The following is a 115343-nucleotide window of genomic DNA, read 5'->3' on the forward strand; positions in this document are numbered from 1 at the left end:
GCGGCACCGTCGCGCTGACCGTGCTCGTCCTGGTGCGGTTCCACGGCGACTTCGACCGGCTGCTGCTCACCGCGGCCGAACGCAGCGGCCACGGCCAGTCGTTCCTCGCCCCCGGGCTCAAGTACGGCGCCGACTGGACCGCCCGCTTCGACTTCATCAGCCTCGGCATCGCCCTGGTCCTCGGCACCGCCGGGCTGCCGCACATCCTGTCCCGCTTCTACACCGTGCCCACCGCGCGGGCGGCCCGGCGCTCGGTGGTCTGGGCGATCGGGCTGATCGGCGGCTTCTACCTGATGACGATCGTCCTCGGCTTCGGCGCCGCCGCGATCGTGGGCACCGACGCGGTGCGCGGCTCGAACGCCGCGGGCAACACGGCCGTACCGCTGCTGGCGCTCGATCTGGGCGGTGGGCCCGACTCCACCGGCGGAACGGTTCTGTTCGCGATCGTCGCCGCCGTCGCCTTCGCCACGATCCTCGCCGTCGTCGCCGGGATCACGCTCGCCTCCTCGGCGTCCGTGGCGCACGACCTGTACGCGTCGCTGCGGCGCCGGCACGCCAAGCCGCGCAGCGAGGTCGCCGTCGCCCGGGTCGCCGCGGTTGGCATCGGGGTCGTCGCCATCGGCCTCGGGCTGCTCGCCCGCGACCTCAACGTCGCCTTCCTGGTGGGCCTGGCCTTCGCGGTCGCCGCCTCCGCCAACCTGCCCGTGCTGCTCTACTCGCTGTTCTGGCGCGGCTTCACCACACGCGGCGCGGTCTGGGCGGTGTACGGCGGACTCATCCCGGCCGTGACCCTCGTGCTGGTGTCCCCGGTGGTGTCCGGCAGTCCCGAATCCCTCTTCCCCGGCGTCGACTTCCAGTGGTTCCCGCTGCAGAACCCCGGCATCGTCTCGATCCCGCTCGGCTTCCTGGCCGGCTGGCTCGGCACGGTCACCTCCGCCGAGGTCCCGGACGAGGCCAAGCACGCGGAGACCGAGGTGCGCTCCCTGACCGGAGCGGGAGCGGCGTAGCGACCCGCGCGGGAGACAACGGCCCGCCGGATCCGTATGCAGGGGGGCGGGTACGGCCGCTTCCCCCCGCCCCCACCAGAGGCCGTGCCCTAGGCGCGGGTCGCCCACACGTAACGGTGTTCCGGGCGGCCCGCGTCGCCGTACTTGAGGGTCAGTCGCGCGCGGCCCGTGCGCTCCAGGAGCTTCAGATAGCGCTGCGCGGTCTGCCGGCTCACACCGGTGCGCTCCGCGATCTCCTGGGCCGACAGGGGGCCTTCGGCGTTGATCAGGGCACGGCGCACGAGGTCGGCCGTGGTGGGGGAGTGGCCCTTGGGCAACTCCGGCTCGGAGGGCGCGGACAGCGCGCCGAAGATCCGGTCCACCTCGGCCTGCTCGGCCTCCCCGCCGCCGTCCAGGGTGCGGCGCAGGTGCGCGTACGCCTCCAGCTTGGTCCGCAGGCCCGCGAAGGCGAACGGCTTGACCAGGTACTGCAGCGCGCCGTGCCGCATCGCCTCCTGGACGGTGGAGACGTCCCGGGCCGCCGTCACCATGATCACGTCGGTCCGGTGGCCGCGCCGCCGCATCTCCCGTACGACCGACAGGCCCGTGTCGTCGGGCAGGTAGTGGTCCATCAGGACCAGGTCCACCCGGGGCAGCTCCTCGACCTGCCGCAGCGCCTCCGCCGCGCTGTGCGCCTCGCCGGCCACGTGGAAGCCGGGCACCTTCTCGACGTAGGCGGCGTTGACCTGGGCGACGCGTACGTCGTCGTCCACGACCAGGACCTCGATCATCGCGACTCCTCCTCGGCGGTCCGGTGGGCCGGGGGCCCGGTGAGGGCCGGTTCGCCGTCCGGCTCGGTGAGGGCGTCGGGCAGGACGACGGTGAACTCCGCCCCGCCGCCGTGCGCGCGGTCCACGGTGGCGGCGCCGCCCTGCCGTTCGGCGAGCCTGCGGACCAGGGAGAGCCCGATCCCGCGCTCACGGTGGGCCGGTGCCTCCTTCGTGGACCAGCCCTCGGTGAAGATCAACTCGCGTTGTTCGGCCGGGATTCCGGGCCCGGTGTCGCGCACCCTGAGGACGACCGTCCGCCCTTCGGTGCGCAATTCGACCTCCACGCGCGCGTGCGGAGTGCCCGTGGCCGCATCCAGGGCATTGTCCACCAGGTTGCCGACGACCGTGACGATGCCCCTGGGATCGATCAGCCGGTCCGGGAGCCCTGTCCGGTCCGACAGCAGCAGCGCCACCCCGCGCTCGGCGGCCACGGTCGCCTTGCCGACCAGCAGCGCCGCGAGCAGCGGGTCCCGGATCTTCTCGGTGACCTGTTCCGCGGTCGCCCGGTGGTCGCCGACCACCTCGCCGACGAACTCCACGGCGTCGTCGTACATCTCCAGCTCCAGCAGCCCGAGCAGCGTGTGCATGCGGTTGGCGTGCTCGTGGTCCTGGGCGCGCAGGGCGTCGATCAGCCCGCGCGTGGAGTCCAGTTCACGGCCCAGCTGCTCCAGTTCCGTGCGGTCGCGCAGGGTGGCCACCGCGCCGCCGTCGTCGGTGGGCATGCGGTTGGCGACCAGGACGCGCTGGCCGCGCACGGTGAGCAGATCGGTGCCGGTCACCCGTCCGGCCAGCACGTCGGCCGTACGGCCCGCCCCGAGCGCCTCCTCCAGGGAGCGGCCGACGGCCTCGTCACCGATGCCGAGGAGCCGGTGCGCCTCGTCGTTGAGCAGGCGGATGCGGCCCGAGCGGTCCAGGGCCACGACGCCCTCCCGGATGCCGTGCAGCATCGCCTCGCGCTCCGCGAGCAGCGCCGAGATGTCGGAGAAGGCGAGGTCCCGGGTCTGCCGCTGCACCCGGCGCGAGATCAGCCAGGCGGCCATCGCGCCGACGGCCAGGGCGCCTCCGGCGTACGCCAGCAGCTCGGGGATCGCGTGGATGAGCCGGGCCCGGACACTGTCGTAGGCGATGCCCACCGAGACCGCGCCGACGATGTCGCCGTCGCTGTCGCGCAGCGGCACCTTGCCGCGGGCCGTGCGGCCCAGGGTGCCGCTGTCGATCTGCATGACCTCATGGCCCGCCAGGGCCTGCCCGGGGTCGGTGGACACCGTCCTGCCGATCTCGTCGGGTGTGGGGTGCGACCAGCGCACGCCCCGCGAGTCCATCACCACGACGTACTCGGCCCGCGTGGCCTTACGGATCCGCTCCGCCTCCCGCTGGACCGGCCCGTCGGCCGTCGGCGGCGTGTCCACGACGTGCTCGGCGATCTGCGGCTCGACCGCCGTGGTCTGGGCGATGGCGAGGGCCCGGCGCATGGCCTGGTCGTCGAGCTGGTTGCTCAGCGGTGCGAGGAACAGGCCGGTCGCGAGCACCGCGACTCCCGCGGCGATGGCCACCTGCATCAGCAGCACCTGGGAGAACATCCGCCGCGGCAGGCCGAGGCGCAGGCGGCGCGCGGAGGGGGTGGGGCTCATACCCACGACGGTACGTGGGGGTGGCGGGACCACCGAAGGGGGTGTGGCCCGCGTCTCAGCCGGCGAGCGCCGTGGTGATCGCCAGTTCGCGCACGGCCTCCACGTCCATCCGCGCGGGCGAGCCCAGCACCGAGGTGCCGCAGCTCTCCGCGCGGGGCGGCGACGCGGCACCCTGGGCGACGACGACGTGCCAGTGGCGTCCGTCGGCGTGCGCGACGGTCACCGTCCAGCGCGGGGCGGCGCCCTCGGTCCGTACGACGGTCAGCGCGCCAGCCGCGTACTCGCCCACGGCCGTGCGCACGGCCAGCTCGGCGGCTTGCCCCGGCCGCTCCCAGGCGGAGTTGCCGCGGCACCCCTCGACGACGATCCGCCCCTCCCGCGCGCGGTGCAGGATCTCCTTGACGGAGTGCGCCTCGGCGCGGCCGTAGGCATAGCCGTACGGCAGGACCAGCAGCGTCGGGGAGAAGCGATGGCCGCCCAGATGGGTGACCTCCCAGATGCCCTCCACGCCGGAGGCGTCGAGTTCCGCGGCGAGCGGGCGGCCGAGGAGGGCGCAGCAGCGGTCCCGCTTGCCGTTGGTGCAGACCAGGGCGAGCGGGTCGCCGGTGTGCGGGCTCGCCTGGAGCACGGCGTCGAAGACGCGGTGGTCGCCCTTGCCGAGCGCCGCGAAGTCGAGTTCGAGCAGCGCACGCGCATCGCCGATCGTGGCGCCGTGCAGCCAGGCGTTCCCCGGGGTGGTGTGGGCGGCGTACACCTGCCGGGCGGCGGGCGTTCCGCGGTCGGCGTGCCGCCCGGGGCGGCGGATGAGCGCGATCCGCACGCCGGTGCCCTTGGCGGCGGCCTCCAGGGCGCGGCCCAGCGCGGGGTCCAGATGGCTCGAGGTGAGCGCCCTGGCACCCCACGGACCGGGCTGCTCCAGCAGCAGCCAGGTCCTCGCGGTGGCCGCGGTGCCCGCGATGGGCTCGTCGAGGTCGCGGGAGACACTTGAGCAAGTACTCACGAAGGTGAGCCTAACCTGAGTTGATCCGGAGTGGCTCCCCGTCCCGCTCGTGTCCTACTCCGGCAGGGGTTGTGGCGGCCTCGGGCCGACGTAGTGCCCGGTGGGCCGCATCCGCAGCGGGCGCTCGCCGTACTCTTCCAGCGCGTGCGCGATCCAGCCGGCCGTGCGGGCCACGGCGAAGATCGTCTCGCCCGCGGTGGCGTGCATGCCGCTGGAGGCGGTCAGCACGGCGAGGGCCAGGTCCACGTTGGCGTGCAGCGGCGTGTGACGGGCGGTCGTCTCGACGATGTCGCGGGCCGCGGCGAGGGCGGGCCCGGCGCCCGGGATCTCCTCCAGGAGCCCGAACAGCACCCGCGCGCGTGGGTCCTCGCCCGGGTAGAGCCGGTGGCCGAGGCCCGGGATGCGGCGGCCGGCCCGCAGCTCCTCCGCGATCACCGGTGCCGCGTCGCCGCGGTCGAGGACCTCCAGCAGCATCCGGTGGGCGAGTCCGCTGGCCGCGCCGTGCAGGGGGCCTTCGAGGACGCCCAGGCCCGCGGAGACGGCCGCGTAGGCGTGGGCGCGGGCGGAGGCCGCCACGCGGACGGCGAGCGTCGACGCGGCGAGGTCATGGTCGACGAGCAGGGCGAGCGCGGTGTCCAGGGTGCGCAACGACGCCTCGTCCGCGGGGAGGCCGCTGAGCCGGGCCCACAGCCGCTGGGCGAGTGGGCCGTTGTCGCGGTGGTCGCGCCGGACCGGGGGCAGTGCGGCGACGAGGGTGGGGATGAGACTGCGCGCGGTGCCCAGTACGGCGTCCTCGGACAGGTCGAAGCGCAGGGGGTCGGCGGTCGCGGCGGCGATGGCGGCGACCCTCAACCGGTCGGTGGGGCCGGTGTGTTCCGGCAGGGCGTCGACCGCGCGCCGGGCGGTGGCGACGGCGGCCTCGGGGGCGCTGAAGGTGATGCCGGGGCGCAGCCGCCCGGTCCACAGCCACTCGGCGACCTCTTCGTAGGAGTGGCGTACGGCGAGTTCGGCGGCGTCGACCCCACGGAACCAGTACCGGTCGGTGCCGATGAACGTGATGCGGGTCCGAACCGACAGTTCGCCCCCGGACCCCGAACCGCCGCTGCTGTCCCGCCGGTTGCGCCGGGCCAGCGCCTCGACCTCCTGGGCGTCGAAGGTGCTGCCCCGGCCGCTGGGGACGCGTTGGCTGCTGAGCTGACCGCGGCTGACGTACGCGTACACGGTCTCGGGCTTCACGCCGAGGAGTTCGGCGGCCTCTTTGGTGGTCAGCCGCCGGGTCGTGCGACCGGGTTCGGGCTGTTGATCGCGCATGGGGGCCACCGTATCCGTTCAACAACACATTGAGGCTTGCATTGATTCAATCAATATTGACAACGAATGAGTCAAGCATGGACAGTCAAATCAAGTCCAGGGAGGAAATCATGTCCGTCAACAGGTCGGTCACCACTCTTGTCGAGGCGCCGCGAGGGCTCGCCGGCGTCGTCGTCACCGACACCGCCATCGGTGACGTCCGGGGGCTCGAGGGCTTCTACCACTACCGCCAGTACTCCGCCGTCGAGCTCGCGCAGACCCGCGGCTTCGAGGACGTCTGGCATCTCCTGGTGCACGGCGAGCTGCCGGACGCCGGACAGGCCGCCGCGTTCGCCGCCGATACGGCCGCGCTGCGGCGCCTGCCGGAGGAGGTGCGGACGGCCCTGCCCGCCATCGCCGCGGGGAGCGCGAGCGCGGGAGGCTCGGGGCCGCTGGCCGGCATGCGGACCGCGCTGTCGCTGCTCGGCGCGGTGCGGGGCTTCCGGCCGGTGTACGACATCGGTGCGGACGAACGCCGCCGGGACACGCTGGCCGCGGCGGCCGCCGTACCGACGCTGCTCACCGCGCTGTACCGGCTGGCCGAGGGGCGGGAGCCGGTGGAGCCGCGGGACGATCTGTCGTACGCGGCGAACTACCTGTACATGCTGACGGGTTCGGAGCCGGATCCGGTGCGGGCCAGGGCCGTAGAGCAATACTTGATCTCAACCATTGACCACGGATTCAACGCGTCAACGTTCACGGCAAGGGTCATCACGTCGACCGGAGCGGACGTGGCGGCCTGTCTGGTGGGAGCGGTGGGCGCGCTGTCCGGCCCCCTGCACGGAGGCGCCCCCAGCCGGGCGCTGGACACCCTGGACGCGATCGGCACGCCCGACCGCATCGACCCCTGGATCCGTGAACGGGTCCTCGCCGGTGAGCGCGTCATGGGCTTCGGCCACGCCGTCTACCGCACCGAGGACCCCCGCTCCCGGATGCTCCGCGAGATCGCCCAGAGCTTCGGTGGCCCTCGGGTGGAGTTCGCGGTCGAGGTCGAACACCGGGTGGAGTCGATCCTCGCCGAACTGAAGCCCGGCCGCGAACTCCACACGAACGTCGAGTTCTACGCAGGCGTGGTCATGGAACTCTGCGGCCTCCCCCGGGAGATGTTCACCCCGACCTTCGCGGCGGGCCGCGTGGTCGGCTGGAGCGCCAACATCCTGGAACAGGCGGAGGACCCCAAGATCATTCGCCCGGCGGCGCGATATGTGGGGCCGGGGGCGCCGGTGGCTGTGCCGGTGTGAGTCGGTGAGCCGGGTTCGGCACGACGGACATCCGGTGCCGAACCCGCTCGTTCATCCGTGGTGGGATGACGGATGTCGGGACCTCAGTCCCGGGGGATGTCCTTGCGGGCGCGGATCAGAGTCTCGCGGCTGATGACGACGATGCGTTCGTTGTCACCCCTGGAGGCGTCGGCAGGGAGTTCGCCGTCGAGGTCCTCGGTGGCTTCCCTGCCGATGACGGCGAAGTTGCCGTCGCTGAGCTCGAAGATGTCGGGGCAGGTCTGTCCCGATGCGCTGCCTCGCGCACGGGGAGGGTCGCCGATACGCCTAACAATGGTCGGCATGGATGTCGGCCTTTCGTGCGGGACCTTGCGGTCATGATGTTGCCGCACCGCGAGGCCCTGCGGGGGCAACCGCAGGGCGCTGGGCTCTCGGAGGGCAAACGAACACGGGCTGACGGGACGCGTGGGTGCGCGCTGTGGAGCGGTTCGGGCCGGTTACGCGTCAGGAATGTCAGCCTTGGCGTCGATGAGTGTCTTGCGGCTGACCACGACGATGCGCTCGTACTCGGCTCTCGACGCGTCGGCGGGGAGTTGAGCGTCGAGTTCGTCGGTGATGTCCGTGCCGATGACAGCGAACCTTCCGTCGGACAGCTCAAAGATGTCGGGACAATTGGCACCGGTGGCGCTTCCCCTGGCGCTTGGCGGCGTTCCAATCCGACGGATGATCTGGCTCACTGTTCTGGCATTCCTTCTGGTCTTGAGGCTGGGTGCGCATCGTGCTGCGCGGTGTGATCGGGTCCGGTAGGACCGCGGCCTCGACAACCGAGCGGCGTGGACGGTGTACGGCGGGGATCGACCCGTTCCGCGAGATGCGGCAGTAGTCAACCTTGTTGGCACCTGGGAGAACGCGCCGGTTATTGCTTTGTTACCGCCCAACCGTGTGATGTGCGCGAGAGAGTGGATGGCAGGACCGCCCTTCACGACCGGAGGACCGTCGAACGGCAGGCCCTACTCGCTCGGTGGTTCTCCTACGACCCACCACTCCTCGATGTCCGTTTCCTCCAGCTGGACCAACAGATCGTCAACCATGCGTCCGAGCTTGGCCTCGTCGGATGTGTCGATCAGTGTGGCCCGGTGGGGGCGGGTGGAGTACCAGTACTCACGAAAGACCGGGATCTGGAGCATGCTCCGGGCGAACCCGAAGAACTCCTCCTTGGTCATGTTGCCCATGCGGTAGTAACAGAGCGCATTGGTGTAGAGGGCGTTGGCGAAGAGGAACTGGCGTTGCTTCCGGGGCGGTACGGTCCCGTTGTAGGCATCCAGAACCTCGGCCAGGTCGGGATCGTCCATGGCCTTGCTCAGCAACTCCCAGTGCAGGCGCTGTTGATGGGCGAAGTTGGTCTGGCGCTGCGTCTGCGCAGCCTGCTCCAGGTGTTCGAGGCGTATACGCAACGACTCGATGGTGTGGCGCTGTGCGGCCGTTGTCGCGAGGGCTCCGGCGGCCGCACCGATCCCGGCCACCACCAGTCCGCGTATCCCGTAATTCCGTGTGGCCATGTCAACCCCCGAATCAGGCGGCCGTCCGCCGGTCGTCGGGGTGCGGGTCGACTGTAGGGGACCGGCGAGCGGTGGGCGGCGCTTGCCGTCTCCCAGGGTGCCGAGCGGCTCTGATCGGCGGGGAGGCGGAGAGGAGGCGCACGGAGGGAAGCGAGGGTCGCACACTCCGGCGCCATGCCCAACGTCTGCCCCGCAAGTGCTGCTAACAATCGTTCACTTCGCGCGGTTTCTTGCGGCTCGTATCCTGGTCCGGCATTCATTCTTCGTCCCCACGCCGTGACGCGAGCCGGTGCACGCGTCGGCGGGAGAGAGGTCGCTCGTCCGTGCAGAGCCGCAACCCGCAGCAGATCCCGGTCGTCGTTCTCGCCGGCTTCCTCGGCTCCGGCAAGACCACGCTCCTCAACCACCTCCTCCACCGCAGCGGAGGCAGCCGTATCGGAGCGATCGTCAACGACTTCGGGGCCATCGAGATCGACGCGATGGCGGTGGCCGGCGCGCTCGGCGACTCCACCGTGTCGCTCGGGAACGGCTGCCTGTGCTGTGCTGTCGACGCCAGTGAGCTCGACGTCTACCTGGAGCGGCTCGCGCGGCCAGCCGCCGGCATCGACGTCATCGTCATCGAGGCCAGCGGGCTCGCCGAGCCGCAGGAACTCGTGCGCATGGTGCTGGCCAGCGAGCATCCCGGCATCGTCTACGGCGGACTCGTCGAGGTCGTCGACGCCGCCGAGTTCGACGACACCCGCGCCCGGCACCCGGAGATCGACCGCCATCTCGGCCTCGCCGATCTCGTCGTCGTCAACAAGACCGACCGGGCCGACGAGCCGGAGCGGGTCCTCTCCCTCGTGCGGGAACTCGCCGCCCGCGCCGCCGTCGTGCCCGCCACCTACGGCCGCGTCGACCCCGAGTTCCTCTTCGACTGCCGCCCCGGCGAGGAGCGGGTCGGGCAGCTCTCCTTCGACGATCTGCACCGCCCTGACCAGCACGAGGTGCACGACCACGCCGGGCATCTGCACACCGCCTACGACAGTGCTTCCTTCGTCTCCGGGCGGCCCCTCGATCCCCGGCGGCTCATGAGCTTCCTCGACAGCCGTCCCGACGGGCTCTACCGGATCAAGGGGTACGTCGATTTCGGGCCGTACGACACCCGGAACCGGTACTCCGTGCACGCCGTCGGGCGGTTCCTGCGGTTCTATCCCGAGCCCTGGGCGGCGTCCGAGGAGCGGCTCAGTCAGCTCGTCCTCATCGGCACCGGTATCGACGCGCCCGCGCTCGTCAAGGAACTCCGGGCGTGCGAGAGCGACGCCCCGCACGCCGACGACGAACACGGCATGTGGGGCGTCCTGCGCTACGTGCAGGGCTCCGAGGACGAGCCCGGCGACCCGGCCTAGACCGGGCCCGCCACCACCGACACCGTCTTCGGCAGCGACACGCCCGAGCCGTCGCGGCGCGGGTCCATCTCCGGCAGGTCGGCCGGCATGCCGTTCTTCTGCGCCGCCTTCGCCGGGGCGGGGCCCGCCCAGGCCAGGGACAGACAGTCCTCGCCCTTCAGGAACCGCTGGCAGCGGACCCCGCCGGTGGCGCGGCCCTTGCGCGGGTACTGGTCGAAGGGAGTCAGCTTGGCCGTCGTCTGGACCGAGTCGTCGAGGGTGCCGCGGGAGCCCGCGACCGTGAAGACCACCGCGTCGGCCGCCGGGTCCACCGCGGTGAAGGAGATCACCTTCGCGCCGTCCGTCAGCTTGATGCCCGCCATACCGCCCGCCGGGCGGCCCTGCGGACGCACCTGCGCGGCCTGGTAGCGCAGCAACTGGGCGTCGTCGGTGATGAAGACCAGGTCCTCCTCGCCGGTGCGCAGCTCCACCGCGCCGACGATCCGGTCGCCCTCCTTGAGGGTGATGACCTCCAGCTCCTCCTTGTTGGACGGGTAGTCGGGCACCACGCGCTTGACGACACCCTGGGCGGTGCCGATCGCCAGGCCCGGCGAGGACTCGTCCAGCGTCGTCAGGCAGACCAGCGTCTCGTCGCCCTCCAGGGAGACGAACTCCGCCAGCGGCGCGCCGCCCGCGAGATTCGGCCGCGACGCCGTCTCCGGCAGCGTCGGCAGGTCGACGACACTGATCCGCAGCAGCCGGCCCGCGGACGTCACCGCGCCCACCTCGCCGCGCGCCGTGGCCGGTACCGCCGAGATGATCACATCGTGCTTGGAGCGCTTGGCGTCCTCGTCCTCGGCGAAGGGGTCGCCGTTCGCCGTACGGGCCAGCAGGCCCGTGGAGGACAGCAGCACCCGGCACGGGTCGTCCGCCACCTGCAGCGGCACGGTCGCCGCCGGGGCGCCCGCCGACTCCAGCAGGACCGTACGCCGCTCGGTGCCGAACTTCTTGGCCACCGAGGCCAGTTCGGCGGAGACCAGCTTGCGCAGCTCCGCGTCCGAATCCAGGATCCGGGTCAGCTCCGCGATCTCCTCGTTGAGCCGGTCCTTCTCCGCCTCCAGCTCGATGCGGTCGTACTTGGTGAGCCGGCGCAGCGGGGTGTCCAGGATGTACTGCGTCTGGACCTCCGACAGCGAGAAGCGCTCCATCAGGCGCTCCTTGGCCTGCGCGCTGTTCTCGCTGGAGCGGATCAGCCGGATGACCTCGTCGATGTCCACGAGGGCGGTGAGCAGGCCCTCCACCAGGTGCAGGCGGTCGCGCCGCTTGGTGCGGCGGAACTCGCTGCGGCGCCGGACGACCTCGAAGCGGTGGTCGAGGTAGACCTCCAGCAGCTCCTTCAGGCCCAGGGTGAGGGGCTGGCCGTCGACCAGGGCGACGTTGTTGATGCCGAAGGACTCCTCCATCGGCGTCAGCTTGTACAGCTGCTCCAGGACGGCCTCCGGCACGAAGCCGTTCTTGATCTCGATGACCAGGCGCAGGCCGTGCTGGCGGTCGGTGAGGTCCTTGACGTCGGCGATGCCCTGGAGCTTCTTCGAACCGACCAGGTCCTTGATCTTGGCGATGACCTTCTCGGGGCCGACCGTGAAGGGCAGCTCGGTGACGACCAGGCCCTTGCGGCGGGCCGTCACGGTCTCCACCGACACCGTGGCGCGGATCTTGAAGGTGCCGCGGCCCGTCTCGTAGGCGTCGCGGATACCGGCGAGGCCCACGATCCGGCCGCCGGTGGGCAGGTCGGGGCCCGGGATGTGCCGCATCAGGGTGTCCAGATCCGCGTTCGGGTGGCGGATCAGATGGCGGGCGGCCGCGATGACCTCGGAGAGGTTGTGCGGCGGCATGTTGGTGGCCATGCCGACCGCGATCCCGGAGGCGCCGTTGACCAGGAGGTTCGGGAACGCGGCGGGCAGCGCCACCGGCTCCTGCTCCTGGCCGTCGTAGTTGGGCGCGAAGTCGACCGTGTCCTCGTCGATCGACTCCGTCATCAGGCTCGTCGCCTGCGCCTGCCGGCACTCGGTGTACCGCATGGCGGCCGGCGGGTCGTCGTTGCCCAGCGAGCCGAAGTTGCCGTGGCCGTCGACCAGCGGCACCCGCATCGAGAAGGGCTGGGCCATGCGCACGAGCGCGTCGTAGATCGACGTGTCGCCGTGCGGGTGCAACTTACCCATGACCTCGCCGACCACGCGCGCGCACTTCACATAGCCGCGGTCGGGGCGCAGGCCCATCTCGTTCATCTGGTAGACGATGCGGCGGTGCACCGGCTTGAGGCCGTCACGGGCGTCCGGCAGGGCGCGGGAGTAGATGACCGAGTACGCGTACTCGAGGAAGGAGCCCTGCATCTCGTCGACGACGTCGATGTCGAGGATCTTCTCCTCGTACGAGTCGTCGGGCGGCGGGGTCTTCGTGCTGCGGCGGGCCATCGCTGCCTGGGCTCCTTGCTAGACGCGTGAACTGGATCTGACGCGGACCATTGTGGACCGCGGCACTGACAACCCGGACCAGGACCCGGTGTCGGCCCTCCGGCCCGGCGCGGAGGGGCACCTCCGCTCACGGCTGCCCGCAGGCTACGCGATCCGCCGCCGGCATCCGCCCTCGGCGTACGCGGCCCGGGAACTTCGCCGAGCCCTCGCACGCTTGCATACAGTGGCAGGACCGGCAGGAAAACCGCGGTTTCCAGACCGCGTCCGCGATCGGAAGGACGTACATGCCCATGGGTCACACGGCCACAACCCAGGCAGGCTCCGGCGGCCTGACAGCGACCGAGCACCGCCTGGCCAACGGCCTGCGCGTGGTGCTCTCCGAGGACCACCTGACCCCGGTCGCGGCGGTGTGCCTCTGGTACGACGTCGGCTCCCGCCACGAGGTCAAGGGACGTACCGGCCTTGCTCACCTTTTCGAGCACCTGATGTTCCAGGGCTCCGGCCAGGTCAAGGGCAACGGCCACTTCGAGCTGGTGCAGGGCGCCGGCGGCTCGCTCAACGGCACCACCAGCTTCGAGCGCACCAACTACTTCGAGACCATGCCCGCCCACCAGCTGGAGCTCGCCCTCTGGCTGGAGGCCGACCGCATGGGCTCGCTGCTGGCCGCCCTGGACGACGAGTCGATGGAGAACCAGCGCGACGTCGTGAAGAACGAGCGCCGCCAGCGCTACGACAACGTCCCCTACGGCACGGCCTTCGAGAAGCTCACCGCCCTCGCCTACCCGGAGGGCCACCCCTACCACCACACGCCGATCGGCTCCATGGCCGACCTGGACGCGGCCACCCTGGAGGACGCGCGGGCGTTCTTCCGTACGTACTACGCCCCGAACAACGCCGTGCTGTCGGTCGTCGGCGACATCGACCCGGAGCAGACGCTCGCCTGGGTCGAGAAGTACTTCGGCTCCATCCCCGCCTTCGACGGCAAGCCCGCCCCGCGGGACGGCTCGCTGCCGGAGATCATCGGCGAGGAGCTGCGCGAGGTCGTCGAGGAGGAGGTCCCCGCGCGGGCGTTGATGGCCGCCTACCGCCTCCCGCACGACGGCACGCGCGCGTGCGACGCCGTGGACGTGGCCCTGACCATCCTCGGCGGCGGTGAGTCCTCCCGCCTCTACAACAGGCTCGTGCGCCGCGACCGTACGGCCGTCGCCGCCGGGTTCGGCATGCTGCGGCTCGCCGGAGCGCCCTCGCTCGGCTGGCTGGACGTGAAGACCTCCGGTGACGTCGAGGTCCCGGTGATCGAGGCCGCCATCGACGAGGAGCTGGCCCGGTTCGCCGCCGAGGGCCCGACGGCCGAGGAAATGGAGCGCGCCCAGGCCCAGTTGGAGCGCGAGTGGCTGGACCGGCTCGGCACCGTCGCGGGCCGCGCCGACGAACTGTGCCGCTACGCCGTCCTGTTCGGCGACCCGCAGCTCGCCCTCACCGCCGTGGGGCGCGTGCTGGAGGTGACGGCCGAGGAGGTCAAGGAGGTCGCCAAGGCCCGGCTGCGCCCCGACAACCGCGCGGTGCTGGTCTACGAGCCGACGGTCCCCACGGAAACCGTCGAGGAACCCACCGAGGACCTCGAGTCCCAGGCCACCGTGGAAGCAAGCGACGAGAACGAGGAGACGGCCAAGTGACCGAGCTCGCCCCGATGGAGTTCCACCCCCAGCCGCAGGCGGGCGAGCCGAAGGTCTGGGCCTTCCCGGCGCCCACGCGCGGGACCCTCGACAACGGCCTGACCGTGCTGCGCTGCCACCGCCCGGGACAGCAGGTCGTCGCCGTCGAGGTGCTCCTGGACGCCCCCCTGGACGCCGAGCCGGCCGGCCTCGACGGCGTCGCCACGATCATGGCGCGCGCCTTCTCCGAGGGCACCGACAAGCACACCGCCGAGGAGTTCGCCGCCGAACTGGAGCGCTGCGGCGCCACCCTCGACTGCCACGCGGACCACCCCGGTGTACGTCTCTCCCTCGAAGTGCCGGTCTCCCGCCTGCCCAAGGCGCTCGGACTGCTCTCCGACGCCCTCAGGGCGCCCGCGTTCGCCGACAGCGAGGTCGAGCGGCTGGTCGCCAACCGGCTGGACGAGATCCCGCACGAACTGGCCAACCCCTCCCGGCGCGCCGCCAAGGAGCTGTCCAAGCAGCTCTTCCCGGCGACCTCGCGCATGTCGCGTCCGCGCCAGGGCACCGAGGAGACCGTCGCCGCCATCGACTCCCCGGCCGTACGCGCCTTCTACGAGCGGCACGTGCGCCCCGCCACGGCCACCGCCGTGGTCGTCGGCGACCTCACCGGAGTCGACCTCGACGCGCTCCTGGCCGACACCCTCGGCTCCTGGACCGGCTCCCCGGCCGAGCCGCGGCCCGTGCCCCCGGTCACCGCCGACGACACCGGCCGCGTCGTCATCGTGGACCGCCCCGGCGCCGTCCAGACCCAGCTCCTGATCGGCCGCGTCGGTTCCGACCGGAACGACCGTGTGTGGCCCGCGCAGGTCCTCGGCACGTACTGCCTCGGCGGCACCCTCACCTCCCGCCTGGACCGCGTCCTGCGCGAGGAGAAGGGCTACACCTACGGCGTGCGGTCCTTCGGGCAGGTCCTGCGCTCCGCCCCGGACGGCACCGGTGCCTCGATGCTCGCCATCAGCGGCTCCGTGGACACCCCCAACACCGGTCCCGCCCTCCAGGACCTGTGGACGGTGCTGCGCACCCTCGCCGAGGGCGGGCTCACCGACGCCGAGCGGGACGTCGCCGTGCAGAACCTCGTCGGGGTGGCGCCGCTGAAGTACGAGACGGCCGCCGCCGTGGCCGGCACGCTCGCCGACCAGGTCGAGCAGCACCTGCCCGACGACTACCAGGCCACGTTGTACCGCCAGCTCGCCGCGACCGGCACCGTGGAGGCCACCGCGGCGGTCGTGAACGCCTTCCCGGTGGACCGTCTGGTGACGGTTCTGGTCGGGGACGCCGCGCAGATCAAGGAGCCCGTCGAGGCCCTCGGAATCGGTGAAGTCACCGTCGTGACGGCCGAGTAGACACACCCTCGGTTGTGAACGCGCGGCGACGCGCGTGTGGGGCCCTGGTGACGGAAGCGCCACCAGGGCCCCTTTATGTCCGAATTGAGGGAGAGGTTGCCTGTCTGACCTGTGGCATGCGCTACAAAAGCCGTGATCCGTTTGGGGATTGAAAGTTGCCCCGTTTAGCGTCATCCGGGCTGTCCGTCAGGCAGTGCGCCGCGACCGCGGCACCGGACAGTCATCGCCGAGTCCCCGTACGGCGCAAGCCAGGGGAGCCGGGGACCCCACCGTAGTCCCTGGGGTGAATCGGACGCCCGCGCCCAGCGCGAGGGGGTCCGTAGGAGACCTTCCTGCTCCGAACCCGTCAGCTAACCCGGTAGGCGAGAAGGAAGGAAAGGACCAGCCACTTCATGGCGTTCACCCGCGCCACCGGGAAGCACCGTCGTCCCAGCCGGATGCAGCGCACCACCGCCCGCGCGGCGGGCGTCGCGGCGCTCACCGCCACCGGCGTCGTCGGCACCCTCGCCGCCCCGGCCCTCGCCGCGGAGCCCTCCGCCGAGCAGACCGGCATCACCCCCGTCATCACCATCGGCGGCTCGATCGCCGACGAGATCGACGCCCAGGCCGCGGCCCAGCAGCAGGCCGCCGAGGAGGCCGCGGCGAAGAAGAAGGCCGAGGAGGCCGCCCGCGAGCGGGCCGCCGAGGCCGCCAAGGAGGCCCGCGAGGCCAAGGAGCGCGCCGCCCGCGAGGCCGAGCGCAAGCGCCTGAACACCTTCGTCTCGCCGATCTCCGGCTCCTACGTCTCGACCGGCTACAAGGCCGGCGGTGCCGTCTGGTCCTCCGGCAGCCACACCGGCGTCGACTTCCACGCCGCCGGCGGCACCTCCGTCCGCTCGGTCGGCACGGGCACCGTCGTCGAGGCCGGCTGGGGCGGGGCGTACGGCAACCAGATCGTCATCAAGATGCACGACGGCACGTACACCCAGTACGGCCACCTGTCCTCCATCGGTGTCTCGGTGGGCCAGACCGTCACCCCTGGGCAGCAGATCGGCCTCTCCGGCGCGACCGGCAACGTCACCGGGGCGCACCTGCACTTCGAGGCGCGCATGACCGCGGAGTACGGCTCGGACATCGACCCCGTCGCCTACCTCCGCTCGCACGGCGTGAACCTCTGACCGCACCCGCACCCGCACCCGCACCCGCACCCGCGACCGCGTCCCGGAACCCCGGCTCCCGAGCCGGGGTTTTTCGGCGTTTTCGGGGCCCCGCTGTCCAAAAAATATCCATGGATTCCGGTCCGCCGTCGGAAATTCCGAGTCATTGGAATAGAGTCGCTGAACACGCGTCAGTCGTCGACGTTTCACGGGGATTAAAGCGGAGGTCGGTCATGCGTATTCCGGCGCACTCGGTATGCACGGCGATCCGGGACGACATCGTCGCCGGTGTCCACGAGCGCGGCAGCCGGCTCACCGAGGAACTGCTCGCGCGGCGCTACGGCATCTCGCGCGTCCCCGTCCGGGAGGCGCTGCGCACGCTGGAGGCGGAGGGCTTCGTGGTGACCCGGCGGCACGCGGGCGCCTGCGTCGCCGAGCCGACCGAGCAGGAGGCCGCCGACCTGCTGGAGATGCGCACGCTGCTGGAGCCGCTGGGTGCCGCGCGGGCCGCCCAGCGGCGCACCGAGGCGCACCTGAAGGTGCTGCGCGGCCTGGTGAGGCTCGGTCAGGAGCGCGCCAGGCGGGGCAACAGCGAGGATCTGCGTTCCCTGGGCGGCTGGTTCCACGAGACGCTCGCCCAGGCCTCCGGCAGCCCCGCGCTGACCTCGGTACTGACCCAGCTGCGGCACAAGATCGCCTGGATGTACGCGGTGGAGGCGCCGGTCAGCCCCGTGGAGACCTGGGCGGAGCACGGGGCGATCGTGGACGCGGTGGCGCGCGGCGACAGCGACCGCGCGCGGGCCGTCACGGCCGCGCACACGGAGCGGTCCAGCGGCAGGCATCGGCTCAGGCTCCCGGGCCCCGGCGAGCGTGTGAGGAATTCGCAACATCCCGTAAACATGTCGGGCCCGCGTCATTAACACGCGCACCGTATACAAAGAGCAGGTAATTCGCGGGGGACTATTTCTGCTGCCCGAATTCAGAAAAGGCGAAGGGCCCGCCCGGCAATTCGGGCGAGCCCTTCAAAGGGTGCGGCGAGTGCCGCGTCCGCTGAATGCTCAGACGGTCTCGGGGAGTTCCTCGAGGCCCTCGGAGACCAGCTTCGCCAGACGGTCCAGGGCGGCGTCCGCGCCCTCGGCGTCGGACGCGAGCACGATCTCCTCGCCGCCCTGGGCGCCCAGGCCCAGAACCGCCAGCATGGAGGCCGCGTTGACGGGCTTGCCGTCAGCCTTGGCGATCGTCACCGGGACGCCTGCGGCCGTGGCGGCTCGGACGAAGATGGAGGCGGGGCGGGCGTGGAGGCCCTCGGCCCAGCCGACGTTGACGCGGCGCTCAGCCATGTGATGCTGCCCTTCAGGTTCTCAGGTTGTCTAGACCAGTGTTCCACAACGTGAAGCGTGCCCGGTACGGACCCGTGTCCCGTACTGCGTGGTCGCCGGACCGCGGCCTCGGTCCGACACCCGTCCTCCACAGACTGCCTCGCGCCGTTGTCGTACGCGAGCCGTACTCTGGGCCCCATGCAGAGCGCGTCGGACCGGCACGAGTACCCCGCCCACTGGGAAGCCGACGTGGTGCTGCGCGACGGCGGCACCGCGCGCATCCGCCCCATCACCGTTGACGACGCCGAGCGCCTGGTCAGCTTCTACGAGCAGGTCTCGGACGAGTCGAAGTACTACCGCTTCTTCGCGCCCTACCCGCGACTGTCCGCCAAGGACGTCCACCGCTTCACGCACCACGACTTTGTGGACAGGGTGGGACTCGCGGCCACGATCGGCGGCGAGTTCATCGCCACCGTACGCTACGACCGCATCGGCGCCGACGGACTGCCCGCCTCCGCGCCCGCCGACGAGGCCGAGGTCGCCTTTCTCGTCCAGGACGCCCACCAGGGGCGGGGCGTCGCCTCCGCGTTGCTCGAACACATCGGCGCGGTCGCGCGGGAGCGCGGGATCCGCCGGTTCGCCGCCGAGGTGCTGCCCGCCAACACCAAGATGATCAAGGTGTTCACGGACGCCGGGTACACCCAGAAGCGCAGCTTCGAGGACGGCGTCGTCCGGCTGGAGTTCGACCTGGAGCCCACGGACCGCTCGCTCGCCGTGCAGTACGCGCGCGAGCAGCGCGCCGAGGCGCGGTCCGTGCAACGGCTGCTGGTGCCGGGGTCGGTGGCCGTCATCGGCGTCGGCCGGTCGCCGGGCGGGGTCGGGCGCGGCGTGCTGGACAACATCCGGGAGGGCGGGTTCCGCGGTCCGCTGTACGCCGTGAACCAGGCGTTCCCCGAGGAGCTGAAGGAGCTCGCCGGGGTGCCCGCGCACCGCTCGGTGCGCGACGTCGACGGGCATGTCGACCTCGCGGTGGTCGCCGTGCCGGCCGACCAGGTCCCGCGGGTCGTCACCGAGTGCGGTGAGCACGGGGTGCAGGGACTGGTCGTGGTCTCCGCGGGCTACGCCGAGAGCGGGCCCGAGGGCAGGGAGCGCCAGCGTGAACTCGTCCGGCACGCGCGCGCGTACGGCATGCGGATCATCGGGCCGAACGCCTTCGGCGTCATCAACACCTCGTCGGACGTACGGCTGAACGCCTCGCTCGCCCCCGAGATGCCGAGGCCGGGACGGATAGGGCTGTTCGCGCAGTCCGGTGCCATCGGCATCGCGCTGCTGTCCCGGCTGCACCGGCGGGGCGGGGGCGTCACCGGTGTCACCGGGGTGTCGACCTTCGTCTCCTCCGGGAACCGGGCCGACGTGTCCGGCAACGACGTCCTCCAGTACTGGTACGACGATCCGGACACCGATGTCGCCCTCATGTACCTGGAGTCCATCGGGAACCCGCGCAAGTTCACCCGGCTCGCCCGGCGGACGGCGGCGGCGAAGCCGCTGGTCGTGGTGCAGGGCGCGCGGCACGGCGGGGCCGCGCCGCAGGGGCATGCCGTACGGGCGACGCGGTTGCCGCACGCCACGGTGTCGGCGCTGCTCCGGCAGGCCGGGGTGATCCGGGTCGACACCATCACCGAGCTGGTCGACGCGGGGCTGCTGCTCGCGCGCCAGCCGCTGCCGGCCGGGCCGCGGGTGGCGATCCTGGGGAACTCCGAGTCGCTGGGGCTGCTGACGTACGACGCGTGCCTGGCCGAAGGGCTCCGGCCGCTGCCCCCGCTGGACCTGACGACCGGGGCGACGGCGGCGGACTTCCGCCGGGCACTGTCGCGGGCGCTCGCCGACGACACGTGCGACTCCGTCGTGGTGACCGCGATTCCGGCGATCGGGGAGACGTCGCCGGGGGAGGAGGTGCTGGCGGAGGCCCTGCGCTCGGCGGCGGAGGAGGCGCCGGGGAAGCCGGTGCTGGTGGTGCACGTGGAGCTGGGCGGACTGGCGGAGGCGCTGTCCGCCGCGGCGAGCACGGCGCCGAGGGTTGCGTCGCCGGTTCCTCCGTCCGCGCCCGATGCGGAGGTTTCCGGCGCGCCCGGCGCGGCGGGCGAGGACGTTTCCGGCGCGCCCGGCACTCAGGCTGAGGCCGGGGCGGACGCGCGGCCCGGCGCTGACGGGGTGCCGCCTTCGTCGGCTGCGGGGGCCGCCCCAGGCGGCACGACTGCCCGCGGCTCGGGTGGTCAAGGGGCGGCCGGCCCCGCCTCGGCCGGTGTCGAGGGGGTGGCTCGTCCCGGCCCGGGTGGCCTGGAGGTCCCCGGCGAGGCCGGGGCTCGGCTCATCCCCGCCTATCCCGCCGCCGAGCGGGCCGTGCGGGCTCTCGCCGAGGCCGTGAAGTACGCGCAGTGGCGGCGGGAGGCCGCTGAGCCCGGGCGGGTGCCCGAGTACGAGGACATCGACGAGCGGGGGGCCGCTGGGCTCATCGACGGGCTGCTGGCCAGGGGACAGGGGCTCACTCTCGGTGCCGAGGAGACCTGTGAGCTGCTCGGCATGTACGGCATTCAGGTGCGGCGGGCCCTTCCCGCGCCCACCCCCGACGCCGCCGCCGAGGCCGCCCGCGCCGTCGGCTACCCCGTCGCCCTCAAGGCCACCGCGCCGCACCTGCGACACCGGGCCGACCTGGGCGGCGTACGGCTGGACCTGGCGGACGAGGAGCAACTGCGCCGGGCGTACGCCGAGTTGGTCGAGCTGTTCGGCAGGCCGGAGGAGCTGCGGCCGGTCGTGCAGGCGATGGCCCCGCGCGGGGTCGACACCGTCCTACGGGCCGTGATCGACCCGGCGGCCGGCGCCGTCCTGTCGTTCGCGCTCGCCGGAGCCGCCTCACAGCTGCTCGGCGACATGGCCCACCGGCTGATCCCGGTCACCGACCGGGAGGCGACCTCGCTGGTCCGGTCGATCCGGACCGCGCCGCTCCTGTTCGGCTGGCGCGGCTCGACCCCGGTCGACACGCCCGCCCTGGAGGAGCTGCTGCTCCGGGTGTCGCGCCTGGTCCACGACCACCCGGAGGTCGTCGCGGTCACCCTGGAGCCGGTCGTCGTCGCCCCGCACGGTCTGACCGTGCTCGGCGCCACCGTCCGGCTGGCCCCACCGCCCGCCCGCGACGACCTGGGCCCCCGCACGCTCCCCGCGTACTGAGGCCGGGCCCGTCCGGACTCCCCGGGGACCCGGGCGGTCGTTCGTTCCCCTGCCGCGGACCGGTCCGAGCGGTCCCTCGCAGTCAGTGGGCCCCCGTAGGATGGGGGCCATGGCCAAGACCAGTACGACGACCCAGGGGCTGCGAGCGGCGATCGAGCGCAGCGGCTACTACCCGGCCCTCGTGGCCGAGGCGGTGGAGGCCGCCGTGGGCGGCGAGCCCATCCGGTCGTACCTGGTCCACCAGGAGACCACGTTCGACCAGAACGAGGTGCGGCGGCACGTCACCGTGCTGGTCCTCACCGACAACCGCTTCATCGTCAGCCACACCGACGAGCAGGCCGCGGACACCACCTCCCCGACGCCGTACGCCACCACCTCCACGGAGTCGGTGAAGATCGGCCGGATCTCGTCGGTCGTCGTCAGTCGTGTCGTCGCCAACCCGGAGTCGTACACCCCGGGCACCCTGCCCCGCGAGGTCGTGCTGACCATCGGCTGGGGCGCGGTCTCCCGGATCGACCTGGAGCCGGCGGCCTGCGGCGACCCCAACTGCGAGGCGGACCACGGCTACACGGGCAGCTCCACGGCCGACGACCTCAGCCTGCGCGTCAGCGAGGCCGGCGACGGTCCGGAGACGGTGCGCCAGGCGCTCGCGTTCGCGCAGGCGCTCTCCGAGGCGACCGCGGATCTGACCAAGTAATGGCCCAGCCCGCTTGGGAGCACGACCCGCAGCCGCTGCCCCTCGACTCCGCCCCCCTGCCCGAGTACGGCAGCGGCTCGCTCGCCGACCTGCTGCCCACCCTGGCCGCCGGCATGGACGTACCCGGTATGACCGCCGCGATCAGCGAGCTGGCCCCGGCCGACCGGAACTGCGTGTTCCTGATCGACGGCCTCGGCTGGGAGCAGCTGAAGGCGCACCCCGAGGACGCGCCGTTCATGACGTCGCTGCTCGACAGCTCCCGCGGCGGCACGGGCCGCCCGCTCACCACCGGCTACCCGGCGACCACCGCGACCTCGCTGGCCTCCGTCGGCACCGGCCTGCCGCCCGGCGCGCACGGACTGCCCGGCTACACCGTGCGCAACCCCGACACCGGCGAACTGATGAACCAGCTCCGCTGGCAGCCGTGGACCGCGCCGGGGCCCTGGCAGCCGTACCCCACGGTCTTCCAGCTCGCCCACCAGGCGGGTGTGCACGCGGCGCAGGTGTCGTCGCCCGCCTTCCAGAACACCCCGCTGACCAAGGTGGCGCTGAGCGGCGGAACCTTCCACGGGCGGCTGAGCGGCGAGGAGCGGATGGACCTCGCGGCCGAGCAACTGGCCGCCGGGGACCGCTCCTTGGTCTACACGTACTACGCCGAGGTGGACGGCGCGGGACACCGGTTCGGCGTCGACTCCGACACCTGGCGCGGCCAGTTGATGTACGTCGACCGCCTGGTCCAGCGCCTGGCCGAACAGCTCCCGCCGCGCACCGCGCTCTACGTCACCGCCGACCACGGCATGGTCGACGTGCCCTTCGACGAGCAGCACCGCATCGACTTCGACGAGGACTGGGAGCTGCGCGCCGGGGTCGCCCTGCTGGGCGGCGAGGGCCGGGCGCGGCACGTGTACGCGGTGCCGGGCGCCGAGAACGACGTACTGACCTGCTGGCGCGAGGTGCTCGGCGAGCAGTTCTGGGTGGCCTCGCGAGAGGAGGCGCTCGCGGCCGGCTGGTTCGGGCGGCCCGGTGAGTGCGACGATCGGGTGTACGGCCGGATCGGCGACGTGGTCGCCGCCGCACGGGACGACGTACTGATCATCGCCTCCGAGCGGGAGCCGAAGGAGTCCGCGATGGTCGGCAACCACGGCTCGATGACCCCGGCGGAGCAGCTGATCCCGCTGCTCGAAGTACGCTCCTGACGCACCCCCTGTCCCCGACTCGCCGAAAGGTGCTCAACCCCCCATGCCCGAGCTGGTGTTCTTCTCCGGAACGATGGACTGCGGGAAGTCGACGCTGGCTCTCCAGATCGAGCACAACCGCTCGGCCCGCGGCCTGGTCGGTGTGATCTTCACCCGTGACGACCGCGCCGGCGAGGGCAAGCTGTCCTCGCGCCTGGGCCTGGTCACGGACGCGGTGGAGGTGTCGGACGGCCAGGACGTGTATGCCTACCTGGTCGACCATCTCTCCCAGGGCGGCCGCGCGGACTACGTCATCGCGGACGAGGCGCAGTTCCTGGCCCCGGAGCAGATCGACCAACTCGCGCGCGTGGTGGACGACCTGGGCCTGGACGTCTACGCCTTCGGCATCACCACCGACTTCCGCTCCAAGCTGTTCCCCGGCTCCCAGCGTCTGGTGGAACTCGCCGACCGCGTCGAGGTCCTCCAGGTCGAGGCCCTGTGCTGGTGCGGCGCCCGCGCCACCCACAACGCCCGCACGATAGGCGGCGAGATGGTGGTGGAGGGCGCCCAGGTGGTCGTGGGGGACGTCAACCAGTCGGACGCGATCGGCTACGAGGTACTCTGCCGCCGCCACCATCGCCGCCGCATGACGGCGGCCACGGCGAGGGCGGCGGCCCTCTCCCCGGACGTGCTGCCGGTGCCGTAGGCCCGGGGGACCCGCCCTCAGGGCCTGCTCTGGAGCAGGGAGAAGCGGGCGCCTTCCGGGTCCGTGACGGTGGACATGCGGCCCAGGGCGCTGTCGTGCGGCGGCTGGACGACGTTGCCGCCCAGGGTGACGGCTCGGGCGGTGGCCTCGTCCGTGTCGGCCACCTCGAAGAACGTCATCCAGTGGGGACCCCGGTCGCGGGGCAGGGAGTGGCCGAGGCCGAGGACCGCCGCGATCGTGCGGCCGCCCAGGTGCAGGGTGACGTAGTCGAAGTCCGCCGAGGCGACCGCCTGCTGCTCGTGGCCGAAGACCGTCTCGTAGAACTTGGTCACGCTCGCCGTCTCGAAGGTCAGCAGTTCGTTCCAGACCGGGGTGCCGGGGACCCCGGAGAGGGCGATGCCGAGGTGGGCCGCCGCCTGCCAGACGCCGAAGACCGCGCCGGCCGGGTCGGAGCAGATCGCCAGCCGGCCGGCGTCGTCGGCGTCCAGGGGGCCCACGCCCACGGTGCCGCCGCACAGCCGTACCGTCTCGGCCGTCAGGTCCACGTCCGTCGAGGCGAAGTAGGGCGTCCAGGCGATGGGCAGATGCCGGTCCGGCGGCAACTGGCCGATTCCGGCCACCTCCTTGCCGTCCAGCAGCGCCCGAGCGTACGGGCCGAGCTGCTGCGGACCGGGCCGGAACTCCCAGCCGAACAGACCGCCGTAGAACTCCTGGGTCGCGGCCGGCCCGTGCACCATCAGGCTCACCCAGCAGGGCGAGCCGGGCGCGTGCCGGGCGTGCGCGTCGCCGTTCAGGCCGGCCGACCCCCGTGCCTCGGTCATCGTCACTCTCTCCTCGGCCCCTCGCGGTGGCCGCGTCGATTCCGCTCTCCGGACCCCTGCGCCGATGCTCGCACCACCCGTGGTGCCGCGCGTCCCGGGCGCGCCGCCGTATCGCCCGCTGTGCCCGGAGGTTGCCCGGTGTGCCGTTGCTCGTCCGTATCCGTGTGATGGCCCACGGGTGTCGATCGGCTGTACAGCATGTGCCCGATCCCGTACGCCTCGTGATCGGGGCTGTCCGGCCGAGCAGAGTAGCCGGACCTGGACGTTGCGGCCACCCCGTGCGCGAGGATGGGGGCCATGAACGCCATCATCTCCGCAACCGAACTGGCCGGCGACCTGGCAGGATCGCGTCCGCCGGTGCTCCTGGACGTCCGCTGGCAGTTGAGCGTGGCTCGAGCGGCGGGCGAGCCTCCCTTCGACGGACGGGCCGAGTACGCGGCCGGCCACCTCCCCGGCGCGGTCTTCGTCGACCTGGACGAGGAGCTCGCCTCGACCCCCGGCACGGCGGGCCGGCATCCGCTGCCGGACCTCGCCCGGTTCGGCGCCGCGATGCGCCGGGCGGGGGTCTCCGCCGGGCGTCCTGTGGTCGTGTACGACGGCGGGCAGGGCTGGGCGGCCGCCCGCGCGTGGTGGCTGTTGCGCTGGACGGGTCACCCGGACGTGCGGGTCCTCGACGGCGGGTTGCCGGCCTGGGAAGGGCCGCTGCAGACGGACGTACCGACCCCGGTGGAGGGCGATTTCCGGCCAACCCCGGAGGCGGCGGGTCTGCTCGACGCGGACGGCGCGGCGGCGCTGGCCCGCTCCGGGCTGCTGCTGGACGCCCGCGCGGGGGAGCGGTACCGGGGTGAGGTGGAGCCGATCGACCGGGTCGGCGGGCACATCCCGGGTGCCGTGTCCGCGCCGACGAACGAGAACGTCGCCGCCGATGGTCGTTTCCTGCCCGCAGAGGATCTCCACGCCCGCTTCAAGGCGCTCGGCGCCACGGACGGCACGGCGGTGGGCGTCTACTGCGGCTCGGGCGTCTCCGGGGCGCACGAGGTGCTGGCGCTGGCGGTCGCGGGAATTCCGGCGGCGCTGTATGTGGGGTCGTGGTCGGAGTGGTCGTCGGATCCGTCCCGTCCGGTGGCAGTGGGCCCGGATCCGCAGTAGCGCGGGGGGTGGTGGAGGCGGCGCAGGCCGGCGCCGTGGGTGGCGCCGGCTGCGGGGCCATGAATCCGACGCTGCCGGTACGTCCCTCAGGGGCGCGGGGAACTGCGCGACGCCGGAAAGGGCCGCACTCCACACCAACGCGGCCTTCTCCGCCGTACCCCCGACTGCCCGACTACTCCTGCTTCTTGCGCCGCGTCCCGAACACGATCTCGTCCCAGCTCGGGACCGCCGCCCGGCGGCCCGGGCGGACGCCGTCGGCCTCGGCCTGGCGGTCGGTCGCGCCGATCAGGCGGTCGCGATGGGCGCTCACGGAGCGGGGCATCAGGACGTCCGCGTAGGCGGAACCGGCAGAGGCCGCGGGGGCCGGGGGCTCCTCGGGCACCGGCTCGGCCGCCGGGGGCTCCTCGGGCGCGGGGGTCTCCGAGGGGCGCTCGGGGACGACGAGGTCGCCGCGGAAGCTCGGGACGGCCTCCAACAGGCTGGTCAGCGAGTCCCGTTCGGGCGCGGCCTCCTCGGCCGGTTCCGGCGCCGGCAGGCTGGGCCGCTCCCGGTCGAGGGAACGGTCCAGCGGACGGTCGCGCGGCAGCCGGGCGATACGCGGCACGAACGGAAAGCTGGGCTCCGGCGCGGCGAGGTCCTCGGACTCGCCGATCAGCGAGCGCGCCTCCTCGTCGACGGCCTGGACGAGCCGCCGGGGCGGGTCGTACGTCCAGCTCGCCGAGTGGGGTTCGCCCGCCACGCGGTAGACCAGCAGGACTTCCCAGGTGCCGTCGTCGCGGCGCCAGGAGTCCCACTGCACGGTGTCCTTCTCGGCGCCGCGCAGCAGCAGCCGCTCCTGGACGGCCTCGCCGAGCTGGGGTCCGGCGGCGTTCTCACCGGGCCGGCGGACCGGCGTCTTGCGGGCGCGCTCGGCCATGAAGGCACGCTCGGCCAGCACGGGGCCCTCGAAGCGACGGACGCGGTCGACGGGAATGCCCGCCATCTGCGCGACTTCCTCCGCCGTGGCACCCGCGCGTATACGCGCCTGGATGTCGCGGGGGCGGAGATGGCTCTCCACCTCGATCTCGATCTGGCCGAGGCGGGGACGGTCGCCGCGCACGGCGGCGCGGAGCCGTTCGTCAATCGGAAGCGTGTACTCCGTGCTGTCCGCAGCCTTCAGCACCAGCCGTGTGCCGTCATTGGAGACGGCCACGACACGCAGTTCGGGCATGGGGACCTCCCGGGTGGTGCCTGCCGACGTCACGTGCGTCGCTGCTTCCGCTAGTCGAGTGTGGCCTGCCCGGGTGCAGCCTGCCACAACCTTGCCGAGTTGCCCGGCGTGTCGGGCACGGGCCCTGGATCGCCGTTATGGCACGGTTACCTATTCGCAACGCTAAGTGACCAACTCCGTCACCCTGTGCAACTAGCCCCCTCCTGGCGGTCCTTGAAGGCCACGGACGCCCTGGCGGGAGACCGGACCCAGGGCTCGCAACAGTACTCCATTTGGGCCACGTGCGTGGATTGGCGCGCCGCCCGAGTTGGTGCACGGGGCGGGAGTTGGCCGTACCGCAAGGGAGTTCAGGGATCTTAAACGTGGCGTACTTCACGTAATCGCCGGAATCGGGACTATCGGTTTCGGTCGTACGTCCTGCGCAAGCGCCGCCCCTACCAGGCCAGTTCAGGGGGGCGAGGGCGACAGCGGCACGCCCAGCCCGACGCCGAGCTCCTCCGGCAGCGCGAGCCCCGGCCCCGGCACCTCCGCTACGACCCCAGAACCCTCCGCAAGTAGTCGTTCTGGAACAGCCGATCCGGATCGAGCCGGTCCCGCAGCGCCGTGAACTCGCCGAAGCGCGGGTAGACCCCGGCGAAGTACTCGGCGTCCCGGGTGTGCACCTTGCCCCAGTGCGGGCGGCCCTCGTGCGCGGTGAAGATCCGCTCGGCGGCGGTGAAGTACCGGTGGTACGGCGTCCCCTTGGCCATGTGGACGGCGATGTACGCGCTGTCCCGTCCGGACGCGGTGGACAGGGTGATGTCGTCGGCCGGCGCGGTGCGCACCTCCACCGGGAAGCTGACCTTGAGGCCGGAGCCGTCCAGCATCGCCTTCAGCTCGCGCAGCGCCTCGACGACCGCCCCGCGCGGGAGGGCGTACTCCATCTCCACGAACCGCACCCTGCGCGGCGACGTGAAGACCTTATAGGGAATGTCCGTGTACGTCCGCGCGGAGAGGGCCCTGCTGGAGACCTGGGCGATGCCCGGGATCGCGGCGGGCACCGCGCGGCCCGCCCACTGCGCGGCCTGGAAGACGCCGTTGGAGAGGAACTCGTCCTCGAACCAGGCCTTGAGCCGGCCCACCGGGCGCTCCGGGCCCGCGCTGCGGTTGTTGCGCTTGGTGTTGGTGTTCCCGGTGTGCGGGAACCAGTAGAACTCGAAGTGCTCGTTCTCGGCCCACAGTTGGTCGAAGTCGCGGGTGACCCGGTCGAAGGTCATCGGCTCCTCGCGGGCCGTCAGCAGGAAGACGGGCTCCACGGCGAAGGTGATCGCCGTGACGACGCCGAGCGCGCCGAGGCCGATCCGGGCGGCCGCGAAGACCTCCGGGTTCTCCTGGTCGGAGCAGGTGAGGACCGAGCCGTCGGCGGTGACCAGTTCCAGGGCCGTGATCTGGGCGGCTATCGAGCCGGACTCGCGGCCCGTGCCGTGAGTGCCCGTGCTGGTGGCCCCGGAGACCGTCTGCTCCATGATGTCGCCCATGTTGGCCAGCGACAGACCCTCGCGGGCCAGGGCCAGGTTGAGCCTCTTGAGCGGGGTGCCGGCCTCCACGGTGACGGTCATGCCGTCCCGGTCAATGTTGCGGATACCGGTCAACAGGTGAGGGCGGATCAACACACCGTCGGTGGCGGCGATCGACGTGAAGGAGTGCCCGGTGCCGACCGCCTTGACCTTCAGACCGTCCTCGGCCGCCTTGCGCACGGCAGCCGCCAGCTCCTCGACCGAGGCGGGTTCGACCTCCCGCGCGGGGCGAGCGGAGACGTTTCCGCCCCAGTTACGCCACGTTCCGTTCTTCCCGCTCGCTGTGCTGCTCAACGGTGCCTCCCCGACGCGGAGCCGGCCTGCTGAGCCGGCGGTACCCGAGGAAACCGACCGCGACCGCGACGGCTCCGGAGACCGCCGGAACCCCGTACCCGGCCCGCGCACCGGCCGCGTCGATCACCCAGCCGGCCACGGAGGAGCCGAGCGCGACCCCGACCGCGAGCCCGGTGCTCACCCAGGTCATGCCCTCGGTCAGTTGCGCGCGTGGTACGTGCTGCTCGATGAGGGACATCGTCGTGATCATCGTGGGAGCGATGCAGAGTCCCGCCAGGAACAGCGCCACGGCCAGAAACGGCAAGTTTCCGACCAGTAGGAGGGGGATCATACTCACGGCCATCGCGCATATGCCCAGCAGCCAGCGAGGTTCGGGTGCTCCCTTGAGGTGCAGCAGCCCGAAGACGGCGCCCGCCGCACAGGAACCCGCCGCGTACACGGCGAGGACGACACTGGCGGCGCCCTTGTGGCCCTGTTCCTCGGCGAAGGCCACGGTGACCACGTCGACCGCCCCGAAGATCGCGCCGGTCGCCACGAAGGTGGCCACCAAAACCTGGAGCCCGGCGGAGCGCAGGGCGCTGTCACCGCGCCCCTCGTGCCGCTCGCGCGGGTGCGGCTCGGGCTCGGTGGCGCGCTGGGCGGTCAGCCAGAAGACACCGGCCGCCAGGAAGCAGGCGGCGAGCAGCGGCCCGGCCTCCGGGAACCAGGCCGTGGACAGTCCGATGGAGATGATCGGCCCGAAGATGAAGCAGACCTCGTCCACCACGGACTCGAAGGAGTACGCGGTGTGCAACTGCGGAGTGCCCCGGTACAGCGCGGCCCAGCGGGCCCGGACCATCGCGCCGACGCTCGGCACGCAGCCGATGCCCGCGCTGAACACGAACAGCGTCCAGTCCGGCCAGCCGTAGTGCGCGGCGAACAGCAGCCCGGCCGCCGCGACGAGCGAGACCAGCGTCGCCGGGCGCAGCACCCGCCGCTGGCCGTACTGGTCGACCCAGCGCGAGACCTGCGGTCCGGCCACCGCCGCGGCGAGCGCGATGGTGGCCGACAGGGCGCCCGCCAGGCCGTAGCGGCCGGTCAGCTGGGACACCATCGTCACCACGCCGATGCCCATCATCGACAGCGGCATCCGGCCGAGGAAGCCCGCGGCGGAGAAGCCCTTGGAGCCTGGGGCGGCGAACAGGGCGCGGTAGGGGCTGGGCACGGTCTCTCCGGTCACGGGGAAGGGGGCACGCGGGGCGCCGGGGCGTAAGGCGTGTAGATGGCTGATACAGCTTACGAGTGAGGTGACCCTAATGCACCCGATCGGCCGGTCGGGAACCGGGTCGACACCCCGCCGTTTCCCGGCTGTCAGTGCCGGGTGGCAGGATCGGTGGCATGCCAGACGCGCTCGATGCCAGCCCTTACGACGCCCTGCTCCTGCTCTCCTTCGGCGGCCCGGAGGGCCCGGACGACGTGGTTCCGTTCCTGGAGAACGTGACGCGAGGGCGCGGCATCCCCAAGGAACGCCTGAAGGAAGTCGGACAGCACTACTTCCTCTTCGGCGGGGTCAGCCCCATCAACGACCAGAACCGCGCGCTCCTCGACGCCCTGCGCAAGGACTTCGCCGACCACGGCCTGGACCTGCCGGTGTACTGGGGCAACCGCAACTGGGCGCCGTATCTCACGGACACCCTGCGGGAGTTGGCCCGGGACGGCCGGCGCCGGGTCCTCGTCCTCGCCACCAGCGCCTACGCCTCGTACTCGGGCTGCCGCCAGTACCGCGAGAACCTCGCCGACTCGCTCGCCGCGCTCGAGGCCGAGGGCGTCGAGCCGCCGAGGATCGACAAGCTGCGGCACTACTTCAACCACCCGGGCTTCGTGGAGCCCATGATCGACGGTGTGCTGCGCTCGCTGGCGGATCTCCCCGAGGAGGTCCGGGCCGGCGCCGAGATCGCCTTCACCACCCACTCCATCCCGGACTCCGCCGCGGACACCTCCGGACCCGTCGAGGACCACGGCGACGGCGGGGCGTACGTGAAGCAGCACCTGGACGTGGCCCGGCTGATCGCCGACGCGGTCCGCGAGCGCACCGGGATCGACCACGACTGGCGGCTCGTCTACCAGTCCCGCTCCGGCGCCCCGCACGTTCCGTGGCTCGAGCCCGACATCTGCGACCACCTGGAGGAGCGGCACGCCTCCGGCGTCCCGGCGGTCGTCATGGCCCCCATCGGCTTCGTCTCGGACCACATGGAGGTCCTGTACGACCTTGACACCGAGGCCATGGCCAAGGCGGAGGAGCTGGGGCTGCCGGTGCGCCGCTCGGCCACCGTCGGCGCCGACCCGCGATTCGCCGCGGCGGTCCGCGAGCTCGTCCTGGAGCGGGCCGCCGAGGAGAGCGGGCGGGCGGTCACGCCGTGCGCCCTGGGCGCGCTCGGCCCGAGCCACAACCTCTGCCCGGTCGGCTGCTGCCCGGCCCGCGCCCCCCGGCCCGCCGCCGCGGGCGCGGACAGCCCGTACGCCTGACCGGCCGGGGCGAGGCGCGGCGGGCAGCCCATACGCCTGACCCGCCGGGGCGGCGCGCGGCGCCCCCGCCCCTCGCAGGCCGAGCGAAGTCCCTGAGCGTGAGGGGGGAGGCCCGGAACCCGGACCGGCACCCGGACCGAACCCCTCACACCGAGCCAAGCCGCCTGGGGAGGCCCGAAACCCCGGACCGGCACCCCGGCCGAACCCCTCCCATCGAGCCGAACCGCCGGGGGGAGGCTCGGAACCCGGACCGGCAGCCGGACCGAACCCCTCGCACCGAGCCGAACCGCCGGGGAGGGCCCGGAACCCGGACCGAACCCCTCACCCACCGAGCCAAGCCGCCACGCCGGAACCGACTTTCACACCCGACCGGACAGGACCGACGTGGGCCGAGCCCTGACGCCAGGTCCGCCGCGGCCCGCGCGGCAACCGCCCGAGTCGACGCCCTACGCCCGAGGAGCCCCGTGACCGACCCCCTGCACTCGGACCTGCTCCGTCTCGCCCAGGAGGCCGCGCGGCGCGCGGGCGACCTGCTGCGGGACGGCCGCCCGGCCGACCTCGCGGTGGCCAAGACCAAGTCGAGCCCGATCGACGTGGTCACCGAGATGGACATCGCGGCCGAGAAACTGATCACCGACCTGATCTCCGACCACCGCCCCGACGACGGCTTCCTCGGCGAGGAGGGCGCCTCCACCGAGGGCACCAGTGGCGTCCGCTGGGTGATCGACCCCCTCGACGGCACGGTCAACTACCTTTACGACCTGCCGACTTGGGCGGTCTCGATCGCCGCCGAGCAGGACGGCCAGACGGTCGTCGGAGTCGTCGCCGCCCCGATGCGCCGGGAGACGTACCACGCGGTCCGCGGCGCCGGCGCCTGGGCCACGGGCGACTGGGCCGGCGAGCGCGAGCTGACCTGCCGCCCGGCGCCGCCCCTGGAGCAGGCGCTGGTCTCCACGGGCTTCAACTACGTCACCGAGGTCCGCCTCCACCAGGCCGAGGTCGCCCACCGGCTGATCCCGCTCCTGCGCGACATCCGGCGCTCGGGTTCGGCCGCGGTCGACCTGTGCGACGTGGCCGCCGGCCGGCTGGACGGCTACTACGAGCGGGGCCTGCACCCCTGGGACCTCGCGGCGGGCGACCTGATCGCCCGGGAAGCGGGCGCGCTGACCGGTGGACGCCCTGGAGAGCGCCCCTCGAACGATCTGACGGTGGCGGCCACCCCGGGCGTCTTCGAGCCCCTCCAGCGGCTGCTGGAGGACTTCGGCGCCTGGCACGACTGACCGGCACCCCGAGCAAGCGAAAGCACCCCGGCGCTGGATTCGCCGGGGTGCTCCTCGTTGCTCAAGCTGTTGCTCCGCGGATGCTGACGCGCTGATCAGACGCTGGCTGCGCCGACTTCCACACCGTGCTCGGCGGCGAGGCGGCGCAGGTCGTCGAGCTCGCCCTGCTCCACCTCGACGAGGAAGTCGTCGCCCTCGTCACGGGCCCGCGTCAGGTCGGACTCGGTCGCCCTTATGCGCTGCAGAAGCCCTGCGGTGAATGCGTCCATGCTGTGCCCCCTCGTCCTGGGTCGTGGGTCGGTGGCACGGGGGTGTGCCGTTCAGAAGGGGCGATCACGTCGACCGCTCTGCGGAAAGCGGATTGCGTTGTACCGCATGGTGGTGCGGCACAAGCAGAGCGTGATCGCGGGGTGTACAGCCGTCCTCCCCGCGCTCCCATTCACGGAAACCTCAACCCACGCAGAAAATCTGGCATTCCCGGGCCTCACACCCGCCCTTCATGGGTCACTCACCCGTCTTACCGCCGACTTATGGCCGAAAAGGGCAGGATGGAGGCCAACACACCCCAGCAGACCCCTGCCCGCGCGCCCAGCGGCGCTACGCGGGTGGACTTCAGGAAGGAACAGCGACGTGCGCGTACTCGTCGTCGAGGACGAGCAGCTGCTCGCCGATGCGGTGGCCACCGGACTGCGCCGGGAGGCCATGGCCGTCGACGTCGTGTACGACGGCGCGGCCGCCCTGGAGCGCATCGGCGTCAACGACTACGACGTGGTCGTCCTCGACCGCGACCTCCCGCTCGTCCACGGCGACGACGTCTGCCGCAAGATCGTCGAACTCGGCATGCCCACCCGCGTGCTGATGCTCACGGCCTCCGGCGACGTCAGCGACCGGGTCGAGGGCCTGGAGATCGGCGCCGACGACTACCTCCCGAAGCCCTTCGCGTTCAGCGAGCTCACGGCACGCGTGCGTGCCCTCGGACGCCGTACGAGCGTCCCGCTGCCGCCCGTCCTGGAGCGCGCCGGGATCAAGCTCGACCCCAACCGCCGCGAGGTCTTCCGCGACGGCAAGGAGGTCCAGCTCGCGCCTAAGGAGTTCGCCGTGCTGGAGGTGCTGATGCGCTCCGAGGGCGCCGTCGTCTCCGCGGAGCAGCTGCTGGAGAAGGCCTGGGACGAGAACACCGACCCGTTCACGAACGTCGTCCGGGTCACCGTCATGACGCTGCGCCGCAAGCTCGGCGAGCCCCCCGTCATCGTCACCGTCCCCGGCTCCGGCTACCGGATCTGATCCCCCATGGCAGCGACCCCCGCACCGCCCCAGGCGCCCCCGAAACCGACCTGGGACCCGAGGAAGCAGGTGCAGCCCTTCCCCTGGCTGCGCCCCACCATCCGCATACGCCTCACGCTGCTCTACGGCGGCATGTTCCTGATCGCCGGCATCCTGCTGCTGTCGATCATCTATCTGCTCGCCGCGAGCGCCCTGAACGTCGGCAGTGACCTGCCCTTCCGGATCCTGTCCGGTTCCGTGTCCAGCGACATGTGCAACATGCGCGCCACCAGCCTCCCCGCGGACGAGCTGAACCGCGCGCTGAACGAGTGCGTGAACGAACAGCGCCAGCACGCCCTGGACACCCTGCTCAGCCGCTCCCTGCTGGCCCTGCTCGGCCTCGCCGTGATCGCCTTCGCCTTCGGCTACGCCATGGCCGGACGCGTCCTGTCGCCGCTCGGCCGGATCACCCGCACCGCCCGCGCGGTGGCCGGCTCCGACCTCTCCCGGCGGATCGAGCTGGACGGCCCGGACGACGAGCTGAAGGAGCTCGCGGACACCTTCGACGACATGCTGGAGAGGCTCCAGCGCGCCTTCACCGCGCAGCAGCGTTTCGTCGGCAACGCCTCGCACGAGCTGCGCACCCCGCTGGCGATCAACCGCACGCTCCTGGAAGTGCACCTGTCGGACCCGGAGGCGCCGGTGGAGCTCCAGCAGCTCGGCAAGACCCTGCTGGCCACCAACGAGCGCAGCGAGCAGCTCGTGGAGGGCCTGCTGCTGCTCGCCCGCAGCGACAACCAGATCGTCGAGCGCAAGCCCGTCGACCTCGCGGAGGTCGCCGAGCAGGCCGTGGACCAGGTGCACGGCGAGGCGGCGGCCAAGGGCGTGGAGATCCGCGGCAAGCGGGATCCCGCGGTGGTCCAGGGCAACGGCGTGCTCCTGGAGCGGATCGCCCTGAACCTCGTGCAGAACGCCGTGCGGTACAACGTCCCCGACGGCGGCTGGGTGGAGGTCACCACCGAGCTCCAGCACGGCCAGGCGCTGCTCGTCGTGACGAACACCGGCCCCGTGGTCCCGGCGTACGAGATCGACAACCTCTTCGAGCCCTTCCGGCGGCTGCGTACGGAGCGCACGGGCAGCGACAAGGGCGTCGGGCTCGGCCTGTCCATCGCGCGGTCCGTGGCCCGCGCGCACGGCGGGCACATCGCGGCACAGCCGCGCGAAGGAGGCGGGTTGGTGATGAGGGTTGCCCTGCCCGTCTGAGATCGTTGCCGTCGTCACCACGGGGATGTTCGCTTTGCGCGGAATTTTCCGAACGCCGGATGAGCGGTACCGTGTGTGATCGATCACAAAGGCGAATTTCCGGCCATCTACTCTCCGTGATCATGCGACCCGCCGGAAAGCCGGGAAAATCCGGGTTTTCGGGGGTCTTGATCACGGGAAGTACACGGTGAGACGCCTTTGAAGTGCGGCATTGGGACCGTGTACGGTCCGCATCGCCATCCACGCCGATCACTCTTGAGGAGTCCGGTTGGGTGTCGATTGAGTAACAGACCTTGATGTGAGGCAAAATCTCCGCCTCGGGTCGGGCACAAGTCCGGCCTCTCACGCGTTACGTGCGCTGGAGACACCGCAGACACCCAGAGGGGGAGAGCGACAATGGCAACGGATTACGACACCCCACGCAAGACCGACGACGACGTCGACTCGGACAGCCTTGAAGAGCTGAAGGCCAGGCGGAACGACAAGTCGACGTCCGCAGTGGACGTCGACGAGTTCGAGGCCGCCGAGGGCCTGGAGCTGCCCGGAGCGGACCTCTCGAACGAGGAGCTGGCCGTCCGGGTGCTGCCCAAGCAGCAGGACGAGTTCACCTGCATGAGCTGCTTCCTGGTGCACCACCGCAGCCAGCTGGCCCGGGAGAAGAACGGTCAGCCGATCTGCCGCGACTGCGACTGAGGACGGGTCGGGCATGACCGGCTCGACCCCTCCTTGGAAGCGCCGCTTCCCCTCCCGGGGAGCGGACCAAGGGCCGTCCGACGGCCCGCACGGCGCGCGTGACGACGAGCGAGGCTCATCCGGTACGGGATCGGCCTCGCTCGAACCGGCGGCCGGCCCTGGCAATGTGCCGGTGCCGGCGCAGTCTCCCGCGCCCGTGGCCCGGCGGCGGGCCGCGGTCATCCGCGAGAAGGCCCAGGAAGGCGTCCGCAAGGGCGGCAGCCGCGCGAAGGCGGGGCTCGCCTACCTGGCCGACCGGATCATCGAGAACGCCCCGCGAGTGCCCGTACGGGACCTCGCGACCCTGCGCAGACAGTTCCCGGGGCTCGGCCCCGAGCAACTCGCCGACAAGCTCGTGGCGGGCGCCATGACGGCGACGTCGACGGTCGGCGCCGGCGTGGGCGCGGCGGCGATGCTTCCCGTGCCGCCCGCGATGCCGACCGAGCTGGCCGCGGAGATCACCGGGGTCGCCGCGATCGAGCTGAAGCTGATCGCCGAGCTCTACGAGGTCTACGGCGTACGACCGCCGGGGAACCTGAAACAGCGCTCCACCACGTACCTGGACTCCTGGTCGGGCGAGCGCGGGATCGACGTGACCAAGCCGTCGACGGTGAGCTTGGCGCTGAACACCCACATGAAGCACCAGATGCGGCAGCAGATCATGAAGCGGATGGTGCGCAATCTGCCGAACCTGATGCCCTTCATGGTGGGCGCGGCCGTGGGCGCGCTGATGAACCGAAGAGACACCAAGAAGCTGGCGGACCGGATCCGCGCCGACCTGCGCAAAATCCAGGTGCCGTGGGACGCGCTGCCCGACCTTCCGCCGCTGGAGACCCCGGCCGATCCGCTGACCATGGGCGACATCACGCAGGAAGTCGGCCGCAGACGCTTCGGCGGATTCGGGAAGGGCGGCGGGTTCGGCAGGAGAGGCGAGTCCGGGAAGAGCTGAGAGCTGAGAGCCGCGGGCCCCGGGTCCCCGATCCGGGGACCCTTCGACCCTGTGTGCTAGGCCGCCTTCGCCGCGCTGATCGCCTCGGCCAGGGCCTCCGGGTCGCGCGTCGACAGGTACAGGTAGGGCGTCGGGTCCTCGGGGTCCGTGACCTCCACCCGCAGGGCCCGCGGGATGTAGGCGCGCAGCAGCAGGAAGGCGCGGGTGTCGGCCTTGTAGGTGCGCCAGGCCCGGGCCTCCTCGGGGTCCAAGATCTCCGCCTCGCCCAGCGCCGTGACCGGGATCTTCGCGTCGCCCGCGATCAGCGAGCCGCCCACCACGCGGATGCGGACCGCGCCGTAGGAACTGGCCACCACGGCCGCCGCCGCGGTGCCGCCGACCAGTCCGCCGAGCATCGGCAGGGTGCCGAAGGGCAGCAGGATCAGCGCCAGGGAGACGCCGACCAGCACCGACATCAGCCACCACGATCGGGGGGCGGTGAGACGTTCTTCGTACGGGGTGGCGGAGAGCTGCATGGAGCCAAGCTTGGCACGGTGTCCGGAACGTGCCGACGCGCGGGTAAGGTCTGCGGCTGTGAGTGGTACATCCGCAAGCCTTCAGCCCCCGGCCGACGCCGTGACACCGGTACGACACCCTGATGCTCCCGCGCCGGGTGAGCTGCTCGGCGCGCACTACGGCCAGTGTTTCGGCTGTGGCGGTGAGCAGCCGCACGGGCTGCACCTCCAGGCGCGGGCGGGCGAAGGGGTCTCCCTCACCGCCGAGTTCACCGTGCGCCCCGAGCATCAGGGCGCCCCGGGCCTCGCGCACGGCGGCGTCCTCGCGACCGCGCTCGACGAGACCCTCGGCTCGCTGAACTGGCTGCTGCGGACCATCGCCGTGACCGGGCGGCTCGAGACCGACTTCCGGCGGCCGGTCCCGGTGGGCACCACGCTGCACCTGGAGGCCGAGGTGACCGCGGTGGCCGGGCGGAAGATCTACTCCACCGCCACCGGACGCGTCGGCGGCCCCGACGGCCCGGTCGCCGTGCGTGCCGACGCGCTCTTCATCGAGGTCAAGGTCGACCACTTCATCGACAACGGCCGCCAGGAGGAGATCCAGGCCGCCATGAGCGATCCGGACCAGGTCCGGCGGGCCCGCGCCTTCGAGGTGAACCCGTGAGCCGTGACCCGCTGAACGTGCTGATCCGCCGCGTCGACCCGGACGTACCGCTTCCGTCGTACGAGCACCCCGGCGACGCCGGAGCGGATCTGCGCACCACCGAGCCCCGCGAACTGAAGCCGGGGGAGCGGGCCGTGCTGCCGACGGGGGTGTCTGTGGCGCTCCCCGAGGGGTACGCGGCCTTCGTGCACCCACGTTCCGGACTGGCCGCCCGCTGCGGTGTCGCCCTGGTGAATGCCCCAGGGACGGTTGATGCCGGGTACCGTGGGGAGATCAAGGTGATCGTGGTGAATCTCGACCCGTACGAGCCCGTGCGGTTCGAGCGCTTCGACCGGATTGCCCAACTGGTCGTCCAGCAGGTCGAGAGGGTCCGCTTCCAGGAGGTCGCGGAGCTTCCCGACTCGGCGCGGGCCGACGGGGGCTTCGGGTCCACCGGTGGTCACGCCGCCGTGGACGGCGGGCGCGGCACAAGCGGTCATGCCGCCGACGGCGGCACGACGGGTGGGACTAGATACGCTTCGGTCGTATCCGACCGGGAAGGACAGTGACGTGTTCGGACGTCGCAAGAAGAAGGGTGCCGCCGAGGACGCGGCCGGCGAGCCCGAGCAGGTCGTCGACGGCGTCGACACCGAGGCGGACGACGAAGGCACGCGTGAGCGCGTGCGCCTGGAGCCGGAGCCGCGGCCCGACGGACCGTGGGACAGCACCGAGGTGCGGGAGCCCGGCGAGGGCCGGGTGGACCTGGGCGGGCTCTTCGTGCCCGGAGTCGACGGCATGGAGCTGCGGGTCGAGGTCGCGGGCGACGCGATCGTCGCGGCGACGGTCGTGCTGCGCGACAGCGCCATCCAGCTGCAGGCCTTCGCCGCGCCCAAGCGCGAGGGCATCTGGGGCGAGGTGCGCGAGGAGATCGGCGCCGGCATCACCCAGCAGGGCGGCATCATCGACGAGGTCGAGGGTCCCCTCGGCTGGGAGCTGCGCGCGCAGGTCCCGGTCCAGCTGCCGGACGGCACGGGCGGCTTCCAGGTCGTGCGGTTCGTCGGTGTGGACGGTCCGCGCTGGTTCCTGCGCGGTGTGATCTCGGGCCAGGGCGCGGTGCAGCCGCAGGCGGCCGGGCTGCTGGAGCAGATCTTCCGGGACACGGTCGTGGTCCGCGGCGAGGGCCCGATGGCGCCCCGCGACCCGATCGTCCTGAAGCTGCCGAACGACGCCCAGATGGTCCCCGAGGGGGTCCAGCAGGAGGAGGCCGGCTCCCGGTTCTCCGGCGGCATGGGGCAGTTGCAGCGCGGACCGGAGATCACCGAGGTCCGGTAGACAGACGGCAGGAAACGGCCGCATCCCGTTCGGGGTGCGGCCCAGCTTCAGTTCGGGGCTGCGGCGGGAGTGGGTCACGCAGCTCGTTGGGCGCCGTTGCACCCTGTACGGTTCCCCGCTTTCGCCCCCCCCGGAGGCGACGCACGTGGTCCGGCCCGAGGAGGGCGGAGTTCCTGATGTGCGAGCGACGGCTCCCACTCCCACGGGAACTGGGAGCTGTCGATGACGGAGGCGGCCATCGGCCGGCTCGGGCACGCCATGACCAACACCCCGACGCTGACCGAGCGGGGCCGCCCGGCGGGCAGCAACAATCCCTTCGTCGCCTGGGAGACCCTCACTCACGGGGACAACCCCTCCTGAGCGGGGCGGACGGGCGCCGGGTGCGGTCGCGTCAGGGTTGCGTCAAAAGCCACCCGGCGGCCACACCCGATGCCGTATGTCCGGTTTGCTCGCCGTAAAGTCAACGCTGTGGGACGCGGCAGGCTTCGGATCTACCTCGGTGCGGCACCGGGCGTCGGCAAGACGTACGCGATGCTCTCCGAGGCGCACCGGCGTATCGAGCGGGGCACGGACTGCGTGGTCGCGTTCGTGGAGCACCACGGCCGGCCGCGCACCGAGGTGATGCTGCACGGTCTGGAGCAGGTCCCGCGCCGGGAGCTGGCGTACCGGGGCACCTCCTTCGCCGAGATGGACGTCGACGCCGTGCTGGCCCGGCGGCCGCAGGTGGCCCTGGTGGACGAGCTGGCGCACACGAACGTGCCCGGCTCCCGCAATGCCAAGCGCTGGCAGGACGTGGAGGAGTTGCTGGCGGCCGGGATCGACGTCATATCGACCGTCAACATCCAGCACCTGGAGTCGCTGGGGGACGTCGTCGAGTCGATCACCGGCGTACGGCAGCAGGAGACGGTGCCGGACGAGGTGGTGCGGCGGGCGGACCAGATCGAGCTGGTCGACATGTCGCCGCAGGCGCTGCGGCGGCGGATGGCGCACGGGAACGTGTACCGGCCCGACAAGGTCGACGCGGCGCTGTCGAACTACTTCCGCCCCGGCAATCTGACCGCGCTGCGGGAGTTGGCGCTGCTGTGGGTGGCCGACCGCGTCGACGAGTATCTGCGCGCCTACCGGGGCGAGCACCGGGTGTCCAAGATCTGGGGTTCGCGGGAGCGGATCGTGGTCGGGCTGACCGGCGGTCCGGAGGGGCGCACGCTGATCCGGCGGGCGGCGCGGCTGGCGGAGAAGGGCGCGGGCGGTGAGGTGCTCGCCGTGTACATCGCCCGCAGCGACGGGCTGACCTCGGCCTCGCCGAAGGAACTCGCCGTCCAGCGCACCCTGGTCGAGGATCTCGGCGGCACCTTCCACCACGTCGTGGGCGACGACATACCGGCCGCCCTGCTGGCCTTCGCGCGGGGGGTGAACGCCACCCAGATCGTGCTCGGCTCCTCGCGCCGCAAGGCCTGGCAGTACGTCTTCGGCCCCGGCGTCGGCGCGACCGTCGCCCGGGAGTCGGGGCCCGATCTCGACGTGCACATCGTCACCCACGAAGAGGTCGCCAAGGGGCGCGGGCTGCCCGTCGCCAGGGGGGCGCGGCTCGGGCGGGCCCGGATCATCTGGGGCTGGCTGGCCGGGCTCGGCCTCCCGGTGGCCCTCGCGGTGCTGCTGAACGCCGTGGACCTGGGCCTGGCCAACACCATGCTGCTGTTCCTGACGGGGGTCGTGGCGGCGGCGCTGCTCGGCGGACTCTTCCCGGCGCTCGCCTCGGCCGCCGTCGGGTCGCTGCTGATGAACTACTTCTTCACCCCGCCCCTGCACCGGTTCACCATCGCGGACCCGAAGAACATCGTCGCCATCGCGATCTTCGTCGGCGTGGGGGTGTCGGTCGCCTCCGTCGTCGACCTCGCCGCCCGCCGTACCCACCAGGCCGCCCGGCTGCGCGCCGAGTCGGAGATCCTGTCCTTCCTCGCCGGCGACGTGCTGCGCGGCGAGACCAGTCTGGAGTCGCTGCTGGAACGGGTCCGCGAGACCTTCGGGATGGAGTCGGCGGCCCTGCTGGAGCGGAGCGGCGACCGCGACCCGTGGACCTGCGCGGGCAGCGTGGGCCTCGGGCCGCCCGTGGAGCGCCCGGAGGACGCGGACGTCGACATGCCGGTCGGGGACCACATGGCGCTGGCGCTGACCGGCCGGGTGCTGCCCGCCGAGGACCGCCGGGTGCTGGCCGCGTTCGCCGCGCAGGCCGCCGTCGTGCTGGACCGGCGCCGCCTGCGGGAGGAGGCCGACCAGGCACGTGCGCTGGCCGAGGGCAACCGCATCCGTACGGCGTTGCTGGCCGCCGTCAGCCACGATCTGCGCACCCCGCTCGCCGGGATCAAGGCGGCGGTGAGCAGTCTGCGCTCGGACGACGTGGCCTGGTCGCCCGAGGACGAGGCGGAGCTGCTGGCCGGGATCGAGGAGGGCGCGGACCGCCTCGACCACCTGGTGGGCAACCTGCTCGACATGTCCCGCCTCCAGACCGGCACGGTCAGCGCGATCGTCCGCGAGATCGACCTCGACGAGGTGGTGCCGATGGCGCTCGGCGGGGTGCCCGAGGACAGCGTTCAGCTGGACGTCCCGGAGACCCTGCCGATGGTCGCCGTCGACCCCGGGCTGCTGGAGCGCACGGTCGCCAACGTCGTGGAGAACGCCGTGAAGTACAGCCCGCCCGGGACTTCCGTCCTGGTCTCCGCCAGTTCCCTCGCCGACCGGGTCGAGGTGCGGGTCGTGGACCGTGGTCTCGGCGTCCCGGACGAGGCGAAGGAACGGATCTTCGCGCCCTTCCAGCGGTACGGTGACGCTCCGCGCGGCGCCGGGGTGGGGCTCGGACTCGCGGTCGCGCGAGGCTTCGCCGAGGCGATGGGCGGGACGCTGAACGCGGAGGACACCCCGGGCGGCGGCCTCACCATGGTGCTCACGCTCCGCGCCGCGAAGCTGCTTCCCCCCGTAGTCCAGGAACCCGAAAGGCAGGCCACATGACCAGGGTGCTCGTGATCGACGACGAGCCGCAGATCGTGCGCGCCCTTGTGATCAACCTCAAGGCCCGCAAGTACGAGGTGGACGCCGCCCACGACGGCGCCACCGCCCTCCAGCTCGCCGCCGCCCGCCACCCCGACGTGGTGGTCCTCGACCTCGGTCTGCCCGACATGGACGGCGTCGAGGTGATCCGGGGCCTGCGCGGCTGGACCCGGGTGCCGATCCTGGTGCTCTCCGCCCGGCACTCCTCCGACGAGAAGGTCGAGGCCCTGGACGCGGGCGCGGACGACTACGTCACGAAGCCGTTCGGCATGGACGAGCTGCTGGCCCGGCTGCGGGCGGCGGTCCGGCGCGCCGAGCCCGTCGGGGGCGGCGAGGAGGACGTCCTGGTGGAGACCGGCACGTTCACGGTCGACCTGGCCGCGAAGAAGGTCAGGCGCGACGGCACGGACGTCCGGCTGACTCCGACGGAGTGGCACCTGCTGGAGGTGCTGGTGCGCAACTCCGGGCGGCTGGTGAGTCAGAGGCAGCTGCTGCAGGAGGTCTGGGGGCCGTCGTACGGGACGGAGACGAACTATCTGCGGGTGTACATGGCCCAGCTGCGAAGGAAGCTGGAGGCGGATCCTTCGCACCCGAAGCACTTCATCACCGAGCCCGGGATGGGATACCGGTTCGAGCGCTAGCCCGCGGTCAGCAGCCGCGCGAAGCGCTCGCCCATCAGGCGGTGCGTGGCCGCGTCCGGGTGGAGTTCGTCGGGGAGCGGCAATTCGGCGTAGTCCTGCTCGCCGTAGAGGTCCCGGCCGTCGACGTAGCGCAGGTTCGGGTCGTCGGGCCCGCGCTGCTCCACTACGCGGGACAGTTCCTCGCGGATCACCGTGAGCGTCAGTTTCCCGGCCGCCCGCTCCTCGGGGTCGCCGGTGGCCCAGAAGCGCAGCTTTCCCTCGCCGAGCGCGGAGAGGTCGAAGGCGCCCGGGCCCGGGGTGTCCTCGTGGATGGGGCACAGGATGGGGGAGACGACGAGCAGCGGCGTCTCGGGGTGGCCCTCGCGGATGGTGTCCAGGAAGCCGTGGACGGCCGGGACGAAGGCGCGCAGGCGCATCAGGTCCAGGTTGACCAGATTGATGCCGATCTTGACGCTGATCAGGTCGGCCGGGGTGTCCCGGATGGCACGTGCGGTGAAGGGGTCGAGGAGGGCGCTGCCGCCGAAGCCGAGGTTGATCAGCTCCATGCCCGCCAGGGCCGCGGCGCGGGCGGGCCAGATGCCGGTGGGGCTCGCCGCGTCGGAGCCGTGGCTGATGGAGCTGCCGTGGTGCAGCCAGACCTTGCGGCCCCGGTCGGGCAGGGGCTCTGCGGGAGCGTCCGCGCGCAGGGCGACCAGTTCGGTCATCTCGTTGTGCGGCAGCCAGATCTCCACGTCCTTCTCCCGCGCGGGCAGGCCGGTGAAGCGGAGGCCGACGACCGGGCCGGGCCGCAGCTCGGGTTCGCCGGTGGCCATGTCGACGGTGACGGTGTTGCCGCCGGCCGCCACCGCCTGGTCGGTGAGGACTCCGTCGACGAGCAGGTCGTAGACGCCGTCCGGCCGGGGCGGGGCGCCGACGTAGGACCGCTTCGTGGGCAGCGTGTCCAGCTCCACGGTGGTGGCCCGGGTGCGGAAGGCCAGCCGTACGCCGGAGGGCTGGGCCTCCGCCATCGCCAGCTGCGGGTCGGCGCACTGGACGCGCGCCCGCGTGGGGAGCCGGTGCGGCAGCAGGCCGTGCGGGGTCCGCTCCAGGTCGAGGGCGCCGCGGACGAGGTCGGGGGTGAGGGGGATGGTGTCCATGGTGTGGGCTTTCAGGCTGAGGGCCAGTTGCGCAGAGTGGCGTCCAGGGCGTCCAGGATCCGGGTCCAGGACTCCTCGCTGTCGGGGGAGCTGTGGCTGAAGCCGCCCGCCAGCTCCAGATCGACATAGCCGTGGAAGACGCTGCCCAGCAGGCGGACGGCGTGGGTCTGGTCGGGCTCGGTCAGGTCGTAGCCGCGCAGGATGGCGCGGGTCATCTGGGCGTGCCGCACGCCCGCGCTTCTGGCCGCCGTCTCCGGGTCGAGACGGAAGCGGGCGGCGGTGTAGCGGCCGGGGTGGCTGCGGGCGTAGTCGCGGTAGACGTCGGCGAAGGCGGTCAGGGCGTCCTTCCCGGCCCGGCCCGCCAGCGCGTCGGCGGCCCGGTCGGCGAGCTCCTCCAGGGCCAGCAGGGCGATCCGGACCTTGAGGTCCTGGGAGTTCTTCAGATGCGAGTACAGGCTCGCGACCTTGACGTCGAACCGCCGGGCCAGCGCCGAGACGGTCACCTGGTCGAAGCCGACCTCGTCGGCCAGCTCCGCCCCGGCCCGGGTCAGCAGCTCGGGGGTGAGTCCTGCGCGCGCCATGACCGTCCTTTCGTTCACCGAAAGCAATTATGGAATTTCCTAAAGGCTTTAGGCAAGTCGGGAGGTGCGCGCGGGTGGTTCGAGAGCCTCCTCACGCGGGTACGTAGGTGTCGGTGCACCCCGGTACGCTTCAGACATGAGTTCTGTTCCTCGTTCCGAGAAGCCGGTGGGCCGGTTCCGGCGCATGCTCGACCGGCTTTCCTCGTCGCAGGAGGACCTGGAGTCCGAGGAACTGCGCGAGGACGCCGAGACGGCCGGCTGCACACGCATCGGTGACTGCCGTGACCGACAGATAGTCACCGTTACTGGTACCTTGCGCACGGTCACTCTGCGGCCGCGTGCCGGAGTCCCGGCCCTGGAGGCCGAACTGTTCGACGGCTCCGCCGCGCTGGACGTGGTGTGGCTCGGCAGACGCTCCATCGTGGGCATAGAGCCGGGGCGCAAGCTGATCGCATCGGGCCGGATCTCGATGAGCCGGGGCCGCCGGGTGCTGTTCAACCCGAAATACGAACTGAGACCGCTCGGACGGGAGTAGCCGGTGACGTCGCTCGACAAGCCGACCGAAGACACCACCGCAGAAGGTGAGCACGACTCCCGGGCGGTGACCCAGGACGCGCTGTTCGAGGCCTTCGGCGGCCTGCGCGGCATGGTCGAGACGGTGTTGCCCGGACTGCTGTTCGTCACCATCTACACCATCAACAAGGACCTGCACCTGTCGGCGATCGCCGCCCTCGGTGTGTCCCTGCTGCTCGTCGCGGTCCGGCTGGTGATGAAGGACACCGTCAAGCACGCCTTCAGCGGCGTCTTCGGTGTCGCGTTCGGTGTCGTCTTCGCGATGATGACCGGCAACGCCAAGGACTTCTACCTGCCCGGCATGCTGTACACGCTGGCCCTGGGCCTGGCGTACATCATCACGACCCTGTGCGGCGTCCCGCTGATCGGTCTGATCCTCGGCCCGGTGTTCAAGGAGAACCTCTCCTGGCGCACGCGCAACCCGGGCCGCAAGAAGGCGTACGCCAAGGCGAGTTACTCCTGGGGCGCGATCCTGCTCGCCAAGTGCGCGATCCTCTTCCCGCTGTACTGGTGGGCCGACACCGAGCAACTGGGCTGGGTGCTGGTCGCTCTGAAGATCCCGCCCTTCCTGCTGGCCGTCTGGCTGACCTGGGTCTTCCTCGCCAAGGCGCCCGCTCCGATCGACGTGTTCGCGGAGATGGAGGCGGCGGAGAAGGCCGAGAAGGAGAAGCAGGCCGCGCGGTCCGAGTAGAGCGGCCGAGCAAGTCGACGCGAAGGGCGCCCCGGGATCTCCCGGGGCGCCCTTCGCCGTCGTGACCGCTACTCGGCAGGCGCCTCGCGGCGCACCGACAGCAGGTCCTCCAGCTGTTCCTCGCGGGCCTGCGCGGCCACGAACAGCAGCTCGTCGCCCGCCTCCAGGGAGTCGTCCCTGGTCGGGGTGAGCACCCGCGTGCCGCGGATGATCGTCACCAGCGAGGTGTCCTGCGGCCACTCCACATCGCCGACCTGGGTGCCGGCCAGCGCCGACTCCTCGGGCAGGGTCAGCTCGACGAGGTTGGCGTCGCCGTGGCTGAAGCGCAGCAGCCGGACCAGGTCGCCGACGCTCACCGCCTCCTCGACCAGCGCGGACATCAGGCGGGGGGTGGAGACGGCGACGTCGACGCCCCAGGACTCGTTGAAGAGCCATTCGTTCTTGGGGTTGTTGACGCGGGCGACGACGCGCGGGACGCCGTACTCCGTCTTCGCCAGCAGGGAGACGACCAGGTTCACCTTGTCGTCGCCGGTCGCGGCGATCACGACGTTGCAGCGCTGGAGCGCCGCCTCGTCCAGGGACGTGATCTCACAGGCGTCGGCCAGCAGCCACTCCGCCTGCGGGACGCGCTCGACCGAGATGGCGGTCGGCGCCTTGTCGATCAGCAGGACCTCGTGGCCGTTCTCCAGCAGCTCGCCCGCGATCGAGCGGCCGACGGCGCCGGCACCGGCAATGGCGACCCTCATCAGTGACCGCTCTCCTCTTCGGGACCCTTGGCGAACGCCGCCTCGACCTTGTCGACCTCGTCGGTGCGCATCATCACGTGCACCAGGTCGCCCTCCTGCAACACCGTCTGCGAGCTGGGCAGGATGGCCTCGCCGAGCCGGGTCAGGAACGCCACGCGGACGCCGGTCTCCTCCTGGAGCCTGCTGATCTTGTGACCCACCCAGGCCTGGGAGGTGTGCACCTCGGCCAGCTGGACGCCACCGGTGGGGTCGCGCCACAGCGGCTCGGCGCCCGAGGGAAGCAGTCGGCGCAGCATCTGGTCGGCGGTCCAGCGGACGGTCGCCACGGTCGGGATGCCGAGGCGCTGGTAGACCTCGGCCCGCCGGGGGTCGTAGATGCGTGCCGCGACGTTCTCCACGCCGAACATCTCGCGGGCCACGCGGGCGGAGATGATGTTGGAGTTGTCGCCGCTGGAGACGGCGGCGAAGGCGCCGGCCTCCTCGATGCCCGCCTCGCGCAGGGTGTCCTGGTCGAAGCCGATGCCGGTGACCCGGCGGCCGCCGAAACCGGGGCCGAGGCGACGGAAGGCGGTGGGGTCCTGATCGATCACAGCGACCGTGTGCCCCTGTTGCTCCAGGGTCTGGGCGAGAGCGGAACCCACTCTTCCGCAGCCCATGATGACGATGTGCACGACCGTCCTTCCACGTGTCAAGAGTTACTGCTCAGCCAGATCAGGGTCTCAGATCGACGCCCAAGCTACACACGCGCGGTAGGACGTCGGCACCCCTGTGCACGGTTGCCATGAGTTCGGATCGATCAACGGCGGCTGATGCTGCGCACGCTGGCAAGTGTCAGGATTCCGAGGCCGACGAGCGCGGCGGCGGCGCCGATCAGCTGGGCGGTGGTGTCCATGGGACCTCCGGGAGACGGCAACGGCGGCGGAGAACCGGCGGGTTTAGTCATATAGGCATGCCGATCTCGTGCGCTGCGGAATCCGCAGCCGAGCCGCCCTCGATTTCACCCGGAGAGCAGGGGCGGGACGCAAGTGGGGTGGCGGGTGAGCGGCAGCCCGTTCGAACGCCTACGATCCTCTGTTGTGTCCAAACTGACCGACCTGCCCAAACGGATCCTGATCGGGCGCGCACTGCGCAGTGATCGGCTGGGGGAAACGCTCCTGCCGAAGCGCATCGCACTCCCCGTCTTCGCCTCGGACCCGCTGTCGTCCGTCGCCTACGCCCCCGGCGAGGTGCTGCTGGTCCTGTCCATCGCGGGCGTGTCGGCCTATCACTTCAGCCCATGGATCGCGGTCGCGGTCGTCGTCCTGATGTTCACGGTCGTCGCCTCCTACCGGCAGAACGTGCACGCCTACCCGAGCGGCGGCGGCGACTACGAGGTCGCGAACACCAACCTCGGCCCGAAGGCCGGCCTCACCGTGGCCAGCGCGCTGCTCGTGGACTACGTCCTCACCGTGGCCGTGTCCATCTCCTCCGGCGTGGAGAACCTCGGCTCGGCCGTCCCCTTCGTCGTCGAGCACAAGGTGCTGTGCGCCGTCGGCATCATCGTGCTGCTGACGCTGATGAACCTGCGCGGGGTGAAGGAGTCCGGGAAGCTCTTCGCGATCCCGACGTACGTCTTCGTCGCCAGCGTCTTCATCATGATCGCCTGGGGCGCCTTCCAGGGCCTGGTCCTCGACGAGACGATGAAGTCGCCCACCGCGGACTTCGAGATCAAGGCCGAGCACGAGGGCCTCGCCGGCTTCGCGCTCGTCTTCCTGCTGCTGCGCGCCTTCTCCTCCGGCTGTGCCGCGCTCACCGGCGTCGAGGCGATCAGCAACGGCGTCCCCGCCTTCCGCAAGCCCAAGTCGAAGAACGCGGCGACCACGCTCGCCCTGATGGGCTTCCTCGCGGTCACCATGTTCTGCGGCATCATCGGGCTCGCCATGGCCACCGATGTGCACATGGCGGAGAACCCGGCGAAGGACCTCGTCGACAACGGCGTCCCGGTCGGCTCCGACTACGTCCAGAACCCGGTGATCTCGCAGGTCGCGGCGGCCGTCTTCGGCGACGGCACCTTCTTCTTCGTGCTGCTCGCCGCCGCCACGGCCCTGGTCCTCTTCCTCGCGGCGAACACGGCGTACAACGGCTTCCCGCTGCTCGGCTCGATCCTCGCCCAGGACCGCTACCTGCCCCGCCAGCTCCACACCCGCGGCGACCGCCTCGCCTTCTCCAACGGCATCGTGCTCCTGGCCGGCGCCGCCGCGCTGCTGGTGTGGATCTACGGCGCCGACTCCACGCGGCTGATCCAGCTGTACATCGTCGGCGTGTTCGTCTCCTTCACGCTCAGCCAGACCGGCATGGTCCGGCACTGGAACCGCCATCTGCGCACCGAGACGGACCAGGCGAAGCGGCGCCACATGATCCGGTCCCGGGCGATCAACACCTTCGGCGCCTTCTTCACCGGCCTCGTGCTGGTCGTCGTCCTGGTCACCAAGTTCTCGCACGGCGCCTGGGTCGCCCTGCTCGGCATGGTGATCTTCTACGTGACCATGAGCGCGATCCGGAAGCACTACGACCGGGTCTCCGAGGAGATCGCCGCCCCCGACGGGCCGAGCGACGACATCGTCCGCCCCTCCCGGGTGCACTCCGTGGTCCTGGTCTCCAAGATCCACCGGCCGACGCTGCGCGCCCTCGCGTACGCCAAGCTGATGCGCACCGACACGCTCGAGGCGCTGAGCGTCAACGTCGACCCCGTCGAGACCAAGGCCCTCAAGACCGAGTGGGAGCGGCGCGGCATCGACGTCCCGCTGAAGGTCCTGGACTCGCCGTACCGCGAGATCACCCGGCCGATCATCGAGTACGTCAAGAACCTGCGCCGGGAGTCGCCGCGCGACGCCGTGTCCGTGATCATCCCCGAGTACGTCGTGGGCCACTGGTACGAGCATCTGCTGCACAACCAGAGCGCCCTGCGCCTGAAGGGCCGGCTGCTGTTCACGCCGGGTGTGATGGTGACGTCGGTGCCCTACCAGCTCGAGTCCTCCGAGGTCGCCAAGAAGCGGGCCCGCAAGCGGCAGGACTGGAACGCGCCGGGTTCGGTACGGCGTGGTCCGGCGGAGACACGGGCCAGGGAGTCCTCGAAACAGTCGTAGACTGGTGGGCTGTTGTCCCGGCCTTTCCCCTTACGTATCTGGAGTCACCCCGCCATGCAGGCAGAACCGAAGAAGTCGCTGGTGGGGGAGGCGTACGAGGTCGAGGTCGGCCCGGTCGCCCACGGTGGCCACTGCATCGCCCGCACGGACGAGGGCCAGGTGCTGTTCGTACGGCACGCGCTGCCCGGTGAGCGGGTCGTCGCCCGGGTCACCGAGGGCGAGGAGGGCGCCCGCTTCCTGCGCGCGGACGCGGTCGAGGTGCTGTCGGCGTCCAAGGACCGCGTCGAGGCGCCCTGCCCGTACGCCGGTCCCGGCCGCTGCGGTGGCTGCGACTGGCAGCACGCCAAGCCGGGCGCGCAGCGGCGGTTGAAGAGCGAGGTCGTAGCCGAGCAGCTCAAGCGGCTCGCCGGGCTGACGCCCGAGGAGGCCGGCTGGGACGGCACGGTGATGCCCGCCGAGGGCGACAAGCTTCCCGCCGGGCAGGTCCCGCAGTGGCGCACGCGCGTGCAGTACGCGGTGGACGCCGAGTCCGGCCGGGCGGGTCTGCGCCGGCACCGCTCGCACGAGGTCGAGCCGATCGAGCACTGCATGATCGCCGCCGAGGGCGTGAGCGAGCTCGGCATCGAGCAGCGGAACTGGGCCGGGATGGAGTCGGTCGAGGCGATCGCGGCGACCGGTTCCCAGGACCGCCAGGTGATCCTGACGCCCCGCCCGGGCGCCCGCCTCCCGATCGTCGAGCTGGACAAGCCGGTGTCGGTGATGCGGGTCGGCGAGAAGGACGGCGGCGTGCACCGCGTCCACGGCCGCACCTTCGTCCGCGAGCGCGCCGACGGCCGTACCCACCGGGTCGGCAGCGGCGGCTTCTGGCAGGTCCATCCGAAGGCGGCGGACACGCTGGTGACGGCGGTGATGCAGGGGCTGCTGCCGCGCAAGGGCGAGATGGCCCTCGATCTGTACTGCGGAGTGGGCCTGTTCGCGGGCGCGCTGGCCGACCGCCTCGGTGACGAGGGCGCGGTGCTGGGCATCGAGTCCGGCAAGCGCGCGGTGGAGGACGCCCGGCACAACCTCGCCGACTTCGACCGTGTCCGCATCGAGCAGGGCAAGGTCGAGTCGGTCCTGCCGCGCACCGGCATCACCGAGGTCGACCTCGTCGTCCTGGACCCGCCGCGCGCGGGGGCGGGCCGCAAGACCGTGGAACACCTGTCGTCCCTGGGCGCCCGCCGCATCGCCTACGTGGCCTGCGACCCGGCCGCGCTGGCGCGGGACCTGGCGTACTTCCGGGACGGGGGGTACCGGGTGCGGACGCTGCGGGTGTTCGATCTGTTCCCGATGACGCATCACGTGGAGTGCGTGGCGATTCTGGAGCCGGCCGCGAAGAGTCGCTGACCGGGGCGGGGGGACCGTGGCGGTGAAAGAGCTGGTGGGGGCGCTGCTGTGTGCCGGGGCCGGCCTGCTGTTGTTCGGGGTCGCCTGGCGGGACGCGGTGCTGGTGCGGCGGTTGCGGCGGGCCGGAGTGCGGGTCCGGGGCTTCGTGGTCGCCAACAAGCCGCACCACGACAGGGAGACGCGTTACTTGGTACCGGTCATCGCCTTCCGTGACGACTCGGGCGACCGCGTGGAGTTCTCGCCCCGGATGCGCGGGACCGGCCTCGCCCTCGCGACCGGGCGGGAGGTTCCGTTGGTGTACCTGGGGCGGCGCCCCGAGACGGCACGGCTGGACCTGTGGTGGCACATGACGGGGGTGCCGGTGCTCCTGCTGGCCGGTGCGGCGGTCTTTCTCTGCGCCGGAGTGCTGCTCGTCGTCCTCGCGTCATGACCGCCCGCACCCTCGCGACCGGAGTCCCGACCATGCGCCACCCAGCCCTGCCCCGCCGCTCCGCCGTGGCGTTCGCCGTCGCCGTCTGTCTCTCGCTCGCCGGTTGCACGGCGGACGACTCGGCCCCGGACGGGGCGCCGCCCTCGCCCACGACCGTGACACCGCCGCCCGTGCACGCCGGGTTCGACTATCAGCTCCAGGCCCCATACGAGCCTCCGGCCGGGGTGTCCGTCGTAGCCCGTGACCATACGGCGGCTCCCGCGCGCGGCCTCTACAACATCTGTTACGTCAACGCCTTCCAGGCGCAGCCGGGCGCGGAGAAGGAGTGGGACCCCGATCTGCTGCTCCGCGACAAGGCGGGTGCCGTCGTCATGGACGCGGACTGGGGGGAGGCGATGCTGGACATTCGTACCGAGGCCAAGCGGGAGCGGATCGCCCGGAAGGTGAACTCCTGGATCGACGACTGCGCGGCCAAGGGCTACCGGGCCGTCGAGCCGGACAACTACGACAGCTACACCCGCGCCCCGCGCGGGCTGCTGACCGCGCGGGACGCGAAGGCGTTCCTCTCCCTGCTGGCCCGGCACGCGCACGGGAAAGGGCTGGCCATCGCCCAGAAGAACACCCTGGAGCTGGCACCGGACCGTGAGGAGGTCGGCGTCGACTTCGCGGTGGTCGAGGAGTGCGGGCAGTACGACGAGTGCGGGGACTACGCGGCGGAGTTCGGCCGGCACATGATCGTGATCGAGTACACCGACCGGGGCATGGCGAAGGCCTGCCAGGGCTGGGCGGACGAGATCAGCATCGTCCGGCGGGACCTGGATCTCGCGCCCGCCGGGGAGAAGGGCCACGTGCGCGAGACCTGCGACGGTGGGTGAACCTCAATCCAGCGATCGGGCCCCGGACGGGTTCCGCACCACCGTCCATGAGGCGTCGATCGGCGCCTTCCCGCCCCACTGGTAGGGCACGGTCATGACCTGGCGGCTGTCGGACGCCCGCGGCGGCACCGGCACCCGGGTGGAGTTCCGGCACAGCGGCTTCGCCGACGACGACCCCGGCCTCGCCCACACGGCCGACTCCTGGGGGCAGTTGACGGACCGGCTGAAGGGGTACGCCGAGTCCGGTGCGCCGCAGCCCTTCTTCACCCTCTGAAAGGGGGCGGGGCATGGCGACCGACATGACGGCCGAGCGGGTGATCCCGCTGCCGCCCGGCCCGGTGGCTGAGGGGGGCCATGGACTGGCGGCACGACGCCGAGTGGACCCAGGGGAACCGCGAGGCGGTCCTGACCCGGGAGGCCGAGGGCGGCGGATTCGAGGGCGGGGCGGAGGTGAGCCGTACGGCGTACTTCCCCGGAAAGGGCCTCGACCACGTCCTCCGGGTCGCCGCCTGCGAGCGCGGGCCGCTGCTGGACAGGGTGTCCGTCGCCGGGCCGATGCCGACGCACGTCACCTACGGCTTCGCGCCGGAGCCGGGCGGTACGCTCGCCCGCATCCGGGTCCGGGGCGACGCCGGGAGGTACGACCGGCTCGCCGGCGCCCCTCATGGCGCGGAAGGTCCGCTCCTCCCTCCGCGAGGACCTGCGTGATCTCCGAGGCGCAGGCCACCGACCGGTGAGCTCTCACGTGCGAGGACTGTGATGGCGTACGACGAAGGACTGGCGGAACGGATCCGGGCCCGGCTCGGCGACGACCCGGGGATCTCCGAGAAGCGCATGTTCGGTGGGCTGGCGTTCCTGTACGAGGGGAACATGGCGGTCGGCGTGACGGGCGACGAGCTGATGGTGCGGGTCGGGCCCGACGCCGCCGACGCCGCGTTGGCGCGACCGGGGGCACGGGTCTTCGACATGACCGGGCGCCCCATGCGCGGCTGGGTCGTGGTCGCCGCGTCCGCGCTTGCCGAGGACGCCGAGTTGGGGGTCTGGATCGACCAGGGCCGCACCTTCGCGGCGAGCCTGCCGCCGAAGTGAGCGCTGGGGACCAACCCTTGGTCAAGAGTTCAACTCGTCTGGGTTTGAAGGTGGTTGAGTCGGCAAGGATGTGGTTCCCGAACGCGGTGCGGGTCCTCGGTCACGGGCCGCCGGACCCCCGCGCTGAAGGGGCGCTCAGTCGGATCTCGGGCCCGAACCGGCCCTCGGTGGAGATCGAAGACGGGTTCGATCGCGCCCAAGTCGCGAGTTTCGGGCATCCGTTCTGATCCGGACGGGGGGACTCCGAGCGATACTTGCCAAGTTCAGCGTGGGTGCGGTGGGGAATCGCGGACAGAAACCGACCGGATCGATTCCTCAACACGTCATGAATTACCCGTACCGCCGGGCTATCGTCCCTCGTTATGATGCGTCTCACGCGCCCGACACCCGTCCGGGAGTCGAGGAGAGGTCATGCGTTCCTTGAGCATCGGCCGTTAGCTTCGCGCCATTGAGTCGAACGGGGGCGGTTCGAAATGGGTGGTTTTCTTGGCGCATTACGGCGTCGCATGGAGGCGGCGGATCCCCGCCGCGAGGCCTTCAGCTTCGTCGGCGCCGGGGCAACCGCACGCGCCCCGGAGGAACCCGGACCTCCGGTCCGGATTCTGACGTACGGAGAACTCGACCGCCAGGCCCGCCAGTTGGCCGCATGGGTGCAGTCGCAGGGCGGCGCCAACCAGCGTGTCCTGCTGCCCAACAGCGAGGGTCCGCTGCAGATCGCCGCTCTGCTCGGCTGCTTCTACGCCGGAGCCACCGCGGTGCCCTGTCCGTCCCCGCTGGACGGCGGGCGCAATGTCCGCCGGCTGACCGCCATCGCCAAGGACGCCGACGTGGCGCTGGCGCTCGCCGACTCCGCCGTGGCGGCCGAACTGTCCCGGCTCTTCGCGGGCAGCGACCTGGTGTGCCTCGCGGCGGACCGGGCCGCGCTGCCGGACCCGGACGACTGGCGTCCGACGGTGGCGGCGGACGACGACCTCGCCCTCATCCAGTACACCTCCGGATCGGTGACCCAGGTCAAGGGCGTCCTGCTCAGCCAGCGCAACCTGCTGGCCGGCCAGGAGGCCATCACCCGGGCCCTCGGGACGGACGAGCACTCCGTGATCGGCGGCTGGCTGCCGCCGTACCACGACATGGGTCTGGTGGGGCAGTTGCTGCACCCGCTCCACCTCGGCGCCCACGGCGTGCTCATGCCGTCCGCCACCTTCGCCGCCCGGCCGCTCAGCTGGCTGCGGATGATCGAGGCGTACGGCATCACCGTGTCCGGCGGCCCGGACTACGCGTACGACATGTGCGTGCGGGCGGCGACGGACGAGGAGGTCGAGCGGCTCGACCTGTCCTCCTGGCGGGTCGCGGTCAACGGCGCCGAACACGTGCGGGAGGCCACCATGGCCGCCTTCGCGAAGCGGTTCGCCCCGGCCGGTTTCCGGCCCGAGGCGTTCTACCCGGCGTACGGCCTGGCCGAGGCGACCCTGCTGGTGACCGGCGGCAGCCCCGGGAAGCCGTCCGTGGAGCGCGCGGTGGACCCCACCGCGCTCGCCGCCGGGCGGATGACCGCGCCGCCGAGCGGCTCCCGGAGCCGGACCTTGGTCGGTGTGGGGCGGCCGTGCGGGGTGCAGATACGTATCGTCGATCCGGAGACCCGGCAGGTGCTGGAGCCGGGGCGGGTGGGCGAGATCTGGATCCGGGGCGAGAGCGTCGCCTCGGGCTACTGGCGGCGCCGCGCCGAGACCGAGGAGAGTTTCGGAGCGGTCACATCCGCCCACGACGGATCGTTTTTGCGCAGTGGCGACCTCGGTGCCGTGGACGAACACGGCGAGCTGTTCGTGATCGGACGGCTCAAGGAGGGTGTCGTCGTCAACGGGGTGGATGTCGCACCGGAGGACATCGAGACCTCGGTCCAGGGCCTGAACCCCTTGTTCGGGGTCACGGCGGCCGTCACCACGGGGCCGGAACGCGACCGGCTCATCGTGATTCAGGAAGTGCGCGAGAACGGCCTCCTCGACGGCGAACTGCCGTCGCTCGTCGAGGCCGTACAGACCCATCTCGACGGGGAGTTCGGAATCCTCGACGCCGTGATCCTGCTCGTCCGGCCGGGCGTGGTACGGCGCACCACCAGTGGCAAGCTTCAGCGCTCGGCCATGCGAGGGCTCCTGCGGAGTGGCGGCATCCGACCGCTGTATCCCCGAGTACCCGCCTTCCATGCCGACTTGACTCCGAGTTGAGCACTCTCCTAGTTGCTCGCCGGACCATCACGTGACCGGTCACGCGGGGCATCGCGCGACCGGCACCTCAGAACGACACTCCATGCTGCGGAACTTCAGCAGTGGAATGCACAGGCAACAGAGAGGATGCCGATGGACATCGAAGTGCTCGGCGCATGCAGATTGATGCAGACCGGCAAGTCCGTGGTGCCTTCCGCGGTCAAGCCACGCAAGGTTCTCGCAGTACTGGCCCTCAACCCTGACCGTCCCGTCTCCGTGGGGATGCTGGTGGAGGAGGTCTGGGGCGAGACCCCACCGCCAAGCGTCGCAACAACCCTGCAGACGTACATACTTCAACTTCGGAACCTTATCACCTCTGCCATCGGAGGCCCATCACCCGATATGCCTCTGGGCGCGAAAAGTGTGCTCGTGACCCAGCCCGGCGGCTATCTGCTGGACACCCAGGGCGGTTCCGTCGACGTCCGGGAGTATGAGCGGCTCTCCGGCGGCGGGCACCGGGCCCTGGAGAAAGGGGACTACGAGGCGGCGGCGGACCTGTTCCGCAAGGCCCTGTCGCTGTGGCGCGGTCCCGCGCTCGCCGACGTGGAGTGCGGCCGGGTGCTGGACGTCGAGGTGACCCGCCTCGAGGAGTCCCGCATGGGCATACTGTGCCGCCGTATCGAGGCGGACCTGCTCCTCGGACGCCACCACGAGATCATCGGCGAGCTGTTCGGGCTCGCGGCGCGGCACCCGCTCCACGAGGGGATCCATCTGCAGTTGATGCTCGCCCTGTACCGGGCCGGGCGGCGCACCACGGCGCTGGAGGTCTACCAGCGGCTGCGCGATGTGCTCGCCGGGGAGCTCGGGCTCGATCCGAGCTATGAACTGCAGTCCCTCCAGGGGGCGTTGCTCGACTCCTCCTCCGAACTACGGCTGGACCAGCCGCTCTCGCTCTTCAGAGTGCGGGCGCCGGGCCGGTACTGACGCCTCCGTGCCGCCGGTTGCGCTGCTCCTGCCCGGTGCGGGAGCCCAGTACCCAGCGATGGCCTACGGCCTGTACCGGTACGAGCCCGCGTTCACCACGGCCATGGACACGGTCCTGGGGCTGCTGGGCGAGGCCGGGGAACGGTTGTACCGACTGTGGTCCTCCGGTGCGCGGCTGCGCACCGTGGCCGAGGTGCATCCGCTGCTGTTCGCGGTCTGCCACGCGCTCAGCGAGACGGTCCGGGACCGAGGGCTGCGCCCCGGCGCGGTTCTCGGTCAGAGTGTCGGCGAGATGGTCGCCGCCGTTCAGGCCGGAGTGCTTCCGCTGACCGACGCGGTGCGGCTGGTCTCGGTGCAGTCCGAGGCGCTCGCCGGGGCGCCGGCCGGCGGGGCGCTCGCCGTCGCCGCGGCGCCGCCCGCGGTGTCACCCCTGCTGCGCGGCGGAGCGGTGGTCGCCGCGTGCAACGGGCCGGGACAGACGATCGTCTCCGGTTCGGAGTTCGGGCTCGCCGCCACCCGACGGGCCATGGAGGAGGCGGGGTTGACGTGGATGCGGGTACAGGTGCCCGCGGGACTGCACGGGCCGCTGGTCGCCGAGGCGTGCCTCGACACCCTGCCGGAGTTCCAGGCGTCCGTGTTCGCCCTTCCGCATACGCCGTTGCTGTCCGGGAGCGCGGGCGGACGGCCCGAGCCCGAGCGGGCCGTGGATCCCGAGTTCTGGGCGCTCCAGCCGTCCCGTCCGGTGCTGCTGGACGCGGCACTCGACCAACTGGCCTCGGTCGGCCCGCTGTTGTGCGCCGAGGTGGGGCCGGGGCACGGCCTCGCCGTGCAGGCCCGGCGGCACGGTCATCGGGCGGTGTCCCTGCTGGACGGCTGCGTCGGGGCTCCGCACGAGGAGCGGGAACGGCTGCGGCAGGCCCTGGACGCTCTGGTGCTCGGTGATCCCGTGGAACGGGTGGCCGACACCCGCGGTGCGAGGGTGGCGTGGTTACGGCCGCCGGGCGGGGGGTCGGCACAGGGCTGAGCCGTCCGGGACCGGACGGGGAATCTGAGCTGGGCATATGCCCGTCCGGAGGTGAAGGTGCAGTCCACCAGGGCTTGAGCGGTGCGGCGGAGGCTGGGTTCGTTCTCGTGCGGGTGGGGGCCCGCACGAGGGCGGATCGGACCTACGGACCGCGAGGAGTGACATCCGGTGGAGCGAGCTGCGCATGCGACCACGGCCGAGGGACGGATCCGGAGCCGGGCGGACGAACTGGAGCGGGCCCTCGCTCCGTTCGGGGATCGGGTGATCGGTCCGGAGGAGATCGTCCGCGCCGAACGCGTCCTCGACGACTGTGAGTTCGGTGCCGAGTTCGTGCCCGCCGAGTTCGGGGGCCGGCTCGAGCGGATCGACGGACTCGGCCGGGTCGTACGGCCCGCCTGCCGGCAGGACATCTCGCTCGGCTTCGGCTACGGGCTCAACTGCTTCTTCGCCTCCACCCCCGTCTGGACGGCCGGAGACACCGCGCAGCGGGAGTGGGCCGCCGCACTGCTGCTCGGCGGCGGCCGCGTGGCGGTCGCCCGCCCCGCCGTCACGCACGCCAACGACTTCGTGCGCGACGAGTTCACGCTGCGCCGGACCGAGGGCCGACGGAGGCTCGACGGCTCCAAGACCGCCGTGTGCAACTACGCCCGGGCCCGCGGGCTCACCGTCATCGCGGGGTGTGAGGACGGCACGCACGAGATCGTGCTGATCGACCGCGAGATCCTGCCCGAGGGCGCGCTGCGCACCCTCCACCGCTACCGGACCGTCGGCCTCGACGGCTGTGAGTTCGGCGGCCTGGAGTTCACCGACTGCCCCGTCCCGGACGAGTCCGTGGTGGGCGCCGCGGGCCACGGCATGGAACTGGCCGTCCGCTGCTCGGTCGTCACCCGCGCGCTGCTGCCCTCCGTGCTGATCGCCGCCGGGGACACGATGCTGCGCACGGCCATGCGGTTCGCCGCGGAACACCGCGCCGATGACCCCTACGGCCCGCTCAGGTCGTCGTACGGGCGTGAAGTGCTGACCGGCGCCCTGCTGGACCTGCTGATCAGCGACAGCATCGCGCTGGCCGCCGCCCGTGGCATCCATCTGCTCCCCGACCGGGTGAGCGCCTGCGCCGCGGCCGCCGCCTACACCGTGCCCAAGCTGCTCCAGGACTCGGCGCACGATCTGTCCACCGTGCTGGGCGAGGCCTACTTCGACGCCAAGGGCCGCTACGGCGCCTTCGGGCGGATGGTGCGCGATCTGCCGCTGCTCGTCCAGGGCCACGCCGGCACCGCCGCCCGCCAGGCCATGCTCGTCGCCCAACTGCCGCATCTGGCCCGCGACTCCTGGCTCCAGGACGAGGCGCCGCCGGCCGAGCTGCTGCGGCCCTGGGAGGACCTGCCGCCCGCCGACCTCGGCGCGCTCACCCCGGCCGGCGTCTCCGACCCGATCGTCCCGGTCCTCGGCGTCTGCGCCGACCTCGACGGCGACCTGGGCGAGCTGGTCACCGCCTTCCTCGGCGAACTCCGCGAGCTGCGCAAGCGGTTCGCCAAGATCACCCCGGGCGACGGCCTCTCCACCCCCGAAACCCTCGCCCTCACCGACCGCTACGCCCTGGTCTGCGCCGCCGCGGCCAGCCTCGGCGTCTGGCGCGAGCACCACGAAGCCCGGCCGGGCACCTTCCTGGCCGACCCCGCGTGGATCACCGGCGCCCTGCACCGCCTGGGCGTCCTGCTGGGACTCGACGTGCCGAAGGCTCCGCAGGAGGTCGTCGAGAAGCGTCTCTTCGACGCGGTCCTCGAACGCTACGAGCAGCACCGCTCCTACGACCTGTACGAGACGCATCTCGCAAAGTCCTGACCGGAAGGAAACGGCCCATGACTGCGCACGCCGACGACACACACGCCGCCGAGCAGGCAGGCGATCTGATCTCCGCGGTGGTCCAGGCGGTGCGGCGGGTCATCGACGACCCGGTGGCCGAAGTGGGCACGGACTCGCTGCTGCGGGAGGACCTGGGCTTCGACTCGGTCCTGATCATGCAGCTGAAGTACCGCGTCGAACAGGCCGTTCCGGAGCTGGGCGAGCTGTCCCTGCCGGACATGATCGACAGCATGACGTCCGTCGGTTCCCTCGTCGCCTATCTGCGCGACCGTCTGGTGAGGGCGGCCGTCTGATGGCCGCTCCCGCCGCCGGAGCCCCCGTGCTGGTGACCGGACCCGACGGACAGTGGGACGACGTACTGCGCCCGCTGGCCACCAGCGGCACCGTCGTCACCTACGGCAGAGTCGCCGACTGGCTTCCGGAGGACACTGGGGAAAGGGTTCTGCGCCCACTCCTCGGCCCCCGTGACTGGGGCCGCTTCCAACGGCTGAGCCACCGCCGGGTCCGCGAGGGGTTCCTCGCCTCCCGGCTGCTGCTGAAGCACACCGCGGCCAAGGTGCTGGCCAGTCGCCCCGAGGCGGTGGACCTGGCGTACAAGCCGGGCGGCCGGCCGTACCTGCGCGGTTGCGACCAGATCGACATCAGCCTCAGCCACACCGAGGAGGTCATGGTCGTCGGGGTCACCCGGCGCGGACTGCTCGGCGTGGACGTGGAGCGCGCCGAGCGTCCGATGGTCGGCACCGGTGTGGAGTTCCAGGCCTGCACGCCGCACGAGCGCGCGCTGCTGGACTCGGTGCCCGAGCAGACCCGCAACAGCGCCCTGGTCCGGCTCTGGACGCTGAAGGAGGCGTACAGCAAGGCCATCGGCCAGGGACTGCGCTTCCGGTTCACCGAGTTCGGCTTCACCCTGGACGACGCGCGCATCCGGCTGCAGCGCCCGGACGGCTCCCCGGGCACCGGCCCGGAGTGGAGCTTCGGCACCTACGCCCTGGAGTCCGACTACGTGGTGAGCGCCGCCCTGCGCGACGAGGGCTTCGGCGCCGCGGCCGACACGGCCGCCGACACCACGCTCGACCAGAGCCTGCTCGGCGTGCTGCTGGGCCGGCTCTGAGCCGTCGGCTCCCCGCGTACCACGTGCCGTCGCGGCACCCCCCTCGTACCGCCCCCCTTTCACCGCCCCCCTTTCACCGTCCACCTTCACCGCATCCCAAGGAGGCACCCACCCATGACCACAGCGGACCCCAACGACGGCTTCACCCTCTCCGAGCTGCTCCGGCTCCTGGCGGACAGCGCCGGGATACCGGAGGGCGTCGACCTGGAGGCCGAGGACGTCGTGGACACGCCGTTCTACCGGCTCGGCTACGACTCACTGGCACTGCTCCAGGTCACCGGGCGGCTCAAGCGCGAGTACGGGCTCATGCTGCCCGACACGATCGTCGCCGACGCGCCCACCCCGCGGGCCCTGCTCACCGTCATCGCACACGCACGTGCGGCCTGAAGCGGCGCGCGCCTTGTGCGCGCGCCGCTTTCGCGGCTCCGGCCTTCGCGGTCCCGGCCCCAGCAGTCCCGGCCTTCGCGGTCCGGACAAAGCAGTACCGGCCGCGTACCTCCCCGGAAGTTCCGGAGAAGGTACGCGGCCGGTTCGTGCGCTCCAGCTCTGGCACTCTCCCGGCTGGGGGAGGGCCGGGACGGATCAGAAGCTGGGCGCGGCGGTGGGCGACCTCAGCTGGCCCAGGTAGGGGTGCCACAGGTGGGTCGGGTCGTTCTCCACGGCCTCGATGATCTCCCACATCGCGGAGAGGGCCTTGGGCTCCTGGTCGTCGTAGACGTCGCCCTGGAGCATCTTGAGGATGTCCAGACGGTAGCGGTCGTCCTGGACGAACGCGGTGAACAGGATGTTGAGGCGGTAGTAGGCCTCGATGAAGCGGTGCCAGTAGCCCACCGCCTTGCGGAGCTTGTTCTCGTAGGCGGCGAAGCGCTCGTGCTTGAAGTCGCCGGCCTCGGCGGCGGCGATGATGTCCTTCGCCGCGAGCCGGGCGCTGTTCAGCGCGACGGAGACACCGGAGGAGAAGATCGGGTCCACGAAGCGGGCGGCGTCGCCGATCAGGACGTAGTTGTCGCCGGCGATCTGCTTCATGCCGTAGCTGTAGTCGCCCTCGGTCTTCATGGGCTTGACCTGCTCGCAGTTCTTCAGCACGTCGAGCAGCTCGGGCCGGGAGGCCACGGTCTCCCAGAAGTACTTCTCGCGGTCGCCGCCGTACTCCTGGAACCGCTTCTTCTGGCTGACGACACCGATCGAGGTGATGGTGTCGGTGATCGGGATCTGCCACACCCAGGTGTCGAGCAGGGGGAGGAAGTGGATGAAGATGTAGTCGGCCTGGTCCTTGTTGACGGCGAGGGCCTTGCGGTCCAGACCGTCGAACCACGTGTGCACGGCGTACTGGTTGAAGACCGGGTCCGGGATCTTGTGCTTGAGCTGGTTGCCCAGACGGGTCTGGCGGCCGCTCGCGTCGACGATCATCTTCGCCGTGATGTGCGTCGACGAGGAGCCGACCTTCACCTCGACGGACGGCACTTCGCCGTCGAAGTCGACCTTGCCGACCCGGACGCCCTGGAACACCTTGGCGCCCAGCTCCTCGGCGTGCTTGAGGAGGATGTGGTCGAACTTGCTGCGGTCGACGTGGAAGGTGTGGTCGCGGTCCACGCCGTCCTGGTCGCGCTCGCTGAACAGGACCTCGGCGGCGCGGAAGTCGTGGTTCAGGCCGCGGAAGCCGTTGTGGTTGATGTCGCGGTCCTCGGCGGAGGTCCAGGCCGCCCCGAACTTCTTCGGGAAGCCCGCGGCCTCGATCTTGTCCATGGCCCCGATCTCCAGGAGCACCGGGGTGGTGGCCGGGACCAGGGACTCGCCGACGTGCTCACGAGGAAAGTTCTCCGCCTCGAACACGGCCACAGACAGCCCGGCCTTGGCCAGGTACGAGGCCACGGTCGATCCCGCGGGGCCGCCGCCGATGACTGCGACGTCGAATTGTGCGTCCACGATGCTCTCTCTTCCTTCGGTCGGTTCAGGCAGCGGGCTGCGGAGCCAGGGAGTAGACCATGTCCGTGATGGCCGCCAGGTTTGCGAAGTTCCGGCCGGTGATGTGGGTCGGGGGCACGACGACCCCCAGCTCGGTGCGGATGAACGAGAGCAGCAGGGAGGTGTTCATGGAGGTGAGGACGCTCCACTCCAGCAGCGGGGTGTCGTCCGTCAGCTCCGAAACCTCGCTCTCACCGAGGAACTGCTGCTCGATGTACTCGCCGATCCTGCGACGGATCTCTTCATGGGACAGCGCCGCCACTGGGGCCTCCTGTTGGTCTCGGACGTGGTCGTGGGGGGAGAGCCGTACAGGCGCCGATGCTGGGCGCTGTCGGTGGAGGTTCACTCGGCAACGGCTCGGGCGACCCCGCCACGGGCGGCGACGAAGCGCCGGGCGGTGGCCGCGAACCGGGTGAGCCGAGCCCCCAGGGCGGCCCTGAACTCGGGCTCCTGGAGGAAGAAATGGCCCCCGGAGACCAGCGTGAAGTCGAAGGCCCCGGTGGTGATCCGGGACCACGCGGCCATGGACGAGGGGTCGGTGAGGACGTCCTTGCGCCCGGCGAACGCGGTCACCGGGATCGTCAGCCGCGGACCGGGGGCGTGCGTGTAGGTCTCGACGACCTTCAGGTCGGTCCGGATGGCCGGCAGATAGAACTTCAGCAGCTCCGGCTCGGCGAGCAGCGCCTCCGGCAGTCCGCCGATGCGCTGCAGTCCCTGCACGAAGCCTTCGTCGGGCAGGTGGTGGAAGGGGCGGTGCGACAGCGGCTCGGTGGGGCCGTTGCGGCCGGACACCAGCAGCAGCTCCGGCGGAGTGCCCTGGGCGGTCAGCGCCCGCGCGGCCTCGTAGCCGAGCAGGGAGCCGAAGCTGTGCCCGAAGATCGCGTACGGCTCGTGCCGGCGCTCGTCGATCTGCCGTACGGCCTCCTCGGTCAGGGCGGTGATGCCGTGCAGCAGGGGTTCGCGCACCCGGGTGCCGTGGCCGGGCAGTTCCAGCGGTACGACGGAGACGTGGTCCGGCAGATCGGCCGCGAGCCGGATGTACGGATGCGCGCTGCCGCCCGCGTGGGCGAGACAGAACAGCGTCAGCTGAGGGTCGGTGGTCAACGGAGGGCTTCCTTTCCGCGTACGAGGGACGTCTTCGCGTGCGAGGGACGTCGGCGGTCGTTCGACGGGGATCGCAACAGGGCTCGCTCAAGCTGCCGTCGACACGTGTTCGAGAGGGGAGGGGCAGCGTCCGGCGGTTCTCGCGTGGGCGTTCGCCGGTTGGCGGTGGGGTTCGCGGTGGGGTGGCGGTGGGGTTCGCCGGTTGGCGCCGTGAGGTTCGCCGGTTGGCGCCGTGGGGTTCGCCGGTTTGCCTCAGTGGCGTTCGGCGGTGGCGGAGGTGCCCTCGTCGGCCCTCGGACGGGCCCTCCGTCGGACTCCCTGCCCGATTCCCTGCACGGCTCCCGCCGGTCTCCCAGCGGACTTCTGGCCGGAAGCCGCCGCCGGGATACGGCCGTACGGCAGCGGGCCGGTCGGCCGGTTTCGGCGGGCCGTACGCTCGCGACTCCTTACGGACGCCCGCCCGTTCGACCCGCCGGACCGCTTCGGGGAGGGGCGAGGATCGGCCATCCGCACGCACTCTCAAGGGCGTCTTGAGTCGGTCTCCCTACCGTCGCTTTCGGCCGCACTTGAGGGAGAGAGGTGCCACGGTGAGCGGACCTGCGAGGGAGATCACCCCCGAAGCGGTGGAGAACTGGCTGGTGGAGCAGATAGCCCAAAGGACCTTGCTGCCCCCGGCGATGGTGTCGGTCCACCTGTGCTTCGACGAGTTCGACATCGACTCCGCGGACAGCCTGGTGATCACCACGGCCCTGGCGGACTGGCTCGGCGACGAGGTGGACCCGCGTGCCCTGGTGCGCCATCCGACGATCCGGTCGCTCGCCGGATACCTGGCCGGGCGACGCCACCAGGTCACAACGGGAGGAACTCCGGTCCATGGCTGAGAACCGACGGTACGAGCCGCGCCCCGACGACATCGCAGTCGTCGGGGCCGGTTGCCGCTTCCCCGGCGGCGTACGCGACCTCGACGGGCTGTGGCGGGTGTTCATGGACGGCGTGGACGTCGTCCAGCCGGTGCCCGCCGACCGCTGGAGCGAGGACTTCCACCACCCCGACCGGCACAACCCCGGCACCACGTACTGCCGGGAGGGCGGATTCCTCGACGAGATCGACCGGTTCGACGCCGACTACTTCGGCGTCTCCCCGCGCGAGGCCCGGGGCATGGACCCCCAGCAGCGGCTGCTGCTGGAGGTGTGCTCCGAGGCCATGGAGGACGCGGGCCTGCCGCGCGGCGACTGGGAGGGCAGCCGGACCAGTGTCCACATGGGCATCCTCGGCTCCGACTATCTGCTGCTGCACGCCCGGACCTCCGGGATCCGCGCCATCGACCCCTACTTCGCCTCCGGCAAGGAGTTCAGCTTCGCCGCCGGACGCATCGCCTACACCTTCGGGCTGCACGGTCCAGCGATGACCGTCAACACCGCCTGCTCCTCCTCGCTCGTCGCCGTCCACCTGGCCTGCCAGGCGCTGCGCAACGGCGAGGCCGACACCGCCCTCGCGGGCGGTGTCAACGTGATCGTCGCGCCCGAACTCTCCGTCTTCATGGGCAAGGTGCAAGCGCTGTCCCCGACCGGACGGTGCCGCCCCTTCGACGCCCGCGCCGACGGCATCGTCCGCGGCGAGGGTTGCGGGGTCGTCGTACTCAAGCGCTACGCGGACGCGGTGCGCGACCACGACCGCATCCACGGGCTGATCCGCGGCTCGGCCGTCAACCAGGACGGCCGCAGCGCCGGACTGACCGCCCCCAACGCTGTCGCGCAGCAGGACCTGCTGCGCGCGGCGCTGGCGTCGGCGTCCCTCACGCCCGAGGAGCCGGTGTTCGTCGAGGCCCACGGCACCGGCACCCCGCTCGGCGACCCGCTGGAGATCTCCGCCCTGACCGAGGTGATCGGCCGCACCCGGACCGCCGACGACCCGCTGCTGGTCGGCTCCCACAAGGCCCACTTCGGGCACATGGACTCGGCCGCCGGCATCGCGGGACTGCTCAAGACGCTGCTGGTGCTCCGGCACCGTACGGTCCCCGGCCAGATCCACCACGTCTACCCGGCGCCGATGATCGACTGGGACTCCTCCGGGACGCTCGTCCCGGTGGAGCACGTACGGCTGCCCGGCGAGGACGTCTCCCTGGCCGCCGGAGTGAGCGCTTTCGGGCTCTCCGGCACCAACGCGCACGTGGTGCTCGGCAGCGCCCCGCAGCCTGCCGAGGAGCCCGCCACCGAGGAGTCCGCCGGACCGCACACCCTCCTGGTCTCCGCGACCACCGCCGAGGGGCTGCGCAAGCTGGCCGCCGACTACGCCGGAGCGCTCGCCGACCCGGTCGGCCCGGCCGCCGCCGCGTCCGCCGCGCGGCGCACCCACCACAAGCACCGGATCGCCGTCGTCGGCAAGGACGCCGCCGAACTCACCGCGGCGCTCACCGACATCGAGGGCGGCCGCGCGGCCGAGAACCCGCCCAAGCTCGTCCACGTCTTCTCCGGCCAGGGCTCGCAGTGGCCGCGCATGGGCATGGACCTCGCACAGCGCGAACCCGTGGTCCGCGACACCCTCGACGACATCGACGAACTGCTGCGCGCCGAGGCCGGCTGGTCGCTGTACGACGTCCTGCGCGACGCCGACCCGGCCCGGGTGAAGGCCACCGACGTGGCCCAGCCCGCCGTCTTCGCGGTCCAGGTCGCCCTCGCCCGGCTCTGGCAGTCCTGGGGGGTCCGCCCCGACGCGGTGATCGGCCACAGCATGGGCGAGGTCGCCGCCGCGCACATGTCCGGGGCGCTCGAACTCGAGGACGCCGTACGGCTGGTGATCCACCGCGGGCGGCTGATGCACCGCGCGGCGGGCACCGGGAAGATGGCCAACGTCGAACTCGGCGCGGACCTGGTCCAGGAGCGGCTCGCCGCCCGGCACCCCGAGGTCTGTGTCGCCACCGAGAACGGACCCGCCTCCGTCGTCATCGCCGGCCCCAAGGAGGCTGTCGAGGCGGCGGTCCGGGAACTGGCCGACGACGGGGTGAACGTGGTGGCCCTCCCGGTCGACTACGCCTTCCACTCCCCGCTGATGCAGCCCTATGCCGACGAACTCGCCGAGCTGCTGCGGGACTTGCGGCCCGGTACGCCGACGGTACCGTTCCTGTCCACCGCGCTGCCCGGGCAGGACGTCCCGCTGGACGCCGCGTACTGGCACGCCAACCTGCGGGAGCCGGTGCGACTGTGGCCCGTCGTCGACGCGCTGCTCGCCGAGGGCGAGACGGCGTTCGTCGAGATCGGCGCCCACCCGGTACTCGCCCGGCCGATCCAGTCCGCCCTCGCCCACCGCGAGCGGCGCGGTCCCGTCGTGTCCTCGCTGGTCCGGGGGCAGGACGGTCCGACGATGCTGGCCCGCTCGCGGGCCACGCTGCACGTGGCGGGCATCGACGTCGACTGGGCCGCCGCGCACGGTGCGCCGGTGCGGCCGGTGTCGCTGCCGCCGCACCAATGGGCCGACGAGCGGTTCTGGCTGGACGGCGTGGAGCGGGGCGAGCAGGGTTCGGGGCCGGCGGATCTGGACGGGCTGCGGGCCGAGGTGCGGCTGGTCGACGCGGGTGGGCGGGTGGTCGCGGAGCTCGGGGCTGCCGCCCAGGGTGCGGTGCCCTCCGGGGGTTCCGCGTCGGCTGCTCCTGCTGCTCCTGCTGCTCCTGCTGCTCCGGTGCCTGCTCCTGCTGCTCCGGTGCCTGCTCCTGCTCCCGCTCCCGCTCCTGCGCCGGCGGCTGTCGCTGTCGCCGTCGTCGAGGAGCCTGTCGAGGCTGCTTCCCATGAGCGGGAGCATGTCGCCTCCACCGTGCACGCCGTGCTGGCGAAGGTGCTCGGGCACGGGCCGCGTAAGCGGCTGCCGCGTACTCGGGGGTTCTTCGAGCTGGGGATCGACTCGATCTCCGTCGCCGAGTTCGCCCGGCGGGTCGCTGAGGAACTCCGGGTGCAGGTCGATGGGGCCGATGCGCTGGCGCACGGCACGATTGATGGGTTCACCGACTTCATCATGACCTTGACTCCGGAGCCTGTTGCTTCTTCGGAGCCGGATGGTGCGGCCGTCGAGGAAGAGAGTGCCTCGGCAGGTGGTCTGTCGTCCGACGCGCCGTCCGGGCCGGTCGCGCAGTTCCCCGCGCCCCTTCCCGGAGCTGACCAACCGGAGGATTCCCAGACCCCCGAGCCCATCGCCATCATCGGGATCGGGTGTCGGTTGCCCGGCGGAGTTTCTGGGCCCGACGACTTCTGGAAGTTGCTCGACTCCCGGGTCGACGCCAGCGGGGATGTGCCCTCCTCGCGCTGGGACGCCTCCGCCTTTGACGGGGTGCCTGCTCGGGGGGCGTTCCTTTCCGAGGTCGACGGGTTCGACAACTCCTTCTTCCGGATCTCGCCCCGCGAGGCCCGCACCATGGACCCGCAGCAGCGGCTGTTCCTGGAGGTGGCCTGGGAGGCGCTGGAGGACGCCGGGGTTCCGGCGGACCGGATGGGCGGCACCCAAACCGGTGTGTTCGTCGGGCTCAACACCACCGATTACCAGCAACTGGTGACCCGTCGCGAGACCGACGTCGATCTCTACTACGGCACCGGCAACTCCTTCAGCGCGACCGCGGGCCGCATCTCCTACTTCCTGGGGCTGCGCGGTCCGAGCATCGCCGTGGACACCGCCTGCTCCTCCTCCCTCACCGCCGTGCACCTGGCCTGCCAGAGCCTGCGCGCGGGGGAGAGCCGGCTGGCGCTGGCCGGCGGGGTCAACGTGATGGCCACCCCGACGGTCTTCCTCTCCATGGGAGCCGCGGGGGCGCTCGCCCCCGACGGACGGTGCAAGACCTTCGACGACTCCGCCGACGGCTACGGCCGGGGCGAGGGCGCCGGTGTGGTCATCCTCAAGAAACTCTCGAGCGCCCTGCGCGACGGTGACCGGGTGTACGCGATCATCCGGGGCAGCGCGGTCAACCAGGACGGGGCCAGCGGCGGGTTCACGGTGCCCAGCGGCACCGCCCAGGAGGAGGTCATCCTCTCCGCACTCGACCAGGCCGGGATCGAACCGCACGAGGTCGACTACGTCGAGGCGCACGGCACCGGCACCCGCCTCGGCGACGCCGTGGAACTGCGCGCCCTGGCAGGGGCGTTGGGCACCGGACGGCAGCCCGACCGGCGTTTGCTCGTGGGCTCGGTGAAGACCAACGTCGGCCATCTGGAGGCCGCCGCCGGAGTCACCGGGCTGATCAAGACGGTGCTGGCGCTCGGCCGGGAGCGCATCCCCGCCCAGCTCCACCTGACCGAGCCGACCCGCCAACTGGACTGGGCGAAGCTGCCGTTGAGCGTGGCAGCCGAGCCGAAGCCGTGGCCGCGCGGCGAACAGCCCCGGATCGCGGGCATCAGCGCGTTCGGCTTCACCGGCACCAACGCCCACGTCCTGGTCCAGGAGGCCCCCCGGCAGCCGCCCCAGCAGACCACCGGGCCCGTACGGCCCTGTGTGCTGACCGTGTCCGCCGCGACCCCGGACGCCCTGACCGCGGCGGTCGCCCGGATGCGTGAGCGGGTCCGCGCCGCCGCCGACAGCGAGCTCGCCGACCTGTGCTGGACCGCGGGCGCCCGCCGCGCCCACCTCGCGCACCGGATCACCGCCGTGGGACGCACCCGCGACGAGCTCCTCGCCGCCCTGGACCGGGCGCAACCGGTGCAGGCCCGCGACGAGGCGTCGGTGCTGTTCGTCTACGGACGCACCCCCGCAGACCTGTCGGCCTACGACGAGGTGCTGGCCGGCGACCCGGAGGCCGCCGAGACCTACCGAACCGCCCTCGCCGAGGCCCACGAGGTCCTGCGCGCCGAACTCGGTGAACCCGAGGGCCCGGCGCACCCGGGCAGCGTGGAGCACGCGGGCGAGGTGTTCGCGGGCCAGCTGGCCACGACCGCCCTGTGGCAGGTGCTCGGCGTCCGGCCCGACGCGGTCGTCGGCTGGGACATCGGCGAGTACGCCGCCGCCGTGGTCGCGGGCGACCTCACGCTCGTCGACGCCGTACGACTGCTCGCGGCCGGCGTGCCCGTCCCCGCGCAGCCCGACGGGGCGCGGGTGGCCCGCCACTCCGCCGCGAACGGCTGGAACGCGCTGGCGGGCGAGGTCATCATGGCCGGCCTCGACGTACTGCTGGACATCGGCACCGGCAGCCGCGCCATCCGCATGCTCGGCGCCGCCCTGGACGCGGCGGTCGAACCCGGGGAGACCATGCCGGTCCAGCTCACCGCGCCGCGCCGGCGTCAGCCCAGTGGCGTCGAGAAGGCCTACCTCGGCCCGATCGAGCTGCTGGAACTGGCGGCCACGCTGCACGCCAACGGGGTGAGCGTCGACTGGGACCGGCTGGTGCCCGGACCGCACCGCCCGGTACGGCTGCCCGCCTACCCCTGGCAGCGCAAGGCCTATTGGGTGGACACTCCGTACGCGGTGGAACCCCGGCCGCAGTCCGAGCCGCAGCCCGCGGCCCAGGCCGCGCCGGAGCCCGCCGGTGATCTGGCCGCCGAGCTGCTCGCCCTGTCGCCCGACCGGCGGGAGGAGAAGCTGGTCGACCTGCTGCTCAGGCTTGTCGCGCAAGTGCTCGGGGAAGAGGCCGACGTCTCGCCCGACCAGGGCTTCTTCGACCTCGGTATGGACTCGGTGCTCTCGCAGGACCTCAAGCAGCGCGCCGAGCGCGAGCTGGGCCTCGAACTGCCCGGCACCGTCATGTTCGAGTGCCCGAACGTCACGTCCTTCGCCCGCTTCGTCCTCGACGAGGTGCTCACCGAACCGCAGGACCAGGCCGCACCCGCCGAGGCCGCAGCGGCTGCCCAGGAACCGGCCGAAGACCTGGAAGAGCTCGACGACGACTCTCTGCTGAGCCGTCTCGACGACGCGCTGGCGTCGTCCGAAGCCCTGTTGACCGAGGGAGACTGACCATGACGACCCCGGACTACCGGGCCAAACTCGTCGAAGCCGTCCGCACCATCGAGAAGCTCAAGGGCGAGCTGGCGAAGAACCGCAGCCGCCCGCTGGACGAGCCGATCGCCGTGATCGGGCTCGGCTGCCGGCTGCCCGGCGGTGCCGACAGCCCCGACTCCCTGTGGCGGATGCTGGTCGAAGGGACCGACACCATCCGGGAGTTCCCGGCGGAGCGCGGTGACGCGGCTGCGGTCTTCGACGACGACCCCGACCAGCCCGGCAAGGCGTACGTCACGCAGGGCGGCTTCCTCGACGAGCGCGTCGACCTGTTCGAGCCCGGCGTCTTCGGCATCTCGCCGCGCGAGGCCGTCGGCATGGACCCGCAGCAGCGGATCGTGCTGGAGGTGGCCTGGGAGGCGCTGGAGCGGGCCGGGTACGCGCCCGACCGGCTCACCGGCAGCGCCACCGGCGTCTACTTCGGGGTGTCCACCACCGACTACGCCCGGCTGCGGCAGAGCGAGGGCGACATCCGGGACGTCGACGCCTACCAGCTGGTCGGCGAGCCCAGCTTCGTGGCCGGCCGGATCTCGTACACCCTCGGCCTGATGGGCCCGAGCAAGGTCGTCGACACGACCTGCTCCTCCTCCCTGGTCGCGCTGCACGAGGCCTGCCAGGACCTGCGCACCGGCGAGTGCGACATGGCGCTCGCGGGCGGCGTCAACCTGATGCTCTCGCCGTACGGCTTCGTCATGATGAGCAAGTTCGGCGGGCTCTCCCCGGACGGGCGCTGCAAGACCTTCGACGCGAGCGCCAACGGCTATGTGCGCGGCGAGGGCGCCGGTGTCGTCGTCCTCAAGCGCTACTCCGACGCGCTGCGCGACGGCGACCCGGTGCTGGCCCTGGTGCGCGGCTCCGCCGTCAACCACGACGGGCGCAGCAGCGGTCTGACCGTGCCCAACCCGGCGGCCCAGCAGGGCGTCATCCGGGGCGCCCTGGAACAGGCCGGGATCGCCGCCGGTGACGTGGACTACGTGGAGGCGCACGGCACCGGCACCGCGCTCGGCGACCCGATCGAACTGCGGGCGCTGCAGGCCGTGATCGGGCGCAACCGCCCGGCCGACAGCCCGCTGAAGGTCGGCTCGATCAAGACCAACATCGGTCACCTCGAGTCGGCGGCCGGCATCGCCGGTGTGCTGAAGCTGGTGCTCGCCCTCCAGCACGGCGAGCTCCCGCCGCACCTGCACTTCAACGACCCCAACCCGAACGTCGACTGGGGCAAGCTCAACGTCGAGGTCACCAAGGACGGCGGCCCCTGGGGCGGCACCGGCGACCGGCCGCGCATCGGCGGCATCAGCAGCTTCGGCGCGAGCGGCACCAACGCGCACGCCGTGATCAGCGCCGTCCCGGTGAAGGCCGAGCCCGCCGCGGCCACCGGCCCCGAGGTGCTGACCCTGTCCGCGCACTCCGCGGAAGGGCTCGCCGAACTCGCCGGCCGGTACGCCGGTCATCTGCGCGACAACCCCCAGGTGCCGCTCGCCGACATCAGCTGGACCAGCCAGGTCGGCCGGTCCCGGCAGCGCAACGGACTCGCCGTCACCGGCTCCGGCGCGGGCGAACTCGCCGACGCGCTGGAGGCGTTCGCGCGCGGGGAGCGGACCTCCGGCGCCGTCATCGCCGAACTGCCCGTCCACAAGCACCGCAAGACGGCCTGGCTGTTCACCGGCCAGGGTTCGCAGTACGCCGGAATGGCCCGCGGCCTCGCCGACGAGCCCGCCTTCCGCGCCCCGTTCGACGAGGCCGCCGCCCTGTTCGACGTCCACCTGGACCGTCCGCTGGCCGCCGTGGTGTGGCCGGAGCCCGGCCAGGAGTCGCCGGTCGACGACACCCGCTACACCCAGCCCGCCCTGTTCGCCGTCGAGTACGCGCTCGCCCGGATGTGGCAGTCCTGGGGCCTGAAGCCCAGCGGACTGCTCGGCCACAGCATCGGCGGCATCGTCGCCGCCTGCATCGCGGGCGTCTTCGATCTCCAGGACGCCGTCAAGCTGGTCGCCGCTCGCGCCGCCCTGATGGCCGCGCTGCCGGCGGGCGGCGCCATGGCAGCCCTGGACTGCGACGAGGCCACCGCCCGCGCGGCCATCGCCGGCTACCGCGACACGGTGTCGCTGGCCGGGGTCAACGGCCCGTCCAGCGTGGTGATCTCGGGTGCCGCCGCCGATGTGGACGCGGTACGCGCCACGCTGGAGAAGCGCGGCATGCGCACCACCCGGCTGACCGTCAGCCACGCCTTCCACTCCCCGCTGCTGGCGCCGATGCTGGCCGAATTCCGCGAGGTCGCCCAGTCGCTGACCTACCGGACGCCGACCCTGCCGCTGGTCTCGGACCACACCGGCCGCCCCTGGACCGCCGAGGACGGCGGCCCGGAGTACTGGGTGCGGCACGCGGCCGGCACGGTCCGCTTCCACGACGGCCTCACCGCGCTGCACGCGGAAGGGGCCCGCACCTTCCTGGAGATCGGCCCCTCCCCGGTGCTCAGCGGCATCGGCGAGCGCACCGGCCTGGACGGCGACTGCCGCTACGTGCCGTCCCTGTACAAGCCGAGGGCCGGCGCACCCGAGGACCGCACCGCCGTCCAGCGGGCGCTGGGCTTGCTGCACCTGCGCGGCGAGACCGTGGACTGGGCGGCGGTGCACTCGGGTTCCGGCCGCACCTCCCGCCGGGTGGCCCTGCCGGTCACCCCGTGGCACGGCGAGCGCTACTGGTACGAGGAGCGCCGCGAGGCGCCCCGGGCCGCCGCGGGCACGCCGGTGCCGCAGGCCGGAATCCGGCTGCACAGCGCCGTACCGACCTATGAGCTCCAGCTGGACGCGCCGGACTGGGACCGCTACGCGCGCACCGGTTCGGACGGTTTCCGGTTCCTGCCGGTCGGCTCGCTGGGCCGGGCGGCGCGGGCGGCGGCCGCCGACGCCCTCGGCGGGGTCTGGTCCTGCGTCGAGAAGCTCGACGTGTTCAAGCCCCCGCCGATGGACCGGGCCGGACGGGTCCTGCAGATCACCGTCAACAGCGACGACGACGGCTGCGCGATCGTCGAACTGCACACCCAGACCCCGGCCGAGGCGGCCGCCGGAGCGCCCTGGACGCGGCACGCCCGCGCGGTCCTGCGCCGCCGGGCGAGCACCCGCTCGCGGCACTCCGGCAGCAACGCGCCCACGCTGGCCGGGCACGAGTACGGGGACGAACTGCACTACGAGACGGCCTCGTTGTCGGACGCCCTGATCGGCGCCGTCGTCTCCGCGCACCGCGGCGACGAGGGCGTGCTGGTGGCCCTCGGCCTGGACAGCGAGGAGATCGCCGACCACGCCGTGCAGGTCTTCGACGCGGCCGTCGCCGCCGTGTCCTGGGACGCGGGGCTGAGCGAGGCGGGCTTCGCCGGACGGATCACCGAGGCCACGCTGGAATCGCTGGACGGCGCCCGCTACGTACGGGCCATCGCCCAGGGCGGCAAGGAGCCCGGCACGGTCTCCGGCAGCGTCGACCTGTTCGCCGAGGACGGCGCCTACCTGGGCGGCATCCGCGAGCTGATGGTCGTCAGCGAGCCCGCGTCCGCCGCGGCGACCCCCGCCGCGGCGCCCTGGCGGAACCCGGACGAGCTGCTCACCCGGCTCGAATGGCAGGAGATCGAACCGGCCCCCGCCGCACCGGACCTGTCCGGACAGGGTTGGCTGCTGGTGCCCGACCGCACCGGCACCGCGCGCCGACTGGCGACGGCGCTGCGGGCCCGGGGCGCGCACTGCCGGATCGAGGAGTCCGGCGCCCCCGACCTGGACGACTGGCTGCGCGAGCTGCCCGACGGGGTCGCCCCGCACCGGGTCGTGCTGCTGACCGGCCTGGACGCGCCGCGCCCGGACGCCGCCGACGCCGAGTCGCTGACCGCCTTCCGGGACCGCGCCGAACTGGCCGCCGTCGCCCTGGTCCAGGGCCTGACCGCCCGCTCGGCCTGCACGAAGACCGGGCTGAGCCTGGTCACCCGGGGTGCCGTGCCCGCGACGGCGGAACAGGGCGTCACCTCGCCCTTCGCCGGCACGCTCTGGGGCCTCGGCCGGGCCATCGCGCTGGAGCACCCCGAGCACTGGGCCGGCGCGATCGACCTCGACCCGCAGGCGCGGGAGAACGACGAGGGCGCGGCGCTGACCGCGGCGCTCGCCGACACCGCCGCCGAGGACCAGCAGGCGCTGCGCGGGGAGAGCCGCCGGGTGGCGCGGCTGGTGAAGTTCCCGCTGAGCGCCGAGGAGCTGCGCCGCCGGCCGCGGATCGACCGGCAGGGCACCTATCTGATCACCGGCGCCTTCGGCGGCATCGGACAGGCTCTGGCGCGCAGCCTCGCCGACAGCGGCGCGGGCAAGCTGGTCCTGCTCGGCCGTACCCCCCTGCCGCCCCGGCAGAAGTGGCACGACCCGGAGCTGAAGCCCTCCGTGCGCGAGCGCGTCGACTTCGTGGCCGCGCTGGAGGAGACCGGGGTGCTGGTCGAGGTGGTGGCCGCCGATGTCAACGACATCGAGGACATGCTGCCGGTGATCCAGGGCCTGGCGACCGGGCTGCTGCCGCTGCGCGGTGTGGTGCACGCGGCCGGTACCTCGGTCCCGCAGTTCCTGCGGGACATCCCGGTGTCGGACCCGAGCGACTACGACGCCGTGTGGCGGCCCAAGGTGGTCGGCGGCTGGCTGCTGCACCAGCTGACCGAGGGCCTGGAGCTCGACTTCTTCCTGGGCTTCTCCTCGATCGCCGCGACCTGGGGCTCGCAGCACGTCACCAGCTACGCCGCCGCCAACTCCTTCCTCGACGCGCTCGCCGAGTACCGGCGGGCCCAGGGCCTGACCGCCCTCACCGTGAGCTGGGGCCCGTGGGAGCTGACGTCGAACCTGTTCGGCGCCGACGTCGTGGAGTTCCTGACCTCCACCGGTCTGCGCATGCTCTCCGCGCCGCAGTGTCTGCGGCTGCTGGACGCGCTGCTGGCCCAGGACGCCCCGCAGGCGGTGGTCTGCTCCGCCGACTGGTCGGTGTACAAGCCGGTCATGGAGGCCCGCGCCGACCGCCCGGTGCTGCGCACGGTCGAGATCGACGAGGGCACCGGCGGGGGCACGTCCACGGCGGTGCTGGAGGCCGTGCAGGGGGCCGACGCGGCAGGCCGTACGGCCGTGCTGACCGGCTATCTCCAGCAGGTGCTCGGCGAGGTGCTGGCGGTGCCGCCGGAGTCGGTGCTGCCGGAGGCGGACGTGATGTCGCACGGCCTGGACTCGCTGATGGTCATGGAGGTCGTCAAGCGCTGCAAGGGCGACCTGGGCATCAGCGTGCGCCCGAGCCAGTTCTTCGAGCGGACCGCGCTGGAGGACTGGGTGCGGCTGCTCGACACCGAGCTGGGCGGCGAGGGCGAGGCCGCGCCGGAACCGGCCGCGGACTGGACGGAGCCGGAGCTGATCGCCGCCGACGTCGCCCTGGACCCGGCGATCGTGCCGGCCGGACCGGTCGGCGAGGGCTACAAGGACCCGCGCAACGTCCTGCTCACCGGCGCCACCGGCTTCCTCGGGGCCTATCTGCTCGACGAGTTGCTGGGCACCACCGAGGCCACCGTGCACTGCCTGGTCCGCTGTGACACCCCGGAGGCGGGCCTGGCCCGGATCCGCCGGAACCTGGAGCAGTACCTGCCCTGGCGGGAGGACGCCGCCGACCGGATCGCGGTGGTCCCCGGCGACCTGGCCAAGCCCCGACTCGGCCTGACCGAGGCGGAGTTCACCCGGCTCGGCGGTCTGACGGACGCGATCTACCACAATGGCGCCTGGGTCAACTTCTCCTACACCTACGAGCAGTTGCGCCCCGCGAACCTGACCGGCACCGAGGAGATCATCCGGCTCGCCTGCACCGGCCCGACGCAGACCCCGGTCTCGTACGTGTCGACGTACGGCATCTGGGGCATCCCCGCGGACGGCCGGACCGTGATCGCCGAGGGCGACGACATCCTCGGCGCCGGCAAGCTGGTGACCGGCTACGTCCAGACCAAGTGGGCGGCTGAGCTGCTGGTCCGGCAGGCGCAGGAGCGCGGTATCCCGGTCGACATGCACCGCCCGGGCCGCGTCCTCGGCGACTCGCGCACCGGTGCCTGTCTGACCACGCACTTCACCACCCGGGTGATCAAGGGCTGTGTGCAGCTGGGCATGGCTCCCGACCTCGATCTGGAGATCGAGATGACCCCGGTGGACTACGTCACCTCGGGTCTGGTGCGGATCTCCCGCCGGGAGCACGCGTGGGGACTGACGTACCACCTGGTCAACCGGCGCAAGGCGGCCTTCAAGGAACTGCTGGAGGCGATGGAGCGCTTCGGCTGGGACTTCCGCACGGTCCCGGTGGAGCAGTGGTGGCGGGCGCTCCAGGACTCCTTCGCCGTCAACGACAACGAGCTGCACCCCGTCATGGGGGTGGTCGAGGAGTTCGTGGTCGGCGGCGAGGAGGCCATCGACTACGACGCCACGAACACCGTGTCGGCCCTGGCCGGCTCGGGGATCGCTTGTCCGCCGCTCGATGAGGCGCTGCTGTCGCTCTACTTCGGGTGGATGGTCCGAACTGGGTACTTGCCCGCACCGTCGCGCAGGGAGAATAATTCATGGCAGGATGAATCCATCAACGGGTGAATTCATGAAGCGGTGACGCCCCCGCCCGTTGCGGCGGCCGACCCGCCCGGCCGAGCACACTCCGCGGCCCCTCGTCTGAGGGGCCCGGAACACGACGGAGAAAGGCATCTCCCCCCATGACCACATCCGAAGACCGGGTCCCCGGCGGTACCGCCGTCGGAGCGGCCCCGTTAGCGAACCCCAAGCGCTGGACGGCCCTCGTCTTCATCTGCCTGGCCCAGCTGATGGTGGTTCTCGACATCACGATCGTGAACATCGCGCTGCCGGAGATGCAGGCCGACCTCGGCTTCTCCAATGAGAACCGGCAGTGGGTCGTCACCTCGTACACCCTTGCCTTCGGCAGCCTCCTGCTGCTCGGCGGCCGGATCGCCGACTACACCGGCCGCAAGCGGGCCTTCCTGATCGCCCTGGCCGGCTTCGCCGTCGCCTCCTGCCTGGGCGGCGCGGCCCCGAACATCGAGATGCTGCTCACCGCGCGTGCGCTCCAGGGTGTCTTCGGTGCCCTGCTCGCCCCCACCGCGCTGTCGCTGATCTCGGTGAACTTCACCGACCAGCGGGAACGCGCCAAGGCGTTCAGCATCTTCGGCGGCATCGTCGCCTCCGGCGCCGTCATCGGTCTGCTGCTCGGTGGTTTCCTCACCGAGTACATGGACTGGACCTGGTGCATGTACGTGAACGCGCCGATCGCCGTCATCGCCGCGTTCGGTGTGCTGTACCTCGGCCCGGAGCAGCGGGCCGCGGTGCGCGCCCGGTTCGACATCCCCGGCGTGCTGCTCGTGACCACCGGCCTTGTCGCCATCGTGTACGCGTGCAGCGAGGCCGAGTCCGAGGGCTGGGACTCCGGCCTGGTGCTGGGCCTGTTCGCCGCGGGCGCCGTCCTGCTGCTGGCGTTCGTCGCGGTCGAGGCCCGTTCCTCGCATCCGCTGCTGCCGCTCAGTGTGATCAGCGACCGCACGCGCGGCAGCTCCTACCTCGCGGTGGGCGTCGCGATGATCGCCATGCTCGGCGCGCTGTTCTTCCTGACCTTCTACCTCCAGCTTGTCAAGGGGTACTCGCCGGTGGAGACCGGTCTGGCCTTCCTGCCGCTGCCGCTCGGCGTCGGCATGTTCGCCGGCGGTGTGTCCACCAAGCTGATCCCCAAGGCCCCGCCGCGCGCCCTCGTGGTGCCCGGCATGATCATCGCGGCCTGTGCGCTGTTCTGGCTCGCCGCGCTGGACCCGGGCTCGTCCTACTGGACGATGGTCGCGCCCGCCCTGTACGTCCAGGGCGCGGGTATGGGTCTGGTGATCGCGACCGCGATGAACTACGCGACCTACCGGATCGCCGACGAGCACGCCGGTGTGGCCTCCGGCACGGTCAACACCGCCCAGCAGATCGGTGGTTCGATCGGTACGGCGCTGCTCAGCACGCTGGCCGCGGACGCGGCGGCGGAGTTCCTCGCGGATCGCGGCGCCCAGGCCAAGAACCCGGCCGTCGTGCAGGAGGCGATGACCGAAGGGTTCACCACGGCGTTCACCTGGGCCGGCGCCATCATGGCGTGTGGTGCGCTGGTCATCGCCGCGATGATGAACACGCCCAAGCCGCGGCCGGGGGAGACCAGCTCCCCGGTGGCACACATGGGCTGAAGACAACTCGCGGGCCAGGCGGCCGGCTTCCCTCTCGGGGGAAGCCGGCCGCTGTCGTGCGGGGCGGGTGACGGCCGGCTTCCCCTTGGGGAGGCCGGCCGTTCGGCTTGTGGGCGATTTGCGGCCTAAATGCAGTTGCATGCATTAATGGTGAACATGACCCAAATAAAAGTCGTCTTTGAGGAGTTGCTTCTAACTTGGCCGGATCCGAAGCCCCACGGCTGAATTCGACCAAGGAGAGGCTCATGTCGACCGACGGCCTCCGTCCACACAGCCCGACATCACCGCAGTACGACGTGGCCATCCTGGGATCCGGCCTGGCCGGCACCACGCTGGCCGCCTGTCTCGCCCGGGGCGGAGCCAAGGTGCTCGTCCTCGACGCGGGCCTGCACCCCCGGTTCGCCATCGGCGAGTCCACCATCCCGTACACCTCGATGATGATGCGGCTGGTCAGCGAGCGGTATCAGGTCCCGGAGATCAAGTGGCTGACGACCTTCGAGGCCGTCCAGTCGAAGATCTCCACCAACTGCGGTGTGAAGCGCAATTTCGGCTTCCTCTACCACCGCGAGGGCGCCCGGCAGAACCCGCTGGAAACCAGCATGTTCCCGATCCCGAAGATCACCCACACCGAGAACCACTTCTTCCGCCAGGACACCGACGCCTGGATGCTGAACGTCGCCGTGAAGTACGGCGCCGAGATCCGGCAGCAGACGAGGATCGTCGACGTCGACATCGACGACGGCGGGGTCACGGTCATCCCGGACCAGGGCGACCCGGTGCGCGTCAAGTTCGTCGTCGACGCGAGCGGCCACCGCTCCCCGCTGGCGCAGAAGTTCGGTCTGCGGGAGGAGCCCAGCCGGCTGCGCCACCAGTCGCGCTCGCTGTTCACCCACATGATCGGCGTCAAGCCGTACGAGGACACCCAGCCGAAGGGCGCGCACCAGAACCCCAGCCCGTGGAGCGAGGGCACCCTCCACCACCTCTTCGAGGGCGGCTGGATGTGGGTCATCCCCTTCGACAACCACCCCCTGCACTCCAGCCCGTTGTGCAGCGTGGGCCTCAACCTCGACCCGCGGATCCACCCGCAGCCGGACTGCTCCCCCGAGGAGGAGTTCCGCGACTTCATCGCCAAGTACCCCGACATCGCCCCGCAGTTCGAGGGCGCGGTCGCCACCCGGGACTGGGTGCGCACCGGCCGCCTCCAGTACTCCTCGAAGCAGACGGTCGGCTACCGCTGGTGCCTGACCTCGCACGCCGCCGGTTTCGTGGACGCGCTGTTCTCCCGCGGTCTGTCCAACACCATGGAGATCATCCACGCCCTGGGCTGGCGGCTGCTGGACGCCATCAAGGACGACGACTTCTCCGAGGAGCGGTTCTCCTACGTCCAGGAGCTGGAGCAGGGGCTGCTCGACTTCAACGACGACCTGGTGGCCAACGCCTACACGTCGTTCGGCAACTGGTTCCTGTGGAACGCGTGGTTCAGGGTGTGGTCGCTCGGCCAGATCCTCGCCACCTTCGAGATCAACCGCGCCTACGCCACCTACCTCGACAGTCGGGACCCGGCCGGTCTCGCCCGCCTCGAGCGTCAGGCCCCCGACGGCGCGATCCCCGACTACGCCCCGGTCCGCCAGCTGCTGAAGAACGTCAGCACGCTCGTGCAGGCGGTCCAGAAGGGCGAGGCGGACCCCAGGGAGGTATCGGAGGAGATCCTCGCGCAACTGCGCGCGACCGACTTCGTGCCGCCCGCCTTCGGCCTGGCCGATCCCGACAACCACTGGACGGACGCCTCGACGCTCAAGGTGCTGCAGACGCTGCGCTGGGCGAAGAAGGACGCTCCGGACGAGATCGGCGACCTGGTCTACGACGGTCTCACGCTGTTCCTGCGCAAACGGTTCGACAAGGAGGAGTTCAAGGTCACCGAGGAGCTGAAGCACATCGCGGCGTACTGGCCCGTCATCGGACAGGTCATCAAGCGCCGTTCCGCCAGCGCGAGCTGAGGTCACCCACACGGGGAGTGAGATGAAGCACCAGAAGAGCGACACCTACGACGTGGTGATCCTCGGCACCGGCTTAGCCGGCTCCGTCCTCGGCGCGATCCTCGCCAAGGCCGGAAACAAGGTCCTGCTCCTGGACGCCGGATCACACCCGCGTTTCGCGATCGGTGAGTCGACCGTCGGCTACACCCTTGTCCACCTCAGGATGCTCGCCCACCGCTACGGCGTGCCGGAGATCGGTCACCTCGGCAGCCTGGAGGAGTGCAACGAGTACATCAGCACCTCCTCCGGCCTGAAGCGGCACTTCGGCTTCATGATCCACCGTGACGGCCAGGAGCCCGACCCCCGGGAGATCAACCAGTTCCGGCTGCCGAAGGTCCTCCACCTGGCCAGCCACTACTTCCGCCAGGACATCGACCAGTACCTGTTCCACGTGGCGCTGAAGTACGGCTGCACCGCGCTGCAGAACCACCGGGTGGAGAAGGTCGACTTCGACGCCGCCGGCGTCACCGTCATCGGCGTCGACGGCACCACCCACCGCGCCCGCTTCGTGGTCGACGGCAGCGGCTTCCGCTCCCCGCTCGCGGAGCAGTTGGGCCTGCGGGACGAGCCGACCAGGCTCAAGCACCACGCCCGCTCGATCTTCACCCACATGATCAACGTGGACCGGGTCGACGACCACGTCCGCATGGGCCCCGACGACGTGCCCCCGCGGCCCTGGCACGAGGGCACGATGCACCACATGTTCGAGCGGGGCTGGTTCTGGATCATCCCGTTCGACAACCACCCGAAGAGCACCAACCCGCTGTGCAGCGTCGGCCTCCAGCTCGACCCGCGTCGCTACCCCAAGCCCAGCGACATGACGGCCGAGGAGGAGTTCTGGCACCACGTCGACCGGTTCCCGCTGGTCAAGCGGCAGTTGGCCAGGGCGCGCAGCGTCCGTCCGTGGATCGGTACCGGGCGCCTGCAGTACTCCTCGAAGCAGGTCGTCGGAGAGCGCTGGGTGCTGCTGCCGCACGCGGCCGGGTTCGTCGACCCACTGTTCTCGCGCGGTCTGTCCAACACGGCCGAGATCCTCAACGTGCTCGCCTGGCGGCTGATCCGGGCGCTGAAGCACGACGACTTCGACCCGGCCCAGTTCGCCTACGTCGAGCAGCTCGAACAGAACCTGCTCCACTTCAACGACCGGCTGGTCAACTCGGCGTTCATCAGCTTCTCCGACTACGACCTGTGGAACGCGGTCTTCCGGATCTGGAGCTACGGCTCCCTGCCCGGCGCCTTCCGCGTCATCCACGAGGACCTCAAGGCGCGCAGGCAGCACGACCCGGACATCTGGCGGGGCCTGGAGGACGTGCCGAGCCCCGGTCTGTGGTGGCCGGACAAGCCCGAGTACCGCGAGATCTTCGACGAGATGGCCGACTACTGCGAGGCCGTCGAGGCCGGCGAGATGCGCTCCCAGGACGCGGCCGACCGGCTCTTCGACAAGCTGCGCACGGCCGACTGGGTCCCGCCGTCCCTGGGGATCGCGCGGCGTGACGTCAGGTTCATCGACCCGAGCCCGGCACGGCTGCGCAAGATGCTGCTCTGGTCGCGCACCAGGGCGCCCGCGGACATGCGGCCGTACATGGTCGGTACCTCGGTCGAGGCGATCAAGCACTTTGTGAAAGGCAAACGAATCTTCTGAGCACCTCCTGCGGGCCCGTTCGACTCCGGAAGCGATCGGATCATGCGAGTCAGCGCTCGCGCGACGGTCGAGCGGAGCCGAGGGGCCCGCCGCGGGGACCGCAGAGAGAGGCCAACGTAGTGAACGACAAGACCGCCGCGTACGACGTGATCATCGCGGGCGCGGGCCCCACCGGGCTGATGCTGGCGGGCGAACTCGCCATGGCCGGGGTGCGCTGCCGCGTCGTCGAGCGGCGCGAGGACCGCACCCGGGAGTCCCGGGCGCTCGGACTGCACGGACGGACCATGGAGGTCCTCAACATGCGTGGCCTCGCCGACGAGGTGCTGGCCCGCGCCAACCCCATCCCGCGGGTACGGGTCTCGCTCGGCGGGTCCCTGTTCGACATGGGCCGCCTCGCCACCGACTACGGCCAGCTGACCATCATTCCGCAGGGAGAGACCGAGGAAATCCTGGAGAAGCGCGCCTCGGGGCTCGGGGTGACGGTGGACCGCGGGGTCATGGTCACCGGCTGCCGTCAGGAGGGTCCCGTCGTCCGCTGCACCCTGGAGCAGGACGGCAGGGTCTGGGAGGAGAGCGCCTCCTGGGTGGTCGGCTGCGACGGCTCGCGCAGCCGGGTGCGGGAGGCCATGGGGGCCGAGTTCACCGGTGCGACCTACCCGTACACGATCATCGTGGCCGACGTGAAGCTGGGCACCCCGCTCGACGACCAGCTGCTGATCCGCGTCGGCCGGGCCGGCCTGGTGGTGGCGACCGACTTCGGCAACGGCTGGTACCGCATGGGCGTGATCGACCGGGACAAGCCCTGGTCGGACGATCCCGTCACGCTCTCCGAGGTCGACCAGACGCTGGCCAAGCTGTTCGGCAGGAACATGCGGCCCAGCGAGCCGCTGTGGACCTCGCGGTTCCATATCCAGGAACGGCAGGCCTCGTTCTACCGCAAGGGGCGCATGATCATCGCCGGTGACGCCGCGCACGTCCACTCCCCGCTCGGCGGACAGGGCCTCAACCTCGGTATCCAGGACGCCATGAACCTCGGCTGGAAGCTGGGCGCCGTGGTCAACGGGCGGGCCGCCGAGGACCTGCTCGACACCTTCGCGCTGGAGCGGCGCCGGGTCTCCCAGGGCGTGATCAAGGTGACGGACATCGCCACCCGCATGATGACCTCCGACCAGCTGCCCGCGCGGGTCGCCCGCAAGGTCGTGATGACCGTGGCCAGCCGGGTCCCCGTCACCCACCGCACCGCGGTCGGACATCTGTCGGGCATCGCCACGAGCTACCCGTCGATGGCCGCGGGCGTCGGGGCGTCACCCCTCACCGGTACCCGGGTCCCCGATCTGGAGATCGCAGGGAGCGGCCGCCGCCTGCGCCTGCACGAGGTGCAGCGCCAGGGCGGCTTCGTCCTGGTCGACCGCGGCGACGGCGCCCCGCTGCTGCCGTCGGTGCCGGAGACGGACGCGGGCCTCGTCCGCGTCGGCGGCCGGCTCGTCGCGGACTCCGGACCCTGGCGCAAGCCCGAGGTCGTCCTGATCCGCCCCGACGGCTACTGCGCGTGGGCGGGCTCGCGGCACCGCGCCCGGTTCGAACTGACCAACGCCTACCTCCGCTGGATCCAGAACTGAGCCGGTTCGCCGCCGTAGCAAGACCACAACTGAACCGTCCGTCCCGCCCGTGGTGCCGCCGCGCAGAACGCGCGGCGGCCCTGAGCGGCGGCTGAGTGGGGCTTGAGTCGGTGGCCCTAGCTTGGCCGAAACGGATGCCCGGATCGACCAAGGAGAGGCTCATGCCGACTCGCTCGAAGCACGCCACGTCGCCGCAGTACGACGTGGCCATCCTGGGGTCGGGTCTGGCGGGTACCACGCTGGCCGCCTGTCTCGCCCGCAACGGGGCCAAGGTGCTCGTCCTCGACGCGGGAACGCACCCCCGGTTCGCCATCGGCGAGTCCACGATTCCGTACACCTCGATGCTGATGCGGCTGGTCAGCGAGCGCTACGGCGTGCCCGAGATCAAGTGGCTCACCACCTTCGAGTCCGTGCAGTCGAAGATCTCCACCAACTGTGGAGTGAAGCGCAACTTCGGCTTCCTCTACCACCGTGAGGGCGCCCGGCAGAACCCGCTGGAAACCAGCATGTTCCCGATCCCGAAGATCACCCACACGGAGAACCACTTCTTCCGCCAGGACGTCGACGCCTGGATGCTGGCCGTCGCCATCAAGTACGGCGCCGACGTGCGCCAGCAGACGAAGATCGTGGACGCCGAGTTCGACGACGACGGCGTCACCGTCATACCGACGCACGGCGACCCGGTCCGGGTGAAGTTCGTCGTGGACGCGAGCGGTCACCGCTCCCCGCTGGCCGAGAAGTTCAGCCTCCGTGAGGAGCCCAGCCGGCTGCGCCACCACTCGCGCTCACTGTTCACGCACATGATCAACGTGAAGCCGTGGGAGCAGACGGTCCCCAAGGGCAGCCACAAGAACCCGAGCCCGTGGAGCGAGGGCACCCTCCACCACATGTTCGAGGGTGGCTGGATGTGGGTCATCCCCTTCAACAACCACCCGCGCGCCACCAACCCGCTGTGCAGCGTGGGCCTCAACCTCGACCCGCGGATCCACCCCACGCCGGACTGCTCCCCCGAGGAGGAGTTCCGCAACTTCATCGCCAAGTACCCCGACATCGCCCCGCAGTTCAAGGACGCCATCTCCGTCCGGGACTGGGTGCGCACCGACCGGCTCCAGTACTCCTCGAAGCAGACGGTCGGCTACCGCTGGTGCCTGACCTCGCACGCCGCCGGTTTCGTGGACGCGCTGTTCTCCCGCGGTCTGTCCAACACCATGGAGATCATCCACGCTCTGACCTGGCGGCTGCTGGACGCCATCAAGGACGACGACTTCGCCGTCGAGCGGTTCGAGTACGTCCAGGAGCTCGAGCAGGGTCTGCTCGACTTCAACGACGACCTGGTCGCCAACGCCTACACCGGCACCAAGAGCTGGTTCCTCTGGAACGCCTACTACCGCTCCTGGGTGCTCAGCCAGGCGCTCGCCACCTTCGAGATCAACCGGGCCTACGCCCGCTTCCTGGAGAACCACGACCCGAAGGTCCTGGACCGGCTCGAGCGCCAGGCGCCCAACGGGGCCATCCCCGACTACGCGCCGGCCCGTGAGCTGCTCAAGGCGATGAGCGAGGCGATCCAGGACGTCCAGAACGGCCGCCGCGGGGACCGGGAAGCCGCCGACCACATCATGGAGCTGCTCGGCAAGGCCGACTTCATCCCGCCCGTGTTCGGCCTGAACGACCCCGACGTCCACTGGACCGAGGTGAACCCGATCAAGCTGGCGAAGACGCTGCGCTGGTCGCGGACCAAGGCACCCAAGGAGATCGGCGATCTGACCTGGGAAGGGCTCACGCTCTTCATGAAGAAGCGCTTCGACCGCGACGAGTTCCAGCTCGCCGAGGAGTTCAAGCACATGGCCGCGGGCTGGCCGGTGATCGGGCGGGCCTTCCGGGTGCCCGAGCCCGAGTGACCGCACCCGAACCGGTTCCCGAACCACAGCAGCCCGACAAGCCAGAGGAGTTCCCCGTGTCCGACAGTCCCGCCCTGGTCAGCGGACCGGCGCCGGTGTACGACGTGGCCATCCTGGGGTCCGGTATCGCCGGCTCCATGCTCGCCGCCGTCCTGGCCCGCAACGGCGTCAAGGTCCTGCTCCTGGACGCCGGAGCCCACCCCCGCTTCGCGATCGGCGAGTCGACGATCCCGTACACCCTGGTGTGTCTGCGCACCATCTCCGAGCGCTACGACGTGCCGGAGATCAAGACGCTGGCCACCTTCACCAACAGCACCAAGGTGCTCGGCCCCAAGTTCGGTGTGAAGAAGCACTTCAGCTTCCTGCTGCACCACGAGGGCCAGGACCAGGACCCCAAGGAAGTCAACCAGTTCGGCACCCCCGGTCTGCTGCACGAGGCGAGCCACCTGTTCCGGCAGGACACCGACTCGTACATGTACCACGTGGCCCTGAAGTACGGCGCCACCGCGCGGCAGAACTTCCGGGTCGCCGACGTCGACTTCGACGACCGGGGCGTCACCCTGAGCACCGCCGAGGGCGAGCAGTACCGCGCCCGGTACGTGGTGGACGCCAGTGGCTTCCGCTCGCCGCTCGCGGAGAAGTTCAACCTGCGCGAGGACCCCTGCCGGTTCAGCCACCACTCCCGGTCCATGTGGAACCACATGACCAACGTCCGGCCCACCGACGACCTGTTCACGCACCGCGGCCCCGAGGACACCCCGCCCTCGCCCTGGTACCAGGGCACCGTGCACCACATGTTCGAGCGCGGCTGGTTCTGGGTGATCGGCTTCGACAACCACGAGTGGTCGCGCAACCCGCTGTGCAGCGTCGGCCTCACCCTCGACCCGCGCAAGTACCCCAAGTCCGCGGACATGACGCCGGAGGAGGAGTTCCACGCCTACGCGTCGCGCTTCCCGGACATCGCCCGCCAGTACGAGGGCGCGCGCGCCGTGCGCAACTGGATCTCCACCGACCGGCTCCAGTACTCCTCCCGGCAGTGCGCCGGCGACCGCTGGTTCCTGCTGTCGCACGCGGCCGGGTTCATCGACCCGCTCTACTCGCGCGGTCTGTCCAACACCGCCGAGGCCATCAACAGCCTCACCTGGCGGCTGCTGGAGGCCGTCAAGGACGACAACTTCTCCCGCGAGCGCTTCGACTACGTCGACAAGATGCAGCAGGGCCTGTTCGACTACAACGACTCCCTGGTCAACGCCTCCTTCATCTCCTGGAGCGACTACGACCTGTGGACGGCCGTCTACCGGATGTGGGCCTGGGGCGCCAACGCGGGCACCTACCGGCTCTCCGAGGGCCTGTTCAAGTACTTCAAGGACGGCAACGAGCAGCACTTCAAGGACCTGGAGAAGGCCCCGTACCTCGGCCTGTACTGGCCGGACCACGAGGGCTACAAGGGCCTGTACGACCTGATGGTCGACAAGGTCCTCGACTACGAGGCAGGCCGGACCACCGCGCGCGACGCGGCCGACACGGTCTACGAGCAGCTCGAGACCGTGAACTTCGTGCCGAAGAACTTCGGCTTCGCCGAGCGCGACCTGCGCTTCATGATCCCCGGACCGAAGACGCTGCTGAAGACCGCGCGCTGGCTGCACACCGAGGCCGACCCGGTCGTCAAGCGGATGATGACCGGCAACGGGCGCGAGGCCATCAAGGCGAAGCTGCGCGGCAAGCGCATCTTCTGAACCGCGCGTACGGCGCCGGTCCCGGTGGGGCCGGCGCCCCCGCGCGTCCAGGGAGAGAACCGAGGGGAGTTGAACCCATGAAGATCAACCGAACCACCCCGCCCGGAGACCGCCCGGCTCCTCCCGCGGACCCCCGGGAGAAGTACGACGTCGTCGTCCTGGGCGGCACCATGGCCGGCGGCCTGCTCGCCGCCGTGCTGGCCCGCCAGGGGGTACGGGTACTTGTGGTGCCGAGTGCCGAGGACCGCAGCGAGCCCTCCGGCGAGACCACCGTGCCGTACACCGCCGAGGTGTTCCTGCTGCTGGCCAAGCGCTTCGACATCCCGGAGATCGCCGCCTTCGGGCTGTTCCCGGACCTGCCGGCGGAGGTGCGCCGGGACAGCGGCATCAAGAAGAGCCTCGGCTTCCTCTACCACCGGCCCGGCCGGCCGCAGAGCCCCGAGGAGAGCGTCCAGTTCAACGTGCCCGGCGAGCACGCCGAGTGGCACCTGGAGCGGCGCAGCGTCGACGCGTACACGCAGCGCATCGCGCATCGCTACGGCGCCGCGGTGCTCTCGCACGGGGTGCACGCGACGGACGCCTGGACCGAGGCGGACGGGGCACGCGTCGAGACCACCGACGGGCATGTCTGGAAGGCCCGTTACCTGGTCGACGTCAGCGGCCCCGGCTCCTTCCTGGTGGCGAAGAACGGCGGCGACGACCCCGAGCCGCGGCTCGGCCTGCGCTCCCGGGTCATCGCCACGCACATGACCGGCGTGACGCCCTTCGAGGAGGTGCGGCCCACCGGGGACTACCCGCGCGCCACCGCCTGGTCCGAGGGCACCGTCCACCATCTCTTCGACGGCGGCTGGATCCAGCTGGTCCGCTTCGACAACCACGCCCACGGCGGCAACCCGGCCACCGGAGTCACGCTCAGCCTCGACCCGGAGCGCTGGGAGCACCTCCCGGACGACCCCGAGAAGGCCTTCCGCACGGTCGTCGAGCGCTTCCCCGACCTGGACAAGACCTTCGCCTCGGCGACCGCGGTCCGGCCGTGGATCAACGCGCCGCTGTGGCAGCGGACGGCGTCGCAGACCTACGGGGACCGCTGGTTCGCACTGGAGCGGACGGCGGCCCGCAACGACCTGTTCCTGTCCCGGGACGTCACGATGGCCACCGAAGTGGTCCACGCGCTGGCGAGTGCCCTGGTCCCGGCGGTGCGCCGGGAGGACTTCTCCCCGGCGCCGTTCGCCCGGGTGGCGGCCTTCCAGGACGACCTGAACGCCTTCAACGACCGCTGGCTGCGCTGCGCGCGCATCGCCGCGGGGGAGTTCCAGCTCTGGAACGCCTACTCCCGGGTCTGGCTGCTCTGGCAGATCCTGGCGGACCTCTCGCTGAAGCGGGCCCGGCTGGACTGCGAGTCCTCCGCCGGCCGGGACTGGTCGCCGGTGGAGCGGTTCGAGCTGGGCGGCATCTGGTTCAACGTGCCCGAGGGCCTGCGCGGGGTCATCGACCGCTCGCTGCGGACCATCGAGCGGGTCGGCGCGGGGGAGCTGTCCGCGGTGCCGGCGGCCGACGGCATCTTCGCCGAGCTGCGCCGGGAGAAGTTCATCCCGCCGCTGTACGCCTTCGGCGACCCGGAGGCCAAGGTCTACCACTTCACCCTCCCCAAGCGGCTGAAGATGCTCTGGTGGGTCAAGACCTCGGCCCCCGCCGACTTCCGCCGCCTGCTGACCCGCGACAACGTCACCTCGGTCACCTCGGCGGCATCCCGCTGACCCGGCCGACCTCCTCACCCACCACGCCGCCCCCTCACAAGGGGGGCGGCGTGTTGGCATGTGGGGGGCGATCCACGATGCCCCCATTGCATGAGAAGCCCGAGCGTGCCCCCCAAAAAAAGCCCGAGGCCCGCCACCGGGTCGGGTGGCGGGCCGGAAGGGGAGGCCGGGCTCGGGCGTTACTTCGCGTTGGGGAGCAGCCGGGCGTAGGCACCGCGCCAGTAGGTGAGCGGGAAGCGGTCCTCGGCCGTGCCGCCGCCCACCACCCGGCCTATCAGGAGCGTGTGGTCGCCGGCCTCCACCGCGTCGTGCAGCTCGCACTCCGCGTGGCCCACCGTGACCGCCAGCAGCGGCGTCCCGGTCGCCGGACCCGGGGTCCAGCGGACCCGCTCGAACTTGTCGGTCGCGCCGGAGGCGAACAGCTGCGAGGCCATCTGGCCCTGCGAGCCGAGGATGTTGACCGAGAACTGGGCCCGGTCCAGCACCGCGCGCAGGGTGCCGCTGCGGTTGCTGACGCTCGCCAGCAGCAGCGGCGGGTCCACGGAGACACTGCACACCGCGGAGCAGGTCAGTCCGCGCGGCTCGTCCTCCTTGTCCAGCGTGGTCACGATGGAGACCCCGCTGGCCAGCGAGGCCATCACGGTACGGAACAGCTGGATGTCGACGGACGAGCCCAGCGTGGGCATCGGCATGGCGGTGGTCATCACAGCTCACCCGCCTCTACGGCCGTGACGAGCGCGGCGCGGTGCAGCTTGCCGTTCGGCGTGCGAGGCAGATCCTCGGCGATGTGCAAACGGTCGATGTTCATATACGTGGGCAACCTTTCCGCACAACGGCGTTTGATGGCGAGCAGGGAGGGCCGCTGCCCCGGCGAGGGGACGACGACCGCGTGCAGTTGGGACGTGAGACCGGTGCCGATCACCAGGACCGTCACCTCGGCGACGGACTCGAGGGTGCCGATGGCCGCCTCGATCTCGCCCAGCTCGATCCGGTTGCCGCGGACCTTCACCATGTGGTCGCGGCGTCCGACGTACTCGAGGTTCCCGTCGGCGTCGAGGCGGGCGATGTCGCCGGTGCGGTACGGGCCCTCCTGGGGGCCGCGCCCCCAGTAGCCCAGCATCACCGTGGGACCGGTGACGACGACCTCGCCCTCACCGCCCTCGGGGCCGTCCAGCGTGATGGTGTCCCCGGAGCAGGCCGTGCCGATCGGCAGCGGGGTCTCCCGCTCCAGGTCGGCCTCGGTGACCTCGTAGGAGGTGCACACGTTGGTCTCGGTCGGGCCGTACCAGTTGAGCAGCCGGATCCCGGGCCAGCTCTTGCGCAGCTCCTGGACGTGGTGGATGGCGAACGGCTCGCCGGCGAAGAGACAGACCCGCAGCGCCGACGGGGGAGGCCCGTCCAGCAGCCCGCCCTCGCGCATCATCAGGCTGATCGCCGACGGCACCGAGTACCAGACGGTGATCAGCCGCTGGCGCATGAACTCGGCCAACTGCAGCGGGGCGTAGGCGAGTTCCTCGGGCACCAGGTGCACCGAGGCGCCGGCGGAGAAGGCGGCGTACAGGTCGAAGACCGAGAGGTCGAAGTTGAACGGCGCGTGGTTCGACAGCCGGTCGGAGACCGTGAGCTGCAGCTCCTCGACCGCCCAGTCGATGAAGGCCAGCGCGTTGCGGTGGCTGATCATCACGCCCTTGGGCTCACCCGTGGAGCCCGAGGTGTACAGGATGTAGGCCGGGTCGTCCGGCTCGTTCTTGAAGTGCGTCGGACGCGCGCCCTCCTCGGCCCGGCCGAGCAGCTCCTCGAAGCCGGCCAGCGGCGCCGCGTCGAACTCGGCGGCCCTGGCCCGCTCCACGCCGCCCGCGTCGGCCACGACCAGCTTCGGCTCGCAGCCGGCCGCGATCCGGGCCACCCGGGCGGGCGGGTTGGAGCCGGTGACCGGCACGTACAGGGCGCCGATGCGCAGCGCGGCCTGCATCACGGCGATGGCGTCGACGCTCTTGTGGCTCCAGATGATCACCCGGTCGCCGATGCCCACCCCGCTGTTCCGCAGGGCCTCGGCGTACCGGTCCGCGAGGCGGTCGAGCTTGCGGTAGTCGATGGGGCCGTCGGCCCCGTGCACCGCCACGGCGTACGGGTTGCGCCGGGCGGAGTCGTACAGCAGGCGGTGCAGGCTGACGTTGGTGCTCATAGTCCCAGCTCCCTGGAGATGATGTCGCGCTGGATGTCCGATGTGCCGGAGAAGATGACGGAGGGCACCGCGTCCCTGAGGGCGGCCTCGATGCCCTCGGCGCGCTGGTAGCCACGGCCGCCGAAGAGCCGGATGGCGTCCAGTGCCGTGCTCACCACGCCCTCGGACACGGCCAGCTTGGACAGGGCGATCCACAGGGTGGCCGGGCCGCCCCGGTCCATCTCCCAGGCGGCGCGGTACAGCAGCAGCCGGGCACTCTCGGTGCGCAGCTTCATGTCCGCGATCCGGTGCGAGACCGCCTGGTGGCGGGAGATCCGGCGACCTCCCTGCTTACGGGTGCGGGCGTGCTCGACGGCCCGGTCCATCAGATGGTCGGCGAGCCCGAGGAACCCGGCGAACAGACAGCACCGCTCCCAGCCCATCGAGTGCTGGAAGATGAAGCCGCCCTGGCCCTCCTCGCCGAGGATCTGGTCGTCCGGCACGAAGCAGTTGTCGAACGTCAGCCGGCCGGCCGGGACATGGGCCATGCCCATCTTCTCGAAGGGCTCGCCGACCGTCAGACCGGGGGCGGACCGCTCCACCACGAAGCCGGTGACGCCCAGATAGCCTGCCTTGGGATCCGTGGTCGCGTACGTCGTGAAGACGTCCGAGGCCGGGCCGTTGGTGACGAAGCTCTTCTCGCCGTTGAGGATCCAGCCGCCGTCGGTGCGCTCGGCGACCGTGGCGAGCCGGGAGACGTCCGAGCCCGCCTCGTCCTCCGTCATCGCGTTGCCCGCGATCAGCTCGCCGGTGCACATCCCCGGCAGCACCCGGGACTTCAGCGCCGGGCTGCCGAAGTCGACGATCGGCATGGCGCAGGCGAACAGGTGCGCCGAGGCGCCGAAGACCAGACCGGTGCGGTCGCAGCCGCGCCCGAGGGCCTCCACCTGCCGTGCGGTGTCCAGCGCGCCGAGCCCGCCGCCGCCGTACTCGGCCGGCACCGAAAGGCCCAGCAGGCCGAGCTTGCCGAGCTGCTTCCAGTCGCCGCGGTCGTAGTACTCGGCCGTGCCGTCGCTCGCGGGGAACACCTCGCGGACGGCGGCCAGGGTGCGGTCGTACGCCTGCCTCTGTTCCTCGGTCCAGGCGAAGTCCATGGTGCGTGCCTGCCTTTCAGTCACTTTGGGGAGGTGAGCACGGAGTCCTGCTTGATCGCGGGCCGGGACTTCAGCAGCTCCTCGTGGGCGCGCTCGTTGGGCTTGGCCAGCAGCCAGGACAGCAGCGGCGCCGCCATCGCGGTGGTGAACAGGGCCATGACGACCATGGCGCTGAACAGTTCGACACTGAGCAGACCCAGCTGCAGACCGACGTTGAGGATCACCAGCTCGGTCAGACCGCGGGTGTTCATCAGCAGGCCCAGCGTGGTGGCGTCCCGCCAGCTCATCCCGGTCAGCCGGGCCGGGATGGCCACCCCGCCGAGCTTGCCGAGGCAGGCGACCGCGACGATGGCCAGCATCACGAGCAGACCGCCCGCGGTGATGGTGGTGAGGTCGACGGACAGACCGGTCACGACGAAGAACAGCGGCAGCAGCAGCCGGCCGGTGTTCTCCATCGGCCCGAACGCGGCCTGCAGCACCCGGCGGTCGCGGGGCATCACCAGGCCGAAGAAGAAGGCGCCGAAGATGGCGTGGATACCGATCTCGGAGGTCAGCCAGGCCGACCCGAAGGCACCGGTGGCGGCGACGACCATGACGTAGGCCGTGGCCGAGTTCGGCATCCTGTCGCTGAGCTTCTGCAGCAGCGGCTTGACGACCCACAGCATGCCGGCGACGTACACCAGCGACCAGAGCAGCATCGTGACGAACGCGCCCGTGCCGGTGGCCGTCACCAGCGCCACGACCAGGGCGAGCATGCACCAGGCGAGGACGTCGTCGGCGGCGGCCAGCGCCAGGGCGAGCGCCCCGGGCCGGCTGAACTGCAGGCCCTGGTCGGCGACGATCCGGGCGAGCACCGGGAAGGCCGTGATGGACATCGCCACGCCGAGATAGAGCGTGAACTCGAACATCCCGATCTCTTTGCCGTTCACCGTCCCGTAGGTGCCGTGGATCAGCGCGGCGAGGCCCATGCCGAGGGCGAGCGGGCAGGCGATCGAGCTCAGCCAGATGATGCCGGTGGACCGGCGGCGGCCGCTGAAGCTCGTGCCGTCGAACTCCCAGCCGACCACGAACATGAAGAGGATGAGGCCCACCTGGGCGGCGGTGCCCAGATGGGCCCGCGCCTCGGCCGGGAAGAACTTGTCCGGCAGGTCCCCCGGCAGCAGACCGAGCAGACTCGGGCCCAGGCAGATGCCCGCGGTGATCTCGCCGACGACGGCCGGCTGGCGGAGGCGGCGGGCACCGACAGCGAACGCGACACCCACCAAGAGGGTCAGCGCGACGCCGCCGATGACTGTGGTGGTCAGCGCCTCGGAGTTTGCGGCAGCGACTGAGCTCACTGGGTCTCCTTAACTACGGGTGAAGCGGGCACGGATCAGCGGCTCCAGGTGTCGCTGCCGGCGAGGACGGCCGCGAGGTCGCCCTTGCCGTATCGCTCGATGGCGGCGTCCAGCTGGTCGGCCATCGTCGTGTCGTAGACGGGTCGTTCGACGTCCCTGAAGACGCCGATCGGCGTGTGGTGCAGGGTCTGCGGATCGGCCAGCCGGGACAGCGCGAAGGCGGTCGTGGGGGAGGCCGAGTGCGCGTCGTGGACGAGGATCCGGTCCTCGTTGTCCGCGGTCACGTCGACCACCTCCAGATCGCCGGTGGCCGGATCCCGTACGACTCCCTTGGCGCCGTCCGCCCCGAAGCGGATCGGCTGCCCGTGCGCCAGGCGGATCACCGACTCCTGCGCCTGCTGCTTGTCCTTGAGGACCTCGAAGGCGCCGTCGTTGAAGATGTTGCAGTTCTGGTAGATCTCCACCAGCGCGGTGCCCGGATGCCGGTGCGCGGCGCGCAGCACCTCGGTGAGGTGCTTGCGGTCGGAGTCGACGGTCCGCGCCACGAAGGACGCCTCCGCGCCGATCGCCAGCGACACCGGGTTGAAGGGCGCGTCCAGCGAGCCCATCGGCGTCGACTTGGTGATCTTCCCGAGCTCCGACGTGGGGCTGTACTGGCCCTTGGTCAGGCCGTAGATCCGGTTGTTGAACAGCAGGATCTTGAGGTTGACGTTCCGGCGCAGGGCGTGGATGAGGTGGTTGCCGCCGATCGACAGCGCGTCGCCGTCGCCGGTGACCACCCATACGCTCAGGTCGGGCCGGGTCACGGCGAGGCCGGTGGCGATCGCCGGAGCACGGCCGTGGATCGAGTGCATGCCGTACGTGTTCATGTAGTACGGGAACCGCGAGGAGCAGCCGATCCCGGAGATGAAGACGATGTTCTCCCGCGCCACGCCCAGCTCGGGCATGAAGCCCTGCACGGCCGAGAGGATCGCGTAGTCACCGCAGCCCGGGCACCAGCGCACCTCCTGGTCGGACTTGAAGTCACGGGCGAGCAGTTCAAGCCGCATGGATCTCCTCCTTCAGAACCGCGGCGAGTTGCTCGGCCTTGAACGGCATGCCGCTCACCTGGGTGTGGCTGATCACGTCGACGAGGTAGCGGGCGCGCAGCAGGGACGCGAGCTGGCCGAGGTTCATCTCGGGCACCACGACCCGCTCGTAGCGGCCGAGGACCTCGCCGAGATTGCGCGGGAAGGGGCTGACATGGCGCAGGTGCGCCTGGGCGATCGGCTCCCCGGCCCGGCGCAGCCGGCGCACCGCCGCGGTGATCGGCCCGTAGGTCGAACCCCAGCCCAGCACCAGCGTGTTCGCCCCGTGCGGGTCGTCGACCTCGACGTCCGGCACCCAGACGCCGTCGATCTTCCGCTGCCGGGTGCGGACCATGTAGTCGTGGTTGGCCGGGTCGTAGGAGATGTTGCCGGTGCCGTCCTGCTTCTCGATGCCGCCGACCCGGTGCTCGAGCCCCGGCGTGCCGGGGATCGCCCACGGGCGGGCCAGCGTGAGCGGGTCCCGCTTGTACGGCCAGAAGACCTCGGTGCCGTCCTCCAGCGTGTGGTTCGGGCCGTCGGCGAAGTGCACCCGCAGGTCGGGCAGTTCGTGCGGCTCCGGGATCCGCCACGGCTCGGCGCCGTTGGCCAGGTAGCCGTCGGAGAGCAGATAGACCGGGGTGCGGTAGGTGAGCGCGATCCGGACCGCCTCCAGCGCCGCGTCGAAACAGTCCGCGGGCGTACAGGGGGCGACGATCGGCACCGGGGCCTCGCCGTTGCGGCCGTACATCGTCTGCAGCAGGTCGGCCTGCTCGGTCTTGGTGGGCAGCCCGGTCGACGGTCCGCCGCGCTGGATGTCCACGATGACCAGCGGGAGTTCGAGCGCCACGGCAAGTCCGATGGTCTCGCTCTTCAGCGCCATCCCGGGCCCCGAGTTCGAGGTCACCGCCAGCGAACCGCCGAACGCCGCGCCGAGCGCCGCGCCGGCCGCCGCGATCTCGTCCTCGGCCTGGAAGGTGCGCACCCCGAAGTTCTTGTGCTTGCTCAGCTCGTGCAGGATGTCGGAGGCCGGGGTGATCGGGTACGAGCCCAGGAACAGCGGCAGATCCGCCTGCTGAGCGGCGGTGAGCAGACCGTAGGACAGGGCGAGGTTGCCGGAGATGTTGCGGTAGGTGCCGGACCGGAAGGTGTCGGCGGCCGGGGCGATCTCGTAGGAGACCGCGAAGTCCTCCGTCGTCTCACCGAAGTTCCAGCCCGCCTTGAACGCGGCGATGTTGGCCGCCGCGATCTGGGGCTTCTTGGCGAACTTCGCCTTCAGGAACTTCTCCGTGCCCTCGGTGGGCCGGTGGTACATCCAGGACAGCAGACCGAGCGCGAACATGTTCTTCGCGCGCTGGGCCTCCTTGCGGGACAGCCCGAACTCCTTCAGCGCCTCCACGGTGAGGCTGGTCAGGGGTACCGGGTGCAGCCGGTACCCCTGAAGCGTGTCGTCGTCCAGTGGGGAGCTGTCGTAGCCCGCCTTCGCCAGCGCGCGGGCGTCGAACTCGTCGCTGTTGACGAGGAGTTCGCCACCGGGGCGGAGGTCCGCCAGGTTGGTCCTCAGCGCCGCGGGGTTCATCGCCACCAGCACGTCCACGGCGTCGCCGGGGGTGAGGATGTCGTAGTCCGCGAAGTGGAGCTGGAAGGAGGAGACACCGCCCAGGGAGCCCGCGGGCGCCCGGATCTCGGCCGGGAAGTTCGGCAGGGTCGCCACGTCGTTGCCGAACGAGGCCGTCTCCGACGTGAACCGGTCACCCGTCAGCTGCATGCCGTCGCCGGAGTCGCCCGCGAAACGGATGACCACGCGGGACAGTTGCTCGGTCCGCGAGGGGGCGTCCGAGGCCGCCGGTGGATGGATGCTGGGGTGAGGAACTGCAGTCACCGAGCCTCTACCTCTCTCTCGGGGGGTGCCCACGGCGGTTGCAGTTTGGGTAGGCGGGCTTGAGAGGTGGTCAAGAAGCGGTGCACCGGTGAGGATGTGTCGACCGACGCACCTCGGCCAGTCCGGGACGCCCGGCCGGACCGCCCCCGAGCGGCCCCAACGCCCCTCCACCGCAGCTTGAGCGAGCGCCCCGACCATCCCCGCATGACCCGACGCGCAGTGATCACAGGGCTGGGTGTGGTCGCCCCCGGTGGCATCGGCACCAAGGACTACTGGGCGCTGCTCACCGGCGGCCGGGCCGCGACCCGCCACATCACCTTCTTCGACGCCTCCACCTACCGCTCCCGCGTGGCCGCCGAGGTCGACTTCGACCCCACGGCCGCGGGACTCGGCGTCCGGGAGGTCCACCGCATGGACCGCTCGGCGCAGTTCGCCGTGGTCAGCGCCTGGGAGGCGGTCGCCGACAGCGGCCTCGCGCTCGGCGGCCTCGACCCGCTGCGCACCGGTGTCAGCATCGGCAGCGCGGTCGGCGCGGCCACCAGCCTGGACGAGGCCTACCCGCTGCTCAGCGACGAGGGCCGGGACTGGCGCACCGACACCACTTATGCCGTACCGCAGTTGTACGACTACATGGTGCCCAGCGCGCTCGCCCGCGAGGTCGCCTGGACCGTCGCCGCCCAGGGCCCGGTCGCCCTGGTCTCCACCGGCTGCACCTCGGGGCTCGACGCGCTCGGCCACGCCGCCGGGATCATCGCCGAGGGATCCGCCGACGTGATGCTGGCCGGTGCGGCCGAGGCGCCCGTCTGCGCCATCACCGCGGCCTCCTTCGACGCCATCAAGGCCACCACCCCCTACGAGGGCGACGACCCGGCCGAGGCCTGCCGGCCCTTCGACCTCACCCGCGACGGGTTCGTGCTCGGCGAGGGCGGCGCCATCCTCGTCCTGGAGGAGAAGGAGCACGCCCGCCGCCGCGGCGCCCATGTCTACGCCGAGATCGCCGGGTTCGCCACCCGCGGCAACGCCTACCACATGACCGGGCTGCGCCCCGACGGCACCGAACTCGCCGCCGCCGTCGGCGCCGCCCTCGACGAGGCCCGGCTGCCCGTCGACGCCATCGACTACGTCAACGCGCACGGCTCCGGGACCCGGCAGAACGACGTCCACGAGACCAACGCGCTGAAGACCGCCCTGGGCACCCACGCCTACGACGTGCCGGTCAGCTCCATCAAGTCGATGATCGGCCACTCGCTGGGCGCCATCGGCTCCCTGGAGGCGGCCGCCTGCGCCCTGGCCCTGGAGCACGGCGCCGTCCCGCCGACCGCGAACCTTCACACCCCGGACCCGGAATGCGATCTCGACTACGTACCCTTGACCGCCCGGTCTCAGCCCCTCAACACGGTACTGAGCGTGGGCAGTGGCTTCGGGGGCCTGCAGAGCGCCCTCGTCCTGAGGAAGCCCGAGTGACCCCCGGCCCCGCAGCCGCCCCACCCGCCCGGGTGCGGGCGGCCGTCACCGGACTCGGTGTCGTCGCCCCCAACGGCGTCGGCGCCCGCACCTGGTGGGAGGCGACCCTGCGCGGGGTCAGCGCCCTGCGCCCGGCCCGCGACGCGCCCGTGAACCGCACCCCGGTCGCCGGTGAGGTCGCCTCGTTCGTCGCCGAACAGTACGTGCCCAGCAGGCTGTTGCCGCAGACTGCCCGCTTCACCCGGCTGGCGCTGGCCGCCGCGGCCGAGGCCCTGGACGACGCCGACGTCGACCCCGCCACCCTGGAGGGGTACGGCACCGGAGTCTTCACGGCCAGCTCGGCGGGCGGCTACGAGTTCGGGCAGCACGAGATGAGCGCCCTGTGGCGCACCGGCAGCGACAGCGTCAGCGCCTACCAGTCCTTCGCCTGGTTCTACGCCGCCTGCACCGGACAGGTCTCCATCCGGCACGGCATGCGCGGCGCCAGCGGCACCCTCGTCACCGAACAGTGCGGGGGCCTCGACGCGGTCGGCCAGGCCCGGCGGCGGCTCGGCGAGGACACCCGGGTGCTGCTCGCGGGCGGCTCCGACGCGGGCCTGTGCCCGCTGGGCTGGGCGGGCCACCTCGCCACCGGCCAGGTCAGCCCGCACAGCAGGCCGGCCCGCGCCTATCTGCCCTTCCACTCCGAGGCCTCCGGTTACGTCCCCGGCGAGGGCGCCGCCTACGTCGTACTGGAGGAACGCTCGGCCGCCGAGGAGCGGGGCGCGCAGGTGCTCGGCGAGGTCGCCGGGTACGCCGCCGCCTTCGATCCGCCGACCGGTCCCGGCAACCTCGGGCGGGCGGCGCGGCTCGCCCTGGAGGACGCGGGGCTGACCGCCGACGACATCGACGTCGTCTTCGCCGACGCCTCCGGGGTGCCCGCCCTGGACGAGGCCGAGGCTCAGGTGATCGGGGAGCTGTTCGGGCCGTACGGCGTCCCGGTCGCCGTGCCCAAGACGATGACCGGACGGATCGGCGCCGGCGGCTCCACCCTCGACCTGGTGGCGGCGCTGCTCGCGCTGCGCGACGGGGTGCTGCCCCCGGCGGTGCACGTGGACCGGCCCAAGGACGGCTGGCACCTCGACCTGGTCACCGGCGACCCCCGCCCGGTCGAACTGCGCGCCGCGCTGGTGCTGGCCCGCGGCCACGGCGGCTTCAACTCGGCCGCGGTGGTGGTGAAATGACCGCCCGCCGCGGGCCGTACGCGCAGTCCGGGCGGCATCGGTCCGCGCGGGCCGGCCGGAACCGGCTCGACGGCGGTGGTGGTGACATGACCGGTCGCGGCGATTCGTGCGCGGTGTGCGGGCGGCGTCGGTCTGCGCGGGCCGGCCGGAACCGGCTCGACGGCGGTGGTGGTGACATGACCGGTCGCGGCGATTCGTGCGCGGTGTGCGGGCGGCGTCGGGCCGCGCGGGGCGGATGGGACCGACCCGACGGCGGTGGTGGTGACGTGACCGGTCGCGGTGGATCGCGCGCGGTGTCCGGGGCGCGGTGTCCGGGCGGCGTCGGGCCGCGCGGGACCGACTCGACTGCGGTGGTGGTGACATGACGATCCGGCGGGCCGTACCCGGCTCCTGGGCGGGTGCGCTCGGCGGCGGCGATCCGCACCGCAAGCGGCCCGGCCGTACCGCTCTGGTGACCGGCGCGACCAGTGACGTCGGACGGGCCGTCGCCGAGCGCCTCGCCGACGACGACTTCGACCTGTTCGTCTGCGCCCGGGGCACAGACGCCGTCGCCGAGACCGTCGCCGCGCTGCGCGCCAAGGGCGTGAAGGCGGACGGACTCGCCGTCGACGTACGGGACTTCCGGGCCGCGAGCGAGCTGGTCGAGGCCGCCGTCGCCTGCCACGGCCGGCTCGACGTGCTCGTCAACAACGCGGGCCGCAACGGCGGCGGCATCACCGTCGACCTCACCGACGAACTGTGGGCCGACATCATCGAGACCAACCTCAACAGCGTCTTCCGCATCACCCGCGAGATGCTCCGCCAGGGCGGCGCCGTCGGCCGCGGCTGGGGGCGGATCGTCAACATCGCCTCCACGGCCGGGAAGCAGGGCGTCGTCCTCGGCGCCCCCTACTCCGCCTCCAAGCACGCCGTGGTCGGCTTCACCAAGGCCCTCGGCCTGGAACTCGCCGCGACCGGCGTCACGGTGAACGCGGTGTGCCCCGGCTATGTGGAGACCCCGATCGCCGAACGGGCCCGCCAGGGCCAGGCCGACGCCCGGGACACCACCGCGACCGAGGTGCTCGCACGTCTCAACGCCAAGATCCCGCTGGGCCGTCACGCCACCCCGGAGGAGGTCGCCGCGATGGTCGGCCACCTGGTGGGCGACAGCGCCGCGGCCATCACGGCCCAGGCGATCAATGTCTGTGGCGTCCTGGGAAGTCACTGACCGTCACTCGCATCGAGGGGACCGGCATGCCGAACACCGTCCACACCACCCGGATCGCGGCGCCTCCGCAGGCCGTCCACGCGCTCATCGCCGATGTGACGGTCTGGCCGCTGATGTTCGAGCCGAACATCCACACCGAGTACGTCGAGGGCGCGCCCCGCACCGAGGGCCGGGAGCACATCCGCATCTGGGCGTTCGCAGGCTCCGAGATCCGCAGCTGGACCTCGGAACGGGTCATCGACCGGCACGCCCTGACCGTCGAGTTCCGCCAGGAGAGGCCGGCCCCGCCGCTGACCTCGATGAGCGGATGCTGGCTGGCGAAGGACATCGGCGGCGGTGAGACGCTCCTCGAACTCCACCACGAGTTCGAGGCGTCCGGCGACGAGCACTTCGTCCTGCACTCCCTGCACCACAACAGCCCGGCCGAGCTGGCCGGGGTACGGATCGCCGCCGAGCACCCGAGGACGCCGTACGTCTTCGAGGACAGCCTGCGCATCGCGGCACCGCCGCGGGTGGTGTACGACTTCCTGTGCGCCGCCGACCGCTGGCCGGACCGGCTGCCGCACGTGGCCTCACTGGAGCTCACGGAGAAGACCCCGGGCATCCAGCGCATGGTGATGGAGACCCGCAGCCCCGACGGCACGCTGCACCCCAGCGAGTCGGTCCGGGTGTGCCGCCCCGAGGTGGGCGGCATCGCCTACAAGCAGATCCGCACGCCGACGGTCCTGGTGGCCCACACGGGGGAGTGGCGGCTGACCCCGCTCCCGGACGGCACGACACTCGCGGCGTCCCGGCACAGCGTGATCCTGGCCGACCCGAAGGCGCGGGAGGCGGTGCGGGGCGCGCTGGGCACCAACAGCAGGGCGACGCTGCGGCGCGCGAAGGAGTTCGCGGAGACGCGACGCCCGTAGGCGTTTTCTCCGGAGACCCGTGCGCGGTACGGCAGTTGTCGAGTGCGACTCGACGCCCGAATGAGGCTGTTATGTGAGTCTCTGCCCAGGTAGGCGTCGGAGTACCTGACCCAGGCGCCGTCGCAGGACCTGACGCCGGCGCTTAAGCCCCGCTCCACCCGCGCTCCAGCTCCGCGACGCACTCTGTCGCCCACGCGTTCCGAGAACGGGCTGAACAAGCCCCTTGACGACCTGTGAGGAGCGTCAATGGACCGCCTTTCACCTCCCCTCCGGGAACGGACGGCCGAACTGCACGAACTGCGCGAGTCGGTGCGGCGCGGTCCCTCGGAGAAGTCGACCCGGGCACAGCACTCCAAGGGCAAGCTGACCGCACGCGAACGGATCGACCTGCTCTTCGACAAGGGCACCTTCACCGAGACCGAGGGCCTGCGCCGGCACCGCGCGACCGGCTTCGGCCTGGAGGCCCGCCGCCCCCACACCGACGGCGTGATCACCGGCTGGGGCCGGATCAACGGCCGTACCGCCTTCGTCTACGCCCATGACTTCCGGATCTTCGGCGGCGCCCTCGGCGAGGCGCACGCCCAGAAGATCCACAAGCTGATGGACCTCGCGACGGCGGCCGGCGCCCCGGTGATCGGCCTGTGCGACGGCGCGGGCGCCCGGATCCAGGAGGGCGTCACCGCGCTCGCCGGATACGGCGGGATCTTCTCCCGCAACGTCCGTAACTCCGGGGTCATCCCGCAGATCAGCGTCATCATGGGCCCGTGCGCGGGCGGCGCGGCCTACTCGCCGGCGCTGACCGACTTCGTCTTCATGGTCCGCGGTACCTCGCAGATGTTCATCACCGGTCCCGACGTCGTCCAGGCGGTCACCGGCGAGGAGATCACCATGGACGGGCTCGGCGGCGCCGACCCGCACTCCACCGCCTCCGGTGTGGCCCACGCGGTCTTCGACGACGAGGAGGAGTGCCTGGAGAACGTCCGCTTCCTGCTCTCCCTGCTGCCCTCCAACAACCGCGAACCGGCCCCGTCCGTCGCCGAGTCCGACCCCGTCGACCGGCGCACCGACGCCCTGCTCGACATGGTCCCGGCCGACCCGCGCGCCTCCTACGACGTCCGGGACGTCATCGAGGAGATCGTCGACGACGGCTTCCTCTTCGAGGTCCACGAGAACTGGGCGCGCAACGTCGTGTGCGCGCTGGTCCGGATGGGCGGCGAGGTCACCGGTGTCGTCGCCAACCAGCCCATGGTGCAGGCCGGCGCGCTCGACATCCAGGCATCCGAGAAGGCGGCCCGGTTCGTGCGGTTCTGCGACTCCTTCAACATCCCGCTGCTGACGCTGGTGGACGTGCCCGGCTTCCTGCCCGGCGTGGACCAGGAGCACGGCGGGATCATCCGGCACGGCGCCAAGCTGCTGTACGCGTACTGCGACGCGACCGTGCCCCGGGTGCAGCTGATCATGCGCAAGGCGTACGGCGGCGCGTACATCGTCATGGACTCCCGGTCCATCGGCTGTGACGTCTCCTTCGCCTGGCCGGTCAACGAGATCGCCGTGATGGGCGCCGAGGGCGCGGCGAACGTCGTGTTCCGGCGGGAGATCGCCGCGTCCGACAATCCGCAGGCGACGCGCGAGCAGCTGGTGAAGGAGTACCGCTCCGAGCTGATGCACCCGTACTACGCGGCCGAGCGCGGTCTCGTGGACGACGTGATCGACCCGGCGGAGACCCGGGCGCGGCTGATCGACGCCCTGCGCACGCTGCGCCGCAAGCACGCCCCGATCCCGTCGCGCAAGCACGGGAACCAGCCGCAGTGAGTGCGATCGATTCGGAAGAGCGGGTGATACGCGTGCTGCGAGGCGAACCGACACCGGAGGAACTCTCCGCCCTGCTCACGGTCCTGCTGGCACTGTCCGGACGCCGGGGCGAGGCGGACGGGGAACCGCTGCCGACGCAGCCCCCGGCGGTCGCCTGGGCCCAGACCAGTGTGGGCGGCACGAGCTGGGCGGTGGCGGGGTACCCCTACTGGGCGGCGGTGTCATGAGTGTCTCCACTCCGGCCCTGCGCACCGAGCTCACCGAGGTGGCCGACGGGGTCTACGCCCATCTCCAGCCCGACGGGGGCTGGTGTCTGAGCAACGCCGGGGTGGTCGCCGGTCCCGAGGGCCTGGTCCTCGTCGACACGGCGGCCACGGCGGCCCGCGCGGCGGCGTTGCGGGCGGCGGCGGACGGTCTCGGACGGGGCCCGGTCCGGGTGCTGGTCAACACCCATCACCATGGCGACCACACCCACGGCAACGGTGCCTTTCCGGGCGCGACGGTGGTGGCGCACGCCCGGACCCGGGCGGAGATGGAGCGCAACGGCCTGTCCCTCACGGGGGTCTGGCCGGACGTGGCGTGGGGGGAGCTGTCGGTACGGCTGCCCGACCTCACCTTCACGGAGGACCTGACGCTGTACCAGGGGGACCGGGAGATCCGGCTGCTGCACCCGGGGCCGGCGCACACCAACGACGACGTGGTGGCGTGGCTGCCCGCTGAACGGGTGCTGTTCGCCGGGGACATCGCGATGGCGGGCAGCGCGCCCTTCGTCCTGATGGGCTCGGTCTCGGGCTCCCTGGCGGCCCTGGCCCGGCTGCGCGCGCTGCGGCCCCGCACGGTGGTCTGCGGCCACGGACCCGTACGGGGCCCGGAGGTCCTGGACGAGACGGAGGAGTACCTGCGCTGGATCCAACGGGTCGCGGCGGAGGGCCGGGCCCAGCGTCTGACCCCGCTGGTGGCGGCCAAGGAAGCGGGCAAGGGCGCCTTCGGCCACCTGACGGAGTTCGAACGCGTCGTAGGCAACCTCCACCGCGCCTACGCCGAACTGGACGAGCGCGAGGCCATAGCGACGGGCCGCACGGTGGACGTTGCGGAGGCGTTCTCGGAGATGATCACCTACAACGGCGGCACCCTGCCGACGTGCCACGCCTAGCGAACCTGCCGCGGCAGCACCGGTGTTGCCGCGCACAGGGGTGCCGCCCCGCCCCAACACCCGCGTAGCTGCGGGCGGCTTGCCGCTGGGGCGGCACGGGTGGACGCAGCGGCACCCCGTCGGCGCCGGGCTGCGCTCCTCCCCGGCGGCGAAGGGCCGGGGGTTTCAGTCCTCCGCGAGGTCCGGCAGCAGCCCGCACATCGCCTCGCGCTCGGCGGGGCCGAAGATCTGGGCGAGGGCCTCGGTGACCGTCCCGGCCAGCGGGCCGGAGGCCTCCGTCAGCAGCTCGCGGGCCTTGGCGGTGAGGGCGACCTCGATGCCGCGCTTGTCGCCGCAGACCGACTGACGGGTGACGAGCCCGGCGTGCTGCAGACAGGCGATCTGGTACGTGAGCCTGGTCTTCGGCCGGCCCAGCAGCTCCGCGATCCGGCTCATCCGCAGACCCTCGCGGGGCCGCTCGGCCAGCAGGCACAGGATCAGGAACTCGTCGTGCGAGACGTCGAGCGTCTCCTTGACCACGGACCGCAGCCGCTGCTCCACCGCCGCCGTCGCGGCCAGCATCCGCATCCAGGAGCGCAGCTCGTCCGGGAGCAGGCTCTCACCGGACGCGGTGGGGCATCCGAGCTGGTCGGTGGGGGTCTCGTCCGGGCTGGCCATACCCGTGATTCTACCCGTTGTCCAATTTTGGACGAGGGGGTTGTTCAAATTTGGATCGTTGACTAGCGTGGGGTCATCCAAATTTGAAGTACTCATGGGTGAAGCGCCCGCTTCCCGTGATCACCGACAGGAGCAGGACCATGACCGTCGCCGTCGAGACCGGCCTGTGGCAGCTGGACCCCACCGCCACCACCGTGGCCCTCAAGCACCGGACGCTGTGGGGTCTGGTCACGGTGAAGGGCGCCTTCACGGCCGTCGCGGGCCGGGGCGAGGTGCGCCCCGACGGGTCTGCCGTCGGCACCGTCACCCTGGACGCGACCTCCCTGGACACCAAGAGCGCCAAGCGCGACGAGCATCTGCGCTCCGCCGACTTCTTCGACGCGGCGAACCACCCCGAACTCACCTTCGCGGTGCGCGGCGCGGAAATCCGTGGCGGCGACACCGTCCACGTCGACGGTCAGCTCACCGTCCGGGGGGTCAGCCGGCCGCAGACGGTCACCGCCCGGCTGGCCGCGGCGGACGCCGCCTCCGTCACGCTGGAGGCCGAATTCACCGTGGACCGGGAGCAGTTCGGCATCACCTGGAACCAGCTCGGCATGATGCGCGGCCTGACCACGGTCACGGCCACGCTCCGCTTCACCCGCGAGGACGCCTGACCGCCACGCCCGACCCCAAGGTCTCCGCGCACCCGGTGACTGCTGTCGCGGACCGTGTCGCTGTTGGGCCGAACGGGTGACATGGCGTAAGAATTGGCTGGTGCAGGCATTGAGTACCAGTCAGTTCGGGGGGAGCCGGTGAACCGCTACGACGTCACCGATGAGCAGTGGGAAGGGCTTGCCCAGGTCGTACCCCTGCGCGGCCGGGACGCGTGGCCGTCCGCGGTGGACCATCGCGCGCATCCCGAGGCGGTGACCGAGCCGCGCCGCCGTTTCGTGGTTCTGCGGGTCAACGTCTTCGGCGACGCCAGGGAGGTCGCCGAGACCCTGATGGCCGGGATCCCGGTCCTGCTGGACCTGACGGGCGCCGAGACCGAGGTCGCCAAGCGCGTCCTAGACTTCAGCACGGGCGTCGTCTTCGGCCTGGCGAGCGGTATGCACCGCGTCGACCGCAACGTGTTCCTGCTGACTCCGAACGGCACCGAGGTCAGCGGGATCATGGAGGGCGCCGGCGTCCCGGAGGCCTGAGCCCTCGGACGTCCCCCGATCGTAGGAAGCTCCCGGCGGCAAAACGGTTCACCCGCCGCCGGAGTCCTACGGTCCGCATATGCCCGCCCCTTCCACACCCCCGGCGCCGTCCGGCACACCGCGCCCACCGAGCCCTTCCGCCGCGCCGGAGGCGACTTCGCGTGTGCCGAGTCCTTCCGCCGCGTCGCAGGGCACTCCGCGCCCGCCGAGTCCGTCTGCCGCGCCGGAGGGGAGTTCGCGTGTGCCCGCCTCCTCGGCCGGCGACCCGGCGAGACCGGCCGGAGGTCATCCGAGCCGTCCGCGCATCACCGAGCTGCGGCTCTCCGCCTTCGCCGGGCACCGGGGCGTGAGCCTGCCGTTCGGGGCGTGCACGTTGCTGGTGGGGGCCAGTGGGTGCGGGAAGAGCAGCGCGCTGCGGGCGTACGAGGCGCTCGCCAGGCTCGGTGGGGGAGCGGAGCTACGGGAGGTCTTCCCGGATCCCGTCGCTTGTGTGCCCGAGGGGGCCCGGCCCGACGCCCAGCGGCGCCGGGGGTTCCGGATCGGCTGCACCGCCGACGGTCCCGAGGGTCCGGTCCGGCTCGATGTCGCCGTACAGGCCGAGCCCGAGCTGCGCGTCGTGGGCGAGCGGCTGACGGCGGACGGGGTGACCCTCCTGGAGACCGCCCTGCGGGATCCGGGCCGGCGCGCGGTGCAGGCGGCCTGGCACACCGCAGGGTCCGCGCCCGTCACCCGCGCCCCGCTCCCCGACGACCGGCTCGGCACCGCCCTGCTTCCGTTGCGCGTGGCCGGCAAGACGGACGGGCAGCGCCGGGTCCTCGCCGCCGCCGAGCAGATGGTCGTCGCCCTGCGCTCCGTCTTCGCCTGCGACCCCCGCCCCGACTGGATGCGCGTCCCCGTGCCCACCGGCTCCGGACGCCTCCTCGGCAGCTGCGACAACCTCGCCGACGTCCTGTGGCGCACCCGCGTCGAGTGCGCCCGCCGCCACCAGCTGCTCGTCGCCGCCGTACGCGCCGGCTGCCGCGGCCCCGTGGCGGACGTCCTGTCCGAACCGCTCGGCGACGGCACCGTCCGCGGAGTGCTGGACCGGGGCGGCGGCATCCGCACCGAGTGCGGCCGCCTCGGCGACGGCGAGCTGCGCTATCTCGCGCTCACCCTGGTGCTGCTCACCGGTCCCGGCGTACTGGAGCTCGACCCACCCGGCGAGGTGCCGCCCGCGATGCGGACCCTCACCGTGCTGACGGACGGCCTCGACCGCGGCCTGGACCCACGCCAGCGCACCGAACTGCTCGCGCTCGCGGCGCGGATGTGCGAGCGCGGCCACATCCGCCTCGTCGGCACGGTCAGCGACGCGGCCCTGGCCGACGGGACGCCCGGCGTCACCGTGGTACACCTGACCCCGTGACCGAACCCCTCGACGTCGCGAAACTCCAGCGCAGGCTCGCCGAGTTCGCCGCGGCGCGCCACTGGCAGCCATACCACACCCCCAAGAACCTCGTGGCCGCGCTCAGTGTGGAGGCCTCCGAACTCGTCGAGATCTTCCAGTGGCTCACGCCCGAGGAGTCGGCCCGTGTGATGTCCGACCCCGACACCGCGCACCGCGTCACGGACGAGGTCGCCGACGTCCTGGCCTACCTGCTGCAACTGTGCGAGGTGCTGGGCATCGACCCCCTCGCCGCGCTGGACGCGAAGATCGACCGGAACGAACGGCGGTTCCCGGCGCCGTAACTTCTGGACCAGGGAACGGAGTTACTCGCTCCCCTTGTACGCTCCGTGTTGATTCAACTGCCCGAAACCGAATTGTTGTCCGCAGATTTCCGTCTTCCTCTGGCTTTTCGTCTCACGGACCCTCACTCTGGGTAGTGAACAATGGAGTTCGGGCGGACGTGCCAGGGGGCGCGTCGGACAGACGGGGGCAGCGCATGGACGCTGTGCGGCTCATCGTGACGAGCAGGCGCGCCCTGGCCGGGACCGACCGCGCGCCGGACATCCTGACCGAGGTGTGGCAGGCGCAGGCCCTGGCCCAGGCGATAGGCAGCCGGCTCGCGGTCTTCGGCCCACCCGAACTGCGCGGTGAGGCGCTGGGGTTGACCGAACTCGCGGGCCGGGGCTGCGGGGTGCTCGACACCCCCGTACTCGACACCAAGGACCTGCGCGCGGCCCAGCTCAGCGAACTGGGCGACGCCCGCCAGGCGCTCATGTACCTGGGCGGTCTGCTCGGCGAGGTGGGCATCGCCCTCGTCGGCCTGGCGAGCGCGGCGGACGACGAGGGCACGTACTGGCAGTGCATGGAGGCCATCGACGCGGCCGACGAGTCCCGCGACCGCGTCCTGGAGATGCTCCGCAGACTCGCGGACCGAGAGGCGGAGCAGTTGCTACCGGAGCCGGAAAGAGAGGCGGGCTGAACCCAGAGCGCCCCCTGGACGAACCCCCGACAAGCAAACCGCCCCTGTACCACCCTCCGAACGAGCCCGTCAGCCAGCACCAGCCGCCGTCCGACCTGGCCGTCACCTCTCGGCCGCCCTCCGGGCAGGCCCGTCAGCCTTCAGCCGCCGTCCGAGTCGGCCGTCACCTCTCGGCCGTACTCCGGGCGGGCCCGTCAGCCTTCAGATGCGGTCCGAGCTGGCCGTCAGCGCTCGGCCGTCCTCCGACCTAGCCGTCAACCGTGAGCCGTCCCCCGAGCTAGCCGTCAGCTCTCGGCCGCCCGCCGGGCGAGCCCGTCAGCCATCAGTCGCCCTCCGAGTGACCCCCGTCGGCCTGCGGCCGTTCCCCGAGAACCCGTCAGTCCCCGTCCTCCCGCACTCCCGCCGTCGCCCCGGCACCCGCACCCGCTGTCGCCCCGGCCCCCGCTCCCGCCGTCGCCCCGGCATCGAGCCCCGCGCCCGCGCCCGCCCCCGCACCCGCCGAGGCACCGGCACCGGCACCGGCACCGGCACCGGCACCGGCGCCGGCGCCGGCGCCGGCGCCGGCCCCCGCCCCCGCGCCCCGCTCCGGCCCCCCGGAGGACTGCAGATCCGCGTCCAGCGCGGACAGGTCCGCGTTCAGTGCCGCCATCAGCTCCTCCATCTGCTGCAACAGCCCCTTCGGCCGGCCAGGGGTGCCGCCCCCGGTCCCGCCCTGCTGCGGCACGGATTCTTCGGACATGACGGCCTCCTCGGCCAACCGGCCCCGGGTTCTCGGAGACCGACGCGAACGACGCCCGGCGGCAGACAGGCCGGTGCGGGAGCCGGGCGGTCCGGCTCCTCCCGGGCAACGATCACCACCGGACCGGGTCACTGGCCCGGACCCGCCGCCGGCACGCCGCCCGGGGATTTTCACCCGACCGTGGCGGAGTGGGGCCGGTGGGACCGACGGTGTTGACCACCACATGACCGTGCAGGATGGAGGTATGGATCTTCGCATCTTCACCGAGCCCCAGCAGGGGGCGACCTACGACACCTTGCTCACCGTGGCGAAGGCCACCGAGGACCTTGGTTTTGACGCATTTTTCCGCTCGGACCATTACCTCAGCATGGGCTCCGCGGACGGCCTCCCCGGCCCCACCGACGCCTGGATCACCCTCGCCGGACTCGCCCGCGAGACCAAGCGCATCCGCCTCGGCACCCTCATGACCGCGGGTACGTTCCGGCTGCCCGGCGTGCTCGCCATCCAGGTCGCTCAGGTCGACCAGATGTCCGGCGGCCGGGTCGAACTCGGCCTGGGCGCGGGCTGGTTCGAGGAGGAGCACAAGGCGTACGGCATTCCCTTCCCGAAGGAGAAGTTCGCGCGCCTGGAGGAACAGCTCGCGATCGTCACCGGACTGTGGGCCACCGAGGTCGGCAAGACCTTCGACTTCCACGGCACCCATTACGACCTCACCGACTCGCCCGCCCTGCCCAAGCCCGCGCAGGCCAGGATCCCCGTACTGATCGGCGGCCACGGCGCCACCCGCACCCCGCGCCTCGCGGGCCAGTACGCCGACGAGTTCAACATGCCCTTCGCGAGCGTCGAGGACAGCGCGCGCCAGTTCGCCCGCGTTCGCGCCGCCGCCGAGGCGGCAGGACGCGGCACCGACGCGCTGACGTACTCCAACGCCCTCGTCGTCTGCGTCGGCAAGGACGACGCCGAGGTAGCCCGCCGGGCCGCCGCCATCGGCCGCGAGGTGGACGAGCTCAAGACCAACGGCCTCGCGGGCTCCCCGGCCGAGGTGGTCGACAAGATCGGCCGCTACGCGGAGATCGGCGCCCGCCGGATCTACCTCCAGCTCCTCGACCTCTCCGACCTCGACCACCTGGAGCTCATCTCCTCCCAGGTGCAGTCGCAGCTGTCGTAGCACCGCGGGGATATCCGAAGGCGCCGGTCGCACCCGGTGTGCGATGGTGTGTTCGTCGTCCTGAAGGCCCCCAGGATCACCCTCCTGGGGGCCTTCACGCGTACGGCGACCCTGTCCACCGAGCCTCAGAGGCCCTGCCCATGTTCCTGACGATCAGTACCACCGGCACCCCGGAACGCCCCGCCACCGACCTCGGCTTCCTGCTGCACAAGCATCCCGAGAAGGCGCAGGCGTTCTCCACGTCCTACGGCAAGGCGCACGTCCTCTACCCCGAGGCGGACGCCGAGCGCTGCACGGCGGCGCTGATGCTGGAGGTCGACGCGGTGGCACTGGTCCGGCGCGGCAAGGGCAAGGGCCGCGGCGGCGCCCCCGACGCGGCGCTCGCGCAGTACGTCAACGACCGGCCGTACGCCGCCTCCTCGCTGCTCGCCGTGGCGCTCAGCTCGGTGTTCTCCAGCGCGATGAAGGGCACCTGCACGGCGAAGCCGGACCTCCCGGCCCGGCCGCGCCCGCTGCGTATCGAGGTCCCCGCGCTGCCCGCGCGCGGTGGCCCGGCCCTCGTACGACGGCTCTTCGAACCGCTCGGCTGGGCCGTGACCGTCGAGCCCGTGGCCCTGGACGAACAGTTCCCGGAGTGGGGCGATTCCCGGTACGTCCGGCTCGTCCTCGACTCCGAGGCGCTGACCCTCGCCGAGGCCCTGCGCCACCTCTACGTGCTGCTCCCGGTCCTGGACGACGCCAAGCACTACTGGGTCGCCCCCGACGAGGTCGACAAGCTGCTGCGGGCCGGTGAGGGCTGGCTGGCCGACCACCCGGAGCAGAAGCTGATCACCAGCCGCTATCTCTCCCGCCGCTGGTCGCTGACCCGCCAGGCCATGGAGCGGCTCGAACTGGTGCGGCTCGCCGAGGCCGACGACAGCGAGGTCGAGGACATCGACAACGCCGTCGAGGCGGAGGCCGAGGAGGAGGAGCGGCCGACCCCGCTCGCCGTCCAGCGCCGGGACGCGATCCTCGCCGCCCTGCGCTCCGCCGGAGCCTCGCGCGTCCTCGATCTCGGCTGCGGCCAGGGCCAGTTGGTGCAGGCGCTGCTGAAGGACACGGCCTTCACCGAGATCGTCGGAGTCGACGTCTCGGTGCGCGCCCTCACCATCGCCTCCCGCCGGCTCAAGCTGGACCGCATGGGCGAGCGGCAGGCGTCCCGGGTCAAGCTCTTCCAGGGCTCGCTCGCCTACACCGACAACCGGCTCAAGGGGTACGACGCCGCCGTGCTCAGCGAGGTGATCGAGCACCTCGACCTGCCCCGGCTGCCCGCCCTGGAGTACGCGGTGTTCGGCGCCGCCCGTCCGCGGGCCGTGCTGGTGACCACCCCGAACGTCGAGTACAACGTCCGCTGGGAGTCCCTCCCGGCCGGGCACGTGCGGCACGGCGACCACCGCTTCGAGTGGACCCGCGAGGAGTTCCGCGCCTGGGCGGACACGGTGGCCGAACGGCACGGCTACGGCGTCGAGTTCGTTCCCGTGGGACCCGACGACCCCGAGGTCGGACCCCCCACCCAGATGGCTGTGTTCACGCGCGACGACCGCGACGACAAGGAGGCGAAGGCCGCATGACCGAGACCCAGGGGCGCACCCTGCCCGTCACCGACCTCTCCCTCGTGGTGCTCATCGGAGCCTCCGGCTCCGGCAAGTCCACCTTCGCGCGGCGGCACTTCAAGCCCACCGAAATACTCTCCTCCGACTTCTGCCGCGGCCTCGTCGCCGACGACGAGAACGACCAGAGCGCCTCCGGCGACGCCTTCGACGTCCTGCACTACATCGCCGGCAAGCGGCTCGCGGCCGGCCGCCGGACCGTCGTCGACGCCACCAGCGTCCAGCAGGACTCAAGGCGCCAGCTGATCGATCTGGCCAAGCAGTACGACGTCCTGCCGATCGCCATCGTCCTGGACGTCCCGGAGGAGGTGTGCGCCGAGCGCAACGCGGCCCGCACCGACCGGGCCGACATGCCCCGCCGGGTCATCCAGCGGCACACCCGCGAACTGCGCCGCTCCCTCAGGCACCTGGAGCGCGAGGGCTTCCGCAAGGTGCACGTCCTGCGGGGCGTCGCGGAGGTCGAGCAGGCCACCGTCGTCACCGAGAAGCGGTACAACGACCTGACCCACCTCACCGGACCCTTCGACATCATCGGCGACATCCACGGCTGCTCCGCCGAACTGGAGTCGCTGCTGCAGAAGTTGGGCTACGCCGACGGCGTCCACCCGGACGGCCGTACCGCCGTCTTCGTCGGCGACCTCGTCGACCGCGGCCCGGACAGCCCGGGCGTGCTGCGCCGGGTGATGTCGATGGTGAAGTCGGGCCACGCCCTGTGCGTGCCGGGCAACCACGAGAACAAGTACGGGCGGTACCTCAAGGGCCGCAACGTCCGGCACACCCACGGACTCGCCGAGACCATCGCCCAGATGTCGGGCGAGAGCGAGGAGTTCGCGCGCGAGGTACGGGAGTTCATCGACGGGCTCGTCAGCCACTACGTCCTCGACGGCGGCAGGCTGGTCGTCTGCCACGCCGGTCTGCCCGAGAAGTACCACGGCCGCACCTCCGGCCGGGTCCGCTCGCACGCCCTGTACGGCGACACCACCGGCGAGACCGACGAGTTCGGCCTGCCGGTGCGCTACCCGTGGGCGGAGGACTACCGGGGCCGGGCCGCGGTGGTCTACGGGCACACCCCGGTTCCGGACGCGACCTGGCTGAACAACACGATCTGCCTGGACACCGGCGCCGTCTTCGGCGGCAAGCTCACCGCGCTGCGCTGGCCGGAGCGGGAACTGGTCGACGTACCGGCCGAGCGGGTCTGGTACGAGCCGGCCAAGCCGCTGCGGACCGAGGCGCCCGGCGGGCAGGACGGGCGGCCGCTGGACCTGGCGGACGTGCACGGGCGCCGGGCCGTGGAGACCCGGCACGCGGGACGGGTCGCCGTGCGGGAGGAGAACGCGGCGGCGGCCCTGGAGGTCATGAGCCGGTTCGCGGTGGACCCGCGCCTGCTGCCGTACCTGCCGCCGACCATGGCACCGACGGCGACCTCGCAGGCCGACGGCTACCTGGAGCACCCCGAGGAGGCGTTCGCGCAGTACGCGGCCGACGGGGTCGCGCGGGTCGTGTGCGAGGAGAAGCACATGGGCTCGCGTGCGGTGGCGCTGGTGTGCCGGGACGCGGAGGCGGCGCGGCGGCGGTTCGGCGTCGACGGTCCCACCGGGTCGCTCTACACCCGTACCGGACGGCCCTTCTTCGCCGACGAGTCGGTGACGGAGGCGATCCTCGACCGGCTGCGCACGGCCGTCGGGGCGGCCGGGCTGTGGGACGAACTCGGCACGGACTGGCTGCTGCTGGACGCCGAGCTGATGCCGTGGTCGCTGAAGGCGTCCGGGCTGCTGCGCTCGCAGTACGCGGCCGTCGGCGCCGCCTCCGGGGCGGTGTTCCCGGGCGCGCTCGCCGCGCTGGAGGCCGCCGCGGCGCGCGGAGTCGACGTGTCGGACCTCCTGGCGCGCCAGCGCGAACGGGCCGCGGACGCCTCGGCGTTCACCGAGGCCTACCGCCGGTACTGCTGGACCACCGACGGCCTGGACGGCGTCCGTCTCGCGCCGTTCCAGCTCCTCGCGGTCCAGGGCCGCAGCCTCGCCGCGCTCCCGCACGACGAGCAGCTCGCGCTCCTGGACCGGCTGGTGGAGCACGACGGCACGGGCCTGCTCCAGACCACCCGGCGTCTGTACGTCGACACCGCGGACCCGGAGTCGGTGCGGGCGGGCGTCGACTGGTGGCTGGAGATGACCGGGCGGGGCGGCGAGGGCATGGTCGTCAAGCCGCTCGGCGCGCTGGTGCGCAACGCGGAGGGGCGGCTGGTGCAGCCCGGCATCAAGTGCCGTGGCCGCGAGTACCTGCGGATCATCTACGGTCCGGAGTACACGCGCCCGGACAACCTGAACCGGCTGCGCAAGCGGTTCCTCAACCACAAGCGGTCCCTGGCCACCCGGGAGTACGCGCTGGGCCTCGAGGCCCTGGACCGGCTGGCCGAGGGCGAGCCGCTGTGGCGGGTGCACGAGGCCGTGTTCGGGGTGCTGGCGCTGGAGTCGGAGCCGGTG

At 71.6% G+C, this 115343-nt stretch carries 94 protein-coding genes, 1 pseudogene and 1 riboswitch (2 of these 96 only partly in view); of the genes and pseudogenes, 65 read left to right on the forward strand and 30 right to left on the reverse strand.

Annotated features, from left to right (window positions below; genetic code table 11):
- Nucleotides 1-1007, forward strand: partial view of a solute symporter family protein gene (locus AC068Z_RS34110; RefSeq protein ID WP_478564612.1) — the 3' portion only. The gene continues 586 nt to the left of window position 1, outside the view; only the last 1007 of its 1593 coding nucleotides appear in the window; its start codon lies off the left edge, out of view; the stop codon is at nucleotides 1005-1007.
- A gap of 89 nt (nucleotides 1008-1096) precedes the next feature.
- Here AC068Z_RS34110 and AC068Z_RS34115 read toward each other — a convergent pair whose 3' ends face one another.
- From AC068Z_RS34115 to AC068Z_RS34130, 4 genes are read right to left on the reverse strand one after another with little or no spacing between them, the layout of a single operon-like run.
- Nucleotides 1097-1777 carry a response regulator gene (locus AC068Z_RS34115; protein ID WP_478564615.1) on the reverse strand — a complete coding sequence of 227 codons (681 nt, stop codon included), beginning with the start codon at nucleotides 1775-1777 and terminating at the stop codon, nucleotides 1097-1099.
- Nucleotides 1774-3447, reverse strand: coding sequence for an ATP-binding protein (locus tag AC068Z_RS34120; RefSeq protein WP_478564618.1), 1674 nt, complete (start codon nucleotides 3445-3447; stop codon nucleotides 1774-1776). Before AC068Z_RS34120 ends, AC068Z_RS34115 begins: the two co-directional genes overlap by 4 nt.
- 55 nt (nucleotides 3448-3502) lie before the next feature.
- Complete coding sequence (locus AC068Z_RS34125; RefSeq protein ID WP_478564621.1) at nucleotides 3503-4447, reverse strand: sucrase ferredoxin; 945 nt, start codon at nucleotides 4445-4447, stop codon at nucleotides 3503-3505.
- A 54-nt stretch (nucleotides 4448-4501) separates the two neighbouring features.
- The gene (locus tag AC068Z_RS34130) at nucleotides 4502-5758 is read right to left on the reverse strand and encodes a citrate synthase (protein ID WP_478564623.1); all 1257 of its coding nucleotides are present in this window, start codon (nucleotides 5756-5758) and stop codon (nucleotides 4502-4504) included.
- A 110-nt stretch (nucleotides 5759-5868) separates the two neighbouring features.
- Here AC068Z_RS34130 and AC068Z_RS34135 point away from each other — a divergent pair, with 110 nt between their 5' ends.
- A complete protein-coding gene (locus tag AC068Z_RS34135; RefSeq protein WP_478564625.1) occupies nucleotides 5869-7038 on the forward strand; it encodes a citrate synthase in 1170 nt (389 codons plus the stop codon).
- 83 nt (nucleotides 7039-7121) lie between these two features.
- Here AC068Z_RS34135 and AC068Z_RS34140 read toward each other — a convergent pair whose 3' ends face one another.
- From AC068Z_RS34140 to AC068Z_RS34150, 3 genes are all read right to left on the reverse strand, one after another.
- The gene (locus AC068Z_RS34140; protein ID WP_478564628.1) at nucleotides 7122-7361 is read right to left on the reverse strand and encodes a hypothetical protein; all 240 of its coding nucleotides are present in this window, start codon (nucleotides 7359-7361) and stop codon (nucleotides 7122-7124) included.
- A gap of 153 nt (nucleotides 7362-7514) precedes the next feature.
- Nucleotides 7515-7754 (reverse strand): hypothetical protein, encoded by a 240-nt coding sequence (locus AC068Z_RS34145; RefSeq protein ID WP_478564631.1) that lies wholly within the window; start codon nucleotides 7752-7754, stop codon nucleotides 7515-7517.
- 273 nt (nucleotides 7755-8027) lie between these two features.
- Complete coding sequence (locus AC068Z_RS34150; protein ID WP_478564634.1) at nucleotides 8028-8576, reverse strand: DUF6082 family protein; 549 nt, start codon at nucleotides 8574-8576, stop codon at nucleotides 8028-8030.
- Between the two features lie 323 nt (nucleotides 8577-8899).
- Between AC068Z_RS34150 and AC068Z_RS34155 the strand changes: the two genes are divergently transcribed.
- Complete coding sequence (locus tag AC068Z_RS34155; protein WP_478564637.1) at nucleotides 8900-9964, forward strand: CobW family GTP-binding protein; 1065 nt, start codon at nucleotides 8900-8902, stop codon at nucleotides 9962-9964.
- Here AC068Z_RS34155 and AC068Z_RS34160 read toward each other — a convergent pair.
- The gene (locus AC068Z_RS34160) at nucleotides 9961-12417 is read right to left on the reverse strand and encodes a DNA gyrase/topoisomerase IV subunit A (RefSeq protein ID WP_478564640.1); all 2457 of its coding nucleotides are present in this window, start codon (nucleotides 12415-12417) and stop codon (nucleotides 9961-9963) included. The two genes, AC068Z_RS34155 and AC068Z_RS34160, sit on opposite strands and share 4 nt — an antisense overlap.
- A gap of 284 nt (nucleotides 12418-12701) precedes the next feature.
- Here AC068Z_RS34160 and AC068Z_RS34165 point away from each other — a divergent pair, with 284 nt between their 5' ends.
- From AC068Z_RS34165 to AC068Z_RS34180, 4 genes are all read left to right on the forward strand, one after another.
- The gene (locus AC068Z_RS34165) at nucleotides 12702-14093 is read left to right on the forward strand and encodes a M16 family metallopeptidase (RefSeq protein ID WP_478564643.1); all 1392 of its coding nucleotides are present in this window, start codon (nucleotides 12702-12704) and stop codon (nucleotides 14091-14093) included.
- Nucleotides 14090-15478 (forward strand): M16 family metallopeptidase, encoded by a 1389-nt coding sequence (locus AC068Z_RS34170; RefSeq protein WP_478564646.1) that lies wholly within the window; start codon nucleotides 14090-14092, stop codon nucleotides 15476-15478. Before AC068Z_RS34165 ends, AC068Z_RS34170 begins: the two co-directional genes overlap by 4 nt.
- Before the next feature lie 214 nt (nucleotides 15479-15692).
- A riboswitch (cyclic di-AMP (ydaO/yuaA leader) is annotated at nucleotides 15693-15857 on the forward strand.
- A gap of 13 nt (nucleotides 15858-15870) precedes the next feature.
- Entirely contained in the window at nucleotides 15871-16635 is a 765-nt protein-coding gene (locus tag AC068Z_RS34175) for a M23 family metallopeptidase (RefSeq protein WP_478564649.1), read from the forward strand.
- A 212-nt stretch (nucleotides 16636-16847) separates the two neighbouring features.
- A complete protein-coding gene (locus tag AC068Z_RS34180; protein ID WP_478564652.1) occupies nucleotides 16848-17534 on the forward strand; it encodes a GntR family transcriptional regulator in 687 nt (228 codons plus the stop codon).
- 138 nt (nucleotides 17535-17672) lie between these two features.
- Here the strand turns inward: AC068Z_RS34180 and AC068Z_RS34185 are convergent, their stop codons facing one another.
- Nucleotides 17673-17954: an HPr family phosphocarrier protein gene (locus AC068Z_RS34185; RefSeq protein WP_033308341.1), complete on the reverse strand. Its 282-nt coding sequence runs from the start codon at nucleotides 17952-17954 to the stop codon at nucleotides 17673-17675.
- A 177-nt stretch (nucleotides 17955-18131) separates the two neighbouring features.
- Between AC068Z_RS34185 and AC068Z_RS34190 the strand changes: the two genes are divergently transcribed.
- The 4 genes from AC068Z_RS34190 to AC068Z_RS34205 all read left to right on the forward strand — a co-directional run bounded on the left by AC068Z_RS34190 (nucleotide 18132) and on the right by AC068Z_RS34205 (nucleotide 23736).
- Entirely contained in the window at nucleotides 18132-21158 is a 3027-nt protein-coding gene (locus AC068Z_RS34190) for a bifunctional acetate--CoA ligase family protein/GNAT family N-acetyltransferase (protein WP_478564655.1), read from the forward strand.
- Nucleotides 21159-21267: 109 nt separating this feature from the next.
- Nucleotides 21268-21855 (forward strand): DUF5998 family protein, encoded by a 588-nt coding sequence (locus AC068Z_RS34195; RefSeq protein ID WP_478564658.1) that lies wholly within the window; start codon nucleotides 21268-21270, stop codon nucleotides 21853-21855.
- Nucleotides 21855-23051, forward strand: coding sequence for an alkaline phosphatase family protein (locus tag AC068Z_RS34200; RefSeq protein WP_478564661.1), 1197 nt, complete (start codon nucleotides 21855-21857; stop codon nucleotides 23049-23051). Before AC068Z_RS34195 ends, AC068Z_RS34200 begins: the two co-directional genes overlap by 1 nt.
- Before the next feature lie 43 nt (nucleotides 23052-23094).
- Nucleotides 23095-23736, forward strand: coding sequence for a thymidine kinase (locus tag AC068Z_RS34205; protein WP_478564664.1), 642 nt, complete (start codon nucleotides 23095-23097; stop codon nucleotides 23734-23736).
- Between the two features lie 17 nt (nucleotides 23737-23753).
- Here AC068Z_RS34205 and AC068Z_RS34210 read toward each other — a convergent pair whose 3' ends face one another.
- Nucleotides 23754-24557, reverse strand: a complete 804-nt coding sequence (locus AC068Z_RS34210; protein WP_478564667.1) for a VOC family protein — start codon at nucleotides 24555-24557, stop codon at nucleotides 23754-23756.
- A 297-nt stretch (nucleotides 24558-24854) separates the two neighbouring features.
- On the opposite strand from AC068Z_RS34210, the gene AC068Z_RS34215 reads away from it, so the two are divergent.
- Nucleotides 24855-25706: a sulfurtransferase gene (locus AC068Z_RS34215; RefSeq protein ID WP_478564670.1), complete on the forward strand. Its 852-nt coding sequence runs from the start codon at nucleotides 24855-24857 to the stop codon at nucleotides 25704-25706.
- Between the two features lie 172 nt (nucleotides 25707-25878).
- Here AC068Z_RS34215 and sepH read toward each other — a convergent pair whose 3' ends face one another.
- From sepH to AC068Z_RS34230, 3 genes are all read right to left on the reverse strand, one after another.
- Complete coding sequence (sepH, locus tag AC068Z_RS34220) at nucleotides 25879-26916, reverse strand: septation protein SepH (RefSeq protein ID WP_478564673.1); 1038 nt, start codon at nucleotides 26914-26916, stop codon at nucleotides 25879-25881.
- Nucleotides 26917-27446: 530 nt separating this feature from the next.
- Complete coding sequence (locus tag AC068Z_RS34225; protein ID WP_478564676.1) at nucleotides 27447-28766, reverse strand: D-arabinono-1,4-lactone oxidase; 1320 nt, start codon at nucleotides 28764-28766, stop codon at nucleotides 27447-27449.
- Nucleotides 28726-29970: an MFS transporter gene (locus tag AC068Z_RS34230; RefSeq protein ID WP_478564889.1), complete on the reverse strand. Its 1245-nt coding sequence runs from the start codon at nucleotides 29968-29970 to the stop codon at nucleotides 28726-28728. Before AC068Z_RS34230 ends, AC068Z_RS34225 begins: the two co-directional genes overlap by 41 nt.
- A 173-nt stretch (nucleotides 29971-30143) precedes the next feature.
- Between AC068Z_RS34230 and AC068Z_RS34235 the strand changes: the two genes are divergently transcribed.
- Together AC068Z_RS34235 and AC068Z_RS34240 are read left to right on the forward strand one after the other, a co-directional pair.
- Nucleotides 30144-31271 (forward strand): ferrochelatase, encoded by a 1128-nt coding sequence (locus AC068Z_RS34235; protein WP_478564679.1) that lies wholly within the window; start codon nucleotides 30144-30146, stop codon nucleotides 31269-31271.
- 464 nt (nucleotides 31272-31735) lie between these two features.
- Complete coding sequence (locus tag AC068Z_RS34240; RefSeq protein WP_478564681.1) at nucleotides 31736-32551, forward strand: inositol monophosphatase family protein; 816 nt, start codon at nucleotides 31736-31738, stop codon at nucleotides 32549-32551.
- 95 nt (nucleotides 32552-32646) lie between these two features.
- Here the strand turns inward: AC068Z_RS34240 and AC068Z_RS34245 are convergent, their stop codons facing one another.
- Nucleotides 32647-32820 carry a hypothetical protein gene (locus tag AC068Z_RS34245; RefSeq protein ID WP_210576912.1) on the reverse strand — a complete coding sequence of 58 codons (174 nt, stop codon included), beginning with the start codon at nucleotides 32818-32820 and terminating at the stop codon, nucleotides 32647-32649.
- A gap of 361 nt (nucleotides 32821-33181) precedes the next feature.
- Here AC068Z_RS34245 and AC068Z_RS34250 point away from each other — a divergent pair, with 361 nt between their 5' ends.
- The 4 genes from AC068Z_RS34250 to AC068Z_RS34265 all read left to right on the forward strand — a co-directional run bounded on the left by AC068Z_RS34250 (nucleotide 33182) and on the right by AC068Z_RS34265 (nucleotide 36758).
- Nucleotides 33182-33835, forward strand: coding sequence for a response regulator transcription factor (locus AC068Z_RS34250; RefSeq protein WP_007385219.1), 654 nt, complete (start codon nucleotides 33182-33184; stop codon nucleotides 33833-33835).
- A 6-nt stretch (nucleotides 33836-33841) separates the two neighbouring features.
- Nucleotides 33842-35077, forward strand: coding sequence for a sensor histidine kinase (locus AC068Z_RS34255; RefSeq protein ID WP_478564684.1), 1236 nt, complete (start codon nucleotides 33842-33844; stop codon nucleotides 35075-35077).
- 396 nt (nucleotides 35078-35473) lie between these two features.
- A complete protein-coding gene (locus tag AC068Z_RS34260; protein ID WP_005481602.1) occupies nucleotides 35474-35770 on the forward strand; it encodes a DUF4193 domain-containing protein in 297 nt (98 codons plus the stop codon).
- Between the two features lie 13 nt (nucleotides 35771-35783).
- A complete protein-coding gene (locus AC068Z_RS34265) occupies nucleotides 35784-36758 on the forward strand; it encodes a hypothetical protein (RefSeq protein ID WP_478564687.1) in 975 nt (324 codons plus the stop codon).
- 56 nt (nucleotides 36759-36814) lie between these two features.
- Here the strand turns inward: AC068Z_RS34265 and AC068Z_RS34270 are convergent, their stop codons facing one another.
- On the reverse strand, nucleotides 36815-37273 hold the full coding sequence (locus AC068Z_RS34270; protein WP_478564690.1) for a DUF3093 domain-containing protein: 459 nt from the start codon (nucleotides 37271-37273) through the stop codon (nucleotides 36815-36817).
- 58 nt (nucleotides 37274-37331) lie between these two features.
- Here AC068Z_RS34270 and AC068Z_RS34275 point away from each other — a divergent pair, with 58 nt between their 5' ends.
- From AC068Z_RS34275 to AC068Z_RS34300, 6 genes and pseudogenes are all read left to right on the forward strand, one after another.
- Nucleotides 37332-37916: a PaaI family thioesterase gene (locus AC068Z_RS34275; protein WP_478564693.1), complete on the forward strand. Its 585-nt coding sequence runs from the start codon at nucleotides 37332-37334 to the stop codon at nucleotides 37914-37916.
- The gene (gene dut / locus AC068Z_RS34280) at nucleotides 37913-38464 is read left to right on the forward strand and encodes a dUTP diphosphatase (RefSeq protein ID WP_478564696.1); all 552 of its coding nucleotides are present in this window, start codon (nucleotides 37913-37915) and stop codon (nucleotides 38462-38464) included. The genes AC068Z_RS34275 and dut overlap by 4 nt, the downstream gene beginning before the upstream one ends.
- A 1-nt stretch (nucleotide 38465) precedes the next feature.
- Nucleotides 38466-39227 carry a DUF3710 domain-containing protein gene (locus tag AC068Z_RS34285; RefSeq protein WP_478564699.1) on the forward strand — a complete coding sequence of 254 codons (762 nt, stop codon included), beginning with the start codon at nucleotides 38466-38468 and terminating at the stop codon, nucleotides 39225-39227.
- Nucleotides 39228-39458: 231 nt separating this feature from the next.
- Nucleotides 39459-39587 (forward strand): annotated as a pseudogene (locus tag AC068Z_RS34290) (alginate lyase family protein); the annotation flags it as partial.
- A gap of 108 nt (nucleotides 39588-39695) precedes the next feature.
- Nucleotides 39696-42233, forward strand: coding sequence for a DUF4118 domain-containing protein (locus AC068Z_RS34295; protein WP_478564702.1), 2538 nt, complete (start codon nucleotides 39696-39698; stop codon nucleotides 42231-42233).
- Nucleotides 42230-42913, forward strand: a complete 684-nt coding sequence (locus AC068Z_RS34300) for a response regulator (protein WP_478564705.1) — start codon at nucleotides 42230-42232, stop codon at nucleotides 42911-42913. Before AC068Z_RS34295 ends, AC068Z_RS34300 begins: the two co-directional genes overlap by 4 nt.
- Here the strand turns inward: AC068Z_RS34300 and AC068Z_RS34305 are convergent.
- Nucleotides 42910-44049 (reverse strand): GDSL-type esterase/lipase family protein, encoded by a 1140-nt coding sequence (locus AC068Z_RS34305; RefSeq protein WP_478564708.1) that lies wholly within the window; start codon nucleotides 44047-44049, stop codon nucleotides 42910-42912. The two genes, AC068Z_RS34300 and AC068Z_RS34305, sit on opposite strands and share 4 nt — an antisense overlap.
- Nucleotides 44050-44060: 11 nt before the next feature.
- The gene (locus tag AC068Z_RS34310; protein WP_478564711.1) at nucleotides 44061-44630 is read right to left on the reverse strand and encodes a TetR/AcrR family transcriptional regulator; all 570 of its coding nucleotides are present in this window, start codon (nucleotides 44628-44630) and stop codon (nucleotides 44061-44063) included.
- A 136-nt stretch (nucleotides 44631-44766) separates the two neighbouring features.
- Here AC068Z_RS34310 and AC068Z_RS34315 point away from each other — a divergent pair, with 136 nt between their 5' ends.
- Together AC068Z_RS34315 and AC068Z_RS34320 are read left to right on the forward strand one after the other, a co-directional pair.
- Complete coding sequence (locus AC068Z_RS34315; protein WP_315882050.1) at nucleotides 44767-45165, forward strand: OB-fold nucleic acid binding domain-containing protein; 399 nt, start codon at nucleotides 44767-44769, stop codon at nucleotides 45163-45165.
- A 3-nt stretch (nucleotides 45166-45168) separates the two neighbouring features.
- Entirely contained in the window at nucleotides 45169-45894 is a 726-nt protein-coding gene (locus AC068Z_RS34320) for a DUF3159 domain-containing protein (RefSeq protein WP_478564714.1), read from the forward strand.
- Nucleotides 45895-45962: 68 nt separating this feature from the next.
- Here AC068Z_RS34320 and AC068Z_RS34325 read toward each other — a convergent pair whose 3' ends face one another.
- The gene (locus AC068Z_RS34325; RefSeq protein WP_478564717.1) at nucleotides 45963-46640 is read right to left on the reverse strand and encodes a potassium channel family protein; all 678 of its coding nucleotides are present in this window, start codon (nucleotides 46638-46640) and stop codon (nucleotides 45963-45965) included.
- A complete protein-coding gene (locus AC068Z_RS34330; protein WP_478564720.1) occupies nucleotides 46640-47311 on the reverse strand; it encodes a potassium channel family protein in 672 nt (223 codons plus the stop codon). Before AC068Z_RS34330 ends, AC068Z_RS34325 begins: the two co-directional genes overlap by 1 nt.
- A gap of 405 nt (nucleotides 47312-47716) precedes the next feature.
- Between AC068Z_RS34330 and AC068Z_RS34335 the strand changes: the two genes are divergently transcribed.
- The 14 genes from AC068Z_RS34335 to AC068Z_RS34400 all read left to right on the forward strand — a co-directional run bounded on the left by AC068Z_RS34335 (nucleotide 47717) and on the right by AC068Z_RS34400 (nucleotide 61112).
- The gene (locus tag AC068Z_RS34335) at nucleotides 47717-49765 is read left to right on the forward strand and encodes an APC family permease (RefSeq protein ID WP_478564723.1); all 2049 of its coding nucleotides are present in this window, start codon (nucleotides 47717-47719) and stop codon (nucleotides 49763-49765) included.
- 54 nt (nucleotides 49766-49819) lie between these two features.
- Nucleotides 49820-51151, forward strand: coding sequence for a class I SAM-dependent RNA methyltransferase (locus AC068Z_RS34340; RefSeq protein WP_478564726.1), 1332 nt, complete (start codon nucleotides 49820-49822; stop codon nucleotides 51149-51151).
- 16 nt (nucleotides 51152-51167) lie between these two features.
- The gene (locus AC068Z_RS34345) at nucleotides 51168-51581 is read left to right on the forward strand and encodes a DUF3592 domain-containing protein (protein WP_478564729.1); all 414 of its coding nucleotides are present in this window, start codon (nucleotides 51168-51170) and stop codon (nucleotides 51579-51581) included.
- On the forward strand, nucleotides 51578-52456 hold the full coding sequence (locus AC068Z_RS34350) for an endo alpha-1,4 polygalactosaminidase (protein ID WP_478564732.1): 879 nt from the start codon (nucleotides 51578-51580) through the stop codon (nucleotides 52454-52456). The genes AC068Z_RS34345 and AC068Z_RS34350 overlap by 4 nt, the downstream gene beginning before the upstream one ends.
- 94 nt (nucleotides 52457-52550) lie before the next feature.
- On the forward strand, nucleotides 52551-52730 hold the full coding sequence (locus AC068Z_RS34355; protein WP_478564735.1) for an SRPBCC family protein: 180 nt from the start codon (nucleotides 52551-52553) through the stop codon (nucleotides 52728-52730).
- An 80-nt stretch (nucleotides 52731-52810) separates the two neighbouring features.
- The gene (locus tag AC068Z_RS34360) at nucleotides 52811-53164 is read left to right on the forward strand and encodes a hypothetical protein (protein ID WP_478564738.1); all 354 of its coding nucleotides are present in this window, start codon (nucleotides 52811-52813) and stop codon (nucleotides 53162-53164) included.
- 51 nt (nucleotides 53165-53215) lie between these two features.
- Entirely contained in the window at nucleotides 53216-53545 is a 330-nt protein-coding gene (locus AC068Z_RS34365; RefSeq protein ID WP_478564741.1) for a TfoX/Sxy family protein, read from the forward strand.
- A gap of 506 nt (nucleotides 53546-54051) precedes the next feature.
- Nucleotides 54052-55764, forward strand: coding sequence for a fatty acyl-AMP ligase (locus AC068Z_RS34370; protein ID WP_478564744.1), 1713 nt, complete (start codon nucleotides 54052-54054; stop codon nucleotides 55762-55764).
- 132 nt (nucleotides 55765-55896) lie between these two features.
- On the forward strand, nucleotides 55897-56727 hold the full coding sequence (locus AC068Z_RS34375; RefSeq protein ID WP_478564747.1) for an AfsR/SARP family transcriptional regulator: 831 nt from the start codon (nucleotides 55897-55899) through the stop codon (nucleotides 56725-56727).
- 7 nt (nucleotides 56728-56734) lie between these two features.
- Nucleotides 56735-57751, forward strand: coding sequence for an acyltransferase domain-containing protein (locus tag AC068Z_RS34380; protein ID WP_478564750.1), 1017 nt, complete (start codon nucleotides 56735-56737; stop codon nucleotides 57749-57751).
- Nucleotides 57752-57919: 168 nt separating this feature from the next.
- Nucleotides 57920-59593 (forward strand): acyl-CoA dehydrogenase family protein, encoded by a 1674-nt coding sequence (locus tag AC068Z_RS34385; RefSeq protein WP_478564753.1) that lies wholly within the window; start codon nucleotides 57920-57922, stop codon nucleotides 59591-59593.
- A gap of 17 nt (nucleotides 59594-59610) precedes the next feature.
- Entirely contained in the window at nucleotides 59611-59907 is a 297-nt protein-coding gene (locus tag AC068Z_RS34390) for an acyl carrier protein (protein ID WP_478564756.1), read from the forward strand.
- The gene (locus AC068Z_RS34395; protein WP_478564759.1) at nucleotides 59907-60725 is read left to right on the forward strand and encodes a 4'-phosphopantetheinyl transferase family protein; all 819 of its coding nucleotides are present in this window, start codon (nucleotides 59907-59909) and stop codon (nucleotides 60723-60725) included. The genes AC068Z_RS34390 and AC068Z_RS34395 overlap by 1 nt, the downstream gene beginning before the upstream one ends.
- Nucleotides 60726-60839: 114 nt before the next feature.
- Nucleotides 60840-61112 carry an acyl carrier protein gene (locus AC068Z_RS34400; RefSeq protein WP_478564762.1) on the forward strand — a complete coding sequence of 91 codons (273 nt, stop codon included), beginning with the start codon at nucleotides 60840-60842 and terminating at the stop codon, nucleotides 61110-61112.
- 195 nt (nucleotides 61113-61307) lie between these two features.
- Here the strand turns inward: AC068Z_RS34400 and AC068Z_RS34405 are convergent, their stop codons facing one another.
- The 3 genes from AC068Z_RS34405 to AC068Z_RS34415 form a co-directional block, all read right to left on the reverse strand.
- Nucleotides 61308-62651, reverse strand: coding sequence for an NAD(P)/FAD-dependent oxidoreductase (locus AC068Z_RS34405; RefSeq protein ID WP_478564764.1), 1344 nt, complete (start codon nucleotides 62649-62651; stop codon nucleotides 61308-61310).
- 25 nt (nucleotides 62652-62676) lie between these two features.
- Nucleotides 62677-62952, reverse strand: a complete 276-nt coding sequence (locus AC068Z_RS34410; RefSeq protein ID WP_451723170.1) for an acyl carrier protein — start codon at nucleotides 62950-62952, stop codon at nucleotides 62677-62679.
- Nucleotides 62953-63032: 80 nt separating this feature from the next.
- Nucleotides 63033-63794 (reverse strand): thioesterase II family protein, encoded by a 762-nt coding sequence (locus tag AC068Z_RS34415; protein WP_478564767.1) that lies wholly within the window; start codon nucleotides 63792-63794, stop codon nucleotides 63033-63035.
- A gap of 587 nt (nucleotides 63795-64381) precedes the next feature.
- Here AC068Z_RS34415 and AC068Z_RS34420 point away from each other — a divergent pair.
- From AC068Z_RS34420 to AC068Z_RS34465, 10 genes are all read left to right on the forward strand, one after another.
- Nucleotides 64382-64675, forward strand: a complete 294-nt coding sequence (locus AC068Z_RS34420) for an acyl carrier protein (protein ID WP_478564770.1) — start codon at nucleotides 64382-64384, stop codon at nucleotides 64673-64675.
- Nucleotides 64668-70715: a type I polyketide synthase gene (locus AC068Z_RS34425; protein WP_478564773.1), complete on the forward strand. Its 6048-nt coding sequence runs from the start codon at nucleotides 64668-64670 to the stop codon at nucleotides 70713-70715. The genes AC068Z_RS34420 and AC068Z_RS34425 overlap by 8 nt, the downstream gene beginning before the upstream one ends.
- 2 nt (nucleotides 70716-70717) lie before the next feature.
- On the forward strand, nucleotides 70718-77380 hold the full coding sequence (locus tag AC068Z_RS34430) for a thioester reductase domain-containing protein (protein ID WP_478564776.1): 6663 nt from the start codon (nucleotides 70718-70720) through the stop codon (nucleotides 77378-77380).
- Nucleotides 77381-77496: 116 nt separating this feature from the next.
- The gene (locus AC068Z_RS34435; RefSeq protein WP_478564779.1) at nucleotides 77497-79005 is read left to right on the forward strand and encodes an MFS transporter; all 1509 of its coding nucleotides are present in this window, start codon (nucleotides 77497-77499) and stop codon (nucleotides 79003-79005) included.
- 245 nt (nucleotides 79006-79250) lie between these two features.
- A complete protein-coding gene (locus tag AC068Z_RS34440) occupies nucleotides 79251-81002 on the forward strand; it encodes an NAD(P)/FAD-dependent oxidoreductase (protein WP_478564782.1) in 1752 nt (583 codons plus the stop codon).
- Nucleotides 81003-81024: 22 nt separating this feature from the next.
- Nucleotides 81025-82683 (forward strand): NAD(P)/FAD-dependent oxidoreductase, encoded by a 1659-nt coding sequence (locus AC068Z_RS34445; protein ID WP_478564785.1) that lies wholly within the window; start codon nucleotides 81025-81027, stop codon nucleotides 82681-82683.
- Between the two features lie 119 nt (nucleotides 82684-82802).
- Nucleotides 82803-84302, forward strand: a complete 1500-nt coding sequence (locus AC068Z_RS34450) for an FAD-dependent monooxygenase (protein WP_478564788.1) — start codon at nucleotides 82803-82805, stop codon at nucleotides 84300-84302.
- A gap of 161 nt (nucleotides 84303-84463) precedes the next feature.
- Complete coding sequence (locus AC068Z_RS34455) at nucleotides 84464-86200, forward strand: NAD(P)/FAD-dependent oxidoreductase (protein ID WP_478564791.1); 1737 nt, start codon at nucleotides 84464-84466, stop codon at nucleotides 86198-86200.
- Between the two features lie 56 nt (nucleotides 86201-86256).
- Nucleotides 86257-87936: an NAD(P)/FAD-dependent oxidoreductase gene (locus AC068Z_RS34460; RefSeq protein ID WP_478564794.1), complete on the forward strand. Its 1680-nt coding sequence runs from the start codon at nucleotides 86257-86259 to the stop codon at nucleotides 87934-87936.
- A 77-nt stretch (nucleotides 87937-88013) separates the two neighbouring features.
- Nucleotides 88014-89693, forward strand: coding sequence for an NAD(P)/FAD-dependent oxidoreductase (locus tag AC068Z_RS34465; RefSeq protein WP_478564797.1), 1680 nt, complete (start codon nucleotides 88014-88016; stop codon nucleotides 89691-89693).
- Nucleotides 89694-89872: 179 nt separating this feature from the next.
- Here AC068Z_RS34465 and AC068Z_RS34470 read toward each other — a convergent pair whose 3' ends face one another.
- Genes AC068Z_RS34470 through AC068Z_RS34495 form a run of 6 tightly spaced genes read right to left on the reverse strand, consistent with a single transcriptional unit; the run spans nucleotide 89873 to nucleotide 97270 of the window.
- Nucleotides 89873-90397, reverse strand: coding sequence for a flavin reductase family protein (locus AC068Z_RS34470; protein WP_478564800.1), 525 nt, complete (start codon nucleotides 90395-90397; stop codon nucleotides 89873-89875).
- Nucleotides 90397-91878: an amino acid adenylation domain-containing protein gene (locus AC068Z_RS34475; protein ID WP_478564803.1), complete on the reverse strand. Its 1482-nt coding sequence runs from the start codon at nucleotides 91876-91878 to the stop codon at nucleotides 90397-90399. Before AC068Z_RS34475 ends, AC068Z_RS34470 begins: the two co-directional genes overlap by 1 nt.
- A complete protein-coding gene (locus AC068Z_RS34480; protein WP_478564892.1) occupies nucleotides 91875-93011 on the reverse strand; it encodes an acyl-CoA dehydrogenase family protein in 1137 nt (378 codons plus the stop codon). Before AC068Z_RS34480 ends, AC068Z_RS34475 begins: the two co-directional genes overlap by 4 nt.
- A gap of 20 nt (nucleotides 93012-93031) precedes the next feature.
- Complete coding sequence (locus AC068Z_RS34485; RefSeq protein WP_478564805.1) at nucleotides 93032-94348, reverse strand: cation:proton antiporter; 1317 nt, start codon at nucleotides 94346-94348, stop codon at nucleotides 93032-93034.
- Nucleotides 94349-94383: 35 nt separating this feature from the next.
- Nucleotides 94384-95397: a 2-oxoacid:ferredoxin oxidoreductase subunit beta gene (locus AC068Z_RS34490; protein WP_478564808.1), complete on the reverse strand. Its 1014-nt coding sequence runs from the start codon at nucleotides 95395-95397 to the stop codon at nucleotides 94384-94386.
- Complete coding sequence (locus AC068Z_RS34495; RefSeq protein WP_478564895.1) at nucleotides 95387-97270, reverse strand: 2-oxoacid:acceptor oxidoreductase subunit alpha; 1884 nt, start codon at nucleotides 97268-97270, stop codon at nucleotides 95387-95389. The genes AC068Z_RS34490 and AC068Z_RS34495 overlap by 11 nt, the downstream gene beginning before the upstream one ends.
- A 228-nt stretch (nucleotides 97271-97498) precedes the next feature.
- Here AC068Z_RS34495 and AC068Z_RS34500 point away from each other — a divergent pair, with 228 nt between their 5' ends.
- The 7 genes from AC068Z_RS34500 (at nucleotide 97499) to AC068Z_RS34530 (ending at nucleotide 105064) form a co-directional block, all read left to right on the forward strand.
- Entirely contained in the window at nucleotides 97499-98758 is a 1260-nt protein-coding gene (locus tag AC068Z_RS34500) for a beta-ketoacyl-[acyl-carrier-protein] synthase family protein (protein WP_478564811.1), read from the forward strand.
- Entirely contained in the window at nucleotides 98755-99981 is a 1227-nt protein-coding gene (locus AC068Z_RS34505) for a beta-ketoacyl synthase N-terminal-like domain-containing protein (protein WP_478564814.1), read from the forward strand. The genes AC068Z_RS34500 and AC068Z_RS34505 overlap by 4 nt, the downstream gene beginning before the upstream one ends.
- 361 nt (nucleotides 99982-100342) lie before the next feature.
- Complete coding sequence (locus AC068Z_RS34510; RefSeq protein WP_478564817.1) at nucleotides 100343-101188, forward strand: SDR family NAD(P)-dependent oxidoreductase; 846 nt, start codon at nucleotides 100343-100345, stop codon at nucleotides 101186-101188.
- A 26-nt stretch (nucleotides 101189-101214) separates the two neighbouring features.
- Nucleotides 101215-102099, forward strand: coding sequence for an aromatase/cyclase (locus tag AC068Z_RS34515; protein ID WP_478564820.1), 885 nt, complete (start codon nucleotides 101215-101217; stop codon nucleotides 102097-102099).
- Nucleotides 102100-102345: 246 nt separating this feature from the next.
- Nucleotides 102346-103911, forward strand: a complete 1566-nt coding sequence (locus tag AC068Z_RS34520) for an acyl-CoA carboxylase subunit beta (protein WP_478564823.1) — start codon at nucleotides 102346-102348, stop codon at nucleotides 103909-103911.
- Between the two features lie 32 nt (nucleotides 103912-103943).
- Nucleotides 103944-104138 (forward strand): acyl-CoA carboxylase subunit epsilon, encoded by a 195-nt coding sequence (locus AC068Z_RS34525; protein ID WP_451731947.1) that lies wholly within the window; start codon nucleotides 103944-103946, stop codon nucleotides 104136-104138.
- Nucleotides 104135-105064, forward strand: a complete 930-nt coding sequence (locus AC068Z_RS34530; RefSeq protein WP_478564827.1) for an MBL fold metallo-hydrolase — start codon at nucleotides 104135-104137, stop codon at nucleotides 105062-105064. Before AC068Z_RS34525 ends, AC068Z_RS34530 begins: the two co-directional genes overlap by 4 nt.
- 165 nt (nucleotides 105065-105229) lie before the next feature.
- Here the strand turns inward: AC068Z_RS34530 and AC068Z_RS34535 are convergent, their stop codons facing one another.
- Nucleotides 105230-105721, reverse strand: coding sequence for a MarR family winged helix-turn-helix transcriptional regulator (locus tag AC068Z_RS34535; protein ID WP_478564829.1), 492 nt, complete (start codon nucleotides 105719-105721; stop codon nucleotides 105230-105232).
- A 140-nt stretch (nucleotides 105722-105861) separates the two neighbouring features.
- Between AC068Z_RS34535 and AC068Z_RS34540 the strand changes: the two genes are divergently transcribed.
- The 5 genes from AC068Z_RS34540 (at nucleotide 105862) to AC068Z_RS34560 (ending at nucleotide 109307) form a co-directional block, all read left to right on the forward strand.
- On the forward strand, nucleotides 105862-106377 hold the full coding sequence (locus tag AC068Z_RS34540) for a YceI family protein (protein WP_478564832.1): 516 nt from the start codon (nucleotides 105862-105864) through the stop codon (nucleotides 106375-106377).
- A gap of 138 nt (nucleotides 106378-106515) precedes the next feature.
- Nucleotides 106516-106905, forward strand: coding sequence for a cell division protein SepF (locus tag AC068Z_RS34545; RefSeq protein ID WP_478564835.1), 390 nt, complete (start codon nucleotides 106516-106518; stop codon nucleotides 106903-106905).
- A gap of 79 nt (nucleotides 106906-106984) precedes the next feature.
- A complete protein-coding gene (locus AC068Z_RS34550; protein ID WP_478564838.1) occupies nucleotides 106985-108307 on the forward strand; it encodes an AAA family ATPase in 1323 nt (440 codons plus the stop codon).
- The gene (locus AC068Z_RS34555; protein WP_451731936.1) at nucleotides 108304-108630 is read left to right on the forward strand and encodes a nucleotide pyrophosphohydrolase; all 327 of its coding nucleotides are present in this window, start codon (nucleotides 108304-108306) and stop codon (nucleotides 108628-108630) included. Before AC068Z_RS34550 ends, AC068Z_RS34555 begins: the two co-directional genes overlap by 4 nt.
- A gap of 194 nt (nucleotides 108631-108824) precedes the next feature.
- On the forward strand, nucleotides 108825-109307 hold the full coding sequence (locus AC068Z_RS34560) for a DUF6099 family protein (RefSeq protein ID WP_451731933.1): 483 nt from the start codon (nucleotides 108825-108827) through the stop codon (nucleotides 109305-109307).
- 376 nt (nucleotides 109308-109683) lie between these two features.
- Here the strand turns inward: AC068Z_RS34560 and AC068Z_RS34565 are convergent, their stop codons facing one another.
- Nucleotides 109684-110046: a hypothetical protein gene (locus AC068Z_RS34565; RefSeq protein WP_478564898.1), complete on the reverse strand. Its 363-nt coding sequence runs from the start codon at nucleotides 110044-110046 to the stop codon at nucleotides 109684-109686.
- A gap of 244 nt (nucleotides 110047-110290) precedes the next feature.
- Here AC068Z_RS34565 and AC068Z_RS34570 point away from each other — a divergent pair, with 244 nt between their 5' ends.
- The 3 genes from AC068Z_RS34570 to AC068Z_RS34580 form a co-directional block, all read left to right on the forward strand.
- Nucleotides 110291-111214, forward strand: coding sequence for an LLM class F420-dependent oxidoreductase (locus AC068Z_RS34570; RefSeq protein ID WP_478564843.1), 924 nt, complete (start codon nucleotides 110291-110293; stop codon nucleotides 111212-111214).
- A gap of 140 nt (nucleotides 111215-111354) precedes the next feature.
- Nucleotides 111355-112824, forward strand: a complete 1470-nt coding sequence (locus AC068Z_RS34575) for a 3' terminal RNA ribose 2'-O-methyltransferase Hen1 (RefSeq protein ID WP_478564846.1) — start codon at nucleotides 111355-111357, stop codon at nucleotides 112822-112824.
- On the forward strand, nucleotides 112821-115343 hold the 5' portion of the coding sequence (locus tag AC068Z_RS34580) for a polynucleotide kinase-phosphatase (RefSeq protein WP_478564849.1). It continues 15 nt past the right edge of the window; the window shows 2523 of its 2538 coding nt (coding positions 1-2523); its start codon is at nucleotides 112821-112823; the stop codon falls past the right edge of the window. The genes AC068Z_RS34575 and AC068Z_RS34580 overlap by 4 nt, the downstream gene beginning before the upstream one ends.

Source organism: Streptomyces sp. NPDC043726 (assembly GCF_056436565.1).

Coding starts and splice junctions, on each gene's coding strand:
- AC068Z_RS34115 (WP_478564615.1), bottom strand. CDS start 1,777: ATGATCGAGGTCCTGGTCGTGGACGACGACGTACGCGTCGCCCAGGTC.
- AC068Z_RS34120 (WP_478564618.1), bottom strand. CDS start 3,447: ATGAGCCCCACCCCCTCCGCGCGCCGCCTGCGCCTCGGCCTGCCGCGG.
- AC068Z_RS34130 (WP_478564623.1), bottom strand. CDS start 5,758: ATGCGCGATCAACAGCCCGAACCCGGTCGCACGACCCGGCGGCTGACC.
- AC068Z_RS34135 (WP_478564625.1), top strand. CDS start 5,869: ATGTCCGTCAACAGGTCGGTCACCACTCTTGTCGAGGCGCCGCGAGGG.
- AC068Z_RS34140 (WP_478564628.1), bottom strand. CDS start 7,361: ATGCCGACCATTGTTAGGCGTATCGGCGACCCTCCCCGTGCGCGAGGC.
- AC068Z_RS34150 (WP_478564634.1), bottom strand. CDS start 8,576: ATGGCCACACGGAATTACGGGATACGCGGACTGGTGGTGGCCGGGATC.
- AC068Z_RS34160 (WP_478564640.1), bottom strand. CDS start 12,417: ATGGCCCGCCGCAGCACGAAGACCCCGCCGCCCGACGACTCGTACGAG.
- AC068Z_RS34165 (WP_478564643.1), top strand. CDS start 12,702: ATGCCCATGGGTCACACGGCCACAACCCAGGCAGGCTCCGGCGGCCTG.
- AC068Z_RS34175 (WP_478564649.1), top strand. CDS start 15,871: ATGGCGTTCACCCGCGCCACCGGGAAGCACCGTCGTCCCAGCCGGATG.
- AC068Z_RS34180 (WP_478564652.1), top strand. CDS start 16,848: ATGCGTATTCCGGCGCACTCGGTATGCACGGCGATCCGGGACGACATC.
- AC068Z_RS34185 (WP_033308341.1), bottom strand. CDS start 17,954: ATGGCTGAGCGCCGCGTCAACGTCGGCTGGGCCGAGGGCCTCCACGCC.
- AC068Z_RS34190 (WP_478564655.1), top strand. CDS start 18,132: ATGCAGAGCGCGTCGGACCGGCACGAGTACCCCGCCCACTGGGAAGCC.
- AC068Z_RS34195 (WP_478564658.1), top strand. CDS start 21,268: ATGGCCAAGACCAGTACGACGACCCAGGGGCTGCGAGCGGCGATCGAG.
- AC068Z_RS34200 (WP_478564661.1), top strand. CDS start 21,855: ATGGCCCAGCCCGCTTGGGAGCACGACCCGCAGCCGCTGCCCCTCGAC.
- AC068Z_RS34205 (WP_478564664.1), top strand. CDS start 23,095: ATGCCCGAGCTGGTGTTCTTCTCCGGAACGATGGACTGCGGGAAGTCG.
- AC068Z_RS34210 (WP_478564667.1), bottom strand. CDS start 24,557: ATGACCGAGGCACGGGGGTCGGCCGGCCTGAACGGCGACGCGCACGCC.
- AC068Z_RS34215 (WP_478564670.1), top strand. CDS start 24,855: ATGAACGCCATCATCTCCGCAACCGAACTGGCCGGCGACCTGGCAGGA.
- sepH (WP_478564673.1), bottom strand. CDS start 26,916: ATGCCCGAACTGCGTGTCGTGGCCGTCTCCAATGACGGCACACGGCTG.
- AC068Z_RS34235 (WP_478564679.1), top strand. CDS start 30,144: ATGCCAGACGCGCTCGATGCCAGCCCTTACGACGCCCTGCTCCTGCTC.
- AC068Z_RS34245 (WP_210576912.1), bottom strand. CDS start 32,820: ATGGACGCATTCACCGCAGGGCTTCTGCAGCGCATAAGGGCGACCGAG.
- AC068Z_RS34255 (WP_478564684.1), top strand. CDS start 33,842: ATGGCAGCGACCCCCGCACCGCCCCAGGCGCCCCCGAAACCGACCTGG.
- AC068Z_RS34260 (WP_005481602.1), top strand. CDS start 35,474: ATGGCAACGGATTACGACACCCCACGCAAGACCGACGACGACGTCGAC.
- AC068Z_RS34265 (WP_478564687.1), top strand. CDS start 35,784: ATGACCGGCTCGACCCCTCCTTGGAAGCGCCGCTTCCCCTCCCGGGGA.
- AC068Z_RS34270 (WP_478564690.1), bottom strand. CDS start 37,273: ATGCAGCTCTCCGCCACCCCGTACGAAGAACGTCTCACCGCCCCCCGA.
- AC068Z_RS34300 (WP_478564705.1), top strand. CDS start 42,230: ATGACCAGGGTGCTCGTGATCGACGACGAGCCGCAGATCGTGCGCGCC.
- AC068Z_RS34305 (WP_478564708.1), bottom strand. CDS start 44,049: ATGGACACCATCCCCCTCACCCCCGACCTCGTCCGCGGCGCCCTCGAC.
- AC068Z_RS34310 (WP_478564711.1), bottom strand. CDS start 44,630: ATGGCGCGCGCAGGACTCACCCCCGAGCTGCTGACCCGGGCCGGGGCG.
- AC068Z_RS34315 (WP_315882050.1), top strand. CDS start 44,767: ATGAGTTCTGTTCCTCGTTCCGAGAAGCCGGTGGGCCGGTTCCGGCGC.
- AC068Z_RS34325 (WP_478564717.1), bottom strand. CDS start 46,640: ATGAGGGTCGCCATTGCCGGTGCCGGCGCCGTCGGCCGCTCGATCGCG.
- AC068Z_RS34340 (WP_478564726.1), top strand. CDS start 49,820: ATGCAGGCAGAACCGAAGAAGTCGCTGGTGGGGGAGGCGTACGAGGTC.
- AC068Z_RS34350 (WP_478564732.1), top strand. CDS start 51,578: ATGACCGCCCGCACCCTCGCGACCGGAGTCCCGACCATGCGCCACCCA.
- AC068Z_RS34355 (WP_478564735.1), top strand. CDS start 52,551: ATGACCTGGCGGCTGTCGGACGCCCGCGGCGGCACCGGCACCCGGGTG.
- AC068Z_RS34360 (WP_478564738.1), top strand. CDS start 52,811: ATGGACTGGCGGCACGACGCCGAGTGGACCCAGGGGAACCGCGAGGCG.
- AC068Z_RS34365 (WP_478564741.1), top strand. CDS start 53,216: ATGGCGTACGACGAAGGACTGGCGGAACGGATCCGGGCCCGGCTCGGC.
- AC068Z_RS34370 (WP_478564744.1), top strand. CDS start 54,052: ATGGAGGCGGCGGATCCCCGCCGCGAGGCCTTCAGCTTCGTCGGCGCC.
- AC068Z_RS34375 (WP_478564747.1), top strand. CDS start 55,897: ATGGACATCGAAGTGCTCGGCGCATGCAGATTGATGCAGACCGGCAAG.
- AC068Z_RS34390 (WP_478564756.1), top strand. CDS start 59,611: ATGACTGCGCACGCCGACGACACACACGCCGCCGAGCAGGCAGGCGAT.
- AC068Z_RS34395 (WP_478564759.1), top strand. CDS start 59,907: ATGGCCGCTCCCGCCGCCGGAGCCCCCGTGCTGGTGACCGGACCCGAC.
- AC068Z_RS34400 (WP_478564762.1), top strand. CDS start 60,840: ATGACCACAGCGGACCCCAACGACGGCTTCACCCTCTCCGAGCTGCTC.
- AC068Z_RS34425 (WP_478564773.1), top strand. CDS start 64,668: ATGGCTGAGAACCGACGGTACGAGCCGCGCCCCGACGACATCGCAGTC.
- AC068Z_RS34430 (WP_478564776.1), top strand. CDS start 70,718: ATGACGACCCCGGACTACCGGGCCAAACTCGTCGAAGCCGTCCGCACC.
- AC068Z_RS34435 (WP_478564779.1), top strand. CDS start 77,497: ATGACCACATCCGAAGACCGGGTCCCCGGCGGTACCGCCGTCGGAGCG.
- AC068Z_RS34440 (WP_478564782.1), top strand. CDS start 79,251: ATGTCGACCGACGGCCTCCGTCCACACAGCCCGACATCACCGCAGTAC.
- AC068Z_RS34445 (WP_478564785.1), top strand. CDS start 81,025: ATGAAGCACCAGAAGAGCGACACCTACGACGTGGTGATCCTCGGCACC.
- AC068Z_RS34455 (WP_478564791.1), top strand. CDS start 84,464: ATGCCGACTCGCTCGAAGCACGCCACGTCGCCGCAGTACGACGTGGCC.
- AC068Z_RS34465 (WP_478564797.1), top strand. CDS start 88,014: ATGAAGATCAACCGAACCACCCCGCCCGGAGACCGCCCGGCTCCTCCC.
- AC068Z_RS34470 (WP_478564800.1), bottom strand. CDS start 90,397: ATGACCACCGCCATGCCGATGCCCACGCTGGGCTCGTCCGTCGACATC.
- AC068Z_RS34475 (WP_478564803.1), bottom strand. CDS start 91,878: ATGAGCACCAACGTCAGCCTGCACCGCCTGCTGTACGACTCCGCCCGG.
- AC068Z_RS34480 (WP_478564892.1), bottom strand. CDS start 93,011: ATGGACTTCGCCTGGACCGAGGAACAGAGGCAGGCGTACGACCGCACC.
- AC068Z_RS34490 (WP_478564808.1), bottom strand. CDS start 95,397: ATGCGGCTTGAACTGCTCGCCCGTGACTTCAAGTCCGACCAGGAGGTG.
- AC068Z_RS34500 (WP_478564811.1), top strand. CDS start 97,499: ATGACCCGACGCGCAGTGATCACAGGGCTGGGTGTGGTCGCCCCCGGT.
- AC068Z_RS34510 (WP_478564817.1), top strand. CDS start 100,343: ATGACGATCCGGCGGGCCGTACCCGGCTCCTGGGCGGGTGCGCTCGGC.
- AC068Z_RS34515 (WP_478564820.1), top strand. CDS start 101,215: ATGCCGAACACCGTCCACACCACCCGGATCGCGGCGCCTCCGCAGGCC.
- AC068Z_RS34520 (WP_478564823.1), top strand. CDS start 102,346: ATGGACCGCCTTTCACCTCCCCTCCGGGAACGGACGGCCGAACTGCAC.
- AC068Z_RS34530 (WP_478564827.1), top strand. CDS start 104,135: ATGAGTGTCTCCACTCCGGCCCTGCGCACCGAGCTCACCGAGGTGGCC.
- AC068Z_RS34535 (WP_478564829.1), bottom strand. CDS start 105,721: ATGGCCAGCCCGGACGAGACCCCCACCGACCAGCTCGGATGCCCCACC.
- AC068Z_RS34540 (WP_478564832.1), top strand. CDS start 105,862: ATGACCGTCGCCGTCGAGACCGGCCTGTGGCAGCTGGACCCCACCGCC.
- AC068Z_RS34550 (WP_478564838.1), top strand. CDS start 106,985: ATGCCCGCCCCTTCCACACCCCCGGCGCCGTCCGGCACACCGCGCCCA.
- AC068Z_RS34560 (WP_451731933.1), top strand. CDS start 108,825: ATGGACGCTGTGCGGCTCATCGTGACGAGCAGGCGCGCCCTGGCCGGG.
- AC068Z_RS34565 (WP_478564898.1), bottom strand. CDS start 110,046: ATGTCCGAAGAATCCGTGCCGCAGCAGGGCGGGACCGGGGGCGGCACC.
- AC068Z_RS34570 (WP_478564843.1), top strand. CDS start 110,291: ATGGATCTTCGCATCTTCACCGAGCCCCAGCAGGGGGCGACCTACGAC.
- AC068Z_RS34575 (WP_478564846.1), top strand. CDS start 111,355: ATGTTCCTGACGATCAGTACCACCGGCACCCCGGAACGCCCCGCCACC.